This is a genomic window from Mycobacterium shigaense, from assembly GCF_002356315.1.
GTDB classification, from domain to species: domain Bacteria; phylum Actinomycetota; class Actinomycetes; order Mycobacteriales; family Mycobacteriaceae; genus Mycobacterium; species Mycobacterium shigaense.
The window spans coordinates 1-115,343 of the sequence record NZ_AP018164.1; the positions used below are offsets into that span (position 1 = coordinate 1).

Genomic DNA, 115,343 nt, shown 5'->3' on the forward strand with positions numbered 1-115,343 from the left:
TTGACCGATGACTCCGGTTCCGGCTTCACGACAGTGTGGAATGCGGTCGTCTCCGAGCTCAACGGCGATCCGACGCCAGACGGCGTAGCCACCGACCTCACTGGTCTGGAAAATCCGCTGACACCTCAGCAGCGCGCGTGGCTCAACCTTGTTCAGCCACTCACCATCGTCGAGGGCTTCGCCCTGCTGTCCGTGCCGAGCAGTTTCGTACAAAACGAGATTGAACGTCATCTCCGCACGCCGATCACCGATGCGCTGAGCCGTCGGCTCGGGCAGCAGATCCAGCTCGGAGTCCGCATCGCACCGCCGCCTGAGGACTCCGACGAACCCGGCTACCCGCCGCCGGACACCTTCAACGACGACATCCTCGAAACGTCAAGTGACGTTGACGAGGGTGATGAGAACGGCGAGGTGATCGGCGCCGAACACACCTGGCCCAACTACTTCACCGAACGTCCCCATGCGAACGACCCGGCCGTGGCCGGCGGGACCAGCCTCAACCGCCGCTACACGTTCGACACTTTCGTGATCGGTGCCTCGAACCGGTTCGCCCACGCCGCGGCGCTGGCGATCGCCGAGGCTCCCGCCCGCGCCTACAACCCGCTTTTCATCTGGGGCGAATCCGGACTCGGCAAAACTCACCTCCTGCACGCCGCCGGCAACTACGCCCAGCGACTGTTCCCGGGCATGCGGGTCAAGTACGTCTCCACCGAGGAATTCACCAACGACTTCATCAACTCCCTGCGCGACGACCGCAAAGTTGCGTTCAAACGCAGCTACCGTGACGTCGACGTGCTGCTGGTCGATGACATTCAATTCATCGAGGGCAAGGAAGGTATCCAGGAAGAGTTCTTCCACACCTTCAATACCCTGCACAACGCCAACAAGCAGATCGTCATCTCGTCGGACCGGCCGCCCAAACAACTTGCGACACTGGAAGATCGGCTGCGAACCCGGTTCGAGTGGGGCCTGATCACCGACGTCCAGCCGCCCGAACTGGAAACCCGCATCGCCATTCTGCGCAAGAAGGCACAGATGGAACGGCTGGCGGTACCCGACGACGTGCTCGAGCTGATCGCCAGCAGCATCGAACGCAACATCCGCGAGCTCGAAGGCGCCCTCATCCGGGTGACGGCGTTCGCCTCGCTGAACAAGACGCCCATCGACAAGGCGCTGGCCGACATCGTCTTGCGCGACCTGATCGCCGACGCGAGCACCATGCAGATCAGCGCGGCCACCATCATGGCCGCCACCGCCGAGTACTTCGACACCACCGTCGAAGAATTACGCGGCCCGGGCAAGACCCGCGCCCTGGCTCAATCGCGCCAGATCGCGATGTATCTGTGCCGCGAACTCACCGATCTCTCGCTGCCGAAGATCGGTCAGGCGTTCGGCCGCGACCACACCACCGTCATGTACGCGCAGCGCAAGATCTTGTCGGAGATGGCCGAGCGCCGTGAGGTGTTCGATCACGTCAAAGAACTCACCACGCGCATCCGTCAGCGTTCCAAGCGCTGATTTGTAACCCGCGATTCAAACTTTTTTCGAAAAACTTCCCACCCGTCTGTCACACGGGTCACACGCCGGCGGTGTGTGCAGGCCTGTGCACAACCCCCGCAAACCACCGTGCACTACTCCCGCACCAGTGCACATCTGTGATTCATCCCCACCCACCCAACACGGGCCACACAGTTGTGCACGCGGTCATCCACACCCCCACCGCTCCCCTAGCTGCACGGGAGTCCAATTGTCCCCAGAATGCACAGCCCTTAATACTGGTACTGAAATCTCTTCGTCCTTTCTTCTTTGAAGAACAGCCCTGGGGACACTTGGTTGCCGCAGGCTTGCAACCATCTCGACCACCCGGCTTGTCGGCCTCAGCGATTAGCTTTCAAGATGGCCGCAGACGATCTACGGTTGTTCTTCGACTCCCGGTTGCGGGAGCCCCACGCTAGCGGGGGACGAGGCTAGCCACTGGACTCGAATCTTTTGGTAGGTGAAGGGACGCTATGGACGCCGCGACGACGAGAGCCGGCCTCACCGATTTGAAGTTTCGTCTGGTACGTGAGTCTTTCGCCGACGCGGTGTCCTGGGTGGCGAAAAATCTGCCGACCAGGCCCGCCGTGCCGGTGTTGTCCGGGGTGTTGTTGACCGGCTCCGATGACGGGCTGACCATCTCCGGTTTCGACTACGAAGTCTCCGCCGAGGCGCAGATAGCCGCTGAAATAGCTTCTCCGGGAAGCGTTTTGGTGTCCGGGCGGCTGTTGTCCGACATCACCCGGGCGCTACCCGACAAGCCGATCGACTTTTACGTCGACGGCAACCGGGTGGCGCTCACCTGTGGCAGCGCTAAATTCTCGTTGCCGACGATGGCCGTCGAGGATTACCCGACGCTGCCGGCGTTGCCGGACGAGACTGGCGCGTTGTCCGCGGATCTGTTCGCCGAGGCGATCGGTCAGGTCGCCATCGCCGCGGGCCGGGATGACACGTTGCCCATGCTGACCGGAATCCGCGTCGAAATTTCCGGCGATACGGTCGTTTTGGCCGCCACCGATCGGTTCCGTCTGGCAGTGCGCGAGCTGACCTGGTCGGCGTTGGCGCCCGATGTCGAAGCGTCGGTGCTGGTGCCGGCCAAGACGTTGTCCGAGGCGGCCAAGGCCGGCATTGACGGAGCCGAGGTTCGGTTGGCGTTGGGTGCCGGCAGTGGTGTCGGTAAAGACGGATTACTTGGCATCAGCGGTAACGGCAAGCGCAGTACCACGCGATTGCTGGATGCCGAGTTCCCCAAGTTCCGCCAGTTACTACCGGCCGAACACACGTCGGTGGCCACCATCAACGTCGCGCAGTTGACCGAGGCGATCAAGCTGGTCGCGCTGGTCGCGGACCGGGGTGCGCAGGTGCGAATGGAATTCGCCGACGGATCGCTGCGCCTTTCTGCGGGGGCCGACGATGTCGGCCGGGCCGAGGAAGAGTTGGCAGTCGACTTCGCCGGCGAACCGTTGACCATCGCGTTCAACCCGACCTATTTGACCGACGGTCTCGCATCGGTGCATTCGGAGCGAGTGTCGTTTGGTTTCACGACTCCGGGGAAGCCGGCGTTGCTGCGCCCGGCGATCGATGATGACAGTCATCCGACCGGCAACGGGCCGTTCTCGACATTGCCGACGGACTACGTCTACTTGTTGATGCCAGTTCGGTTGCCCGGCTAGGTGTACGTTCGACATTTGGCGCTGCGCGACTTCCGGTCCTGGGCGTCCGTTGATCTCGAATTAGAGCCTGGGCGCACGGTGTTCGTCGGTTCCAATGGCTTTGGGAAAACGAATCTCCTTGAGGCACTGTGGTATTCGACGACTCTGGGTTCGCATCGGGTGGGGACGGACGTGCCGCTGATCCGCGACGGTGCGCCGCGCGCCGTTGTTTCGACCATCGTGGTGAACGAGGGCCGCGAATGTGCGATCGATCTGGAGATCGCGGCGGGCCGGGCCAACAAGGCCCGGCTTAACCGCTCGCCGGTGCGCAGCACCCGCGAAGTGGTCGGAGTGCTGCGGTGTGTGTTGTTTGCTCCCGAGGACCTGTCGCTGGTGCGCGGCGATCCCGCGGACCGGCGCCGTTACGTGGACGACCTGGCGACGGTGCGCCGCCCGCGAACTGCCGGGGTGCGTGCCGACTACGAGAAGGTGCTGCGCCAGCGGACCGCATTGCTCAAGTCGCTGGCGGGGTCGCGATACCGCGGTGGCAGCCAAGACGCGCTGGACACCCTTGGGGTGTGGGACAGCCGGTTGGCTGAACACGGCGCCGAATTGATGGCCGCCCGAATCGATTTGGTGAACGAATTGGCGCCAGAGGTGGAGAAGGCCTACCAGTTGTTGGCGCCGGCTTCCCGTCCGGCGTCCATCGGCTACCGGGCCAGCATCGAGGGGTTGGGTGCCGCGGAGTCAGAGGTAGCCGCGGGTACCGACCGCGATTTCTTGGCGGCCGCGCTGCTGGCGGCGCTGGCAGCGCGCCGCGATGCCGAACTGGAACGCGGAGTGTGTCTCGTGGGCCCACACCGCGATGATCTGGAGCTCCGCCTGGGTGATCAGCCCGCCAAAGGCTTTGCCAGCCATGGTGAATCGTGGTCGTTCGCGGTCGCGTTGCGCCTGGCGTCCTACGAATTGTTGCGTGCCGACGGGAGCGAGCCCGTGTTGTTGCTCGATGATGTGTTCGCCGAACTCGACACGGCTCGCCGGCGTGCTTTGGCGGCCGTGGCCGAATCCGCCGAGCAGGTTTTGGTAACCGCGGCGGTACTGGAAGACATCCCTGAGGGCTGGGATGCTAGGCGGGTGCACATCGATCTGCGTGACGGCGAATCCGGCCGGGTGTCGGTGGTGCGGGCGTGACCGGCACCGAAGATCAGCGCAAGGTCGGTCCGGAAAGACTGAACCAGCTGGCCGGCATGGACCTGGTGCGGCGCACTCTGGAAGAAGCCCGCGCCGCCGCCCGGGCCAAGGGCAAGGACGCGGGCCGCGGCCGGGCCGGCGCCCCCGTCGCGCGGCGGGCGGGCGGGCAGCGCCGCAGCTGGTCGGGACCGGGCCCGGACGTCCGCGATCCCCAGCCATTGGGGAGGTTGACCCGCGACCTGGCGAAGAAACGTGGCTGGGCGACCCGTGTCGCCGAGGGTACGGTGCTGGGGCATTGGCCATCGGTGGTCGGCCATCAGATCGCTGATCACGCGACGCCGACGGCCCTGACCGAGGGTGTGCTCAGCGTCGCCGCCGAGTCGACGGCCTGGGCCACCCAGCTGCGGATGATCCAGGCGCAGCTGTTGGCGAAAATCGCCGCCGCGGTCGGCAACGGGGTGGTCACCTCGTTGAAGATCACCGGCCCGGCCGCGCCGTCATGGCGGAAGGGTCCGCGGCACATCTCGGGCCGGGGTCCGCGTGACACCTACGGCTGACCCGTTCGGTGCCGCGCGGGGTGCCGCGAACATACCCTCGACAGGCGGCGAACGACCGCCTCTCAGATCGGCGAGGACGAAATGGACCCCCATCATGCACCTCCGGACGCGCGATAAACGAAGAAATTGAGCACACGGCGCGTCCAGATAGGTAGAAACGCGCCCGGAGAATCGGTCCTGACCCCCCATCACGGTAGAGTGGATGCATGCGACTGCTGCGGTGATGAGAACCGCCCGCATGAAACCCCAAGGAGAGCATTCCGACCGTGGCTGCCCAGAAGAAGAAGGCGCAAGACGAATACGGCGCTTCAGCAATCACCGTGCTCGAAGGGCTGGAGGCCGTCCGTAAACGTCCCGGCATGTACATCGGGTCTACCGGTGAGCGTGGTCTGCACCACCTCGTCTGGGAGGTGGTCGACAACTCCGTCGACGAGGCGATGGCCGGCTACGCCAACCAGGTTGACGTGCGTATCCTCGACGATGGCGGCGTCGAGGTCTCCGACAACGGCCGCGGCATCCCGGTGGCGATGCACGCCACCGGTGCCCCCACCGTCGACGTGGTGATGACCCAGCTGCACGCCGGCGGCAAGTTCGGCGGCGAGAACAGCGGCTACAACGTCAGTGGTGGTCTGCACGGGGTCGGCGTGTCGGTGGTCAACGCGTTGTCGAAGCGGCTCGAAGTGGACATCGCCCGCGACGGCTACGAGTGGTCGCAGTACTACGACCGCGCCGTGCCCGGAACCCTCAAACAGGGCGAGGCCACCAAGAGAACCGGCACCACGATCAGGTTTTGGGCCGACTCCGACATCTTCGAAACCACCAATTACGACTTCGAGACGGTGGCGCGCCGGCTGCAGGAAATGGCGTTCCTGAACAAGGGGTTGACGATCAACCTCACCGACGAGCGGGTGACCCGGGACGAGGTCGTCGACGAGGTCGTCAGCGACACGGCCGATGCGCCCAAGTCCGCCGAGGAGCAGGCGGCCGAGTCGAGCACCTCACACAAGGTCAAGCACCGCACGTTCCATTACCCCGGCGGGCTGGTCGATTTCGTCAAGCACATCAACCGGACGAAGACCCCGATCCAACAGAGCATCATCGATTTCGACGGCAGGGGCCCCGGTCACGAGGTCGAAATCGCGATGCAGTGGAACGGCGGCTACTCGGAATCGGTGCACACCTTCGCCAACACCATCAACACCCACGAGGGCGGCACTCACGAGGAGGGCTTCCGCAGCGCGCTGACGACGGTGGTGAACAAATACGCCAAAGACAAGAAGCTGCTCAAGGAGAAGGACGCCAACCTCACCGGCGACGACATCCGCGAAGGCCTGGCCGCGGTGATCTCGGTCAAGGTCAGCGAACCGCAGTTCGAGGGTCAGACCAAGACCAAGCTCGGCAACACCGAGGTCAAGTCGTTCGTGCAAAAGGTCTGCAACGAGCAGCTCACCCACTGGTTCGAGGCCAACCCCGCCGATGCCAAAGTCGTGGTGAACAAGGCAGTGTCATCGGCGCAGGCCCGTATCGCCGCGCGCAAGGCGCGGGAGTTGGTACGCCGCAAGAGCGCGACCGACCTCGGCGGGCTGCCCGGCAAGCTGGCCGACTGCCGTTCCACCGACCCGCGAAAGTCGGAACTGTATGTGGTGGAAGGTGATTCGGCGGGTGGCTCGGCCAAGAGCGGCCGCGACTCGATGTTCCAGGCGATCCTGCCGCTGCGCGGCAAGATTATCAACGTGGAAAAGGCACGCATAGACCGAGTCCTGAAGAATACGGAGGTCCAGGCGATCATCACCGCGCTGGGCACCGGCATTCACGACGAGTTCGATATCACCAAGCTGCGCTACCACAAGATAGTGTTGATGGCCGACGCGGACGTTGACGGCCAACACATTTCGACGCTGTTGTTGACGTTGTTGTTCCGGTTCATGCGGCCGCTGATCGAGAACGGGCATGTGTTCTTGGCGCAGCCGCCGTTGTACAAGCTGAAGTGGCAGCGCAGCGAGCCGGAATTCGCCTACTCCGATCGCGAGCGCGACGGCCTGCTCGAAGCCGGACAAAAGGCCGGCAAGAAGATCAACAAGGACGACGGCATCCAGCGCTACAAGGGTCTGGGCGAGATGGACGCCAAGGAGTTGTGGGAAACCACAATGGACCCCACCGTCCGGGTGCTGCGTCAGATCACCCTCGACGACGCCGCGGCGGCCGACGAGTTGTTCTCGATCCTGATGGGCGAGGACGTCGATGCCCGCCGCAGCTTTATCACCCGCAATGCCAAGGACGTGCGTTTCCTGGACGTCTGATTGATCAGACCGGCCACCGTTGACCGAACGACGAGGACTACATGACTGACACCACGCTGCCGCCGGGCGACGACTCGCTCGACCGGATCGAACCGGTCGACATTCAGCAGGAGATGCAGCGCAGCTACATCGATTACGCGATGAGCGTGATCGTCGGTCGCGCGCTGCCCGAGGTGCGCGACGGTCTCAAGCCGGTGCACCGCCGGGTGCTCTACGCCATGTTCGACTCGGGCTTCCGGCCCGACCGCGGTCACGCCAAGTCGGCACGCTCGGTCGCCGAGACGATGGGCAACTATCATCCGCACGGCGACTCGTCGATCTATGACACGTTGGTCCGGATGGCGCAGCCTTGGTCGCTGCGGTACCCGTTGGTCGACGGCCAGGGCAACTTCGGCTCGCCGGGCAACGACCCGCCGGCCGCGATGCGATACACCGAGGCGCGCCTGACCCCCCTGGCGATGGAGATGCTGCGCGAAATCGACGAGGAGACAGTCGATTTCATCCCGAACTATGACGGGCGGGTGCAGGAGCCGACCGTGCTGCCCAGTCGGTTCCCCAACCTGCTGGCCAACGGGTCGGGCGGCATCGCGGTCGGTATGGCGACCAACATCCCGCCGCACAACCTGCGTGAACTGGCCGAGGCCGTCTACTGGTGCCTGGACAATCACGAGGCCGACGAAGAGGCGACGCTGGCCGCCGTCTGCGAGCGGGTGAAGGGCCCCGACTTCCCCACCCACGGCCTGATCGTCGGATCGCAAGGCATGCACGACGCCTACACCACCGGCCGTGGGTCGATCCGGATGCGCGGAGTCGTTGAGGTGGAAGAGGATTCACGCGGCCGCACCTCGCTGGTAATCACTGAGCTGCCCTACCAGGTGAACCACGACAACTTCATCACCTCGATCGCCGAACAGGTCCGCGACGGCAAGCTGGCCGGCATCTCCAACATCGAGGACCAGTCAAGCGACCGCGTCGGCCTGCGCATCGTCGTCGAAATCAAGCGGGACGCTGTGGCCAAGGTGGTGCTGAACAACCTCTACAAGCACACCCAGCTGCAGACCAGCTTCGGCGCGAACATGTTGTCGATCGTCGACGGGGTGCCGCGCACGCTGCGGCTCGACCAGATGATCCGCTACTACGTCGCGCACCAACTCGACGTCATCGTCCGGCGCACCACCTACCGGCTGCGCAAGGCCAACGAACGCGCGCACATCTTGCGCGGGTTGGTCAAAGCCCTTGACGCACTGGATGAAGTGATCGCGCTGATCCGCGCATCGGAGACCGTCGACATCGCGCGGGCCGGCTTGATCGAGTTGCTGGACATCGACGACATCCAGGCGCAGGCGATCCTCGACATGCAGCTGCGGCGGCTGGCCGCCCTGGAGCGCCAGCGCATCGTCGACGACTTGGCCAAGATCGAGGCCGAGATCGCCGACCTGGAGGACATTCTGGCCAAGCCGGAGCGTCAGCGCGGCATCGTCCGCGACGAGCTCGCCGAGATCGTCGAGAAGCACGGCGACGACCGCCGCACCCGGATCGTGGCGGCCGACGGCGAGGTCAACGACGAGGACCTGATCGCCCGTGAGGACGTCGTCGTCACGATCACCGAGACCGGCTACGCCAAGCGCACCAAGACCGACCTGTACCGCAGCCAGAAGCGGGGCGGCAAGGGCGTGCAGGGCGCGGGGCTCAAGCAGGACGACATCGTCGCGCACTTCTTCGTGTCCTCGACGCATGACTGGATCCTGTTCTTTACCACGCAGGGCCGGGTTTATCGGGCGAAGGCCTACGAGCTGCCCGAGGCGTCGCGGACCGCGCGCGGTCAGCACGTCGCCAACCTGCTGGCCTTCCAGCCCGAGGAGCGCATCGCGCAGGTCATCCAGATCCGCAGCTACGAGGACGCGCCTTATCTGGTGCTGGCCACCCGCAACGGGTTGGTCAAGAAGTCCAAGCTGACCGACTTCGACTCCAACCGGTCGGGCGGCATCGTCGCGGTCAACCTGCGCGACGGGGATGAACTGGTCGGCGCGGTGCTGTGCTCGTCGGAAGAGGACCTGCTGCTGGTGTCGGCGCTGGGCCAGTCGATCCGTTTCTCGGCGACCGACGAGGCGCTGCGGCCGATGGGCCGCGCCACCTCCGGCGTTCAGGGCATGCGGTTCAACGCGGATGACTACCTGCTGTCGCTGAATGTCATCCGCGAGGGCACCTACCTGTTGGTGGCCACGTCCGGGGGCTATGCCAAGCGCACCGCGATCGAGGAGTACCCGGTGCAGGGCCGCGGCGGCAAGGGGGTCCTGACGGTCCAGTACGACGTCCGCCGTGGCAGGCTGGTCGGAGCGTTGATCGTCGATGATGACAGCGAGCTGTATGCGATCACCTCGGGCGGCGGGGTCATCCGCACCGCGGCACGCCAGGTCCGCAAGGCCGGACGGCAGACCAAGGGCGTGCGGTTGATGAACCTGGGTGAGGACAACACGCTGTTGGCTATCGCGCGCAACGCGGAGGAGAACGAAGACGAGGGCCTTGCGGAAACCGGCGGGGAGTCGGACGGCTAGGCCCGTAACCCACGCGGGTCAAGCAGCGGCTCGTCCCGCAACCCGGGCATCTAGACTCAGCCCGACCACAGCTAACGCGACTGCCACCGCCTGGGCGGCCGAGGACAGGTAAGGAGTCTGCAGGTGACTTCACCGAACGAGCCGGGCGCCCCCAACAAGGGCGACGGGCCCAACGGAGATGGGGCCGGCGAGCGTGCCGGAGCGCATCAGACCCCGGCTGCGCCAGCCGGCCGCGCGCAGGAGGGGCCGGATGCACCGCCGTGGCAGCGCACCGGCCGTCCCGCGCAGCCGGCGAACCGCCCGGCCGAATCCCAGGGTGACCGACCGTCGGGCCCGGCCGCCGGAATGGACGCCCGGCTCAACCGGTTCATCTCCGGCACGGCGGCACCCGGTGGCCCCGCGCACCCGAATAGCCCGCCGCACGACGCCGGCCGTGGCGACGGCGGCGCCGCCGAGCCCTATGCCAGCGAGCTGCCCGACCTGTCGGGCCCGCTGCCCCGGCCGGCGCAGCGCAAGAGCGCCGAGCGGTCGACGGAGAGCTCGGCGGGGCCTGGCCGATCGGGGAGCACCGAGACGCGGGAGAGCTCAGACAAACTCGTCCAGGTGTCGCGGCGCACCCGTGGCCCGGTCCGGGCGAGCATGCAGATCCGGCGGATCGACCCGTGGAGCACGCTGAAAGTGTCGCTGATGCTTTCGGTGGCACTGTTTTTCGTCTGGATGATCGCTGTGGCGTTCCTGTATCTGGTGCTCGGTGGCATGGGCGTGTGGGCGAAGCTCAACAGCAATGTCGGCGACCTGCTGAACAACACCAGCGGCAGCGGCGGGGAACTTGTGTCCAGCGGCACCATCTTCGGCGGCGCGGTGCTGATCGGGTTGGTCAACATCGTCCTGCTGACCGCCATGGCCACCATTGGTGCCTTCATCTACAACTTGGCGACCGACCTGATCGGCGGCATCGAGGTGACGTTGGCAGACCGGGATTAGCCCGCGGTTTTGGGGGTGGGGCGGCGGTTGCGGTAATCTCGGCGCTCGGCCGTACGCGAATACGGGCCTATAGCTCAGGCGGTTAGAGCGCTTCGCTGATAACGAAGAGGTCGGAGGTTCGAGTCCTCCTAGGCCCACAGTCATGTGCCCGTCAGGACGTTTCGTGAGAGTTGCATTGCCGTTGGCGCTGATCGCTGTAGCGTCAGCGGTGCTGTGGTCGCGACGTGGAGTCGAGGTCTGGCATGTGGCGGATGTTGATCCGTTCCCCGGCGAGGGGCCTTAGCTCAGTTGGTAGAGCACTGCCTTTGCAAGGCAGGTGTCAGGGGTTCGATTCCCCTAGGCTCCACAAATCCCAAACTGTTTGCCAGCCGGTCATGTGTCCTGGCAGGCGCAGCGGCACTCATAGCTGTATGGTGCGGGCATGATGAAATCGGCGTTGATCGTCGCCGCGTCGTTCGGGACGGCGTTGACGATCAGTGGAATCGGAACGGCTCCGCAGGCTTCGGCGGGTTGTCAGGCAGGCATCATCCCCGGAGGAGTCGTACTGCGACAAACCAATAGGCCCGGACGGGACCTGGGAGCGCTGCCATCAAGGCCCCAGCTATCCGGTGTACGGTGGCCCCGGAGTGGTTGAGACCAGAACCCCTCCGCCCGAGTGTTACCCGATTGACCCGACGCAGGCGACGCCGTTGGGGCAGCCGCCGAACCACATCGACGATTAATTCGTCGACCGCCGAGCCCAGCTGAGCGCAGCGGCGGTCGTGGCCAACGCTTCCCCCGGTGCCACCGGCGTTGCCGGCAGAAGGAGGCGTACGTGCCGCTGGAAAAGACGACCTGGTTGCGCGCGCTGCGGCCGGTGCCGAACGCTCGTGCCGTCCTGTTGGGCTTCCCGCCCGCCGGGGGATCGGCAGGGGCGTATCGGGCGCTGGCCCAACGGATCACGCTGGGCGTCGCGGTTTACGCCGTGCAGTATCCCGGGCGACAGGATCGGCTGGGCGACCCGCTGGTCACAGATATGGCCGAGCTGGCCGACCTCGTGACGGCCGACCTTTCGCGGTGGGGCGCGGTGCCCAAGCTCGCCTTGTTCGGGCACAGCATGGGGGCGACGGTCGCGTTCGAGGTGGCTCGGCGGTTGGAGTCGGAAAACCGCGATCCGGTCCGGTTGTTCGTGTCCGGCCGGATAGCGCCCGACGAGCCCTACTCGGGCCGCGTGCACACCGGGCCGGACGCCGAGCTGATCGCCGAGCTGGAGCGCCTGGCCAACGACCCGGCCTCGGTGGCGGGGCTGCGCGCCGACCCGGATCTCGCGGACCTGGTGCTGCCGCCGTTGCGCGCCGACTACCGCACGGTGGAGACCTACGAGTTCCAGCCGGGGCCGCCCCTGCGGTGCCCGCTGTCGGTGCTGCTCGGGGACGCCGATCCCACCGTCACGCCCGGGCAGGCGGAAGGCTGGCGGGCGTACACCGACGCCGAATTCGAGCTGACTACGTTTCCGGGCCGGCACTTCTACCTCGACGAGCACGTCCCCGAGGTCGCCGACTACTTGTCCGCCCGCTTAGGCTGAACTCCAAAAGTGTTGAGCGTTAAGTCGTTTGGAACGACGAGCCGAGAAATCGTTCCACCAGCTCCCGCTCGGCCGCTCGGTCTTTCAGCGGCCAGGACCACAGCGACAGGAAGACCCGGATCAGCCATTGCGCGGCGAGGGGATCGTTGAGGCCCAGCATCTGCGCGGCGAAACCCAGCACCGCAGGCGACGTCGTGACCCATTGGCTGTCCGGTCCCAGATGCATCGTTCGCATGAGGTGCACCAGCGGATCCGCGTGCATGCGATCGAGGGCGGCGAGCGTCGCGGCCACCACCCTCTCCCGGCCGCGGAGGCCTTCGATCGCGTCGTGCACGGAGTCGACGATGCGATTGGCGTGCAGGACGACGATCGCGTCGCGGATCGCGGCTTTGCCGCCGGCGTGCCGGTAAATGGTGGCCGGGGAGCAATGCACCTCCGCGGCCAGGGCCTCGATCGTGAGGCCGTCATAGCCGACGCGCGAGATGATGTCGGCGGCCGCGGCATAGATGCGCTCGGCGGCCGCGCCGTGGCGATCCCGCCCCACCAACCAATCGTTTTGGGTCATGCGATCACCCTCCTGGCAGTGGCGCGCAGAAAGACAGACTCCTCATCGTGAGAACTCTGAGCCAATTCTTCTCAGCCTAATCGCAGCCAGCGCAGCGCCGGTGAGAACGGCCGCCCCTGGCGTCCGGTCCACCGCTTATCAACTTCGCTGCGGCGTATTGACGCTGCAAGGGGCCGGATTCAGCCTGGACACATGACGGTCCTGGATGAACCGATGCACTTCTTCGGCGTCGAGGCGTTGCAGGATCCCTATCCGCTCTACGACCGCATGCGCGCCCAGGCGCCCGTGCATCGCATCGGCGATTCGGAGTTCTACGCCGTCTGCGGGTGGGACGCGGTGATCGACGCCGTCAACCGCGTCGAGGACTTCTCCTCCAACCTCACCGCGACGATCGTCTTCGGGGAGGACGGCACGGTGACGCCCTTCGACATGGGCGGGTCCGGCAGCGCCGCGCATGTCCTGGCCACCGCAGACGACCCCACGCACGCGCGGCACCGCAAGCTTCTGCTGCCGCACCTGTCCGCCAGGCGGGTGCGCATCATCGAACAATTCGCCGACGAGACCGCCGACCGGCTGTGGGACGAGAACCTGCGCGGCGGGCGTATCGAGTGGATGAGCGCCATGGCGAATCGGCTCCCCATGACGGTCGTCGCCCGCCTGCTGGGCCTGCCCGACGGCGACGTGGACGACCTCATCCGGCTCGGTTTCGCCACCACCACGCTGCTCGACGGGGTCGTCACCAAGGCGCAGCTCGAGACCGCCACGGCCGGGGTCTGGGAGCTGACCGCCTACATCGTGGAGCACGTCGAAAAGGCCGCCGGCACAGGCGAACCGGGCCTGATCGCCGACCTAGCCACCCGCTGCGCCTCCGGGGAGCTGAGCCAGGTCGAGGCGCTCGGAATGATGATGACCCTGTTCAGCGCGGCCGGCGAATCGACCGCCTCCCTGCTGGGCAGCGCGGCGTGGATCCTCGCCACTCGCCCCGACATCCAACGACAGGTCCGGGAGAGCCCAGAGTTGTTGGGCGCCTTCATCGAAGAGACGCTGCGCTTCGAACCGCCGTTTCGCGGGCACTACCGGCACGTGTGGCGCGACACCACGCTCGACGGCGTCGACGTGCCCGCCGACGCGCATCTGCTGCTGTTGTGGGGCGCGGCTAACCGCGACCCCGCGCATTTCGAGGAGCCCAACGCATTCCGTCTCGACCGCAGCGGCGGCAAGGGTCACGTGACGTTCGGCAAGGGCGTGCACTTCTGTGTCGGTGCTGCGCTGGCGCGGTTGGAGGCCCAGATCGTGCTGCGCAAGCTGCTGGACCGAACCAGTTGGATCGAGGCGGGCGACGTTGGGCAGTGGCTGCCCAGCATCCTGGTCCGGCGGCTGGATCGGCTGGAGCTGACCATCGGGTAAACCGTTGTGGCGCAGCGCCTTATGGGCGCGGCTGGACGTCGACGCTGGGCGGGCGCGGCGACGGCTCCGGGTGCTTCGAGCGCCGAACGATGCTGAATGCGACGGCGCCGGCCGCCAACACCGTCACGGCGGCGCCGGCCAAGACCCACGGGCGCGGGCGACGCCGGCGGGATCGACGGGCGTCCTGGAATGCCTGCGGCAGGCCTGCGACGACTTCCTGCGCGGCGGCCAGTTCCTGGCCGATCGTCTCCTGGGCCGCGGCGATCTCCCGGGCCAGCTGGCCGCGCTCGTAGCGGTCACGCAGCTGTGCGGCGGTCGACCGCGCGGAGTTGACCCCGAGCTCGACGACGCCACGCGTCACATCCACCGGTCCCACCGTCGAGTAGGTCAACCCTCGGGCCAGTCGCTCCCGGGGTGTCAGCCGGGATTCCGCCTTCGCGCTCATCTGCCGCCTTCCTTCGCCGAGTGTGGACTTACAGACTGCCACCCGAACAGCGTTTTCGGCAGCGGGCACCGGTCGGCGACACCCGGTGTGGGCACGCCCACGGCTAATGGCAGACTGTGATTCCGTGACTAACAGCCCCTTTCAGACCGCCACTGCCACGCTGCACACCAACCGCGGCGACATCAAGGTCGCTCTGTTCGGAAACCACGCGCCCAAGACCGTCGCCAACTTCGTCGGCCTGGCGCAGGGCACCAAGGAGTACTCGACGCAGAACGCCTCGGGCGGTCCCTCGGGCCCGTTCTACGACGGCGCGGTCTTTCACCGGGTGATCCAGGGCTTCATGATCCAGGGCGGCGACCCGACCGGCACCGGCCGCGGCGGGCCCGGCTACAAGTTCGCCGACGAGTTCCACCCCGAGCTGCAGTTCGACAAGCCCTATCTGCTGGCGATGGCCAACGCCGGGCCGGGCACCAATGGTTCGCAGTTCTTCATCACCGTCGGCCAGACGCCGCACCTGAACCGGCGCCACACGATCTTCGGCGAGGTCACCGACCCCGAGTCGCAGCAGGTCGTCGACGCGATCTCGACCACGGCCACCGACGGCAACGACCGGCCCACCGAACCGGTCGTCATCGAGTCGATCACGATTTCCTAGGCCGCCTCCTAGGCCGCGGCGGCCTAACCGGGACCCGATTGCCCGCCGGCGTAGCCGGCATCGGTCAGCGCATCGAGAACGTGCAACGGGTTGGTGCCGAGGTCCCAGCGCGAGAACAGCACCAACTCTCCGTCGGTCGCATCGATCTCGAGCAACCGAACCGTGCGCCCGTAACGGCGGAACTCGGCGATCCGAATGATCTTGATATCGGGGGGTCGGAATACCTGCGTTCGGAACCACCCTCGGATCGCCAGCCCGGCGGGCGTAATTGCCAGTCTCGGGCGCGCGCGCCAGCTGCCGCCCGCAAACACGAGCAGACCCGCCGCGGCAATGCCGGTCAGCACGCGCCCGGGCGCGTCTGTGACCACAGTCACACTGGCGATAGCCATCAAAACGCCGGCAACCCCACAACCAGCGATTCCGCCCGCGTGTGGCTCCCACTGTGTTTGCTGCATCGGCTACCTAGGCCCTCCCACCACCGGGTATGCGGTTATCCACAAGCGCTATGCACAGTGGGGATAAATCACATGCGTGTGATTGGGTACACAAGAGGTTGCTGGCGTAGCGACAAATCAACCCCAAGATGAATTCATCTTGTCGACTCGCCCGCTCAGTGCCAGCGCATCGTGAGCAACAAGCCGGTGATCATGAAGGCGAACGCGATCGCGTAGTTCCACGGGCCCAGTTGCGCCATCCAGTTCAGCGCGGTCGGAGCCTGGCTGCCGACGGCGGCCAATTGGAACACCATCAACCACACCAGGCCGATCAGCATGAGTCCGACGAACAGGCAAACGAACCACACGCTCGACGGCCCGACCTTCACCTTCACCGGCGTGCGGCTGACCGCGCTGACGGTGAAGTCGTTCTTCTTGCGGACCTTGGACTTGGGCATGATTACCTCGGGCTCACCTCAACAACGGGCAGGGCGGGGTGCAACGATAACGACAGTGCTGCACGCGCAGCTTGGCTACGAGACTAACGCACCTGACAGCCTCCCCAGGAAACGGAGAGTCGATGAGTGACGTGCGCCGCTCGCCCTGGCGGTTCGGTGTGCCGCTGGTGTGCCTGATGGCGGGGCTGCTGTTGGCCGCCACCCACGGGGTGTCCGGGGGTGCCGAGATCCGGCGCAGCGACGCACCGCGTCTGGTCGATCTGGTTCGGGACGCGCAGTCGTCGGTCGATCGCCTCAAGGCGCAACGCGACGAACTGGCCGCCAAGATCGATTCGACGCACCTGCGCTCGTCCGACGCCGCGCTGGCGGCCATGCTGCGCCGCGCAGCGGAGCTGGCCGGCGAGGCGGGTATGGATGCGGTCCATGGGCCCGGCCTGGTGGTGACGCTCGACGACGCCAAACGCGACGCCAACGGACGCTTCCCGCGCGACGCCTCCCCCGACGACCTGGTGGTGCACCAGCAAGACATCGAGGCCGTCCTGAACGCGTTGTGGAGCGCCGGGGCCGAAGGAATCCAGATGCAGGACCAGCGGATCATTGCGACGTCGGTGCCGCGCTGTGTGGGTAACACGCTGTTGCTCAACGGGCGGACCTACAGCCCGCCGTACACGATCACCGCGATCGGCAATGCCGCGGCGATGCAGGCCGCCCTGTCCGCGGCTCCGCTGGTGGTCCTGTACAAGCAGTACGTGGTCCGCTTCGGCCTCGGCTACGGCGAAGAGGCCAAGCCCGACGTGCGCATCGCCGGGCACAGCGAACCCGTCCGCTTGCATTTCGCCGAGCCGATCGGGCCCGTGAGTTACTGATCCGGGGCCCGGCGCCGGCCGGGCGGTAACCTATGACGATGCGGATCCTGGTTGTCGACAACTACGACAGCTTCGTGTTCAACCTCGTGCAGTACCTGGGACAGCTCGGGGTCGAGGCCGAGGTGTGGCGCAACGACGACGCCCGGCTGTCCGACTCTGCTGACGAGCACGCCGCCGCCGCGCAGTTCGACGGCGTACTGCTCAGCCCCGGCCCGGGCACCCCGGAACGCGCGGGCGCGTCGATCCCCCTCGTGCACGCGTGCGCCGCCGCACGCACCCCGCTGCTTGGCGTATGCCTGGGCCACCAGGCCATCGGCGTGGCTTTCGGAGCGTCCGTCGACCGCGCGCCCGAGTTGCTGCATGGCAAAACCAGCAGCGTTATACACACGAATGTCGGTGTGCTGCAAGGACTTCCGGACCCTTTCACGGCGACGCGGTATCATTCGCTGACCATCCTGCCGGAGTCGCTGCCGGCGGCGCTGGAGGTCACGGCCCACACCCGCAGTGGGGTGATCATGGGCGTGCGCCACACGGAGTTGCCGATCCACGGTGTGCAGTTCCACCCGGAATCGATCCTGACCGAGGGCGGCCACCGGATGCTGGGGAACTGGCTGACGTACTGCGGCTGGTCGCGCGACGACACCCTGGTGCGCCGCCTGGAGAACGAGGTGCGGGCCGCGGTTCGGCCGCACCTGCCTGCCGATCCCGCCGCTACTGACCGAACCTCAGCGTGATGACGCCGTCGCGGTTGACCCCGGCGCCGGCCGGCGGGTTCTGATACACCACGCGGTGGCTCTGGGAACCGCCCGCATCGACGTCGGCCCCCTTGTCGAGCACCCCGGTCCAGCCCAAGGCGCGTAGCCGCGGCTCGGCGTCGGTCCAGAACTGACCGCTCAGGTCGGGCATCACGAACTGATTGCCCTTCGACACCTGCAACTCGATGATCGAATCGACCGGAACCGTCTGGCCCTTGGGCGGATTGGTTCCGATGACCTCGCCGGCCGGGCGGGTGCTGTCCACCTGCGTCTGGGTGACCTTGGTGAAGTCCCAGACGGTGAGGTTCTTCTGGGCGAGGTCGACGGTCTGCCCGGCCACGTCCGGGATCTGCTTGGTCTCCGGTCCGGAACCGACGATCACAGTGATCACGTTGGTGATCGCGGAGGTCTGGTTGGCCGGCGGATTGGTCCCGATCACCTTGCCCAGCAGCTCCGGCGTCGACGGCGAGTTCGCCTGCTTGAACTTGCTGAATCCCGCCGCTTTCAGCTTGGTGACGGCGTCGGAGTAGCTCAGCGACGACACGTCGGGCACCTCGCGTTGCTCTGGGCCGGTGGACACGTTGATGGTGATCTCGTCGCCCGCACCCACTGACGCATTGGCGCCGGGGTCGGTGCTGATGACGTGGTCGGGCGGAATCGACGAGTCGGGCTTCTGTAGGGTGCGGGTCTTGAAGCCACGGTTTTGCAGCGCGGCGATGGCGTCGGCCGACACCTGCCCGCGCATGTCGGGGACCTGGACGTCGCGGGTGCTGCCGCCGAAGGTGTTGAACGCGATGACCACGACGATCGTCAGGACCGCGAGCACCGCGACCGCGACCACCCAGCGGCCGACCGAACCGGCGGGATCGCGGTCACCGTTGTCGAGATTGTGGCGGGGCGGCGCCTCCGTGCGCGGCGGGCCGCCGGGACCGGCCGCCAGCAGCGAGGTCCGTTCGGCGTCGGTGAACACCTTGGGCGCCTCGGGCGGCTCGCCGTTGTGCACCCGCACCAGATCGGCCCGCATCTCGGCGGCGGTCTGGTAGCGGTTGTCTGGGTTCTTGGCCAAGGCTTTCAGGACGACGGCGTCCAAGTCCGCGGATATGCCCGCGTGCCGCTTCGACGGCGGGACCGGGTCCTCACGCACATGCTGGTAGGCGACCGCGACGGGCGAGTCCCCAACGAAAGGGGGCTCCCCCGTAAGGATTTCGTAGAGCACACAGCCCAGCGAGTAGACATCGGATCGGGCGTCCACGGTTTCGCCGCGGGCCTGTTCGGGCGAGAGGTACTGGGCGGTCCCGATCACGGCCGCGGTCTGGGTGACGCTGTTGCCGCTGTCGGCGATCGCGCGCGCAATGCCGAAGTCCATCACCTTGACCGCGTTGGTCGTGCTGATCATGATGTTCGCCGGCTTGACGTCGCGGTGGATGATGCCGTTGCGGTGGCTGAAGTTCAGCGCCTGGCACGCGTCGGCGATGATTTCGATGGCCCGGCGCGGCGGCAGCGGACCGTCGTTGTGCACGATGTCGCGGAGGGTGACGCCGTCGACGTACTCCATGACGATGTAGGGCAGCGGGCCGCTGGGCGTCTCGGCCTCACCGGTGTCGTACACCGCGACGATCGACGGGTGATTCAGCGCGGCGGCGTTCTGCGCCTCGCGGCGGAAACGCAGATAGAAGCTGGGATCGCGGGCCAGGTCGGCGCGTAGCACCTTGACCGCCACGTCGCGGTGCAAGCGGACGTCGCGAGCCAGGTGAACCTCGGACATGCCCCCGAAACCGAGGATGTCGCCGAGTTCGTAGCGATCGGACAGGTGTTGCGGGGTGGTCATTGCGCTATCTCGGGTCCGGCCGCCGACCGGGTGGGCGTCAAGGGGTGTGCCCAGCCCAGTGGGGGCGGCCTGCTCTGGACACCAGAATTACGTATCGCCGCCTCATCCGTCCAATCCAGCCGCAGGCGGGGCGCGGAACCGTTCGGCGTCTTCGACGGCGGCGGTGCGCCGCTGGCCGGTGGCGTGCCGGTGTCGGTAACCGTCGGCTGCTGTTGCTGCTGCGTGTCCGCCTTGGAATTGATGACGATCAGCACGGCGATGATGATCGCGAGCGCCCCGAGCACCCCGGCGGCCCACAACAGCGCGCGCTGCCCCGACGAGAACGTGCGGCGCGCCGGGGGCGGCCGGTGACCCCGGCCCGACGGGCTGGTTCGGCGCGGGGGCGGGGTGCGGCCGCCCACGGGGGTGGGGCGGGCCTGCTGGGTCGACGGGATGGATGCCGGTGAGGCGCGTCCCGGGGGCGGCGACTGGCTGGGCCGCGGCGGCCGCCGGCCAGCCCGGACCGCGGCGACCGCGTCGGCGAACGGTCCGCCGCTGCGATAGCGCATGCCGGGGTTCTTCACCAGTGTGATCTCGATGAGTTCGCGCACGTTGGGCGGCAGCTCGGGCGGCAGCGGCGGCGGCGGTTCTTTGATGTGCTTCATCGCCACCGTCAACGCCCCGTCACCGGTGAATGGGCGCTTGCCCGAAACCACCTCGTAGCCAACAACTCCCAGCGAGTAGACGTCGCTGGCGGGGGTGGCGTCGTGGCCCAGCGCCTGTTCGGGCGCGATGTATTGGGCGGTGCCCATCACCATGCCGGTCTGGGTCACCGGTGCGGCGTCGACCGCCTTGGCGATGCCGAAGTCGGTGATCTTGACCTGTCCTGTCGGCGTGATCAGGATGTTCCCGGGCTTGACGTCGCGGTGCACCAGCCCGGCGGCGTGCGCGACCTGTAGGGCGCGGCCCGTTTGCTCGAGCATGTCCAGGGCGTGGCGCAGCGACAGCCGCCCGGTGCGCTTGAGCACCGAGTTCAGCGGCTCGCCATTTACGAGCTCCATCACCAGATAGGCGGTGCGGCCCTCCCCGTCCAGCTGGCTTTCGCCGTAGTCGTGCACGGCGGCGATCCCGGGATGGTTGAGCATTGCCGTGGTGCGCGCCTCGGCGCGGAACCGCTCGATGAATTCGGGGTCCTGGGAGAACTCCCCCTTGAGTACCTTGACCGCGACCCGCCGGCCCAGCCGGCTGTCCACCGCCTCCCAGACCTGGCCCATGCCGCCGGTGGCGATCAGGCGCTGCAGCCGGTACCGGCCGGACAGCGTCACTCCAACGCGCGGGCTCATGGGCCCCCCTGCAGTGCGGCTTCGATGACGGCGCGCCCGATCGGTGCGGCCAGCGCGCCGCCGGTCGCCGACAGCCGATCGGCACCGTTCTCCACTAGCACCGCCACGGCGACTTTCGGCGATTGTGCGGGCGCGAAGGCGATGTACCACGCGTGCGGCGGCGTGTTGCGCGGGTCCGTTCCATGCTCCGCAGTACCGGTCTTGGATGCGATCTGCACGCCGGGAATGGCCCCTTTCTGCTGCGCGTCCTTCTCGGCGCCGATCATCAGCTCTGTTAGCTTAGCGGCGACCTGCGGCGAGACAGCGCGGCGCTGCTGGTAGGGCGTGGTGGTGCTGATGACGGCCAGGTCTGGCCCCCGGAGGCTGTCGATCAAGTAGGGCTGCATCGTTACCCCGCCGTTTGCGATGGTAGCCGCGATCTCAGCGTTTTCCAGCGGCGTGAGGGCGACATCCTTCTGCCCGATGCTCGACATGCCCAGCGCGGCGGCGTCCGGGATTGGGCCCACGGTCGATTCGGAGACCTGTAGGGGGATGACGCTCGGGTTGCTGTCCAAGCCGAACGAGTGCGCCATGCTGCGCAGCGCGTCGGCGCCGGTGAGAAGGCCCAGCTGGACGAAGGCGGTATTGCAGGACAGGGCGAAGGCCTGGCTCAGCGACACCGTCGCCTCGCTGCCGCCGCAGGGCGTGCCGCCGTAGTTCTCCAGGGTCGCCGTGCTGCCCGGCAGCGGAATGCTGGGGGACGCCGTCAACTGCTCGGTATCGGTGGCACCGGCCTGCAACGCCGCCGCGGTGGTGATCACCTTGAACGTGGAGCCCGGTGGATAGGTCTCCGAGATGGCCCGGTTGACCAGCGGGTTGTTGGGGTCGTCGCGGAGCCGCTGCCAGGCCTGCGCCTGCACCTCCGGATCGTGCGACGCCAGCAGGTTCGGGTCGTAGGAGGGCGAGGACACCATGGCCAAAATCTTGCCGGTGGACGGATCCAGGGCGACGACGGCTCCCTTGCACGGCGGGCCACCGCAGCCCTGCTGCATCGCGTCCCAGCTGGCCTGTTGAACTCGCGGGTTGATCGTGGTGTCGACATTGCCGCCCCGCGGATCGCGGCCCGTGAAGAAGTCGGCCAGCCGGCGCCCGAACAGCCGCTCATCGGAGCCGTTCAGCACCGGATCCTCGGCACGCTCCAGGCCTGAGCTGGAATAGCGCAGTGAATAGAAGCCGGTGAGCGGGGCGTAGACCGTGGGCTTGGGATAAACCCGCAGGAACCGGTAGCGGCTGTCGGTGGCGACCGAGTAGGCCAGCAGCTGGCCGCCGGCGATGATCTGCCCGCGCTGGCGGGAGTAGTCGTCGAGCAACACCCGCTGGTTGCGCGGATCCGAACGCAGGCTGTCGGCGGCGAAGACCTGGGTCATCGTGGCATTGAGCAGCAGCAGCACGATCAACGCCATCACGGTCATGGAGATCCGGCGTAGGGACGTGTTCATACCCGCTCGATCACCTCGGTGCCGGCCGCCGCGATCGGCGAGGTGTCACGGGCGCGGTTGCGCGACGGGCGACGGGCGCTGTGCGAGATGCGGGCCAGGATGGCCAGCAGCACGTAGTTCGCCAGCAGTGACGACCCGCCGTAGGACATCCACGGCGTGGTGAGCCCGGTCAGCGGGATGAGCTGGGTGACCCCGCCGACGACGATGAACAGCTGGATGGCCAGTGTCGAGGCCAGGCCCGCGGCCAGCAGCTTGCCGAAGCTGTCGCGCGACGCGATCGCGGTGCGCAAGCCGCGCACGATGATGATCGTGTAGAGCATGAGCAGGGCCGCCAGACCGACGAGCCCGAGTTCTTCGCCGAACGCGGCGATGATGAAATCGGTCGATGCCGCCGGCACTGTGTCGGGCTGACCGTTACCCAGGCCGGTGCCGAAGATGCCGCCGGTGGCAAAGCTGAACAGCGACTGCACGATTTGATACCCGTGGCCGTCGGGGTCGGCGAACGGGTCCCACCACATCTGCACGCGGATGCGGACGTGCTCGAAAACGAAGTACGCGATCGCGCTGCCCGCGGTGAACAGCACCAAACCAATGACGACCCAGCTGAATCGTTGTGTGGCAAGGTAAACCACGACCAGGAACGAGGCGTAGAGCAACAGCGAAGTGCCGAGGTCTTTTTCGAACACCATGACACCCACCGAGATCACCCAGGCGGCCAGCAGCGGTGCCAGATCGCGCGGGCGGGGCAGGGTCATACCCATCAGGTGTTTGCCGACGCTGGTGAACAGACCACGCTTGGCGACCAGTACCGCCGAAAAGAAGATCAGCAGCAGAATCTTGGAGAACTCCGCGGGCTGAATCGAGAAGCCCGGGAAGCGAATCCAGATCTTGGCGCCATTCTGCTCGGACAGCGACGCCGGCAGCACGCCGGGGATCGCCAGGAAGATCAGACCCGCGAGCCCGTAGATGTAGCTGTAGCGCCCAAGCTGGCGGTGGTCCTTCAAGAATGTGATGGCGAGGGCGAAGACGGCGACGCCGACCAGGGTCCACAACATCTGCTGGGACGCGCTGGGATGGCGGCGGCCGCTGAGCTCGTTGGTGACGAGATCGAGCCGGTGGATCATCACCAAGCCAAGTCCGTTGAGCAGCGCGACAATTGGTAGCAGGAGAGGGTCGGTATAGGGGGCGAAGCGCCTGATCGTCAGGTGCGCACCGCCGAACACGAGTAGGAAGACCAATCCGTAGCCGGTCAGGTCCCAGCGCAGGCCGCGCTGCTGGTTTGCCTCGACGATGAGCAAGGCGGCGACGGTGATCACCGCGGCGAAGCACAGCAACCCCAGCTCGGCATTGCGCCTGGTGGGCAGCGGCGGAGTGACCGCGACCGGTGGTTGGATTTGTGTGGTCATGCCACCGCCCGGCAGTCGATGCCCGGCTGCGGTGGGGGTGGTGGAAGCGCGGTCACCGTCTGGGAGGTGGCGGTGGGCGACCTGGTCGCGGGCGCTGCTGGGGTGGTGCTGGCGGGAGGGCCGCCTGGAATCGAGCTGCTCGTTGGGCCGCTGGGGGAGGCCGGAAGTGCCGTGCCGGTTGGCTGGGGTGTCGCACTGGTCATCGGGGCGGGCGAGCCCGGAGGCGAGGTGGCGCGAGGCGGCGGGCACGGGGGCAGCAGGGAATTGGCGGAGAGCTCGCGCAATTGCGCTTCCGCGTCGTCGAGGGTGCCGGCCGGGAGTCCGGCCTGGACCTGCGCGCGCTCGGCGGGGCGCAGATCCTGCAACTGCACGACGTGGCAGTCGTGGTGGCTGCCGTATTGGCTATAGCTGATGACCGATAAATCGTTGCGGGCGTCGAGGCATCCCACGAGATAAGGCTCGTGCAGCGACATGCCCAGCAGGGAGCCTTGAATTCCCCGCACGATCGACACCATGCCACTGTATTCGGCAACGTAGTAATTGCTGCGGATGATGGCCCGACCGATGGCCACGCCGGCGAGCACCAGGAGGACGGCCAGCGTGCCGAGGATAAACATACGCCGTCGCGGCCAGCGCGGACGGGTAGCAGCTTCGTCTTGTGGCACAACGGGTTTGGCTGCCTCCTTGCGGGCGCCGATGGCAGAAGCCCGGCCGGCGGAGGTGTTGGGTAGCGTCAGCTGGTCTTCTTCACCCGAGACCGCGCCGGCCAGAATCGGCTGGGTCTGGCCGTAGTCGTAGTCGACGACGTCGGCAACCACGACAGTCACGTTGTCGGGGCCGCCGCCGCGCAGCGCCAATTCGATTAGACGATAAGCACTTTCGGCAACATCGGGAATCTGCAACGCCTCAAGTATGGTTTCGTCGCTCACCGGATCGGACAACCCGTCCGAACACAGCAGGTAGCGGTCGCCGGCGCGCGCCTCGCGCATCGTCAGGGTGGGCTCGACCTCGTGGCCCGTCAGCGCCCGCATGATCAACGACCGCTGGGGATGGCTATGGGCCTCTTCCCGGGTGATCCGGCCTTCGTCGACCAGCGTCTGGACGAACGTGTCGTCCTTGGTGATCTGGGTCAGTTCGCCGTCGCGGAGCAGGTACCCGCGCGAATCACCGATGTGGACCAGTCCAAGACGGTTGCCCGCGAACAGGATTGCGGTGAGTGTGGTGCCCATCCCCTCGAGGTCGGGTTCCATCTCGACCTGCGCCGCGATGGCCGCGTTGCCCGAACGCACCGCTGCGTCGAGCTTGGCGAGCAGATCCCCACCGGGTTCGTCGTCGTCGAGATGGGCCAGCGCGGCGATCACCAACTGGGACGCGACTTCGCCCGCGGCGTGTCCGCCCATGCCGTCGGCCAAGGCCAGCAGTCGTGCGCCGGCGTACACCGAGTCTTCGTTATTCGCGCGTACCAGGCCCCGATCGCTGCGGGCCGCATATCGCAGGACCAGGGTCACGGGCGCAACTCGATTGCCGTCTTGCCGATCCGAACCGGCGTTCCGATTGGAACTCGTACCGCTGTCGTCACCTTCGCCCTGTCAAGGTAAGTGCCGTTGGTCGATCCTAGATCCTCGACGTACCATTCCGAGCCGCGTTGAGACAGCCGGGCGTGCCGCGTCGAGGCGTAGTCGTCGGTCAGCACCAGCGTCGAGTCATCGGCGCGGCCGATCAACACCGGCTGCCCGCCGAGTGTGATGCGCGCACCCGCCAGCGCCCCCTCGGTGACCACCAGATAGCGCGCGGCGTGACCGCGTTGACGCGAGGGCCGCAACGTGCCGCGCAGCGCCAAGCCGCGGCGCACCATGACGGCTCCGGTCGGCGCGTAGATGTCGGTCTTCAAGATCCGCAAGACAGACCAGATGAATACCCATAGCAACATTAGAAATCCGGCGCGCGTCAGCTGCAGTACCAGTCCCTGCATCTGGCGTCCTTTCCGTCCTGACGTCGCACCTCGAACCCGTGACACCGAGCACATCAGCAACGTCACGATACTTGGACGGTGGTCGGCGCGGGGCGAAGCACGGCAGCTGAGCCCAGTGCGATCAGTGAATCCGAACGATGATCTCCGAGTGGCCCAAACGGATCACGTCGCCATCGGCCAACTGCCACTCCTGTACCGGTGCGTTGTTGACGGTGGTGCCGTTAGTGGAGTTGAGGTCGGACAGCAGCGCGACCTGCCCGTCCCAGCGGATCTCCAGGTGCCGGCGCGAGACGCCGGTGTCGGGGAGCCGGAACTGGGCGTCTTGTCCGCGCCCGACGATGTTGGAGCCGTCGCGCAACTGGTAAGTGCGGCCGCTGCCGTCGTCGAGTTGCAAGGTGACCGCGGTGCCGGCGGATCCGTAGCCGCCGTAACCGCCGTAGCCGCCGCCCGCCTGCTGGCCGTAGTCCCCGGCCTGCCCGTAGTCGGCGGATTGCCCGTATTCGTACTCGCGGTGCTGGGTCTCGGGGTAGCCACCGCCCTGCTGGTAGCCCTGGTCGTAGCCGGGGGGCGGGGCGCTCTCGGCGTATTGGGTGTAGTCGCCGCCCGATTGGCCGTAATCCGGCTGTCCGTATCCCTGGCTGCCTTGTTGGTAGCCCTGGTCGTAGCCGCCCTGCTCGGGGTACCCCGGCCGAGGCTGCTCCGGTGCTGCTTGGGGCGCGTAGCCCTCGTCCTGGCGAGTGGGCCCGCGGCCGTATTCGTTGTAGCCGCCACCAGGAGAGCCGTAGCCCTGCTGGCCGCCGGGAGGTGGGTAACCACCGCCCTGTCCCCGATAACCCTGGTCATAACCCTGGCCGCCGTAGCCGCCGGCCGCCGGGTAGCCGCCGGGGGCTTGTTGGCCGCCTTGGGGCGGGTAGCCGCCCTGCTGTTGGTCGGGGTAGCCGCCGCGCTGGTCGTAGCCCTGGCCGGGTGGGTAGCCGCCTGAGGCTGGGTAGCCGCCTTGCTGTTGGTCGGGGTAGCCGCCGCGGGCTTCCTGCCCGCCCTGAGGGTCCTGGCCACCGCGCGGTTCGTCTTGCGGCCGCCCGTAGCGGTCGTATTCGTCGCCGGGCCGCCCCTGCCCCTGACCGCCGTGGTAGCTCGAGTTGTCAGTCATCGGTGGTACTCCTGGTTCTGCGGTGAACGCCTGCCTTGATTGTGGCCGGGCGGAATCGCTGAGGGTAGGGCGGGGCTCGACATCGGGGTTAACAGCACCGCGGGCGCGGAACTGGCCGGTATGCAGATTCGGCAACCGCTCGAACCTGACGACCACATCACCATACGTTTGCCACCCCTGTTCATCGATATAGTCAGCCAAGTACCTCGCGAAAGAGCTCGGCGTGAGGTTCGGATCGGCCCGCACCTTCTCAAAGTCGTGCACACCGAGGGTAATGATGTATTCATTGGGCGCCAAAAGGCGATTTCCCTGAAGCGGCCGCACACCGTCTTCGGCTTCCCGACGCAATAAGGCTTCAACCTCTTGGGGGACAACCGATCCCCCGAACAGCCGGGCAAACACGTCGCCGACAGAGGCCTCGAGCTTGCGCTCGATCCGCGCGGCAAGCCCCTTTTGGCTACCCATGCCCTAGCGCTCCCCCGCACTTATCGCGGTATATCGTCGTCGCGGGGCAAACGCCTCACGCGCGTGTCGCGTCACCCCCAGCATGTTATCGGGACACCGCCGCACGGCGTCACCGGAAAAATCCTGAGAATCGGATGGGCGCAGCTCAAAAACCCGGGGTTGGCCGAGCGGCTCGTCGGCGAATGGCCCGCCGCGGCGGTTGGGGCGAGCGGCCACTAGAGTGATATGGTCCATCGGTTGTTTTCCCCGGGCGAGTGGCGGAATGGCAGACGCGCTGGCTTCAGGTGCCAGTGTCCTTCGGGACGTGGGGGTTCAAGTCCCCCTTCGCCCACTATTTGTGATGAGTCGAGTCATAGGTGACAGATGAGTCGCGTCATGGGTTAGAGGCTCCCCGGCCATCGGCCGGGTTTTGTTTTGGTTGCGCCAGTAGTTTCGTTCGGGGTTGATGTGGTGGCTGCGCTGCAGCGGTCTGACCAGTTGCTGAACGTGTTGGCACCGGATTTCCGGGAAATCGGGGCGTCAGCGTGGACGTGGGATCGCGCGGCGCTGATCGACCATTTCCAGGCGACACTGAGGGCCAGAAATCGCTATGTCCATGCTGAGCGCCGGCAGGGTCGGTAGTGACCCGATTCCTGTTACCTGGGTTTCAGAAAAGGGTGGTCGGCCGACCTGGCGATGTCATTGTCGGGCCGCGCTTCGGTTCCGTGGTTGGCTATTTCGGTAGTGCGCGGGCAGGGTAGGCGCGATGGGCGCGGTGACAACGGTGCGGGCTGGGGTACTCGAGGTTGCCTTCGAACAACATGGGGATCCCGGGGGCTGGCCGGTGGTGTTACTCCACGGATTTCCCTACGACGTGCGCTGCTATGACCGGGTCACTCCGGCTTTGGTTGCGGCTGGAGCCGTTGTGGTCGTTCCGTACTTGCGTGGCTATGGGCCTACTCGGTTTATCGACGGAATGACTCCACGCTCGGGGCAGCAGGCTGCGCTGGGAGCGGACCTGCGTGAACTTCTCGGCGCGCTGGGGCTATCGGCACCGATCGTGGCGGGATTCGACTGGGGGGGCCGGGCGGCCTGCGTGGCCGCGGCGTTATGGCCGCAGCTGGTGCGCGGCTTAGTGAGTGTGTCGGGGTACAACGTGCAACACATCTCAGCCGCAGCCACGCCAGCACCGCCTGAGTTCGAGCGGCGGCTGTGGTACCAGTACTACCTGCATGGTGAGCGTGGTCGAGCCGGCTTGAGCCGTTACCGCCGAGAGTTCGCTCGACAGTTATGGCAGGAATGGTCACCGGACTGGTTGTTTAGTGATGCCGAATTCCACGCTAGCGCAGTCTCATTCGAGAATCCCGACTTCGTCGACGTCGTCGTGCACTCCTACCGGCACCGCTACGGGTTGGTCGCCGGCGACCCGGCCTACCAAGCGCTCGAGGACGAGATCAGCACTCAGCCGCCCATCTCGGTGCCAACTGTGGTGATCGATCCACAACGCGATACCATGGTGCCTTTCGTGCCGTCCCGCGCCGCTCACGAGTGGCGCTTGCCTGGGCTGCTTGACGTCCACCACGTGCAAGCCGGGCACAACGTACCCCAGGAAGCCCCCGACGCCTTCGCGGCCGCGATCCTGCACGTTCACCACAACAGCTGACGGCCTCTTTGCGTCGCCCCAACCCAAATGACTGCTGATATGACATGGGATCTGAGGGGCCCGTTTCTGCAAAAATGAGACGCGGTGCGAGGTGAACGCTAGACGGAGCCTTCGTGGACAACCAGATCACCGCGAGTGACGGTCACCGCTCGACCGGTTAAATGCACGCGACCACCATGCAGATGTACGCCGATGTGGCCGGATCGAGCCGAAACTTGAAGACCGGTCATGGAGACCTTGCCGAGCTTGTTGGCCCAATAGGCGCCGAGGGTGCAATGCGCTGAGGCGGTCACGGGGTCCTCGTTGATGCCGACTGCTGGTGCAAAGAAACGAGACACAAAATCGATGCCAGCCTCGCCTTCCGCGGTCACAATGAGACCGCGCGTGTGAAGAGCAGCCAGCGCCACCAGGTCGGGGGTGAGCGTGCGCACCGCCATAGCGGAGTCGACCTCAACGAGTAAGTCGAGTCGTCCGCGTGCCGCGTGCAGAGGGTTAACGCCAAGTGCGGCAACCACAGTGGGCGGCATCGGCACGGGCTGCACTTGATCAGAGGGGAAATCCAAGGTGATCTGCTGATCGGGTTCCCGGCGCGCCCCGAGGACACCCGCACACGTTTGGAAGGCCAGGGTGGGTTCCAGGTCGCTGGTCTCCCAGAGGATGTGGGCGGCAGCCAGTGTCCCGCTGCCGCACAGGGCTAGCTCGGTTCGGGGGCCGAACCAGCGCAGCTCGAACTGCGCGTGATCGCGACGCACAAACGCAGTCGCTGGCAAATTGAACTCCGCAGCTAAGAGTTGCAGCCACTCAGTCGCAGGCCATCCCGAATCGAGCAGACAGACCGCCGCCGGAGCACCCGCGAATGCGCGTTCCGCGAAACAGTCCACGGTGAAAACGCGCATCAACTAATCCTCGAGAATCTCTTCGACGTAAGTCCCATGACCTTCACGTATCAGACCCGTCTCATCGAAGATCAGCACTTCGTTGACCATCGCGCCTGTTTGGTTGCGGTAGTTGATGATGATGGCCTGGACGCCGACATACACGCCGATCAGCTCGAAGTGTAAGTCGGGAATACGCTGCAGAGCAGCCAACCAGTAGGCGCGCAACGCATCTTTGCCGCGCACAACGCCGTTACTGTCGTTGAGGACACGGACCGCGACTGGGGAGGTGAAGACAACGTCGTCAGCGAAATGCTGCAGCACTCGCTCCACGTCATGGGCGTTCCAGGCATCAAGCCAACTGCGGGTGAACGCCTCAGGGTCCGGAATGCTCACCCGTGCAATTGTCGCCTAAGGACGTCGAGGACCGTCGCGAACCCCTGACGGGCAACGCATCCCCAACAACTGCGGCCGCTGGCTCAGCATCGACGCCGGCTGGTACCCCCTCGTCATCGCCACCGACGCACAACTGGCCCGGCTTGATCCCGACTACCGGGTGCATCAGATCAATGAGAAGTTCGGCACCCTGTGCTACTACTTCTGGCCCAGCAGCAACGACGCAAGCTCAGAACTGTTTGACGCCATGTATGCCATCATCGACGACGCCCCACGCGCCTCGGCGATCACCTGCGAACGCTGCGGAGACGCCGCGTCTGGGTCAAAACCATCTGCACCAAGTGCGCCGAGCAACTCGGCTACTTTCAGATCCAGTCGTAGCTGCCTCCAACGGCACCGTCGGACACCCATCCTCGCCTACGGGCGCGACGTGACGACGACGGCAGGTGTCAGCTGTATTGACGCCATGTGACTTCGACGCACAACTGGGCGGAATTGCCCCGGAGCAGTTCGATGAACTGCCGACCGCGAAGCGGGTTCCCCGTGCCCGCCCTCGTCGTCACACGGTCGAGTGATTAACTGCAACCGTGCGCAGGGAACCCGGGCTGGCGCGACGCTTCTTCGATCGATACGAACCGATCCACGCGGTGACGTACTTCGCGCCGGAGGCGCGGACCGCCCTGGACGGGCTGGGTTACCGAGGCTTCTGGATGGGCTACTTCGCCGCCCGCTCCGCGCCGCTGGGCATGGTGCCGCCGGAGGTGGTGACCGCGGTCTTCTACAACTTCGCCCCCGAACGCGTGGCCAAAGCGCTGCCGTCGGCCTGGCAGATCGCGGGACCCGAGGCCGCATTGCGCGCCCGGCAGGACTCGGCGGTCGCCGCGCTGCGTCGCTACGGAATCAGCGACGACGAAAACGTCAGTGCCGCCGCAGAATTGGCGGGTAAGGCGGCGCGCCGCGCACCGCTCGACGGGCGACCCTTGTTCGCGGCCAACCGGGCGCTGCCGTGGCCCGACGATCCGTTGGCCGCGCTGTGGCATGCCACCACCCTGCTGCGCGAGCAGCGTGGCGACGCACATGTCGCGGCGTTGACCGCCGCCGGTGTCTCGGGCCGGGAATCCAACGTGCTGCATGCCGCGGCGGGCCGGGTTCCACGCGACTACATCGCCCGCACCCGCGATTACGACGACGAAGCCTGGCGCCGGCACGAGCAACGATTGGCCGAGCGGGGACTGCTGACCGAGGACGGGTCGCTGACAGCGGCCGGGCGGCAGCTCAAGGAGAGTCTCGAATCGACCACCGACGAACTCGCCCTGTCGGCTCTCGACGCGCTGGGCGACGACGAGGTGGAGGCGTTGTTCCAGGCGCTGACGCCGATCACCCGGGCCGTGGTCGCCGGCGGTGACGTGCTGCCCGTCACGCCGATGGGTCTACGCCGTGACGAATTGCAAGACGGCAGTGCACATTTGAGGTAGCGAGGTCCGACGGCTACGGATCACGCGGGAGCAGCCGCTGCTTCTGCTCCTCGAATTCCTCCTGGGTGAGAATCCCCGCGTCCCGCAGCGAGGCCAGCTCCCGCAGCTCGGCCGCAATGCTCGTGATCGGGCCGCCCAACGGCATCGGCCGCGCCTCGGCCGACTCAGCGGGCGGCGCGTCCTTCGACTTGGGCGCGGCCATCCCGATGCGTTCCCGGATGCCCGGTCCACCGCCCCCGGTCGTGCCGGCCATGGCGCGCCCGGCCATGCTCGCCAGGGCCATCTGGCTGAACAGGCTGCCTGCGCTGGCGCCGCCCGCCGGCGCCGCGGCGCCGACCGTCGTGGCCGGCAGGGCCGCCGCCATCGCGCGCAACTCGGGGGCCGCGGCCACCCAGGCGGGCGGGACGGACAATCGCCCGACCGACGGCGCATGTCGGAATTGCCCGGAAACGATCGAGGCCGGGTCGTTGATCACCGGAAACGAAGTCGGCGGCGCGGGTGCGTTGCCCGGCCAGGGCTGCACGCCGGCCCAGCCGCTGACGATGTCGTCGGTGTGGACACCGGTCCAATACCCGCCCACGTCGTAGGGAAGTGCGGTCGTACCCAGTGAGGTGTCGGCAGCAAGCCCCGTCGCCCCGAGTTCGGGGTCGACAAAGACCGCACTCAGGTCGGCGAGCAGCCCCAGCAGGTCACGAGAAGTGAACCCCGGAAAAGGCGCCGCGGGATCGGCCAGGTTGTTCAGGGCGTTGGGCACCGCGGAGAAGGTCTGCTGGATGGTCTGCTGTGCGTTGCCGGCTGGGCTGACGGCGGCTTGGCCGACCGCGTCGGCCTGATCGGCCGTGCCGTCGGCGGTGGTGTTCGAGGATGGCGACCCGAACGGGGTCAGCGAGCTGGCCGACGCCGATTCGGTCGCGTAACTACGCATCGCAGCGGTGTCCTGGGCCCACATTTCGCCGTACTGCGCCTCAGTGTTCGCGATCGCCGCGGTGTTCTGCCCGAGCAGGTTCGTCGCGATCAGCTGCATCAACAGGGCGCGGTTGGCCGCAATCACCGGCGGCGGCACCGTCTCCGCGAAGGCGGCTTCATACGCGGCGGCCGCCGCGATGGCCTGGCTGCCCGTCTGCTCGGCCTGCTCGGCGGCGATTCTCATCCAATCCACGTACGGCGCGGCCGCGGCGGCCATCGTTGCTGCGGCCGGTCCGAGCCAGGGCCCGGCGATCAGCTCAGCAATCGTCGACTGGTAGGAGGTTGCGGTCGAGTGCAGCTCGGCGGCAAGAGATTTCCATGCGGACGCGGCGGCGAGCATCGGTCCGGAGCCAGGTCCGGCGTAGATGCGCGCAGAGTTGATCTCCGGCGGCAGAACTCCGAAGTCCACGTTTCCCTCCGATCGAGCGGGTCCGGCGCTGGCCCCGTGGGTAAACGGCAAACCAACACGACGCCATTGCCGGGCCCGGCCACCTGAGTCAACAATTTTGCTCACCGAGACCGCGAGTTGGCTGGGGGGTCGGTTCACCCCCCGAGGTTTACTGGATGCCTGCCAACGTGAGTACCCGATTTACCCAGCCGTCCTGCCACAACACGTTAAGTCACGACGCATTGTCCTCCGAATCGCTATGCTCGCCTAATCGCGGCGACGGCGATTTAGCTACGGGACGACGGCGCCGGTGCCGCACCTCGGTCCTCAGTAAAGCCGGGCGGCCACCACCGTCGACCGACGCCGGGTTTCCACCGCGCTATTGCGACTGAGACCAGGCGACGATCTCCGGGGTGACGGCGTCGGTGATGTCGTCGAATTCGGGGTGCTTCTTGAGCACGGTGCCGACCATGGAGCACACCGGCACGATCCGTTTGCCCGCGTCCCGGGCGGAATCCAGCGCCTCTTCGAGAAGAATGGTAGCCAGGCCTCGCCCGCCGAACTCCGGATCGACGACGGTGTGGTAGAACACCCGCTGATCGCCCCGGTCGGCGAAGTCCGCGTGGCCGACGGTTTGGCCGTCGACGGCAATGGTGTAGGTCCGGTCCTGTGCGGTGACGGTCGTTTCGGCGCCGGTCTTGTCGGTAGTCATTCGGAGTCCCTTTCTGATTCGCGGTCGGTTCGATTGCGTGGTCGAGAGCGCAGCCGGGTCGTGGGAAGCGGCGGAGCGGGCAGCCGGTCGACCTCCCCGTCGTACCCGTCGACGTCGCCGAAGAGCCCGTCGCCCGCCTCCCACAGCTGACGAAAGCGGACGATCTCGTCGTGGCTGCGCCCGACGAAGTTCCACCACATCAGCAGCTCCTCGGTGAACGGCGTTCCGCCCAGCAGCATTACCCGGGCGGGCCGATCCCCGACGTTGCGGAACCGCAGCGCGGGGTGGCCGGCGCGTTGGTACCCGAGCTCGGCGGCGGACAACAGCGTCCCGCTCATTTCCACCGCGCCCACATCGCACAGCACCCCATGCTCGAACGCCGGATCGGCGGCGATCTCGACCGCCGCGTCCCCGTCGAGATCGAGCTGGGCGCCCAGCAGCGGGGTGAACGTCTCGATCGGTGAGTGGCTGCCGGCGAGTGATCCGAGAAACACCCGCGCCACGGCGCCCGGCAGCGAAGTCGGCGCGGGTGCGTAGTGCGCGAAGCCGCGTCCGGTACCGCGATGCGCGTCGGGAAGCGCGATCCACAGCTGCACACCGTGCAACATGGCGTCGGATCGCACCGACACCTCGGAATGACAGATGCCGGCGCCCGCGGTCATGAGATTGAGCTCGGCGGGGCGGACCAGGGCGTGTACCCCCGCGCTGTCACGATGCTCCACCGCTCCACTGAACGGCCAACTGACAGTCTGTAATCCCGTGTGCGGGTGCGGCGGAACATCCATGTGCGCGGCGTCGGGACCGTAGTGGTCGACGAAGCACCACGCTCCGATCAACGAGCGGTCGCCCTGGGGCAAGGTGCGTTGCACCCGCAACGCCCGCGGTCCGCCCAGCGGCACCTCGCGGGGATGCAGGACCTCGATGTCCGCGGCCGCTGTCGCACTGCAGGCGAATTCGGCCGGTGCGGTCTCGAGATTGCTCACTGTCCACCTTTGACGCGGTTGCCGGGCAGCGCCGTCAATCGCGACGGTACCGGGCGCCGCTACCGGCTGGGTGGCCGCAGCACCTTCATAGCCAGCCGCATGACGGGATCGGGCACCCGATCCCGCATCGACAACGCAGTGTCGGCAGCGCGGGATCGCAGCGGTGCGCCGCGGCCGAAGGCCCGGTTCAGCGGTCCGCCGGACGGCTCGAGGACCACGTGCAGTGGCGGCGTGCCCACCGCAGCCCCCAGGGCGTTGGCGATGACCATCCGCTGGATCTCGCTGGTTCCTTCAAAGAGGGTGTACAGCTTGGCATCTCGGTACCATTTCTCCACCGGATGATCGGTGATGTAGCCCCAGCCGCCCATGGTCTGGATCGCACGTTCGGTGGCCTTGACGGCTACCTCGCTGGCGGCCATCTTCGACATCGAACCCTCGCCGCGCTCGAACGGCACGTTGTTGGCCGCCATCCAGGACGCCCGCCAGGTCAGCAGCCGGGCGGCGTCGATCTGGGTGGCCAGTTCTGCCAACGGAAACGCGATGCCCTGGTTGTCGATGATCGGGCCACCGAACGCCTCCCGCTCGGTGGCATACGCCGTCGCGTACTCCAACGCCGCGCGCGCGATGCCGATCGCCTGGGCCGCGACCATCGGGCGAGTCTGCTCGAAGGTGCCCAACGTCGCGGAGCCCGACCGCTGTACTCCGGCCACCAATTCGCGGGCCTTGGCGAGTTTGTGTTCGAGTTTGTCTTGTCCACCAAGCAGATTGGCGCTCGGTACCCGGACGCCGTCAAACCGCAGCTCGGCAGTGTGCGATGCCCGGCACCCGAGCTTGTCGAGCTTGCGCACCAGGTCCAGCCCGGGCGTGCCGCCCGGGACCACGAACAGGGCCTGACCGCGATGACCCAGTTCCTCGTCGACGACCGCATTGACCACGTGCACGTCGGCGATACCGCCGTTGCCGATCCACATCTTGTGGCCGTCGATGATCCAGTCGTCGCCGTCACGACGGGCGCGGGTGCGCAGATTGCGCACGTCGCTGCCGCCTTCCGGCTCAGAGATCGCCAACGCCGCGAGCTTGAGATCGCCTGGGGTTCCGAAACATTCGGGTGCCCATTGCAGCATCTGTTCCGGGGACGCGGCCTGGCCGATCGCCGAGAGCGCAAGCGCCGGCATGACAATGGCCAAACCTATTCCCGCGCAGCCCCAGAACAGTTCTTCCATGAACATCGGCAGAGACACGCCGGTCGGATCGCCGATCAGGTCGCGATAGAACAGCGGGCTGTAGAACCCGCGTTGGGCTGCCTCCTCAAGGACCGGCCAGGGAAACTCCTGCCGCTGGTCGTAATCGAGAGCCACCGGGCGGATCACCGACTCAGAGAACTCGTGCGTGCGTCGCGCGAGGTCGTGTTGCGCTGCCGTGGGTGTGAGGTCGAACGTCATGAAATGCGCCTTTGGGGTCGACGGGCGGATGTCCGTCGCGATCGACTACCCCACCAACTCGGTGAACAAACGTTCACGCCACCCGGTGCACCGATCAGGCGGCGGTGCGGGGACCGACCTGCGCGATGGGCAGATGCAGCACCACCGCCGGCGCCGGGACGGCGTCGTGCTCGCGTCGGGTGAGCAGGGCGGCATTCTCGGGCAGCTGCCGGGAGTTGATCTCTCCGGCGGCGATGCGCCGCAGGACGTCGTGGGCGCGCGCGAGCTGGTCACGCTTGCGGTACTGCCCGCCGGGAAGCTTCACGCCGGCCCATACGCCGTATTCCTCGCGGTGCGCGATGGCGTACTGCGCGCAACGGCGCTGTTGGGCCAGGGGGCAGCGGCGCAGGCATTGGAGCCGGGCCTCGGTGGCCGAGCGCTCGTAGGCGCGCGCCTTGGCCGCGCCGTCGCCTTCGTCGTCATCGGGGTAGCCGAACCACAATTCCGGGTTGGCTGCACACGGGTTGCCCATCGTCGGTCTCCTTGCTCACGTTGAAACATATACAGAAGCATATACACATTGCGAGGCGATGCGCAAGAGAAACGTGACAAAAGCGTATATACATTAGGCGGAACGGGTGGCTGTGTAATATCCGGCCTATGGCCGGAGCCCGTGGTGAGCCGTGAATCGGCTGGTGCGGCCATCCGTGCGTTGCGCGAGTCGCATGACTGGTCACTAGCGGAGCTCGCTGCCGCGACGGGCGTCAGCATCATGGGCCTGAGCTATCTGGAACGCGGTGCCCGCAAGCCGCACAAAAGCACTGTTCAGAAGGTGGAGAACGGGCTGGGGTTACCCCCAGGGACGTATTCGCGGCTCCTGGTGGCCGCCGATCCCGATGCCGAACTGGCCCGGTTGATCGCCGCCCAGCCCGCCGCCAGCCCGCCCGCGCGGCCCGCCGGAGCCGTCGTCGTGGACCGGCACAGCGACACCGACGTGCTGGAAGGCTATGCCGAAGCACAGCTCGACGCCCTCAAATCGGTCATCGACAGGTTGCCTGCGACGACATCAAACGAATATGAGACGTATATTCTCTCTGTGATCGCGCAGTGCGTGAAAGCGGAGATGCTGGCGGCCAGCTCGTGGCGCGTGGCGGTGAATGCCGGCGCGGATTCGACGGGCCGGCTGATGGAGCATCTCGAGGCACTGGAGGCGACGCGCACCGCACTGCTCGAGCGGATGCCCGGCAGCCTGAGCGCGCGCTTCGATCGGGCGTGCGCCCAGTCGTCGTTGCCGGACGCGATCATCGCGGCGTTGCTGGGCGTGAGCGGCGACGACATGTGGGACATGCGTAATCGCGGCGTCATCCCCGCCGGGGCGCTCCCGCGCGTCCGGGCTTTCACCGACGCGGTCGAGTCGACGGCCGGGGACAAGGCAGATGCACACAGCGGCGAGGGGGACGAATGACCGGAAGCGACCTCGAAGTATTGAGGCATGCTCATGAGCTTTTCGTCGGCGGTACCGAACCCCCGACGTTCGGCGTCCCCGGCCGGCCGCCACAGGGTGCGGACGGGATGAATAGCCTTGTCACGCAGGACGGTTACCAACTTCGGTTACGCGGAAGCCGTGAGAGGCTGCAGGCGGCGGCACGCACTGACGCCGCGGCGGCGCGCATCATCGCGGACGCTCATCGGGATCGGGCCCGGGCCCACGCGCTGACCAAGGGCGTTCTCGACGAGGCGCGCGCCGATGCCGCGGCCGCCCCGAGCACCCCGATGGCCCAGCGCGAAGCGATGCGCCGTCGCACCGCGAGGCTGCGCGCGCAGCAGGCGCACATCTTGGCGGCCGGGCTGCGCGCCCGGCGTCGCGCAAGGGCGCTACGCGTGCTGCGTTACCGGACGTTGCAGCACCGCGGCCCCGGCTCGGCACCCGTACGGCTGCCCCTGCCGAGCGGGCGCGCCGGGATCGCGGTACGCGCGGCGCTGTCCAGACTGGGCCGACCCTACGTCTGGGGCGCGACCGGCCCCGAACAGTTCGATTGCTCGGGGCTGGTCCAATGGGCCTACGCGCAGGCCGGGATCCATTTGGACCGCACGACGTATCAGCAGATCAACGACGGCATCCCGATACCCCGTTCGCAAGTCAGGCCGGGGGATCTCGTGTTCCCGCATGCTGGACACGCGCAGCTGGCCATCGGCAACAACCTCGTCGTCGAAGCGCCCTACTCAGGTGCCTCGGTGCGAATCAGTCGCCTCGGCAGCAACATTGCGATCCGCCGGCCGATATGAGTAGTCCAAGGCCGCCCGCCGCGGCGCGACCATGATGATGAGGTGAACGCATGTCGGAACAAACCGGACCTTCGCTCGCAGCGATCCAGGCGCGGCAGTCCGCGCTGGCCAGCCAACATGGTTCGGTCTCCGACGCCGATCGCGTACTCGCGGAAGTAGTTGCCAGCGCCCATGCGGCGATACGCGAGAGCATCCGGAGACTGGACGCGATCGCCGACGAGATCGATCGCCTGGTGCCGGGTCAGGCCCGTCTCGCGGTCGATACGCCCGTGGGGGCGCGGGAGTTTCAAAAGTTCTTGATCGCCAAGCAACGTGAGATCGCGGCGGTAGTCGCCGACGCCCACGAGCTGGACCGCGCGAAAGCAGCTGTGCTGGAAAGCCTCCGGGAGCAATACACGACGCCGGACGGCTAACCGGATGGAGTGCGGGTGTTTTGCTCACAGCCGCCGCGAGGTGAATTGTCGGCGGGAATCGGCGGCACTACTGTCGGCCGGCATGGAGGGGTTGCGTCACGGCCGCACGCGGCGCGGGGCTGTTGAGCGGGCTGATGTCGACATATGACGAATTGCTCGGAACGGTCAAGGTCGTGCGGGACCGCACCGGTGATCCGAATGCGTGGCAGGCGGGGTTGACTCCCGCCGAGCTGACCGCCGTGATCACGCCGACTACCCGGTCGGATGATCTGGCCCCGATTGTGGCCAAGATCCGCCGGCAGCATCCGGACCTGTTCGGCGCCCCCGCGGCACCGCCTGGGGCGGATCTACCGGGCCGGGAGGAGGGCGCCGCCGTCGAGGCCATCTCGGGCGCTGAAGCCGCTCTGTCACATCAGAATTCGGCGAGCTCCCAACTCGATCTGCAAGTGGTGTCGGCGATCATGAATGCGCACCTGAAGACCGTCGAAGGCCGGGACGCGCTGACGACGTTGCAGCGGGACACCGAGGCGGCGGTGCGGGTGCGCTCGGACCTGGACACTCCGGCGGGCGCGCGGGACTTCCAGCGCTTCCTCATCGGCAAGCTCAGAGACATCCGCGCGGTGGTGCTGAACGCCAGCCTGGATGACACGTCGAAGTCGGCGTTGATGGCCGCATGGACCTCGCTCTACGACGCCTCGAAAGACGCCTCGAAAGACACCTCGAAAAGCGCGCCCGACGAACCGCGGCGACTCGCGGCCACCGCCAATGCCGAACCGGCGGGAACGGCCGCCTCGGCGCCCGTGGCCGACGCCGGGACGGATCCGCTGCTGGATTCGCTGCTGGCGGACGACCCGGGGCTGCTCGGCGAGGGCACCGGCGGGGGCACCGCGCCTGCGGCGGGGCCGACCGTGCCGAACTTGCCCAACGCGGGCGTGGCACCGCTGCCTGGTGCCGGCACGATGACCGGCTGGAGTCCGCCGGGCGGATTGCCGCTGCCCGGCCGGCTGGAGGGCGCCGATCCCGCGCCGGCGGGTCCGGATGACCAGGGGCCGCCGCCAGCTGAAGGCGCAGGGGCAACAGACGATTCCGCCGCCGCCGAAGACGTCGGCCACGACGAGGAACGCGACGAGGACGCGTCGGCCGACAGCGACCGTCCACCATCGGGCCCGACGACGGTGACGCTGCCCGACGGCGAGACGGTAACCGCCGCCAGCCCGGAATTGGCCGCGGCCATCAAGGCCGCCGCGGGCGGTGCGCCGATCGCGGACGCGTTCAGCCAGCAGGGCATCACCATTCCCGCGCCAGGAACCGCGGTGCGTAATCCGATCGACCCGGTACAGGTCATACCGGGCGATATCGGCATCTTCACCGACCGTCACGCGCTTGCCCTCGGCCACGGCAAGGCGCTGCTCGATGGGCAGATTCAGCACATCGCCACCGTAAGCGGGCCGAGCTTTCTAGGCTGGGAGCATCCGCCGGCGGCCACGTCGGCGACCGCGCCGGCCGGGACCGACACACCGGCACCGACCCGGCCGGCGGCCACGTCGGCCTAGGAACAATAGTGAACTCGCCGGCTCGGCCGGCGCCGCAGGAACAGGAGACAGCGGATGGCAGATCGAATCCACGTGGTGCCCGCGCACTTGCGTGACGCCGCCGCGCACCATCAGGAGACCGCCGACTACCTGCGCACCATTCCGTCGTCGCACGCGGCGATCCAGGAGAGCCTGGACTCGCTGGGCCCCATCTTCGGTGAACTTCGCGACGCCGGACGCGAACTACTCGAGCTCAGACGCCAGTGCTACCAGCAGCAAGCCGAGGACCACGCCGAGATGGCGCACAAGCTGCATCTCTCGGCGGCGGCATGGGACCAGCACGAGGAAGATGCCGCCGGTCAGTTGGGCGGCGTCGTCGACGGCGGTCGATGACGGACGCCAACCCCGCCTTCGACACGGTTCACCCGAGTGGGCATATTCTTGTCCGCTCGTGCCGCGGCGGGTACATGCACAGCGTCGCCCTCAGCGAAGAGGCGATGGATACCGACGCCGCGACGCTGGCACAGGGCATTTTGTTGACGGCCGATGTGTCCTGGCTCAAAGCGTTGCTGGAAATACGGGACGAGATCGTGGCGGCGGGTCACACCCCGTCCGCCGAGGTGCCGACGCCCGGCGACCTGGATGCGGCCATCGAGAAGCTGCTCGCGCACAAATTGCGCCGCCGCGATTAACGGGCCGCACGAATTTGACGGCCGTACCGGCGTGCCGGCCTAAATCAGCCACCTCTTGGCGGAATCGGGATCGGGCGCGATATCGGTCGGCGGCTCGATGGGGTTGGCGCCGAACAACTCTCGCGCACGGCCAAGCAGGGCGCGGACTTCGTCCAGTTGCTGCTGCAGCGCCGAATCTGCCATGACTTCACGCTACCCAGGCGGGGGCCGCCGCACAATTCACTCTCGGCAATTAAGTTGCCGACGATGTCGGTACGCTGAACCGGTGGCGATCTTCGGTCGGAATTCGGCGCGCCAGCGCCTCCGGAGAGCTACCCGGGAATCACTGACGACGCCGGCTTTCAGCTCTCCCATCGATTGCACCCCATGGGTGATCGGCGGGCTCTGGCCTGTCGAACTGTCGACGATCACCGACGAAAATGCCGCTGTAGCAGAACATCTCAGAGGCGACTTACAGCGAATCACCAGCCGGACCAACGATGAGCTCAAGGTCATCAGGCGCGCCGGGTTAAACGATGCGGCCCGCCATGCCGCGGAGGTCCGGGTCATCGACGAGGCCCGATCCCATGCGGCGCGCCGAGTCGAATCGGCGTTGCGCCAGCTGTACGCGACGACGGTGGCTGCCCGCCCGGCACAGCCGCAATACCCGCGCAGGCCGCCGCCGGGGCGGTTCACCCGCAGCGACGACACAACGCGGGTCATGCCCGCCGTCCGGGCGCAACCGCCTCCCGCGGTCACCGAACCTGCCCAGGAGACGACGGAGGTCATACCGGCGGCGCGGGTGGTCGAGCCGGCCGAGGCCGAGCCGGAGACCAGCCGGCTGTCACTGGACCAGGCTGCCGAACCTGAGGCCGCCCTGGACGCGGAGGTCCCCGCCGACGAGCCCGAGTTCGTTCTTGCCGCGCCGGAGGTCGCTACCCCGCAGCCCGAGACCCCCGCCCCGGCGAGCGAAGCCCCGGTCGCGGAACCGGAAGCCCCCGCCGCCGTCGACACCGAGTCCGACATCGCGCGGTTGCAGCGCCTGCTGGCCTTCGTGGTTCGGCAGGAACCGCAGCTGAACTGGGCGGTCGGTGACCACGCGGATGGCACCACGGTGCTGGTGACCGACCTCGCTCACGGGTGGGTGCCGCCGGGTATCGCGTTGCCGGCTGGCGTGCGCTTGCTGGAGCCGGGTCGGCGCTTCGGCAAGGTCGTTGCGCTGCTGGGCGAGATGACGCGCGCCGTGACCTACACGCCCGGCGATCGGGTGGGTCGCGCGGCGGATTTCGCCCCGACGGACACCTCGGTGCAGCCCCGCGAGCTGCCCGCAGTGGAGGACTTCGGCTGGGAGCTGGGCCGCGTCACGCACTGGCGCGACGGGTTGCCCAGGCTCGTACACACGCTGGCCAAGGCCGCTGCGGCGGGAACCGGCGTCGTTGAGGAAGAGGCCGACCTGCTGCGCGTGCACCTCGACACCGCGCGGTACCAGGTGCTGACCCAATATCCCGAAGTCGACCCCGCGCTCTTGCTGAACTGCCTGTTGCTGGCGGCCACCGAGAGCAGCGTCGCGGGAGACGCGATATCGGCGAACTATCACTTCGCGTGGTTCCAAAAGCTCGACGAGCCGCCGGCCAGCCAGTGGACAGCGGAGTCCTAGCGCCGTGGGGAAAACTGTCAAATCATGAATTGACGCTGGTTGGAGCGCTCGATGATACTGACATCGTGTCGGGGGCGGGCAGTCGCAGCGAGCAGAGCGAGCTGAAGGACCAAGATCTCGTCGAAGCTGTGCTGCGTGAGCTGAGCGAGGCGGCCGACAAGTGGGAAGCCCTTGTCGCGCAAGCTGAGACGATCACCTACAGCGTGGATATGGGGGATATTCGGGCGGTGGCAAATTCCGATGGCAGGTTGGTCGAGTTGGCGTTGCATCCAACCGTGATGACCGGCTACGCCCACGCAGAGCTGGCTGACAGATTGAATCTCGCGATCGCAGCGCTCCGCGAGGAGGCAGCAGCCGAGAACCAGGCCAGGTACGGCGGCGACTTGCATTGATGTCGGTGTCGATGTCGCGAACCCGCATCGACCGCCGAAAGGAGAATGATTGTGCCACTCAATCTGTCCAATCGGGACCAGAACTCGGGGCACCTGTTTTACAACCGGCGGTTGCGGGCCGCGATCACCCGGTTTTCGGTCCGGATGAAGCACGACGACCGCAAACAGCAAGCGGCCGTGGCGCTGTCGATCGTGCTCGTCGTCATCGGCATGGGCTGGATGGCGTTGCTGCACTTCATGAAGCCCGCCGGCCTGGTCGGCCAGTCGTCCATCATCGGCGACCGTGACACCGGCGCCATTTATGCGAAGATCAACGGGCGCCTCTACCCCGCGCTCAATCTGACGTCGGCCCGGCTCGTGATCGGCACCGCCTCCGCCCCGGTCTGGGTAAAGGCGAACGAGATAGCGAAGTACCCGACCGGGCCGATGATCGGTATCCCCGGTGCGCCGGACAGCCTGCCGGTCACGGCGAGCTCCGTATCGGCGTGGTCGGTCTGCGACACCGCGGCTACCCGTGGCAGCGGCACCGCTCCCCTGGTGACCTCGATCGCCGGGCAGCTCTCGCCCGAGGGCCGATCGGCGCCGATGGGACCCACGCAGGCGGTCCTGGGCACTCACAAGGGCGCGACCTACGTCATCTGGCACGGCCAGCGGTCGCGCATCGATCCGACCGACCGATCGGTCACCTTCAACCTCGGACTCGACCCCGGCGTCACCTACCCGATAGAGATTTCGAATGCGCTCTTCGATGCGATGCCATCGACGGAACCCATTGTGCTGCCGGCAGTCCCGGCCCGCGGGACACCATCACGGTTGCTGCCGGGCGTGGTGGTCGGCAGCGTGCTGGAGACCCGTGACGCCAGCGGCACCGTGAACGGCTTCTATGTGCTGCTGCCCGACGGCGTGCAGAAGATCACCAGCTTCGTCGCCGACCTGTTGCGAACGGCGAACTCCGAGGGTTCGACCACGCCGCCGCTGATCCCGCCGGACAAGCTGATCCAAATCCCGGTGATCGACGTGCTCGACGTGGATTACTACCCGTCCGGGAAAATGGAATTCGTTGACACAGCGGCGAATCCGACGACATGCGTGGGCTGGGAGAAGCAGTCCGGTGACCCGCAGGCCCGAATCACCCTGTTCACCGGCCGCGGTCTACCCGTCCCCATCGGGATGGATTCGCACGTGGTGCATCTGGTTCGCGACGACCGTGACCCCAATTCGGCTGAGGCTCAACAAACATTGATGTTGCCGGGCGCCGCGAACTTCGTGACCACGACCAGCGGTGTCGCAACCGCGGACAGTCGGGAAAGCTTGTATTGGCTTTCACCGCAAGGGGTTCGGTACGGAATACAGTCGGATCAGTCCACCCTGAAGGCGCTGGGGCTGGATCCCCAGGCGGCCGTGCAAGCTCCGTGGCCGATCGTGCGCACCTTCGCCGTCGGGCCCGCGATAGGCCGCGATGCGGCCTTGGTCGCCCGTGACGCGGTGGCCGGCGGCGGGGCGGTGGCGCCCATTCCCGATTCCACCGAAAGCGGGGGGTAAGTATGTCCAAGAGAGGTTTCGTACGCGGTCGGCGTAAGCCGCCGCCGAACGTTCCGCCGGTGCGTATCGCGGTGGCCGCGCCGCTGGCGTTGCCCGAACGCGAGCCCCGCAATATCTTGGTGATGATTGCGCTTCCTGCACTGCTGGTGGGAATCATCGGCACTTTGGTGGTGATGTACGCGTCGGGCATCCGATCGCTTCAGTCCGGGTTCTTCCCGATGATCGGCCTGGTCGGTTTCGGCACGCTGATGTTCAGCGGGCGCTTCGGGCGAGGTCGCCGGATCAGTTGGGGCGAACAGGAAAAGCAGCGCCGCAGCTACCTACGCCAACTCGACGACGACCGTGACGAGGTGCAGCACGCCGCTCAGCAGCAGCGCCGCAGCCAGCTCTTCGTGCATGGCGATCCGCAGAAACTGGACACCGTCATCGGTGGGCCGCGGATGTGGGAGCGGCGCGCGACCGACCCGGATTTTCTGGATGTCCGCCTGGGTATCGGCATTCAGCAGGCCAGCGAATCGGCGGTGTCGCTGCAGTGGCCCGACGTCCCGATCGGCGAGGAGCTCGAACCGGTGACCGGCGGTGCGCTCCGGGATTTCATCCTCGAGCAGAGCAAAATCCGCGGCATCGGCAAGGTGCTGAGCCTGCGGTCGAAGCCCGGCTTCAGCTTCATCGGCGACGAGCCCAGCGAGCTGCACAGCTTTGCGCGATCGCTGCTGTGCTCGCTGGCGGTCTACCACAGCCCCGGAGACCTGAAGCTCATGGTGGTGACCCGGCATCCCGAGCAGTGGTCGTGGCTGGTGTGGTTGCCGCACAACCAGCACGACGAGATGTTCGATGCGTGCGGGCTGCGCCGGCTGGTGTTCACGTCCCCGACCGAACTGGAAGAGGCGCTCGACGCCGAGCTGCATCGCAAGGGGCGGGGCCCGTGGACGCCCCCGGTCGGAGCCAGCCCCACCTCCATGCCGTCGCCGATGGAATCGCCCGCCGGGCTGACACTGGGCCCGCACTGGGTGATCGTCGATGACAACGTCGGCACGCCCGAGCAATGGGAGGGCGTGACAGGACAGAAGGGCATGGCCGGCATCACGGTGCTGCGGTTGGCCACCCGCGCCGGCGTCGGCGTCGGATTCGCCGACGAGGGCGAACGTTTCGAGCTGCGCGAAGGCAGGCTCACCCATCGCGGCGCGTTCTACGCCGTGGCCGACATGCTCGCCGAGAGCACCGCCAGCCGCTACGCGCGGGCGATCGCCCGCTGGTCCCCGATGAGCGCCGGCGAGCTGTCGGAGACCGACAGCCAGGGCGGGGAGTTGCTACGGGCGCTGGGAATCAGCGATCCCCGCGAACTCGACGTCGACAGACTCTGGGGCGAAAGCCGTGGGCGCGGTGACTCCAAGTGGGCGATGGTCCCCGTCGGCGTTAGGCAGGGCGGCGAGCTGCAGTACGTCATCCTGCGCGCCAAGGACTTTGGTGGGTTCGGCTTCCACTCGGTGGTGATCGGTACCTCCGGTTCGGGGAAGTCGGAGTACTTCCTGTCGCTGTGCAGCGGTATCGCGTTGACGCACTCCCCCGAGACGTTCATCGTCATCTTCGTCGACATGAAGTTCGAATCGGCGGCCCAGGATCTGCAGGGCTTCCCGCATGTCGCGGGCTCGCTGTCCAACCTCGGAAAAGACGACCGGCACCTGGCCGAGCGGATGCGCAAGGCCGTCAACGGCGAGATCGCCCGGCGTTACCGACTTTTCAACAAGGCCGGGGCCCGCGACGCCAACGAGTATGAGGAAATGCGGCTTGCCGGAAGGGATTTAGAGCCCGTCCCGATCCTACTCGTGATCATCGACGAATACCTCGAGCTGTTCATTCATCACCCCGAGTGGATCGACCTGGTCATTCACATCGGGCAAGAAGGCCGCGGCTGTAACGTCTTCTTCACCCTTGGCGGCCAGCGGCTGGATCTGTCGTCGCTCAGTAAAGCCAAGAGCAACATCGCCTTTCGGGTTGCGCTGCGCGCTGAGACGGCCGAGGACTCCCGCGACGTGATCGGCAGCGACGCCGCCCTGCACTTGCCCTCTAAGGAAAACGGGTACGCCCTGCTCAAGGTGGGTCCGCGCGACATCGAACAGTTCCGGTGCTTCTACGTGTCGGCCCCGTTCGTAGTGCCCAAGCGGGTGGTCAACGTCAACAAGACGGTGGACGTGAGCTTTTCGCAGCCGCGGGCCTTCACCTGGGCCTACCAGCCGCTCAGCGAAGCCGACAGCGAAGCCTTGGCCGTCGCCGAGGAACCCGATGAGCCCGACGAGTTCCTGTTCCACTCCGACGGCTTCCGTAAGAAGAAACTCGTCGATGTCATCCGCGAATCGTTGATGGCTCACCCAGCCCGTCCACCGCACCAAATCTGGCTTCCACCACTGGAAGTCAGCGAGACGATGGACGCCCTGGTGGGTGCGTGGCGGGGCAAGCCGTGGTACGTGGACTACGGGCAGAACCCCGGGCTGGTGTTCCCGGTCGGCGTGGTCGACATTCCCGAAGACCACGCCCAGCGCGTGCATGTGATGGACGTCGAGATGGACAACATCATGGTGGTGGCGACCGCTCAGCGCGGCAAGTCCACCACCCTGATGACTCTGATGGTCTCCGCGGCGCTGATGTATCGGCCGGAACGGGTCACCTTCTTCGGCATCGGGGCGTCGCTGTACCCGGTCGAGGAGCTGCCGCACGTCGCGTCGGTGGTCAGTCAGACTGATACCGAGGGAGTTTCGCGCACCGTCGCGGCGATCGAAGCGTTGATTCTGGCTCGTGAGGCCGCGTTCAAGCAGTACCAAATCGACATCTCCGAGTTCCGGGAGCGACGGTTCGGTACCGAACGCGAAGGCGGCACCGATCCCAACGACAAGTTCGGCGATGTCTTCCTCGTCGTCGACAACTTCAGCGATCTCTACGACAAGGATCCCCCGACGGGCGACCGCCTGGTCTCCATCGCGCGCCAGGGCCTGTCCTACGGCGTGCACATCATGACCAGTGCCACCGCGTGGTTGGTGGGGCAGAAACAGCAACTGGTCAACGTGTCCAACGCCCGTATCCAGTTGCGGCTGAGCAATCCCGACGAGACGCAGATGGGCGAGGGCTTCGAACGGCGCAAAGCCGCCCGCAACACTTTGGACCGGCCCGGCTTCGGGGTCACCCGCGAGGGCCACGAGCTGCTGGTGGGGGTGCCGGAGCTGACCGCCGCCAACGGGGATCGCGTCGCGACCCGCGGGATCGGCGCGGTGATCGCCGAGGTGACCGGCGCCGGGCGGCTGCAGCGCCTAGCGCGGCTACCGGAACGTGTCGCGCTCGCCCAGGTTATCTCGGCGTTCGCCGAGCGCGAGCCGGCGTCCGACCCGTTCAACGTTCCCTTCGCGATCGGCGAAAGTGCCCTGCAACCAACCTACTTGCCGTCCCGCACGGTGCCCAACATGTTGGTGGTGGGCCGGGCCTTGTGCGGCAAGACCACGACGTTGGCGGCGTTCGGGCAGGCGATTATCGGCCAGCTCACCCCGGAGCAGGCGCAGATCACGATCATCGACCCGAAGACGTCGCTGATCGGCAAGATCCGGGGTCCGCACGTCCGTGCCTACGCCTACACCGCCGACGACATCGACGCGGTGGTCGAGGCGCTGGCGGGGGTCCTGCGCGACCGGCTGCCGCCGTCGGGCCTGAGCCAAGAGGAGTTGCTGCGGCGCAGCACCTGGGAGGGTCCGCACCATTTCGTGCTGATCGACGACGAGCAGGAGCTGCGGCCGCACGGGGTGATCGGCAAGGTCGCGGCGACGGCACCGTTGTGGGGATTGATGGAACGCAGCCGTGAGATCGGCCTGCACGTGATTGCTTCCCGGCTTCCCGGCAACTGGGCCGGGGTCTCGGTGACCAATCCATTCCTGCAGAAGATGACCAGTTCGCGGGCACCGACGTTATTCATGGACAACGATCCGGCCGCGGTGAAGGTGTTCGGCCGGGTGAGCGCGCAGCAACTCCCGCCGGGCCGCGGGTTGCTGGTCACCACCGACGGCGCGATGGAAGGCGTGCTGGTGGGAGACGCGGAATAGGTCGGTCCGCCCCGACCGCCCCGACCGCCCCGACCCGCAGAAAGGTGATTCGACACCCTTCCGCGCCCACCATAGAATCGATAAATTCCGCGGCATTCTCGGCGGAGACAACTGGGGTGGGAAGTCAGGCAAATGGGTATTCCCCTGTAGCCGTGACTGGCAATGCGAATTACGGAGGGCAAAATGGGTGGGCTGTATCAGTTTGGCTCAGAGGCCGTCGACCTGTCGTCGACCGCCGAAACGGGAATCAGCGAGGAAATGGCGGCCACCACGGCGGCCGGAGGCGCGGCGCTCACCGGGGTGCTGCCGATGGCCCCGGATGCCGACTCGGTCGAGTTCGCGGCCGCGCTGAATGCCGCAGGGGCGACCTATCTGGCTACGGCGACCGAGCACGCCGGGCAGCGCGCCGGGTTCGCCGGAGCCCAGGGCCTGGCGTCCATATCGAACGTCGCCGCCGACGCGGCCGGCGCTGCCGCTTCCGCCGTATAAGTCGATCTCGTCATGGCTGATCCCAGGTGGAACGGTCCGCCCGAGATCGTCGCTGCGATCTTCGAGGCGGGTAACCCCGCGTCGGTGCTCGCCAACAACGCCGTGTGGGTCACCGAGACGACGAACAAGGAAGTCGCGGCGGGTCTTTCCACGGTCAATTCCGTGGCAACCGCCGCTCAGTGGCAGGGCTTCGGTGGGGTGGCGTCGATGGCCACCAGCACCGGTCTGAACATGGGACTGCACACGCTGGTGGGCTGGACGGCGCATAAGATCGCCGTTACCCAAGCTGCGGTCGAGGCGTTCACGCTGGCGAGGTCGTCGGTCATCCCGTCGATCGTGTCGACCACCAACCGGGTCGAATGGCACACCTTGTTCTCGACGAACTTCTTCGGTCAAAACACGCCCGCGATGGCCGAGCGGGACGGTGAGTATTACTTCGAGCACTGGCCGCAGAACTCGAGCATCGGCTGGGCCTACGCCAGCACTTTGGCAGCACTCATTGCGGCGCTGGCGGTTCCGCCCCCTATCGCACCGATGGGCGCCTCCCCTGCCGCCCCGGCCGCTGCGGCCTCGGCGGTCGGCCAAGCGGCGGCGCAGGGCGGCATGAACGGCGCGCTGCAGGTCGGCAGCCAGGCGACACAAGGCGCGGGGCAGGCGGCTGCCGCCCCCGCCGAGGGCGGCAGCCAGATGAGCTCGATGATGCAGATGCCGATGCAGATGATGCAGAGCGTGATGGAGCCGCTGCAGTCGGTGGTCAAGGCGCCGATGGAAGCATTCCAGGGTCTCGGCCAGATGCCGATGCAGATGATGCAGTCAATGGGTGGGTTGTTCTCCGGGGCCGGCGGCGGCAACGCCGGCGCGGCCGGTGCCGCCGCCGAACCGGTGCTGGCAGGTGCGGGCGGTTTGGGCGCCTCGGGTGCCGGCGGCGCGGGCGGTGCGGTCGGCAGTCTTGGTAGCTCCGGTGTCGGCCTCACCAGCTACACGCGCCCCACCAGCAGCTTCGAACCCGAGACCGCCGGCCGGCCCACAAGCCTGCGCGCGGGCGTGCTCAACGCCGCCGAGGTGCGCGGCCCGACGGCCACGACCGGGGTGGGCGGATCGCCGATGCCGATGTCGCCGGCTGGCATGCTGGGGCACGGCAAGGAAGGCACCGCGGAAAAGGACGTCGCTCGCGCTCGCGTGGTCGTCGGGTCAGATCGGACCGACTCCGAGTAGCGGAGCGGTCACCGACCCGAGCCGGGCGGACCCGCGAAAGCCTGCGCGATGCCCAGCCAGCGCTGCGCATCCTGCCCGATCGCGGTGATATCGAGCGCGGTCAGCGGCCGCCGCTGAGTGACCAGGAAACAGAAGTCCTCGGCGTCGCCGGTCACCCGCTGAGCGGCGTCGGGCGGACCCCACGTCCAGGTATCGCCGCCGGGTCCGCGCAGCTCGACCAGAAACGGCTCGGCCGGCGGCGTCAGATCATTGACGACGAACGCGTAATCGCGGGTGCGCACGCCGATGTGGGCGATAGCACGCAGCCGCTCGGTGGCCGGGCGTTTGACTCCGAGCGCGTCGGCGACGTCGAGCCCGTGGGCCCAGGTCTCCATCAGGCGGGCGGTGGCCATCGACGTCGCGCTCATTGGCGGCCCGAACCACGGCAGCTTCCGGCCGTCGGTGACCGCGAGCAGCTCGTCGTGCAGCCGTCCGCGGGTGACCCGCCAGTTATCCAACAGCTCGGCGGGGGGCACCGCGGCCAGCTCCGCGGCGCCGGCATCGACGAAGCCGCCGGGGTCCTGCGCGGCGGCGGTCAACATCTCCGTGAATCCCGCCGCGTCGGTGACGGACTTCAGGGCCGCCCGGTCGGTCCACAGCAGATGCCCGATCTGGTGGGCGATCGTCCAGCCCGGCGCCGGTGTCGGATCGGCCCAGCGTTGTGCCGCCAGCGGCGCGACCAACGCGTCCAGGTCGTCGCTTTCGGCCCGAAGTTCGGCCACGAAGGGAGCGGGATCGGCCATCATTGCCTCCTAGCGCGCCGCCGCGGGCTGCCCGCGACGGCCGACGACACTGTGCACCAGCAGCCCCACCAAATACAGAGCCGACGCGAACACCACGAACGCGGGCGCATAGCCGTCGGCCGGAATCAACGCTGCCGCAATCGAATTGGCGATGATGAAGGATACCCAGAACAGGGCGTCCTGCACCGCGAACACGTGCCCACGCAGCGCGTCGTCGACGTCCATCTGCATCGCCGAATCGGCGCACAGCTTGACCACCTGGCCGGTGATGCCGAGGAAGAAGCTGCACCCCACCATCACCGGCACCATCAGCCCGGCCCCCGCCACCTCGATCAACGCCGCGGCCGTCAGCGCGCCGTTCGCCGCCGCATAGCGGCCCCAGCGCCGCACCGTCGGCGGCGTCAGCAGGTTGGCCAGAAATGCTCCCAGCCCCGAGGCGGCGAAGAACACCAGCGCGATGCCCAACCCGCCGACCGCCGGATCCTTGACGCGGTGGGCGAGCAGCAACAGCAACAGCGAGTTGATGCCCACCACCATCCGGTGGGTGGCCAGCGCGGACAGGGCGGCGGCGACCGTGGGTGTGCGCACTATCGTGCGGGCGCCGTAAATCCACCCGGTGATCACCGCGTAGAACGCCGAGCCGTGAATCGCGCGACGGCCGTCCTTCGGGCCGAGCACCCGCGGGCCGAAACGCAACGACAGCAGCAATGCGATCGATATCGGGGCGGCGGTTGTGAAGATGATGGCCGCGGCGCCCTTGTCGCCGGCGCCGAAGAAGAAGCGCGGGACCAACATGAAGTTGGCGCCGAGGAAGGCCGCGATCGCGCCTGAGGCGGTCGCCACCGAGTTCATCGTGACGACCTGTTCCCGCGGCACCACGTCGGGCAGCGACGCCGACAGGCCGGACGCGACGAAGCGGGCCATCCCGTTGGCGAGCAGCGCCCCGAGCAACAGCGGGACCTCGCCGGCGCGGATCGCCAGGATGGTCCCGATCGCACCGATGAGGGCCAGTCGGCACAGATTGGCTCCGACCAACACCCAGCGCCGATCCCAGCGGTCCATCAACGCCCCGGCGAAGGGCCCCAACAGCGAGTAGGGCAAGAACAGCACCGCGAATGCGCGCGCCATCGAGGCGGGGTCGGCGGCCCGGTCGGGGTTGAACAGCAGCGCTCCGGCGACCGTCGCCTGGAACAGGCCGTCGCCGAACTGGCTTGCCATGCGCAGCTGCATCAGTCGCCAGAAATCGGGCATGCTGCGCACCGACCGCCACAGTTCGACGGGTGCACTCGATTGCATCCGGGCTTGAAACAAAAGGACCGACTTCCACCGATTGGGCGTGGGTGCGCGTTGTCACCCTCGACGCCGCCCCACTAACAGTACAAATGTTGCAGCGGCGGACCTATTTTCCCCGGGTTGTGCTGCGGGAGTGCGATGATGGTCTGATGCCGCCGCCCGAAGATCCCGAAGACTCGGTCGCACCCGCCGCGCAGCGGGTGCGTGCGGGTACCTTGCTGCTGGCCAACACCGATCTTCTCGAGCCGACGTTCCGGCGCAGCGTGATCTACATCGTCGAGCACAACGACGGCGGCACGCTCGGGGTGGTGCTCAACCGGTCCAGCGAGACCGCGGTCTACAACGTGTTGCCGCAGTGGGCGAAGTTGACGGCCAAGCCGAAGACGATGTTCATCGGCGGGCCGGTGAAGCGCGACGCGGCCCTGTGCCTGGCGACGTTGCGCGTCGGCTCGGACCCCCAGGGCGTACCGGGCCTGCGGCATGTGGCGGGGCGCATCGTGATGGTCGATCTGGATGCCGAACCGGACCTGATCGCTCCCCTGGTGGAGGGGGTACGGATCTTCGCCGGGTACTCGGGCTGGACGATCGGTCAGCTCGAAGGCGAGATCGAGCGCGATGATTGGATTGTGTTGTCGGCGTTGCCTTCTGACGTGCTGGTGGGGCCGAAGGCGGACCTGTGGGGTCAAGTGCTGCGCCGCCAGCCGCTGCCGCTGTCGCTGCTTGCCACCCACCCCATCGACGTCAGCAGGAACTGAGCGCTACTCCCCCGCCTCCGGCGCCGCGTCGGCTTGGCGTGCGAGCCTGCTCGCGATCATGGCGCAGACCACGAGCTGGATCTGGTGAAAGATCATCAGCGGCAACATGGTCAGACCGACGGTCGCCGCGGGGAAGAACACCAGCGCCATCGGCAGCCCGGACGCCAGGCTCTTTTTCGAACCGCAGAACAGCAACACGATGGCATCGCCCCGGTCGAGTCGGCCCAACCGGCCGATAACGGTGGTGGCGGTCAGCACGACCGCCAGTAGTGCCGCGGCGACCAGCGCGACCAGGAGCAATTGCCGCACCTCGACGCCGGCCCAGATCCCTTCCACCACACCCATCGAGAACGCGGTGTACACCACGAGCAGGATCGAGCCTCGGTCGACGACCTTGAGCACCGCCGCGTACCGGGCGATCAGCCCGCCGAGCACCGGCCGCAGCAACTGGCCGGTGCCGAACGGCAACACCAGCTGCAGCACGATGTCGCGGATCGCCGTGGCGTCGACATGGACCCCGCCGCTGGTGTTCATCAGCAGCACCACCAACAGCGGGGTCAGCACCACACCGAGGATGTTGGACAACGAGGCGCTCACGATCGCGGCCGAAACGTTGCCCCGCGCGATGGACGTGAACGCGATCGACGACTGCACCGTCGACGGGACCAGGCACAGGAACAACAACCCGTTGTAGAGGTCGGCGGTCATGACCGAGGGCACCAGAATCCGGGCGGCCAACCCCAACACCGGAAAGATCACGAACGTGGTGGACAGCACCAGCAGGTGCAGTCGCCATTGGCGTACGCCGTGCCAGGCCTGCTGCGGTGAGAGTCGCGCGCCGTAAAGGAAGAACAGCAGCGCGATGGCCGTCTTGGCGGCGATCGACACGATTTCGGCGGCCCGGCCGTGCGCGGGGAGCAGGGCGGCCAGGGCCACGGTTGCGGCCAGGGCCAGCAGGAACACGTCGAGAATCGCGGCGAACCGTCTGATCATGACGAGTCGACCAGGACCGGGCGCGGGCTCAGTGGCAGGACTGCGTGCAGACGGCGCACGCACCGGCGCACCCGTCCTCCGGAGTGCCCGCCGCCGCGGTTTCCCGGCGCAGCGCAAAGCGCGCGCTCTGCCACGAACCGGCCGCCAGGGTGCCCAGCGCGCCCACCACGCAGACGATGATCACCACCAGCGCGGTGTGCGGTGACGCGGCGAGGGCAACCACGCCGCCGGCGGCCAGCATGATCGCGGCAGCCAACTGCGTCGGCGCCAGGGCGCGCAGGGCCAGTGCTGAGGTATCGACGACCTGGTTGCGGGACAGCGACCAGGTTCCGAAGCCGGCGGAAGCCACCGCCGCACATATGCAGAGCACCCCCGCGATCACCATGCGTTCACAATACGAGGCGGGTCGTCGGTGTGCGCGCCCGGCCGCGGCGGGCTGGGGATGGCGCGACGTTAGCGGCCAGTGATGCTGGTGAAGTTCGGCAGCGGGGGCAGCCCGGGCACCAGCGCCAACAAATTCGGCGCGGGCTGCGCGGCCTGCAGCTGGCTCGGCACCGCAGCCGGCGCGGGAGCGGCGGCGGGTGCGGGGAGGGCGGCCGCGGCGGCGGGCGGTTGCGCCGGGATCACCGCGGGCGCGCGAACCGGGGCCGGGGCGGCCGCGGGGGTTTGGCCGGGAAGCCCGACCGGAGCGGTACTCGGGGCCGGCGCCGCCGGGGCTCCCGGCGCGGTGACGCGGAATCCGTTGATGATCGCGTTGGTGGCCGGCGCGTCCGAGACCGCCACGGCGCGGTCGGTGGTCACCGACAGCGACACCAGGTACTTGTCGTGCCCCGAACTCGCGATGACGTGACGCCGCGAGGTGTTCAGCGTCATATCGCCTTCGCGGTAGGTGCCTTCGACGACCGAGGAGGGGAAGCCCGCGAAGTCAGCCATCGACGCGTTGGTGGGCTGCCACGCCAGCAGCTTCTGGCTGTCGACGTAGCCGTGCGTGATCGCTTCCCTGGGGTCGAAGTTGCCGACCAGTTTGTACACCACTACCTGCGCGTTTGAGGTGTACACGCTGGCGCCTTGCCGGTCGGCGATGACGGCGAACGCGTCCGGCACGTTGGGGTCGGGGACCTGCGTCCAGCGCGCCGGCACCGGCAGGGTGATGTCGAGCGCCTTGAACCCCTGCGGCTTCTGCGCCTCCAGCTTCACGCCCTTGGATTGGAAGTAGTCGCGCAGCGTCCCGGAAGCTGCGGGGGTGGGGGCCGGCTGGGCGGGGGCCCCGGCCGCGGCGGGTGCGGCTGCGAGCGTCGGCGGCGCGAACGGGTTGGCGGCGGGTGGGGTGGGGGCGACGGCGGCAGCGCCGGGCGCCACGGCAAGGCTCGGCGGCGCAAACGGATTCGCGGACGGCGGGGTGGGGACGAACCGTCTTCCGGCAGCGCCGCCGGGGGCCGCCACGAAGTTCTGCGGTGTCTGCACGGCGCCGGCGGGGGCGGGCGGCGGCGTGGGGGCTACCGGGTCGGCGGACGCGATGCCGCCGGCAAAAACGGTGACGCCGATCGCCGCGGCGGCGCAGCCGCCGACGAATACACGCCACGGAACGGCGATCTCAGTCATGTCCGTCGGTCCTTCCGAATGGCTGGGGAGCCAGCACCCGTAGTACAGAGGCTGACTGTAACCACGGGTCAAAGACGGTGAACAGCCCCGACATCGACCTGGGATGAAGCCCTGATCGGTGCGCAACTCAACCTTTATCAACCTGTGGCCGACGAACGCAGCGAGGCGGTCCTTATACCCTGGTCACGTGACCGAACCTCCGACCACCGCGTCCCGGAGCTACGCCCTGGCCGCTCCGACGGACTCCGACGCCCCGCCACACCGCTACACCGCGGAGCTGGCGGGCCGCATCGAGGACGCTTGGCAGCGGAACTGGGCGACGTTGGGGACGTTCAACGTCCCCAACCCGGTCGGGTCGCTGGCTCCCGCGGATCCGAGCTCGATCCCCGACGACAAGCTGTTCGTGCAGGACATGTTTCCCTACCCGTCGGGCGACGGCCTGCACGTCGGGCACCCCTTGGGCTATATCGCCACCGATGTGTACGCCCGCTTCTTCCGGATGAACGGTCGGAACGTGTTGCACGCGCTGGGCTTTGATTCCTTCGGCCTGCCCGCAGAACAGTATGCGGTGCAAACCGGTACCCATCCGCGCACCAGGACCGACGCCAACATCGTCAACTTCCGCCGTCAGCTGAGCCGCCTGGGTCTCGGACACGACAGCCGGCGCAGCTTTTCGACCACCGATGTCGAGTTCTACAAGTGGACGCAATGGATCTTCCTGCAGATCTACAACGCCTGGTTCGACACCGCGGCGAACAAGGCGCGGCCGATCGCCGAGCTGATCGCCGAGTTCGAGTCCGGCCGCCGCCGCGTCGACGACGGCCGGGACTGGGCGACGTTGTCGGCGGGGGAGCGTGCCGACGTGATCGACGGCTTTCGCCTGGTCTATCGGGCCGATTCGCTGGTCAACTGGTGCCCCGGGCTGGGCACGGTGCTGGCCAACGAAGAGGTGACCGCCGATGGTCGCAGCGACCGGGGCAATTTCCCGGTATTCCGAAAGCGGTTGCGGCAGTGGATGATGCGGATCACCGCGTACTCCGACCGGCTGCTCGACGATCTGGAGCTGTTGGACTGGCCGGAAAAGGTCAAGACGATGCAGCGCAACTGGATCGGGCGGTCGACCGGAGCGGAGGCGTTGTTCTCTGCCTCGGTGCCTAGCGGCGCCCGAGCGGGCACGCAGGTCGATATCGAGGTGTTCACCACGCGTCCCGACACGTTGTTCGGCGCCACCTACCTGGTGCTGGCGCCCGAGCACGAGCTGGTCGACGAGCTGGTCGCCGCGGCCTGGCCCGACGATGCCGACGCCCGCTGGACCTACGGCGCCCCCACCCCCGCCGAAGCCGTGGCGGCCTACCGGCGCTCGATCGCGGCGAAGTCCGACCTGGAACGCCAGGAGAGCAAGCAGAAGACCGGCGTTTTTCTTGGCAGCTTCGCGACCAATCCCGCCAATGGCAAGCCGGTGCCGATCTTCATTGCCGACTATGTGTTGGTGGGGTACGGCACCGGCGCGATCATGGCGGTACCGGGTCACGATCAGCGGGACTGGGACTTCGCAACGGAATTCCACCTGCCGATTCTGGAAGTCATTGCGGGCGGCGATATTTCACAGGGCGCCTACACCGGCGACGGGGTTCTGGTGAATTCCGGTTTTCTCGACGGAATGGACGTGGCCGCGGCCAAGAAGGCGATCACCGCGCACCTGGAGTCTGAGGGCCGCGGCCGGGCCCGCATCGAATTCAGGTTGCGTGACTGGCTTTTCGCGCGGCAACGGTATTGGGGCGAGCCCTTCCCGATCGTCTACGACAGCGACGGGCGTGCGCATGCCCTCGACGATGCGGCACTGCCGGTGGAATTACCCGACGTGCCCGACTATTCGCCCGTTCTGTTCGACCCCGACGACGCGAGCAGCGAGCCGTCGCCCCCGCTGGCCAAGGCCACCGAGTGGGTGCACGTTGAGCTGGATCTCGGGGATGGCCTGAGGCCCTACACCCGCGACACCAATGTGATGCCGCAGTGGGCCGGCAGCTCCTGGTATGAGCTGCGTTACACCGATCCACACAACTCAGAACGGTTCTGCGCCAAGGAAAACGAGGCTTACTGGATGGGACCGCGGCCCGCGGAGCATGGCCCGCAGGACCCGGGCGGCGTCGACCTGTACGTCGGCGGTGCGGAGCACGCGGTGCTGCACCTGCTGTATTGCAGGTTCTGGCACAAGGTTTTGTACGACCTGGGGCATGTGTCGTCGCGAGAGCCCTACCGCAGGCTGGTCAACCAGGGCTACATCCAGGCGTTCGCCTACACCGACGCCCGGGGGTCGTACGTCCCGGCCGACGAGGTGATCGAACGCGGCGACGGATTCGTCTACCCCGGACCCGACGGCGAGGTGCAGGTCTTCCAGGAATTCGGCAAAATCGGTAAGAGCCTGAAGAATTCGATCTCGCCCGACACCATCTGTGACGAGTACGGCGCCGACACCCTGCGCGTGTACGAAATGTCGATGGGCCCGCTCGAGGCATCCCGACCCTGGGCCACCAAGGACGTCGTCGGTGCACACCGTTTCCTGCAGCGGGTCTGGCGGCTGGTGGTCGACGAGAGCACCGGCGAACTGCGGGTGGCCGATACGGCAGAGCAGCTGGACGACGAGACGCTGCGGGTGCTGCATCGCACCATCGCCGGAGTATCGGAAGATTATGCGGCGCTGCGCAATAACACCGCGGCGGCCAAACTGATCGAGTACACCAACCACCTGACCAAGACGCATCGCGACGTGGTGCCCCGCGCGGCGGTCGAGCCGCTGGTGCTGCTGCTGGCGCCGCTGGCCCCGCATCTGGCCGAGGAGTTGTGGTTGCGGCTGGGGCACACCAGCTCGCTCGCGCACGGCCCGTTCCCGCAGTCCGACCCCGCGTATCTCGTCGACGACACCGTCGAGTACCCGGTCCAGGTCAACGGCAAGGTGCGGGGACGGGTGCTGGTGGCTGCCGACGCCGACTCTGAAACGCTGAAAGCCGCGGCGCTGGCGGACGAAAAGGTGCAGGCGTTCCTGGCGGGCGCCACCCCGCGCAAGGTGATCGTGGTCGCCGGCCGGCTGGTCAACCTGGTCGTCTGAGCACCCGGCTAGCGTCCTGCCGGACGGAGCACCACTTCGTGGACGTGACCGTCGCGCGGCGTGGCCACCACGTTGGCGACTACGGTCGCCACGGTCTCGGGCCGCAGGAAGCCGGCCGGGTCGTACTCGCCGCCCTCGAATGCGACGAGCTCGCGCTGCATGTCGGTGTCGGTGCGGCCCGGATAGACCGTCGTCACCCGCAGCTGCGGCTCGTCGCCGCGCAACGAGTCGGCGAACGCGCGCAACGCGAACTTGCTGGCCGAGTACGACGCCATGCCGGGGGAGGGGTTGCGCCCCGCTCCGGAATTGATGAAGACCACCTGACCGCGTGCGGCCCGCAGCGCCGGCAGCAGCGCTAGCGTAAGAGCAACCGGCCCAAACACATTCACGCTGAAGGTCGCGCGCCACTCCTCGATGCTGGACTCGTCGACATGGCCCGGGATCGACAGGCCCGCGTTATGCACCAGCACGTCTAGCTCGTCGACGATTTCACAGCCGGACTCGATCGCGTCCGTATCGGTGAGGTCCATCGGGAAGGTGGTGGCGTCGAGCCGGAACGCAACGGCGTCGAGCCGATCTGAGGGTCTACCGGCCAGCAGCAGGGTGTGGGTCGGCGCCAGCGCCGCGGCGATGGCCGAGCCGATACCGCCGCTGGCGCCGGTGATGAGTGCAGTGGGCATGCCGCTCAGTCTACGATCATCACCAATATCGTTGGAAACCAGATACTTTCACGCCTGCTTACGCGCGGCAGGCTCTCCGTTGGGGCCGGAGCTCGGCTCGCCGCAGGCCAGCCGTTCCAGCGGTGCCAGCGCCTGGGTCAGCGTGTCCAGGTCGGACGGCGAAAGCGAGCTGAGCATCGCGGCCAGCACGGCGTGCCGGTTGGCCAGCGACTCCGCATGTACCGCCCGCCCGCGCGGGGTGATGTCCACCAGCACCGCCCGCAGGTCCGATGGATCGCGCGAACGTTTCACCAGCCCGATCTTCTCGAGTCGGCGGATGGCCACCGTCGTGGTGGGCGTCCGCACCCGCTCGTGTGCGGCCAGGTCGGTCATCCGGATCGGTCCCTGATCGAGCAGCGTCACCAGAATCGACAGTTGCGCCAAGGTCAATTCGCCCGCGACCACTCCGCTGGTGGGGTCGCCGCGGCGCAGGATCGAAAACAGTTTGGACAGCGCGCGGTGCAGGCCTTCCGCAAGCTCGGTGACGTCGCCCGCGGGGGATTCGCTGTCCGCCATAAGTCGGCAGTCTAACCCGATATGCGGCACGTACAAGGGAGCTATCGGCGACTAGTTATCTACGCCTCATAACACCTGGGATAGAAATCGCTGTAGGCGATCGGTCTTAGCGGCTTCGAATATCTGCTCCGGCGGCCCGTATTCCACGACTTTGCCTTGATCCATGAATACCACCGCATCCGATGCGGACCGGGCGAAACCCATTTCGTGGGTGACCACCACCATCGTCATGCCGCCGGCGCCCAGATCGGCAATGAGTTTCAGCGCGCCCTTGACCATTTCCGGATCCAGCGCCGAGGTCGCCTCGTCGAAAAACATCACCTGCGGCGACATTGCCAGCGCGCGGGCGATCGCGACGCGCTGCTGCTGGCCGCCCGACAACATGCTGGGGCGGGCATCGGCCTTGTGTTTCAGCCCAACTCGGTCCAGCTGAGTCAGCGCCAGATCGCGTGCCTCGTCGGTGGATATGCCGCGAAGTTTGCGCGGCGCGAGCGCGACGTTCTTGAGGATGCTCAGGTGGGGGAACAAGTTGAAATGCTGGAAAACCATGCCGATGCGCTGGCGCAGTTCGGCGGGATCGTCACCCAGCACCGATCGCCCGTCCAGCAAAATGTCTCCGCTATCCGGTTCGTGCAAGCGGTTCAGGGTGCGCAGCAGCGTGGACTTGCCGGAGCCGGACGGCCCGATCACGGCCGCGGTGGTGCCCGCGGGAACCTCTATGTCCACGCCCCGCAGCACCATCGTCCCGCCCAGGATCTGGTGAATGTCCTTGGCCTGCAACGACACTGATGCCTGTTCCACGGTATCCCCCGTCACGTCATCCCCTGCCCCAGCGTGGATGCGACTATCTCGGTGGGATTGTGCGGGTCCTCGGCGGGCCGGCCCCGCCGCAGCCGGTTGTCGATGTAATTCACCAAATGTGTTAACGGGATGGTCAATAACAGGTAGAACAGGCCCGCGGCCACGAGCGGCGACAGGTTGCCGGTCTGCGCATTGAGGTCGCGCCCCACCTGAAACAGCTCGCGCTCCTGAGCAACCAATCCTAGGAAGTACACCAGCGCGGAGCCCTTCAACAGCGCGATGAATTGATTCACCAGTGCGGGCAGTACCCGCCGTATTCCCTGGGGGACCACCACGAGCCGCATCGCGGCCACATAGCTGAATCCCAGCGCCCGCGCGGCCTCCAGTTGTCCCGAGTCAACACTCTGAATCCCGGAGCGCAGAATCTCGCCGATATAGGCGGCCGCCATCAATCCGAGCGCGGCGATGCCTAACGGGTAGGGATTGTTGTCCGTCAGCCCGCCCACCAGTGGCCCGATACCCATTCCGATGATGAGGATGATCACGACTTCGGGGAGACCGCGGAAGATATCGGTATAGATGCGCGCCGGCCAGCGAAGCCAGGGCGAATGTGACAGTCCGGCCATGGCCAGCACCATGCCGAGCACCAGGCCGATCACGATCGCGCTGTTGGTCAGGATCAAGGTGTTGGGCAGTCCCGTCATGAGCAAAGTCGGGATGGCTTCGCGGTACAGTTCCCAGTCGAAGAATTGGTCACGCAATTGCGCCAGAATCGATTTCGGGACGGCCGGGCCCGCCGAATTATGGTGGTGGCTCGCGGCGATCGCGGCAAAGTCCGGCAGTACCGGTGCCGGAGCGGCCTTCGACCCGGGTTTCCAGCCCGGTGGCAGTGGCCGAGGGACCCACTGGCTGTACAGCCGTGCCCAGGTGCCGTCGGCGATGACGGCGTCCAGGCCGGAGTTCAGCGCGGCGATCAGCGGCGGGTTGTCGTTGGCGACTGCGTAGGCGACGAAGTCGCCGGGGGTGAAGGCGTGCGCGACCACCATCGCCGGATCTCCCGGCTTCATCAGATTGCCCGCCAGCGCCGCCGGGGCCACCCAGGCGTCGAGCTGATGTGTCTTGAGGCTGCCGTACACGGTGGAAAAGCCGGGGTACTTCACCGGTTGCAGGTGCAAGTCGTCCACGACGTAGGCCTCCTCGACCGTGCCTTGCACGACGCCGATGCGTTGCCGCGGACCCAGATCGCTGAAGCTGTTGATGGGAGACCCGGTCGGCACCACCAGCGCGTAGTAGCCGAAGTCGTAGCCGTTGGTGAATCCGACGGTGCGCCGCCGGGCGTCGGTGGCCTTCACCGAGGCGGAGCCGACGTCGAAGCGGCGCGAGGCCACCTGCGCGAGCAGGGCCGAGAAATCGGTGCTGATGAAACGGACTTGCAGACCCAGCTTTTGCGCGATGGCCATCAGCAGCTGGTTGTCGAAACCGCTGAATTGGCCAGAGGCGTTGACGCATATCGACGGCGGCGCATCCGACAGGGTGCCGACGGTCAGGACGCCGGGCGTGCCGAGGCCCAGCGCGTGGACGTCGACCTCGTTGAGCGGTTCGACGGTTGGCGTCGTGTGGTTGGCGTCCGCACCGACGCCCCCGACGGTGGTCAGGTCTTTGGGCAGACCACGCGCGCTGTCCACGCCCCCTGGCGCGCATTGGTTTCTGTCGGCACGCGCTGACGTCAGGGGAGCAGCGATTGCCAGGCCGCATACCATCAGGATCGTCGCGGCCAGTCCGAGCAGCTTTGCCCCGCGGGTCCCGCACGGGCCGATGCGCAAACTCATCACCGATACCGTATCGGTTGACCGGCTGCTCGGCGCGGTGTGAATTCGGTCAGAGGGCGATCGCCGGCTCGCCCCGGGGGGCGTCGATTCCGGGCAGCGCGTGCAGCGGAGAGCCGACCGCGCGGGGCACGTCGTCGAGCGGGCTGAACACCCGGCGTCGCACCAGTTCGGCCAGCATCGCCTGCGCCATCAGGTGTGAGCGGCCGACGCATGCGGCCCGCGCCGCTTCCTGGTCGCGCCGGTGTATTGCGGAGGTCTCGTCCTCGTAGAACGGCAGCATCTCGTCGAGGTTGTTCTGGTAAGTCATCCAGAACATGCGGGGGATGAGGTTCTGCGAGGCGCGCAGCACCGCGTGCAGGCGCGGTCCCGCATACTCGTCGTTCACGGTGCGCCGGTATTCGTCGGCGATCTCGGCGAAGGTGCGGGAGTCTTTGGCGGCGCGCAGCGAACGCAGGAGCCCATCGAGTTGACCGAGGATCCGCGGCGTCGGGCCGGCCGCCGCTCGGGCCGACGCGATGCCGTTGAAAAGCCCGTCGAGCTCGTGATGTTCGAGCACGGTCGCGGCGTCGAACCGCTCCACGAAGGCCCCGCGGTGATACCGGGTCGACACGACGCCGTCGTGTTCCAGCTGAACCAGTGCCTCTTGAATCGGGACGCGGCTGACGCCCAGGCCGATCGCGATTTCGTTGCGGTCGACGCGGTCGCCACTGCGCAGTTTGCCGGTCAGCACCAGGTTGAGGATGTGCGAGACCACCAGGTCTTTCTCTTTGACCCCGTATTTCTTGGGCATCTGCTTTTCTGAGTCTCTTTCAACCGCGTCGGCCAGTTAGCGCTGAGAAGTTTCTCATGGCTTCGTGTCTGCGTTGAGGTGTTTGAGCGATGACGGACAGACTAACGCGACATGGCCGCGTCAGCGCCCGTCGCGCCATCTACACAGTGCCTCCGCGGCGCTCAGGTCGTAGTCCGGACCGTTGACGCCGACGGTCAGCAGCGTCACGCCGAGCGCGGTGAGGCCCTCGGCGTTGGCGATCAGTCCAGTGACGCCTTCGCCGCGGCGCACCCCGCTGTTGTCCTCGACACCGGCTGATCGTTCGATCGTGGCCGGGTCCCGTCCGACGGCGGCGCAGTGCTCGTCCAGCACCGCGGCCGCGTCCGGATAGCTGTCGACGGTGGTGAATCCGTGCCAGATGTCGCCGTACTCGGCCACCAGTCGCAGCGTCTTGCGCGGACCTTTGCCGCCGATGAGGATCGGGATGTCGCGGGTGGGTGCCGGGTTGAGCTTGGTCAGCCGCGACGTGATCCGGGGGAACGCGGCGGCCAGGTCGTCCAGCCGGCTGCCCACGGTCCCGAACTCGTAGCCGTATTCGTCGTAGTCCTTTTGTTTCCAGCCGGATCCGATCCCGAGGATGAGCCGGCCGTCGGAGATGTGATCCACAGTGCGAGCCATGTCGGCGAGCAGCTCCGGATTCCGGTACGAGTTGCACGTCACCAGCGCGCCGATTTCGATCCGTGAGGTCTGCTCGGCCCAGGCCGCCAGCACCGTCCAGCATTCGAAGTGCGGGCCGTCCGGATCGCCGTACAGCGGGAAGAAGTGATCCCAGGTGAACGCGACGTCGACGCCGATGTCCTCGCAGCGTCGGACGGCGTCCCGCAGCTCGCGGTAGTGCGGGGCGTGCTGAGGCTGGAGCTGGACGCCGATGCGAACGGGAAAGTCTGGGCGGCGGGGCGAAGTCATACACCCACCGTAAGGCCGTGGGTGCCGGCGACGAATAGCGCGGTGCCGCCCTGGAAGTCGGGGACCCGTCGCGTCAGCCCGAGCGGCGCTCGGTGACTGCGGCGGTCAGTATCTGCGCGATCCGGGTGAGGAGCATGTCGGTGTCGTCCTCCACGGCGATCGTCGTCATCAGCCACGCGGCGCCCGCGGCCATCGCCAGCGACGCCCGGGCGTCGATGTCGGCACGGCGCCGTTCGTCGGGCGTCGTCGCGTTGACGTCGTCGCGGAACAGCTGCACCGCCGGGCCGGCGAACTCCTCCCACAATGTCTTGCGGAGGCCCTCGTCGTTCTCGCGCAGGGCCAGCAACAGCCCCGGCAAGGCCGCGCTGACGTCCGGTCTGCTGAACAGTTCATGACTGCCATCGACGACCCAGTTGATCCAATCGGTCGCGTTGGTCCCGGAAAACGTTGACAGATCCGGACTTTCACCGAGAATCGCGTGCAGCACCAAATCCGCCTTGGAGGACCAGCGCCGGCTCAGGCTGGATCGTCCGACCCCGGCGCGCGCCGCAACCAGGCGCACACTCAGCTCGTCCCAGCCCACCTCGACCAGCAGCTCACGCGTCACCGCCAGCACCCGCTCGTCGATCGAGGTGTCCCGGGGACGCCCGGCCGGCCTGGTGGTCATGTCGGGCCGCTAGGTCACCGAGCCTGCAGCACGCCGCGCAGCAGGTCGATCAGCACCAGAGGCTGGTCGCTTTGCACCGAATGCCCCGAATTCTCGACGATCCGTGTCCCACGGAAATGCGTTGTCCGCGTGGCAAGTTCGGCGGCATCCTCGTCGGTGACGAAGGGCGACGAGCCACCGCGAACAAGGGTGACGGGCGCGGTCAGCGCGTCGACGTCCTCCCACAAGTCGCCGAAGTCGGGGACTTTGCGGATGTTGTCGTAGCGCCACGCCCAGTTACCGTTGTCGAGTCGGCGCGAATTGTGGAACACGCCGCGCCGCAGGGCCTTGACCTCGCGATGCGGGGCGGCGGCGACGGTCAGGTCCAGCATCGCCTGGAAACTGGGGAATTCGCGCTCGCCGGAGACCAATGCGACCGTGCCCTGCTGCTCGGTGGTCAGCTCGGCGTACCGGTGCAACGCCGACGGGGTGACGTCGACGAGCACGAGTTCGCGCACCAGCTCGGGTGTTATGGCGCCCACCCGGATCGCGGTCAGCCCGCCCAGCGACATGCCGACGACGAGCACGGCGTCCGGAGCGAGCTCCCGCAGCACCGGAGCCACCGCGTCGGCGTTGTGGCGCGGGGAGTAGTCGCCGTCCTCGCGCCAGCCGGAGTGGCCGTGGCCGGGCAGGTCGATGGCCAGCGCCGGCTGACCCAGGCCCACGATGACGGTGTCCCAGGTGTGGGCGTTCTGCCCGCCGCCGTGCAGGAACACGATTCGTGGGGAGGTAGCGCCCCAGCGCAGCGCGCTGATTCGGCCATGTGCCGTGTCGGTCTCGATGCGCTCGATCTCGGGCAGCGGACCGGAGACACCGGCCTGCTCGGCGTTCTCGGACAGCAGCGAAAACTCAGACAGCGCGGCCAGTTCGTCCTCGGAAATGTCGGTCACGACCTCTGACACTAGAGGACGTATCGGCGCCGAATGCCATGAAATCGCGCGCGCATGATCTCGTCGTGCTCGACCACACGGGTGTCCGCCACGGCAGGCTCAGCCAGCCAGCCAGCCAGCCAGCCAGCCAGCCGGTCTGGTCGGCGTCGCGCTGACGGCATCATGCGTCGCGCGGATTGCAGGCGACCCTCCGCGTCGAGGCCGGCGGTCGATCACAGCGAAGCTGTCAGCGCACACGCGAAGCCGTCAACGCGGCCACCCCGAAAAACGAATGTGCGGTGAAGCCGCAGGAAGCGACCTCACCGCACATTCGGGCGGAACGAAACTACTTGGCGTCGATGATGAACTCTTCGAGCTGGGTCCGAGCGATGTCGTCGGGCAGCTGCTGCGGCGGGCTCTTCATCAGGTAGGCCGACGCGGGGATCACCGGGCCGCCGATGCCGCGGTCCTTGGCGATCTTGGCTGCCCGCACCGCGTCGATGATGACACCGGCCGAGTTCGGTGAGTCCCACACCTCGAGCTTGTACTCCAGGTTCAGCGGCACGTCACCGAACGCGCGACCCTCGAGCCGGACGTAGGCCCACTTGCGGTCGTCGAGCCAGCCGACGTGGTCGGACGGGCCGATGTGCACGTCCTTGGTCTTGAACTCGCGCTGCACGTTCGACGTGACGGCCTGGGTCTTGGAGATCTTCTTGGACTCCAGTCGCTCACGCTCGAGCATGTTCAGGAAGTCCATGTTGCCGCCGACGTTGAGCTGCATGGTGCGGTCCAATTGCACGCCGCGGTCCTCGAACAGCTTGGCCATCACGCGGTGCGTGATCGTGGCCCCGATCTGGCTCTTGATGTCGTCACCGACGATCGGCACGCCGGCGTCGGCGAACTTCTTGGCCCACACGGGGTCCGAGGCGATGAACACCGGCAGCGCGTTGACGAACGCCACGCCGGCGTCGATCGCGCACTGGGCGTAGAACTTGTCGGCCTCCTCGGAGCCCACCGGCAGGTAGGACACCAGCACGTCGACCCTGTTCTCCTTAAGCACCTGGACCACGTCGACGGCCTCGGCGTCGGAGATCTCGATGGTCTCGGCGTAGTACTTGCCGATGCCGTCGAGCGTCGGGCCGCGCTGCACGGTGACGTTGGTGGGCGGCACGTCGGCGATCTTGATCGTGTTGTTCTCCGACGCGAAGATCGCCTCCGACAGGTCGAAGCCGACCTTCTTGGCGTCTACGTCGAACGCGGCCACGAATTTCACGTCGCGGACGTGGTACTGGCCGAACTTCACGTGCATCAGGCCGGGCACGGCGCTGTTCTCGTCGGCGTCGTAATAATACTGAACGCCCTGGACCAGCGAAGACGCGCAGTTACCGACGCCGACAATGGCGACTCGTACCTCGGTCGACGCCTCCGGCGCGATCTGCTCACTCATAGGGCGTTCTCCTAACCTCATAACCTTTTATCGCGGTGTCGGGGGACTGGTTGGTGGTGCTGATTTCGTGCGAGGGGTCTACGTCTGCTCGGACAAGCCGGGCGCTGCCCGTTCCGCGGCGATGAGCTCGTTGAGCCACTTCACTTCTCGCTCGCTGGACTCGAGCCCGAGCTGGTGGAGCTGCCGGGTATAGCGGTCGAACGAATTGCTGGCCCGCGCCACGGCTTCACGCAGGCCTTCCCGGCGTTCCTCTACCTGGCGGCGGCGGCCCTCCAGGATCCGCATCCGGGCCTCGGCCGGAGTGCGATTGAAGAACGCCAGGTGAACACCGAAACCGTCGTCGGTGTAGTTGTGTGGGCCCGTGTCGGCCACCAACTCACCGAAGCGCCGGCGGCCGGCGTCGGTCAGTTCGTAGACGCGACGGGCCCGCCGTACCGGCGTGCCGGCCGGTGCGGCGTTCTCGGCAATCAACCCGTCCGCCTGCATGCGGCGCAGCGCTGGGTACAGCGAACCGTAGGAAAAGGCTCGGAATGCGCCGAGTAGGCCGGTCAGCCGCTTGCGCAACTCGTATCCATGCATCGGCGACTCGATAAGGAGACCCAGGATGGCGAGCTCCAGCATCAAGACACCCCCTTTTGCATAGTGAGTTACGACGGCCCGACGCCTCGCGTAATCGTATCGTCTCGATATATTCGCCACAACACCACCGGATGTTGGCACGCCATTTGCCACGCCGACAAGGCGCTGCGGTCAGCGGGAAAAGGGCCAGTCACCGGCCCGTTAAGACGGCAGAACCGCCCGTTAGACGGTGACCACCACCAAGCGGTGCCCCGAGCCGTTTCGCCGCGGAGACGATCGCAGAAGTCCGGTGCTGCGCAACGGCGACGGCCTTGCTTGCGTATCGACAGTGCGGGCGGCGTCGTACTCTGGTCAACGTGCGACTGCAGCGACAGGTAGTGGACTATGCGCTTCGGCGGCGCTCACTGCTGGCCGAGGTGTACTCGGGCCGCACTGGTGTGTCCGAGGTGTGCGACGCCAATCCGTATCTGCTGCGCGCAGCGAAGTTTCACGGGAAATCCAGCCAGGTGATGTGCCCCATCTGCCGAAAGGAACAGCTCACGCTGGTGTCATGGGTGTTCGGCGATCACCTGGGCGCGGTGTCGGGTTCGGCGCGGACGGCCGAGGAATTGGTCATGCTGGCGACCCGGTTCGCGGAGTTCTCCGTCCATGTGGTCGAGGTCTGCCGGACCTGCAGCTGGAACCACCTGGTCAAGTCGTACGTGCTCGGCGCGGCACGGCCGGCGCCCCCGCCGAGGGGCACGCGGACGGCGCGCAACGGCGCCCGCACGGCCATTGAATAACGAAGGGCGCCACGACCAGTCGACCAGTGATCCGAGCGGGTCCGCGACTGAGCGCGTAGGCGAACAGGCACGCTCCGACCGCACCGACGAAGGTGTGCGCCGGGAACCGCGTCCCGGGCCCGGTCACCGTCGCGAGGTGCGTCCCGATGACCGGATGACAACCATCTTGCCGCCGGTCCTCGACGATCGGTCCCCCGCGCGCTCCGACCCGATCGACGAGGTCAAGGCCGCGCTGGACGCCGCGTCGTCGGCCCCCCCGCAGCGCGACGCCATCGAGGAGGTAAGGGCCGCCCTGGACAGCCGGTCGACACCGGCGCGGCGCGAGGGCCCGGGCCGCCGCCCACCGGATGAGCCGCCACCACCCCCACCGCTGGGCGGGCCCGGCGGCGGTGATGGGGGAGGGGCCAGCCACCGCGCCCCCGGGCCGGACTGGCAGCGCTGGATCGAGCAGATCAACTGGCGATGGGTTCGGCGAGCGGCCTACCTCGGCGCGGCCGTGTTGGTGCTGCTGCCGATAGTCACGTTCGCAATGGCATATTTCATCGTCGACGTTCCCAAGCCGGGCAACATCCGCACCAATCAGGTGTCCACGATCCTGGCCAGCGATGGCTCGGAGCTGGGCAAAATCATTCCCCCCGAAGGCAATCGGGTCGACATCAACATCAGCCAGGTACCGGTGCATGTGCGCCAGGCGGTGATCGCCGCCGAGGACCGCAACTTCTACTCCAACCCGGGGTTCGACTTCAGCGGCTTCGCGCGGGCGGTGAGCAACAACCTGTTCGGCAGCGGAGATCTGCAGGGCGGATCGACGATCACCCAGCAATACGTGAAGAACGCGCTGGTCGGTTCGGCCCAGCACGGGTTGGCCGGACTGATGCGCAAGGCCAAGGAACTCGTCATCGCCACCAAGATGTCGGGCGAGTGGTCCAAAGATGATGTGCTGCAGGCTTATTTGAACATCATCTATTTCGGCCGCGGCGCCTACGGGATCTCGGCCGCGTCGAAGGCGTACTTCAACAAACCCGTCGAGCAGCTCAACGTGTCCGAGGGGGCGCTGCTGGCGGCGCTGATCCGCCGGCCCTCCTCGCTGGATCCGGCGGTGGACCCGAAGGGCGCCGAGGCGCGGTGGAGCTGGGTGCTCGACGGCATGGTGGAAACCAAGGCGTTGTCGTCCGGTGATCGCGCGGCCCAGGTGTTTCCCCCGACGGTGCCGCCCGATGAGGCCCGCGCGCAGAACCAGACCTCCGGGCCTAACGGCCTGATCCAGCGTCAGGTCACCAATGAGCTGATGGAGCTGTTCAACATCGACGAGCAGACCCTGAACACCCAGGGGCTGCAGATCACCACCACGATCGATCCGAAGGCCCAGCAGGCCGCGGAGAAGGGCGTCTCGAAATACCTTGACGGGCAAGACCCCGACATGCGCGCCGCCGTCGTCTCGGTCGACCCGCACGACGGCGCCATCCGCGCCTACTACGGCGGTTCGGATGCCAACGGATTTGACTTCGCGCAGGCGGGGTTACAGACCGGGTCGTCGTTCAAGGTGTTCGCGTTGGTGGCCGCGCTGCAGCAGGGCATCGGCCTGGGGTATCAGGTGGACAGCTCGCCGCTGACCGTCGACGGCATCAAGATCACCAACGTCGACGGCGAAAACTGCGGGACTTGCAACATCGCCCAAGCGCTCAAGATGTCGCTGAACACGGCGTACTACCGGCTGATGCTCAAGCTCAAGAACGGGCCGCAGGCCGTCGCCGATGCGGCGCACCAGGCCGGTGTGGCATCCAGCTTCCCGGGCGTGCCGTACACGCTGTCCGAGGACGGCAAGGGCGGACCGCCCAACAACGGGATTGTGTTGGGGCAGTACCAAACCCGGCCGATCGACATGGCCTCGGCGTACGCGACGCTGGCCGCATCGGGCGTCTACCACCCGCCGCACCTGGTGCAGAAGGTGGTCAACGCCGACGGCCAGGTGCTGTTCGACGCCGCGAATTCCGATAAGGAAAAGGGCGAGCAGCGCATCGACAAGGGCGTCGCCGACAACACGACTGCGGCAATGGAACCGATTGCCGCCTACTCGCGCGGCCACGCGCTGGCCGGCGGCCGGCCGTCGGCGGCCAAGACCGGGACGGTCCAGCTCGGGGACACCACCGCCAACAAGGACGCCTGGATGGTCGGCTACACGCCGTCGCTGTCGACGGCGGTGTGGGTGGGAACCGTCCAGGACAACGTGCCGCTGGTAAACGCTTCGGGCGCTGAGGTTTACGGATCGGGACTGCCGTCGGACATCTGGAAGTCGACGATGGACGGTGCCTTGAAGGGCAGCAGCAACGAGACCTTCCCCAAGCCGAGCGAGATCGGTGGCTACGCGGGCGTGCCCGTCGCCCCGCCCCCGCCGCCGCCCCCGCCGCCGCCGCCGCCGTCGGAGACCGTCATTCAGCCCACGATCGAGGTGGCGCCGGGCATCACGATTCCGGTCGGGCCGCCGACGACCATCACCAACGCGCCACCCCCGCCGCCGGGAGGCCCGCCGTCGCCGGTGCCGGCAGGACCCGCGGCCCCGCCGTTCGGGCAACCACCACCGTGACCGAAACCGATCAGCGCAGCCCGACCATTTCGCCGCGGCCGCTGGCGGCCGACTTGCGCAGTGTCGGCAACCGCGACTGCCCCAGCCACACCGACTCGTTGGGCGCCGCGCTGGCGGACGTCATCGGTGGGCCGGTGGGACGGCACGCACTGATCGGCCGGGCCCGGTTACTGACGCCGGTGCGGGTGATGTTCCTGATCGCGTTGGTGTTCCTGGCGCTCGGGTGGTCGACCAAGGCGGCCTGCCTGCAGACCACCGGCACCGGCACGGCGGATCAGCGGGTCGCCAACTGGGAGAACCAACGCGCCTACTACGAGTTGTGCTATTCCGACACCGTGCCGCTGTACGGCGCGGAGTTGCTGAGCCAAGGCAAGTTTCCCTACAAGTCCAGCTGGATCGAGACCGACTCCAGCGGGGCGCCGCAGCTGCGCTACGACGGCAAGCCCGCCGTGCGCTACATGGAGTATCCGGTGCTGACCGGCGTGTATCAGTACGTCGCGATGGCGGTGGCCAAGACTTACACCGCGGTGAGCAAGCTGGTCGCCCTGCCGGTGATCGCCGAGGTGGTGGTGTTCTTCGATGTCGCCGCCTTCGGTCTGGCGCTGGCGTGGTTGGCGACGGTATGGGCGACCGCCGGCCTGGCGGGTCGCCGAATCTGGGACGCCGCCCTGGTGGCCGCTTCGCCACTGGTGATCTTTCAGATCTTCACCAACTTCGACGCGCTGGCAACGGCATTCGCGATGGGCGGACTGCTGGCGTGGGCGCGGCGCAAACCCGTCCTGGCAGGTGTGCTGATCGGGCTGGGCGCCGCCGCCAAGCTGTATCCCCTGCTGTTCCTGGGCCCGATGCTGGTGCTCGGCATCCGAACCGGGCGACTCGGCGCGCTGGCCCGCACGGCGGGCGTGGCCTTGGCAACCTGGTTGGCGGTGAATCTGCCTGTGCTGCTGCTCTTTCCGCGGGGCTGGTCGGAGTTCTTCCGCCTCAACACCCGGCGCGGTGACGACATGGACTCGCTGTACAACGTGGTGAAGTCATTCACCGGGTGGCGCGGGTTCGATCCCAAGCTGGGCTTCTGGGAGCCGCCCACGACCCTGAACACCGTCGTCGCTGTGTCGTTCGTAATATGTTGCGCTGCAATCACTTGCGTGGCGTTCACCGCTCCGCAGCGGCCGCGGGTGGCCCAGCTGGTGTTCTTGGCGGTGGCAGCGTTTCTGTTGACCAACAAGGTGTGGAGCCCGCAGTTCTCCCTCTGGCTGGTGCCGCTGGCGGTGTTGGCCGTGCCGCATCGGCGGGTACTGCTGGCGTGGATGACCATTGACGCGGTGGTGTGGGTGCCGCGGATGTACTTCCTGTATGGCAACCCGAATCGTTCGCTGCCGGAGCAGTTCTTCACCGCGACGGTGTTGCTGCGCGACATCGCCGTCGTGGTGCTGTGCGCCTTGGTAGTTCGGCAGATCTACCGGCCTGATGAGGATCTGGTGCGCTGGGGCGGGCGGGTGGACGATCCGGTGGGCGGCCCGTTCGACCGCGCACCCGACGCCCCGCCCGACTGGCTGCCCGCCACGTTGCGACCGGGCGGCTTCCGGCGCCCCGCACTACGTCGGTCCGAAACCGGAGCCCAGCCGACGAGCGTCGCGCGATAGCCATGACCCATTGAGAGATGCGTGTCCTGCATGATGTCGTCGCCGTCCGTCCTTGGTGGTTCCGAAGCTCGGTCGGTGGTGATTCTGGGATTTCCCGGTGTGCAGGGATTGGGCATCGTCGGTCCGCATGACGTGTTCACCGGTGCAGCGCTGCTCACCGGCGGCGGGTATCGCGTCAGCGTGGTATCGCAGGACGGCCAGCCGGTAGCTACTTCCACCAGCCTGGCTTTCGTTGCGGAAGCGATGCCCGAGCCGCGTGCGGTCGACACGCTGGTGTTGCCCTGCGGTTCTGGTGTCGACCCCGCCAGGCAAGATCCTGGCAACATCTCCTGGATCAAATCTGCGGCGCTAACTTTCGTCGTGTGGTCAGCGTGTGCACCGGTGCGTTTCTGGCTGCTGCGGCGGGTCTCCTCGACGGCTGTCGTGTGACGACACACTGGGCGTTTGCCGATCAGTTGGCCCGCGAGTTTCCCGCCATCACCGTCGATCCGGAGCCGATCTTCGTGCGCAGCTCAGACTCGGTATGGACGGCGGCAGGGGTGACAGCGGGCATTGACCTCTCGCTTGCGCTTGTCGAGGACGACTACGGTACCGAGGTCGCCCAGGCTGTCGCGCGCTGGTTGGTGCTGTATCTGCGTGGGCCGGGTGGTCAGTTACAATTTGCTGCGCCTCTGTGGGTGCCTCGCGCCGGCCGCCAGTCCATCCGAGACGTGCAGGAAGCAGTCGAAGCCGAACCCAGTGCGGCCCATAGTATCTCCGACCTGGCGCAGCGCGCGGCGATGAGCCCGCGACACTTCACCCGGGTATTCACCAACGAGGTCGGTGAGGCCCCTGGCGCTTATGTCGAACGCGTCCGCACCGAATCTGCCCGCCGTCAGCACGAGGAGACTGACGATGCTGTGGTCGCCATTGCCGAGCGGTGTGGCTTCGGAACATCGGAGACCATGCGCCGCGGCTTCATTCGCCGGATCGGTATTCCACCTGACCAATACCGCGAAGCTTCTCGTGAGGGCGCCGCAGCCAAGATGGTCGACCCAGCGGTTGATCAATTGACCTGACGTCCTGTTCCAGCCCAGAACTGCTCCCGCAGTTCGCGGCGCAGGATCTTCCCGCTGGGGTTCCGCGGGATTCCCTCGGTGACGTGAAACGTGGCCGGAACCTTGAAACGGGCGAGCCGCTGAGCCAGAAACTGCGCTAGGTCGTCGATCTGCAGGTCTTTATCCGGCTTGGCAACGACGAACGCGTGAATGCATTCGCCCCGCTGGATATCCGGCGCGCCCACCACTGCGCTGTCGTGGACCGCGGGGTGACCGTTAATGGCTTTCTCGATCTCTGCGGGATAGACGTTTTCGCCGGTGACGATGATCAGATCTTTGACGCGGTCCCGGATCACCAAAAAGCCGTCTTCATCCAAATATCCCACGTCACCCGTGCGAATCCAGCCGTCGACAATGGTCTCCGCGGTGGCGGTCGGGTTGCCGAAGTACTCGAGCATCTGCGCCGGGCTGCGGAGATAGACTTCACCGCAGCTTCCAGGCGGAAGCTCGGTCCCGTTGGGACCGCAGACGGCGACTTCTACGCCAGGATAGGGCCGGCCTGCGGCATGCAGACGGGCCCGGCCCGGCAGGTGTTCGCTCGGCGGGAGGCATATCGCGGTGTTTCCTGTCTCGGTCAGACCGTAGATCTGCGCGAAGTCGCAGCCGAACGTCTCGAGCGCTTGGGAAAGCAGGTCTGGGCCGATGGGAGAGCCCCCGTAGACGATCTTGCGAACCGTGGCGAAGTCCGACTCGGTCAGGCCGGCCTCGGACAACATCATGAGCAGCATCGCAGGAACGAAACAGCTTACGGTCACACCGTTGTCGCGGATCGCCGCAATGGCGGCGGTTGCCTTGAAGCGTGGGATCACGACGCTCGGTATACCCTTGTTGAGGGCCTGCGTCGCCCACCACATACCGCCGATGTGGAACCCGGGTAGCGCAATCAGACTGACGTCGCCGTCCTGCCAATCGATCCAATCCAAGCCGGCAGCGTCCAAAAGTTCGCGCACCGCGATGAAGGTCCGATGAGCCAGCACAACGCCTTTGGGCCGGCCCGTCGTCCCGCTAGTGTACATCTGCACGACCGGGGTGTCGCGATCGACAACGACCTCGGGTAGCTCCGCAGTACCCGACCGGTCACGCCATGCGGCGTAACTGTCCACACCGACCACGATTTCGGCCGTCAGGTCGGTCCGGTCGGTGATCAGCACCCGAGCCCCGGCGTGGCCGATGATGTAATCGATCTCGTCGGCTGCCAAGCGCCAGTTGACCGGAACCACGACGGCGCCGAGACGTGCGCAGCCATACAGTAACTCGTACAGTGCCGGTGAGTCAGCGGCCACGTGGACGACTCGGTCGCCGGGACCGACGCCGGCAGTCGCAAGTGCCCGGGACGCCGCGGTCGATCGCCGGGCGAGTTCGGCGAAGGATACCCGCGTCGATCCGAAGATCAAGGCGGTGCGGTCGCCGCCGCGGCGCAGGTTCTGCTCAAGAGTAGAGATGAGGTCGAAATGGTCTGCGGCCATTATGAATTCGCGGGCAGATCGACTAACACAATTTCGAGTTCCCCGGTAGCGCTCCCACCGTCGTCGTCGGTGAACTCGATCGTGGTCTGGAGTGCCAACAGCGGGCGAGACCGGTTGCGGAATTCGATGCCGGTGATCTCAAGTACCCCGCGATAACACCGGGAATTAATCGGTTGCCGGAATCGGGTACTCATCTTGCTGATCAGCACTGAGGGCAGCTGCCGTTGCCAATAGTCGTCCATCGTCCAACAGCTCAGCTCGGGGATGAGTTTGTCGCGAACCGAGGCCGCGAGCGTGTAGTAGATGAGCTGGTTGTACGAGATGACGAACTCGACCGCGTTGAAGTGTCCGGTTTCCTCGATATAGCAGGAATGATCGAACCCCAGATCACCTGCACCGACTATGATCTCGCCGCGGCGCAACACCGTCGCCCGCTGGAGGTAGACGGTGTCCTTGCCTGTATACGGGGTCATGGTGCGATTGAGCAGCACGGTGTCGTCTTGCAAGAATTCGTCGATGTCGGCTGGCGATGTATGCATCATGCTGCGACCTCGGCGCCGAGCGGGTATTCGTCGGTGACGGTCACGCGGTAGGACTCCGTAGGCTCGTTGGTCGGATTGTGCAAGGCGCGGTGGATGAGACTCCGGTTGTCCCACAGCACGAGATCGCCAGACTCGTAGGTCTGCACGAAGATGTTCGGGTGTTCGTAGGATTCGTCGAGTTGCCCTGAGGAATCGAGGAGTTCGTAGAGCAACGAGGTAGGAAGCGCGGTGCCCTGCGAGTCTTCGATGGCGTACGTGAAGGCCTCCGATATGTAGAGAATCCGTTCGCGCGTGACCGGGTGGACTAGCACCGTCGGCCAGGTTTGCGGCGGTGTGACCCGCTCGATCTCGGCCTGGACCTCACCGATGGGTCGGTGCACGTCCGAAGGTCTGATCTTGACGTAGCGCCGAGCGCTGTGCTTGCTGAAGGTGTCGGCGATGGCTTCCTTGAGTCGCGGAGTGAGTCGTTCGTAGGCGCGGGCCATGTTGATGAAGCGGGTGCCTCGGGTACCGGCCGGCAATTTCTGCGGATAGAAGAGGGTGAATGCGAACGGTTGCGGCATGAATTGGTAATCGGCATGCCAGAATCCGCCGGTCCTCGGCACACCGATCGGTCCCTGGGGCCGAGTGAGGTTGGAGGAGACGAAGATGAGGCCGTTTTCCGGATGATGGTACATCGGTTCGTAGTATGAAACCGGCGTTCCAAAATGATGCCCGAGTTCGACGAACGCGGCCGGCTTCAGGTCTTGAGCTTTGAGGGTGACGATTTTGTCGGTGTAGATGTGGTGTCGAAGCAGCCGGATGTCATCGCTGCTCGCCATTGCCGGATCGAAGTGGTGCACTTCAATACCCGCTCGTTCGTCGGATCTAGTGATGAACTGCACCAGAAATCTCTCCTTGTCCACCCCCCTGGTTTGTCGGTCAGCGTCGACTCCCCATGGTTGCCCATGCGTATTAGTCGTCCGCGATTGACATTTAGTTCCCGGCGAATTCGAGAGTCTCGCTGCATATCGAAGAGCCGGCGTGAGACTGTACATTGAGGGCCGCGCCTCGTCGGCACGAGTTGTCTGCCGTGGCGTTGGATCTGCTCCGAAGAAGGGCCCGCATGAGCACTCCAATCGACAACACGTTGACTTACATGGACCAGAGCTACTTTCTGTTCGTTCGTGCGCTGGGTAGAGGACATGTCATCCAGTACATCTGGATCTACGAAAAAGGTGTCGACCTCGAGGGTTTGCGCAGGTTCCAGCGCAACCTTCGGCACACTCTGGTGACTCGACTGATCGAACGCTCGCCGTTGCCTTTTGGCAGGCATCGGTGGGTGTCTTACGGCGGATCCGCCGACCTCGACATCGCGGTCGCGCAGCGGCGCCGCGACGAAGTGTGGGACTGGGTCGACGAGCGGTCCTTCGTCGCCATCGATCCAGAACTGGGGCCGCCCTGGCACTTCGGGGTCCAGCCTCTCATCGGCGGCGGTGCCGCGGTGTCGCTGGCCGTTTCACACACCACGGGTGACGCCGTGGCGGGGATGCTGGCCATCGTCGATGCGGTCAACGGCGTCCGCCGAGATTTCGGATTCCCGCCACCCCGGGCGCGTAGTCGTCGACGAGCGCTTCGGCAGGACATCGCGGTCACCGCCCGCTCAGCGCTGAAGCTACCGGCGGCCATCGCAGGGGGCGCGCGTCTTGCCCGCGAAGAGCCGGACGACCTATCGACGTCGGCGAGGTCGACTACGCCGGCGTCGTCGTCGGCGGTACGAGGGGAGCGGCTGGTAGTACCAAGGGTTTACGGCTACGTAGACGCTCGAGATTGGGATGAGCGCGCGACAGCGCTGGGCGGAACACGCAACGTGCTGTTCGCCGGTTTCTCCACTCGGCTCGGCTATCGACTTGGCCGAACCAACCACGAAGGAAGCGTTGTGTTGTCGGTGGCGGTGAGCGATCACACTGACGGGGACACGCGAGCCAATTCGCACACGGTTATTCCCGTGCGTGCGAACGCAAACGAGGTCACGCAGAACCTAACCGGGCTTCGCGGGGCGCTAAAGCAGGCCTTCGTCGAACTTGCGGAAGCCGGCGATGTGTTAGAGGCGCCATTGGCGTTGATTCCCTTCACCCCCAGGGTGGTTGTTCGCCATGTAGAAAAATGGGCGTTCAATTTGAGCAGACGCGTGGGCTGCACCAACATGGGCGAGATGCCGCCTGAGGTAAACCGGCCCGACGGTACCGAAGCGGACTTCTTCGGTATCCGCGGGGGTGAAGCCGGAATCACGTCAGCGATTTTGGAGCGGTTGGGCGGGCACCTGCTGGTGTCGGCGGCGTCGCTTCGCGACAGGGTGTGGTTCAGCGTCGCGTCGTGGGAACCCGGCAGGACCAACACGAAATCTGCACTCGCCGAGGTGGTGGGTGCAGCGCTGGACGACTTCGGCCTACGGGCTGCGATCGAGTGCTAAACGGGGGGTGCCGGGTCGTACTGGATTAAGCGGCGGACTTCGCGGGCACGCTCGACACCGGCGAGCCGGCGGACGAGGTGCAAGGCCATATCGATTCCCGCGGAGACCCCCGAGGCAGTGACGATGTCACCGTCGTCGACAAAGCGTTCCTCACGCCGGATATCGATGGTCGGATCCAGGGTGCTCAGCAAGTCGAGCGAGGCCCAGTGGGTGGTGGCCGGACGGTGCGAGAGCAGCCCGGCGGCGGCGTACACCAGGGAGCCGGTGCACACGCTGGTCATCAGCGGCACTGCAGCGCGCTGACGCCGGACCCAATCCAACCAAGCATTGTCCTGCGCGAGCGGGCGCACGCCTTGTCCACCCGGATGTAAAAGCACGTCAAGTCGCGGCGCGTTGTCGAAGGAATGGTGAGCTTGCACCGTCAAGCCCTTGGCGCAGCTCACCACGCCACCAGAGGGCGACAGACACGACACTGTGTAGCCATCACGGGGAAAGTGGTGGGCCCACGACGACCAGACTTCCCATGGGCCGATCGCGTCCAGCTCTTCCACACCGTCGAAGAGCACGATCCCGATATTCTTGGTCATGCTTGCAGATCCTCTCTCGTCGCGGTTTTAGGACGCGCACCCAAGGTGAACTGAAAACGGAGAACCGGGAAGGCGGCCCGGTTCGTTCGACGTTCAGGGCCGGCGATCGATGCGCCGCCGAATCGGCCACTGCGCGAAGGTATCTCATCCGGGGCTCGCCTGCTGAGCGGCCATTCACGGCGGCAATCGCGAGAAAGCGTACGTTCGACGATCGGGCCAGAGGCGGCTCGCGGCCCAGCCGATTGCGGGGCGCGCCAATACGTGCCCGAATAATGACCTTCGCGGAAATACGAACGGCACATACGCGGCCCGGCAGGACCAAACAATACCTGCGGCGCCGTTTGCCTGACAGGTGCCGACCGCTCTTCACCCGCTGCGGGCCGGCCTGCCCGCCAGGCATGGATTTCGCCGGTCAGCACCTGTTCCGGTACCCTGGGGCGGTTGCCGACGCAGGCGACTCTCCTGCCACGGAACGACCGTGGCCGTTTAGACCAGAGGAGGTGGTGAGGTTTCCATGCGTCCATACGAAATCATGGTCATTCTTGACCCCACACTCGACGAGCGAACTGTTGCTCCGTCGTTGGAAACGTTCCTTAACGTCGTCCGCAAGGACGGTGGCAGCGTGAACAAGGTCGACATCTGGGGCAAGCGGCGTCTTGCCTACGAGATCGCCAAGCATGCCGAGGGCATCTACGTCGTGGTCGACCTGAAGGCGGAGCCGGCGACGGTGTCCGAGCTCGACCGTCAGCTGAGCCTCAACGAGTCGGTACTGCGCACCAAAGTGATGCGCACCGACAAGCACTGAGTTCCGGCGGTCGGTTCGGCTGCGTAGGCTCAGCAAAACCACGAGAACCAGGACGCACCCAGGAGGACACAGTGGCTGGTGACACCACTATCACGGTCGTCGGAAACCTGACCGCGGACCCCGAGCTGCGGTTCACGCCGTCGGGTGCTGCCGTCGCCAACTTCACCGTGGCGTCCACCCCCCGGATCTATGACCGGCAGAGCGGGGAGTGGAAGGACGGCGAGGCGCTGTTCCTGCGATGCAACATCTGGCGTGAGGCGGCCGAGAACGTCGCCGAGAGCCTGACCCGCGGCTCCCGGGTGATCGTCACCGGGCGCCTCAAGCAGCGGTCCTTCGAGACCCGCGAGGGCGAGAAGCGCACGGTGGTCGAGGTTGAGGTCGACGAGATCGGGCCCTCGCTGCGGTACGCCACCGCGAAGGTGAACAAGGCCAGCCGCAGCGGCGGTGGCGGCGGTGGCTTCGGCGTCGGTGGCGGGGGCTCCCGCCCGGCGGCGGCCGCGCAGGCGACCAGCGGCCCGGCGGACGACCCGTGGGGCAGTGCCCCGGCCTCGGGCTCCTTCGGCGGCGGCGACGAAGAACCGCCCTTCTGAACCTTTAACTTCACAGATCTAAAAACAGAAAGAAACTACAGATGGCCAAGTCCACGAAGCGGCGCCCGGCGCCCGAAAAGCCGATCAAGGCGCGCAAATGTGTGTTCTGCTCGAAGAAGGGGCAGAACATCGACTACAAGGACACGACGCTGCTGCGCACCTACATCAGCGAGCGCGGCAAGATCCGGGCACGCCGCGTGACCGGCAACTGCGTCCAGCACCAGCGCGACATCGCGATCGCGGTGAAGAACGCCCGCGAGGTGGCGCTGCTGCCCTTCACCTCCTCGGCGCGATAACCGCCGAGCTGTCAACGAAAGTACGAAAAGATGAAGCTGATTCTGACGGCTGACGTCGACCACCTCGGTGGCGTCGGCGACACGGTCGAGGTCAAGGACGGCTACGGCCGCAACTTCCTGCTGCCGCGCGGCCTGGCGATCGTCGCCTCGCGCGGCGCCCAGCGGCAGGCCGACGAAATCCGCCGGGCGCGGGAAACGAAGGCGGTGCGCGACCTCGAGCACGCCAACGAGATCAAGACCGCCATCCAGGCGCTGGGCCCGGTCTCGCTGCCGGTGAAAACCGCCGCCGACTCCGGCAAATTATTCGGCTCCGTGACCGCGGGCGACGTTGTGAGCGCCATCAAGAAGGCCGGCGGGCCGAACCTCGACAAGCGGATCGTCCGGCTGCCCAAGTCGCACATCAAGGCCGTGGGCACGCACGCCGTGTCCGTGCACCTGCACCCGGACGTCAACGTCGAGGTCTCGCTCCAGGTCGTCGCGGACAGCTAACTCCGCACCGTTTGCTCCTTTCCGGCGCCACCACACGATTGGTGGCGCCGGAATTCGTTCGTCGCTATGCGCTCGCCCAGTGGCGGCTGTGCGTGGCCGTCCGGCGCCTGAGCTGGCGAACTATTTCGACCGGGTCGATGAAGGTGGTCCTTAACCACCCCGTAACGCGGTGAAAATCTGACTGAAAGCCAACACGCCCGACGCAGTAACCTGGCTCGACACGCCGAAGAGATTTCCTTCCACACCAAATGTGCACCGGTGTACGACCCTTATCAGCAAGGATGTCGCAGCGCCGCGGATTGATCCACAGGTTCTCCACACCCCACTCAACACAGGTGTCGATGGATATGCACACGCCATGCACAGTGTTATGAACAGCGGCCCTTTTACCTACCGGCCAGCAACGTTTACGGTCGTCCCGGCGCGACGCTCATGGGTGTCATGAGTGGGGGGTGACGTGCCTTGACTTACGCTCGAAATGTCGGTGATCGAATGTATGTTCGGGTATGTGTAGCAGAGGGAGGTGAGAGCCCATGGCGGTCGTCGACGACCTAGCGCCGGGCATGGACGCCTCGCCGCCGAGCGAGGATTTCGGGCGTCAACCGCCGCAGGATCTCGCGGCCGAACAGTCGGTGCTGGGCGGGATGCTGCTGAGCAAGGACGCCATCGCCGACGTGCTGGAGCGGCTGCGGCCCAGCGACTTCTATCGGCCCGCCCATCAGAACGTCTACGACGCGATCCTGGACTTGTACGGGCGCGGGGAGCCGGCCGACGCGGTGACGGTCGCCGCCGAGCTCGACCGCCGGAACCTGCTGCGCCGGATCGGCGGCGCCCCGTATCTGCACACGCTGATTTCGACGGTGCCGACGGCGGCCAACGCCGGCTACTACGCCGGCATCGTGGCCGAGAAGGCGCTGCTGCGCCGGCTCGTGGAGGCCGGTACGCGGGTCGTGCAGTACGGCTACGCGGGCGCCGAGGGGGCCGACGTCGCCGAGGTCGTGGACCGCGCGCAGGCGGAGATCTACGAGGTCGCCGAGCGGCGGACCTCGGAGGACTTCGTCCCGCTGGAGGACCTGCTGCAGCCGACCATGGACGAGATCGATGCCATCGCCTCCAATGGCGGCGTCGCGCGCGGCGTGCCGACGGGCTTCACCGAACTTGACGAGGTCACCAACGGCCTGCACGCCGGGCAGATGATCATCGTGGCGGCGCGTCCTGGCGTGGGCAAATCGACACTGGGATTGGACTTTTTGCGGTCCTGCTCCATCAAGCACCGGATGGCCAGCGTCATCTTCTCACTGGAGATGAGCAAGTCCGAGATCGTCATGCGGCTGCTGTCGGCCGAGGCGAAAATCAAACTGGCCGATATGCGTTCGGGTCGGATGAACGACGACGACTGGACGCGGCTGGCGCGACGGATGAGCGAGATCAGCGAGGCGCCGTTGTACATCGACGACTCGCCGAACCTGACGATGATGGAGATCCGCGCCAAAGCGCGCCGGCTCAAGCAAAAGGCCGACCTACGCCTGGTCGTGGTCGACTACCTGCAGCTGATGTCGTCCGGCAAAAAGGTCGAGTCGCGGCAACTCGAGGTTTCCGAATTCTCAAGGCAGCTCAAGCTGTTGGCCAAGGAACTCGAGGTGCCCGTCGTTGCGATCAGCCAGCTGAACCGCGGCCCCGAGCAGCGCACCGACAAGAAGCCGATGCTGTCCGACCTGCGTGAGTCGGGATCGCTGGAGCAGGACGCCGACATGGTCATACTGCTGAACCGGCCGGACGCCTTCGAGCGCGACGACCCGCGCGGGGGAGAGGCCGACTTCATTCTCGCCAAGCACCGCAACGGCCCGACCAAGACGGTCACTGTCGCCCACCAGTTGCACCTGTCGCGCTTCGCCAACATGGCGCGGTGAGCGGCGAGCGTTGATCATTTGACTTTCTACGGCGCCTTGAGCCGCGATCATGCAGAAGGTGGCCACGACGAACGTGGCCGCGCCAGGTGGAGGTTCAAGCTGTACTCGCTCAGAGCCTATGCAGTGGTGTCGGCAGTAACTCCGTTCGGGAACTTGTCGGAGGGTGCGTGCATGCTGACAAGCAACCACTACGAAAGGCAGCTGCGATGTGCTGGCAATGCGACAATCCAAGCGGCACAACCGAGGATTACCTGGACGTACTGCGCGCAACGATCCGCGATCACCGTTGGGCGGTTCAGTACGTCGAGAGCGATAAACGACCCTTCGCGTACACGGTCGGGTTACACAGTCGGGGGCTACCCGAACTGTTGATAACGGGTCTGCCCGCCGAAACGAGCTGTCGCGTGCTCAATTCCATTGCTCACTCGATTCTCGAAGACAATACGGTGCTCGCACCGGCGATGCATATCGACTATCAGGACAGATTTCTTGTTGAAGTGGTCGAGGTCGAGCATCCGGATGTCCACTTGAAGTTCGCGGTCGGGCTCTTCGGCCCACGTGTCCGTGCCCTGCAATTGGTGTGGGCTGACGACAAGGGCCGGTGGCCGTGGGATGCGGGGTGGGGGCATGGCCGTCGTCGGCAGCCGGTGCTCGGCGTCCGTACGGACCTCCCAGGCGCGGCCGCTTAACTCTTCCCGCTTTGGCCCGCTGGCAACGGCATCGGATTCGAGTCGCCTCTGCCCGGCGGATCTTCTGGCCGAGCTAAAGGTCGCGGAACTCACTGACCGAGCCCGGGTCGATGTGGACCGGTTCTGGCAGCTACGGCGTGGTCAACACGTCGGGAGACTCATGCGCGGCCGTATCTGCTTGCCGTAGCAGCCCTTTCAGCTGCGCGACCCTGAGCAGTTGTGCGGTCATATTGGTGGCTCCGATCGCGGGCAGCGCCCCGATGAACGTTCGAACGATGGTGTGCCGCCGTGCAGCTGCTGCAAGCAGCCGAACACATAACAGCATCCCATCGCGAAAAGGGTCGCGGGTATCGCAAAGGCGAGCGGGGAGCTGCAATCGGAGACAATCTCGCGCGCGTAATCGATTTCGTCCCGCGACATGGGTTCGCGCTTCCGGAGTTTAGCCAGCACCGTCTTGTGGGCGCCAAGTGTCTCGCCCAACGCAGCGGGGCGTCGATCATCCAGCCGCCTGATGAACACGAACGCGCAGCCGACAAGCGTAAGTCCAAGCGCGGCGGCGATTAGCGTGAGCAGGGTATACAAACCGAAAACCATTGTCAGCTCCTATGCCTTGCGGGCGACAGTGCGGCCGGGGGTTACCGCCAGGTCGCCGCCTTCCCACAGCAGCAGCTGGCGCACCGCGGGCCGCGGTCCGTAGGGCCGCAGCATCGTGCTGGCCGGGCGGGGCCGCACCCGCAACGGCCACCAGAACCAGCGCCCGAGCAGCGCGGCGATAGAAGGTGTCATGAACGCGCGCACGATCAAAGTGTCGAACAACAGACCCAGCGTGATGGTGGTCCCGATCAGGCCGAGCACCCGTAGGTCGGCGAACACGAAGGACGCCATGGTCGCCGCGAACACCAGACCCGCGGAAGTGACCACTGAACCACTGTCGGCGATGGCGCGAACGATCCCCGTATTGATACCCGCGTGAACTTCTTCTTTGAACCGGGATATGAGCAACAGGTTGTAGTCCGATCCCACCGCCAGCAGCAGAATAACGGCCAGCGCCAACACGATCCAGTACAACTGGGATGCCGAGGATGCCTTGCCAGAGCAGCGCCGACGGGCCGAACGAGGCACCCAGCGACAGTGCGACCGTGCCCACGATGACGATCGCGGCGACCAGGCTTCGGGTGATGAACAGCATGATCAAGAAGATCAGGCTCAACGCCGCCGTTGCCGCGATCATCAGGTCGTAACCTCTGTACGCGGATCAGCCGCGCGGTAGGCCGTAGATGGGCCACCCGGTTGAATCCTGAGCAGTCCCGCTCCGGAACTGTGCCAGTTCTTGTCGGCGCAGTACCTTCAGGCCAGATGCGTATGCGCCTCAGTAGGGGCTCCCGCTCGGCGAGGTCGGTGCGCCGAGCGTGGGTTCGACAGCGGTTGCGCCCACTCGGTCGGAAATTGCGAGACGGTGCGGGAGTAGAAGGTTCGGTCGACGCACCGAAAGCGGGCGAATCTTCGGCGCCCGCCCGGCCACACCTAAGTGCATTCCTGACCGTATGTTTCTGGTCTAACGCGCGGAATGTGGGCCCGGTATATTTGCGATGAATCCCGTCGGGTGTCGTTAGTTGTCAGGCGGCGTCGATGCTGATCGTGAGTCGCCGTCCACAGGCTCGGGCGAGGCGTTCGAGCAATTCAACAGTCGGGGTGCGAGCGCCGGATTCGATCGCGGCAATCGCTGACTGCGTGGTGCCCATCTTGCGGGCCAGCTCGGCCTGCGTGAGCCCCGCGGTCTCACGGGCGCGGTAGGCGGTCTCGGCTAACTCCATCGCCAGACTGGCGGTCGCGTATGCCTCATCGAACACAGCCCGATCCTCGGGGCTAAGGTCGTTCAGAATCTGCTCGCGCCGGTCGGTGTAGCTGCTCATCCGTTTACCCCTTGCCTTGACGGCGACGTAGCACGTTGCGCGCACGCGCCACTTCCTTGCGCTCGTTGTCGCGCTGCTTTCGGAACGCCGTCAGCGTGATCACCCGGCGCTCGGGCGCCACGGTGTAGGTGATGCGCTGGTTCACCATCTCGCACCGAAACCGCAACTCCCACAAATGCTCGTCGAGTTTGCGGCTGTGCGGCATCCGCAGTGAGCTTCCGCGCGCCGCGAGCAGATCCAGCGCCCGAATCGCCTGCGCCTTGGCCCGTGTGGGTAATGCTTGAAACCACTCGTCCACCTCCTCGCTCAGCTCGATGTGCCACGTCTGATCGTCATCATCCGACACTAGGAAAGCATATCGCCCCCGCTATATCGCGGCAACGATATAGTGGGAGCATTCCGTACGTCCCCGTCTCGCACCTCAGAGCCTCCGGTATTTCCAGGGCGACACCTATCCTGTCAGCCAGCACCGGGCCAGCCGCGTAAAGACTTACAGACGTTTCAGAGGAAATCAGGGTGGCGCGACTCCTCGACATCCTGGTGCACTCACGCCGGGACAAGACCGCGGCCAAGAGGTTTTCCCACAAGCTGCTCACCGGCTTGCAGGACGTGCCCCGGGTGGTGGTGACCGACAAGCTGGGCAGCTATCGGGTCATCCACTGCGATGTCATGGCATCGGTGACCCAGCGGCGGTCGAAATATCTGAACAATCGGGCTGAGAACTCTCATCAACCGACCAGGGTTCGGGAAAAGGTGATGAAACGCTTCGCCTCACCAGGACAAGCTCAACGCTTCCTGTACGCGTTCGGGCATATCCGAGGCCATTTCCAGCCTCACCGGCACCTTCTCAGCGCCACCGAGTGGCGAACCGAGATGGCCGACCGCTGCCACGTTTGGGACGAAATCACCGCCACCGCGGCGGCGTGAACATCCCTTGGAAGCCAACACATCACAACTGCTGACACACCCGCACCTACTACGCCCCAATCACTCCCAAACAACTTAACGATGCCCTCGTGGCGTGACTGCCGCCAGAGTTCTCCTGCCACGTATGCTGACGACGAAGTCGCGAACCGCCCCGCGCATTTACACCGACCTTCGGACGCGACCCAATCAGCGCGCCGTGTAGGCCATGCCAAGTCCAGCGCCCGCAGTCAGGACGGCCAAGAACAGCAGGGAGTAGATCATGAAGGTTGGCTTGCTAGCGGTGCCGATGCACCCGTTCGAGTCTTTCCGCGCGGCGCTCGCCGGTGCCGAAGAGGTCGGCGTCGATTCCTTCTGGGTGCCCGACCACTTACTTGGTTGTGCCCATCCTGACCTGTGGCCTGATATGGCGTTGGCTTCACTGTCACCGGATTCGGACGGTTGGTATGACCCGTTTGCCTGCATCGCAGCCCTCGGCCATGACTCAAACCTGCCGATGGGGGTCTGCGTCACCGACGGAACCCGGCGGCGCGCGCCCGACGTGGTACGGACCGCGCTGACCTTACACCAGCTTTGCCGCAGCGGATTCTGCCTCGGAGTCGGTTCCGGGGAAGCCGAGAACCTCGTCCCATTCGGTTACGACTTCTCCACCCCGTGGCCCGTTTGGAAAAGTTCTTGATCGAAATGCGAGCATTGCTCGATCACGGTGTCATGCCCGCTGGGTCATCGCACGGACGTGTCGGTCTGCCCCTACAACGTGACGATGTCGGCCCGCCGAAGGTTTGGGTGGCCGGACACGGACCACGGATGCTGCGCCTGACCGCGAAGTACGGCGATGGCTGGATTCCAGCCTGGCCGATGAGCGCGTCGAGCTACGGCGACAAGCGCCACGTGATCGCAGAGCACGCCGACCGGGCCGGACGGCCGATGCCAGAGTGCGCATTGCATATCTCGGTGATCATCGGCGAATCCCGCAGCCATATCCGTGAACTCATGGACCGCGATCCCCTCGGTAAGCTCTCGGCGCTCATGTGCCCCGCCGAGACATGGACCAAATATGGAATGACCCATCCTGCGGGGCGACGATGCCGGGGCCTGGTGGACCTGATCTACCACGACCTCGATCCGCAAAAACTTCGTGCACTCGCACCGACAATCCCCTTCGAACTTGTCGAGGAATTCACCTTCATGGGCAACGCCACCGAAATCGCTGATCGGGTCCACAGTTACGCCGACAACGGTCTCCAACACGTCATCGTCGCCAATGGGACAGGCACCGTGGGCGGGCTCGATGAAATCAACGACAACACAACAGAGTTTAAAACCCTGATAGCGGCACTCCGCGACTTCTAAGCACGGCAAATGTCGAACGAACTCGCACCGCCAGTTTCGACGCACGGAACGATACGTCGCGGGTCGCGCGGGTGATGCGCGGTGCCGGGATCGCCGGCTTCCGCCGTCGACGCAGGGTGAAGACCACGCAGCCGGATCCGGCCAGTCAGAAGGTGCCTGATCTGCTCAAGCGGGACTTCACGGCGCCGGTGATCAACGTCAAGTACGTCGGCGACATCACCTACTTGCCACTGGCCACCGGTTCGAATCTGTACCTGGCCACGGTGATCGACTGCTGCTCGCGGCGGGTGGCGGAGTGGGCGATCGCCGATCACATGCGCACCGAACTCGTCGCAGACGCACTACGCGCCGCTGCCGCGTTGCGGGGTTCGCTGGGCGGTGCCGCGTTCCACTCGGACCATGGACGTCAGTACACATCAAGGGATTTCGCGACAATCTGCAAGGATCTAGGGGTCATCCACTCGATGGGTGGTGTGGGGTCAAGGGGTCTGGGCCTCATCATCGACACGCTGGTCGTCTGAACCTTGGTCATCCCCGCCATTGCCGGCATCCTTGGCGAGTGGTTCTGGTGGCCACTGCCACTCTTGCGGTCTAAGAAGTGGCATGCGCAATCGGCCCCTCCTCGCCCTGTCGTCGAGGAAGTTCGCTAATCCATCTAACGCACGCGCGGTGTGCAACTGCTGCGGTGACCCTGACCGGACCCCGTGGACCAGTTCACGGGGTCCGGTCAGATCGATTGCTGGCCAGGGGCAAGCACGCCCCAGCGGTCTGTCGTGAGCTGGGTGTCTCGCAGGCGACGTATCGCCGCTGGCGTAACCAGTTCGGCGGTCTGAAGACTCAAGACGCCGAGCGGCTCAAAGGCTTTGAGCGCGAGAAGTCAACCCTCAAGCGGTTATCGGCCGATGCTGAACTGGAGAAGGTTGCGCTCAAGGAGATCGCCCGGGGAAGCTTCAAGCCCCGTAACGCTGGCGGCGAGGGCTGGCTCGTCAACCACAAGAAAATGCCACGCCTTTGGCGCGAGGACTGATTACGAGTTCCCACACGACGACGCCGCAATCGGCGTGGCACCTCCACCACGAGCACACCGTCCCGACAGCGGATGCGCCCAGCCGGGTATGGGCAGCCGACTTCCAGTTCGACGCACCGCTGACGGCCGGCCCGTCAAGCTCGCCTCCATCATTGAATGAGCGCACCTGCGAATGCCTCGGCGGCATGGTCGAGCGCTTTATCACCGGCGAGAGCCTGGTCAACGAAGTGGACCGCTTGCCTGCCCAACGCGGCACCTATCCCGTCGTGCCATGTTGCGACAAGGGGGCCGAATTAGCTTGTGCTGTAATGACTGAGTGGGCAAGAGGGCTTCAATTGGAGCCCATCATGTCCTACATGCTTCCGCCATCTCCCTCGGCCGCCGCGTGCCGCTCGATGCACGCGACGAGGTGATCCGATGACCAACCTGCTCGTTCTCGGTGGGAGCGGCCGAACCGGAATTCACGTACTCAATTGCGCCACTAGCCGCGGCCACCGCGTCCGCGCACTGGTACGCAACCCCGACGCCGTCCAGGTCCCGCCCGATGTCACGCTCGTCGAGGGCACGCCGACGAACATCGACGACCTGCGCAAGGCCGCCCAGGGCACCGAGGCCGTGATCAGCGTCCTCAACAATGCCCGAACGTCCCACAACCCGTGGGCTGGACCCATCAGTCCGCGATCGCACTGCGCAACCTCAGCCGCCGCTACGCATCCAATTCACCGAACGCTTACCCCGAGCCGCGAACGGGAAGGTCTATCGAAACCAGGTCCATATCGGCTGACAGTTCCCCTCCTGGGCCTTCACCGATCGCGCCAACAGATCAGGGTTTGGTCGCGTCGAAGGGTTCGATCGGTGACTGCTACGACGATGCGATGATCGAATCATTCTGGGGCAGAATGCAAACCGAGCTACTTAACCGCAAATGCTGGAAGGCGCGGATCGATCTCGCCAATGCCATATTCGACTACCTGGGGATCTTCCACAACCGCCAACGGCGTCACTAGGCCCTCGCCATGCGCATTCCGATAGAGTTCGACCTGCTACACCAATCCGCCCAACTCGTGGCCTGAAACTGAGCGCGGGCTACTCAACAAAACCCAGGGCACATTAAAGTCTCCGGACTCACCGGGGCGGTTCGGCTGCCCGCCACGCTAGCGTTGCTGCGCTGCCCATGGATGAGAGGCTGATTGGTCGTCAGGGTTTCCCGTAGTGGCGCTGAGCGCCACCGTCAGCCGTTCGGCGCGGCCTCCATCCCCCCGAGCTCGTGTAGCTTGGTGGCAAGGCGATCGGATTGCCACGACCGCCGTAACCTTGAGGTTCGTAGCTGAGCAGTCCGCGAATCGATCGCGCTTCCGTCGCCAGCCCAAGGTCTGCACCGACGCCCAACCAGCTTGAGGATCCTGCACCATGACGTCACCGGATTTGTTTTCACATCCCAGCGAGCCCGAGGTCGTGCGTCGAAACAGTCGTGACTCCGAGCCGGTGCAACTTCCCAGCTTTTCGGACCGCCCGCAGAGCAACCCCGTCACTCCGGTCGACTAGGCCCCGCGCCGCCGCGCTTGATCTGTCGGCCCGCCACCCGCGATTCGCGCCCCTTACCTCGACCCGCTAACTTCCCTGGGGTGATGTCCTCAGCTGCTCGCGCCCTCGCGCGGTGGATCGCACCCGTCCTGACCGTTGCCGCCGTGGCCGGCGTCGGTGTCGCGCCGCAGGGCCGACCCGCGCCTGCACTGCTGTTGGCCGCCGACGGGAACCCGTTGGCCGGGGCGCCGTTCTACGTCAACCCCGCCTCGGCGGCCATGCGCGCCGCGCTGGCCGCCGACCCGCCGAGTCCCGAGCTGACCGCCATCGCCAACACGCCGCAGGCGTACTGGATCGTCCCGGGCGGTTCGGCGGCCACGGTCGGAAAATACGTCGGCGACGCGAACGCCGCGGGCGCCATCCCGGTGCTGTCGGTGTACGGAATCCCGCACCGCGACTGCGGCAGCTTCGCCGCGGGCGGTATGGGGTCGGCCGACGATTACCGCGGCTGGATCGATGGCATCGCGTCCGGGGTGGGCGCCCAGCGGGTGGCGATCGTCGTCGAACCCGATGCGCTCGCGATGGCCGATTGCCTGTCGGGTGACGCGCGCCAGGAACGCTACGACCTGATCCGCTACGCCGTCGACACGTTCACCAAGGATCCGAACGCGGCCGTCTACGTCGATGCTGGTCATCTGCGCTGGCACAGCGCCGAGGACATGGCCGCCCGGCTCAACCAGGCCGGCGTGGGCCACGCGCGGGGCTTCAGCGTCAATACGGCGAATTTCTTCACCACCGGCGACGAAATCGGCTACGGCGAGGCGATTTCGGGGCTCACGAATGGTTCGCACTACGTGATCGACACCTCGCGCAACGGCGCCGGGCCGGCGCCCGACGCCGAGCTCAACTGGTGCAACCCCAGCGGCCGCGCTCTGGGAACTCCGCCGACCGCGGCCACCGCGGGCGCGCACGCCGACGCCTACCTGTGGATCAAGCGTCCCGGTGAATCGGACGGGTCCTGCGGCAAAGGGGACCCGCCGGCCGGCACCTTCGTCAACCAGTACGCGATCGATCTGGCGCGCAGGGCGGGTTAGCCATTCTGCGGGCGGAGTAGCATTCGCGACAAACTACAGGTCCGGGCGGGTCATGAAGGATGCCGATGCCATGGAAGTAACTCCAACGTGTCGCCGTGGGCGCCGGATCGTCGAATCAGTTTCGCACGCCTGGGCGAAGGCCCGCTGACCGGTGTCGTGGGTCAAGATGTGGTGGGTCCAGCCCGACCAGTACGAGTGGATCACCGCGTTTCTGCGTCAGTGCCGGATGCTGCGCTTGGCGCGGCTGGGGTTGGCACTTATCTGCGGATCGTCGGCGTTGGTGCCGCTGACCGTCCTGCCGAGCCAGAGTGCTCCGAGCGCGGTGGAGGTGACGGCGGGCTTGGTTGCGTCCACGTTCACCTTCGGGGTGACGGTGCTGTGGCTGACGCGCTGGCCCAGCCGTCGGCAGTCACAGGCCGGAGTGACGGTGGGTGCGGCATGCGTTGCCGGGTGGAGTCTGGTGCAGCCGACCGCCGCGCTCGCCGCCCTGGCCGCAACGGCGATGGCGATCAGCGGCGGCTACATCGCGTTTTTTCACGGCCCCAAGCTCCTGCTGTACAACGGTGCAGTGGCTCTCGGGACCGCGGGCGCCGCGGTATTCCGGTTAGCCCATGAGGTCAACCTGGCCACGGCGGCCGCCGCATTCTGGATCAATGTCTTCCTCAATATTACAGTCCCCCTTGGTATTTGGGGAATGACGCAGGCGATAGGGACGTACGTCGAGCGATCCGAAAAAGATCCTCTGACCGGCTTGCTGAACCGGCGGGCCTTCACCGATGCGGTCGGTCGCCGGCTGGCGAATCCGCCAGTGACACACACCCATCTCGCGTTGGTCATGGTCGATCTCGACAATTTCAAACGCGTCAACGACACCCACGGTCACGTGACCGGTGACCGCGTCCTGCGGGCGGTGGCGAAACTGCTGCACGAGCATGCCCCCGTCGACGCGATCGTCTGTCGGGCCGGCGGCGAGGAGTTCCTCGTCGCGCTGACGACCTCGACCCCGGACGTCACACCGCTGACCGCGCGACTCTGCGGCGCGGTGGCCGAACTGGTCCCCAAGATCACGGCCAGCATCGGTACGGCGAGCGCGGAGCTCGACCGGCTGACCGGCCCGGAAGCCACCTGGCTGGTCTATGAGCTCATCGAAATCGCGGACAGCGCAATGTATTCCGCTAAACGTCGTGGGGGGAATCAGGTGCACGACGCCGTCAGCACCTAGCCGGCGAAGCTACGAATCCGCGCCGTCTCCGTCGCGCGGCGCGGATTCGACGATCGCGATCTTGCTCAGCCCGCTGATCGTGAGGACCCGGAACAGCAACGGGTGAACGATGAGGTGCAGCCGGTCGACTTCCTCGGCATGGTCGAACAACACGTTGATGCCCGCGCTGTCGATGTACCTGACCGCGCTGAGGTCGACGGTTATCGGCGCGCGGGTGCCGGCCCTGGCGCTGGTGAGCGCGCGGGTGAACTCCCCGGTGTTACTCAGATCGATCTCGCCCGCGACGACCACCCGGGGCGTGCCGTCGGCGCCGCGTTCGGTGTTCAACGTCAGTGGTGGGGCCATCACGTGATCCTCGTGTACATCTGCACTGTAGTTCCGGTATCGCTCGAGCGGATGGCGAAATGCTCCATCAGGCCCCGCATCAGGGCGATGCCGCGACCACGAGTGTCATCTTCGACGGGGTATGGCTCCTTCCAGGTGCCCGTGTCGCTGATGGTCAGGTGCAGCTGGTCGACGTACATGGTGGCCTTCACCGAAACGGTGCCGCCCCCCGACGAGCCGCGATGCCCGTGTTCGATGGCGTTGGCGATGGCCTCGCCGGTGGCGATGAGCACATCGAGGATCTGATCGGGTTCGACGCCCGCCCGTTTCAGCCAGGCCTGCAGGGCCGCTCGGCTGGAGGCGAGCTGGTTGACGTCGGCGGCGAACGTCATCTCGAACGGCCCTGGCTGTCGGTACAGCAGGATGGCAACGTCGTCGAGATAGCCGCCCTGGGGCTCGAGCCGGTCCATGAGATGGTCGGCCAGTTCGTCGAGCGACTCCGACCGGCCGCCCTGGACGAGTTCGACGGCGCGGTCCATGCCGTCGTCGATCGACAGGCCGCGGCGCTCGACCAGGCCGTCGGTGTATAGCAGCAGTGTCGCGCGTGCCGGCATGGTGACCCGGGCCTCGGGGCGCGTCCAGTCGAGCCGCAGCGCCAGGGGCAGCCCGTGTCCACCGTCCAGCGGGACGCTGGTTCCGTCGGCGTACACCATGATCGGCGGCGGGTGTCCGGCGTTGGAGTACACGATTTCGCCGGTGCTCGGGGTGAGGATCGCGCAGAACGCGGTGGTGCAGCGGGCGGCGGGTAGCCGCGCGGCGAAACGGTCCAGCCCGGCGAGCGCCGCCCGGGGGCTGGACTGCTCGAGCAGCAGCGCGCGGCAGGCGCTGCGCAGCTGGCCCATCACGGTGGCGGCCGCCAGGCCGTGACCGACGCAGTCGCCGACGATCAGCGCGACGCGCCCGTCGTCGAGATCGACGACGTCGTACCAGTCGCCGCCGACCTGCAACGGGCGGCCCGCGGGGTGGTATCGCACCGTGAAGCCGCCGGGCAGACCCGCCGGATCCAGCATGGCGTGTTGCAGGGCCAGGGCGGTTTCCCGCTGCGAGTCCAACAGGTAGACGCGGTGCAGGCCCTGGCCCAGTCGCCCGGCCAGCACGGTGAGCAGGGTGTTGTCCTCCCGGGTGAACGGCCGTTGCTCGGCCAGCTCGACCCACACGACGAGCACACCCTCGGGATGCTGCAACGCGATGCCCGCCGCGCCGGGCGCCCGGGTGACCGTGGTCAGCAGGTCGGCGTCGCGCACCGACTCGAGCAGCTGCCGCTCGTCCGGCCACAGGCCGGCCCAGTCGGCGGACCCGCCCGCGCAGATCACCCCGGGCACCGCAGATGCCTCGGAGGCGGCCGACGGGAACGTCACCGCCAGCACCCGCCGCGCCTGCCAGACCCGCAGCAGCACCTCCGCGGCGCCGTGCAGTGCGTCGTCGAGCGTATCGGCTTGGGCGAGTTGCTGATTGAGCGCGGCCAGCGCGGTCTGACGCTGCACGATGTAGTGCTCGGCCGTGACATCGCGGAAGGTGCCGACGGTCACGTGCTGGCCGGAGTCCGGGTCGGCGGCGTGATTGACGCTGACCGTGACCCACAACCGATGCCCGTCGCGGTGGGTGACGGGAACGGTGTAGACACCGCGGCCCCGGCCCAGCAACCCGCCGAACGCCTCGGCGGCGCGGCGGTGGCCTTCGGGATCGGTGCCGGCATCGGGCCACCACGGGTGCCTCGGCTGATAGGGCAGCCCCTCGGGACCGTAGCCGAGGATGTCGGCGAACGCGGTGTTGATTTCGATCACCGCGCCGCGGTCGTCGCAGACGAAGAACGCTTCCTGCAGCGAGTCCACCAGAGCGGTACGCCATCGGGCATGCCGGTTGCGCAGCCGCGCCAACTCGACGGTGGCGCGGGCCCGGGCGAGCAGCTCGGCGGCGGCGAACGGCTTGACGAGATAGTCGTCGGCGCCGGCCAGTAAGCCCTCGATCGAGGCCGCCGGCCCGGCTCGCGCCGACAGCAGCAGCACAGGCAGGGCCGCGGTGCGCGGATCCCGCCGCAGCGCGGTGAGCAGTTGCAGCCCGTCCAGTCCGGGCATCATGACGTCGCTGATCAGCAGGTCGGGCATGTCGGTGTGGATGACGTCGAGCGCCTTTCGTCCGTCGGCGACGTCGCTGACGTCGTAGCCGGCGGTCCGCAACAGGTGGCACAGGTAATCGCGCATGTCGGCGTTGTCGTCGGCGACCAGCACCCGCACCCGTTCGCTGCCGCTGTGGGCCGGGGTGATCGTGGTCATCGTCGCGGCCGTGCTGGTGTCCGGCCCGACGGCGCGGGGGTCGGCTGGCAACCAGCGCAGGGCCTCCTGCACGTACGGCTGGGCAATCGCGCCGGAGATCCCCTGGGCGCCTTGAGGTTCGACGAGCTGATCGGCCGGCAAGTGGGCCGTCCCGAAGGGCAGCCGGATCGTGAACGTGGTGCCCACGCCCTCCTGGCTGTCGGCGCTGATGGTGCCGCCGTGCAGCCCGACGAGCTCTTTGACCAGAGCCAGCCCGATGCCGCTGCCCTCCGTCGATCGCGAGCGGGCGGAGTCGATGCGGTGGAAACGCTCGAAAAGCCGGGGAATCTCGGCGGCGGGCACCCCGATGCCGGTGTCGGCGACGGTGACGACCGCCTCGGCGTCCTCGCTGCGCACCCGGACGGTGACGGTGCCCTCGAAGGTGAACTTCAGCGCGTTGGACAGCAAGTTGAGCACGACCTTTTCCCACATCTCGCGGTCCAGGTACACCGGTGGGTCAAGGGGTGGGCAGTCGACGGCGAACATCAGGCCCGCCTGGTCGATCGCCGACCGGAATATGCTGGCCAGCTCGGCGGTCAACGACGCGAGGTCGACGGGTTCGAATTTCGCCCCCACGCGGCCCGCCTGAATGCGCGAGAAATCCAGCAGGGTGTTCACCAGCTTGGCCAGGCGCAGCCCGTTGCGATGGATGAACTCTAGTTCCTCGCGGGTACGGTCGTCGATACCCGTTGTGCGGCTGAGTAATTCGTCGACAGGCCCGAGAATCAGGGTCAGCGGTGTGCGGAACTCGTGGCTGACGTTAGAGAAGAACGCGGTCTTGGCCCGGTCGAGTTCTGCCAGATCTTCGGCGCGCTGCTGTTGCGCGCGGTAGCTGCGGGCGCTGCCTACTCCCGCGGCGATGTGGGCGGCCACCAGTTCGACGAACCCGCGGTAGCCGTCGTCGAATTCGCGCAGCCGATTGAGCGCAGCGACCAGTAGGCCGAGTGGGGAGCTGCCCTGCTGCGCCAGCGGCACGACGAGCGCCTGAGTCGGCGGCTCGGGCCAGGCGCCGGTGGGTAGCCGCCATCCGTCACCGTCGAGATCGACCAGCTCGGCCTCCCCCCGCGCGGCCTTTTCGACCGGCCAGATCCAGGGACCACCGGCAGGCAGTACCTCCGGCGCAACCGGATGCCCGGGCGCGATGCCGCTGACGCCCGCCAGGTGCGCGTTGCCGTCATCGCCGAACAGATAGGTCAGGGTGAAGGGAAGGTCGTACGGATTGTTGGCGAGCCGGCCGGCGGCGAAGTCGAGCATCTGTCCCTCGGTGCGCACCACGCTCGGGTCGGACCCCAACTCCCGCAGCGTCGCCATGCGGCGCTCGGCGATCACCCGGTCGGTCTCCTCGCTGACCACGCACAGCATGCCGACGATGCTGGCGTCCTCGTCGCGCAGCGGGCTGTAGGAGAAGGTGTGATAGGTCTCCTCCGGGTAACCGGACCGCTCCAGGATGAGCATCAGCGCCTCGTCCCAGGTCGCTTCCCCGGTGGACAGCACGCGCTCGACCCGCGGACTGATGTCGGCCCAGATCTCCGCCCACACTTCGTGTGCCGGACGACCCAGCGCCCACGGGTACTTGGAGCGGAGGGTATCGCGGCGATAGGCGGAGTTGCAGAAGAAGGTCAGCTCCGGACCCCAGGCCATCCACATCGAAAATCGGGAGGCCAGCAGGATGTTGACCGCGGTGCGGAGGCTCTGCGGCCACTGCGCGACCGGACCCAACGGAGTGGACGCCCAGTCGACGGCGGCCAGATCGCGACCGATCTCCTCGTCTGCGCGGAAGACCACTGACATTCCCCTTGAGTACACATTTGCCCGGGATATATAACGAGCTGACCTTCCCGGTTCAGCATCGTTGCCTCAAGAGAACCATCCAGCGGGTTCGCGATGCCGGGTTTTCGTCGAACATCTTCTGCCGGCGCGCTAAGGCTTTGCCGTGCATCCCGATTGGGCAGGGCCGGGTCGGGGTATCCCAGCCGGGCAGCTCAATTAGACAAATGCTGAATAAAGGGAGGCAATGTGATCGTCCTGGGCATCATTCTCGCGGTCATCGGCTACTTCACCGGCCTGGCGATTCTGGAAACAGTCGGCGGGATCGTGGTGGTGATCGGGGTCATCCTGTGGATCCTCGGTGCCGTCGGACGCCCGGTGGCCGGCCGCAAAGTCTGGTTTTGACGGGACCTGTCCGCTAGGTGAAGTCGGCGGCCAGCAGCCGGCAGGCACGCTGAACGTCGGCGACGGCCTCGTCTGGCTCGATTTCACCGCCGACCGTCCAGGTCAGCACGCCGAACGTCACCTGCTCGACCAACCGCGCGACGCGGGTCTGCGCGGGGGTCGGGTCGGTGATCCCGGCGGTGAGCAGGATCGTGTCGCGGACCGCGTGGTCGCCCACGGCCCTGGAGTGCGCCCGCACGGTCTGCGTCGACACGATCATCGCGTGTGCGAGATGCTTGTACCGCAACATGTTTCGGCAGGCCTCGGCCATCAGCTCGGCCACCGCGGTCGCGGCATCGGAGGAACGCCGGGCGGGCGGCCGCAGATTCTCGATCTGGGCGGTGAGCACGGCGGCGAACACGTGGTGCTTCGACGGGTAGTACCGATAAAGCGTGCGAAGGGCGACGCCTGCCTCCGCGGCGATCTCCTGGGCCTGAATTTGGTCGAGCGGACGCACCCGGCCCAGCCGCGCGGCGGACCGCAGAATCGCCGTGCGCCGCGCCCGCTGCTCGTCGGTCGCGGGCAGGGCTGGGGCCCGGGGCTCGCTGATGCGCGGCATGCCACCAGTATCGGTGGCGGCCGGCGCGACGGCGCCGCTGTACCGATCAGCGGGACCGCGGCCACACACGGCCGGCGCACGCGGGACCCTGGAACCGTGCCAGATGTAGCGAAATACGGACCGTGGGCGGTGATCGCGGGCGGATCGGAGGGCGTGGGCGCCGAGTTCGCCCGACTGCTCGCCGCGGCGGGCATCGACCTCATCCTGGTCGCGCGCAAACCCGCGCCGCTCGAACGGACGGCCGAGGAATGCCGCGCTCTGGGCGCCGAGGTCCGCGCTCTCGCGGTGGATCTGGTCGACCCGTCGGCGGCCGGGCGGGTCGCGGCCGTGGCCGCGGATGTGGAGGTCGGCTTGCTGATCTACAACGCGGGCGCCAACACCTGCAGTGAGCCGCTGCTCGACGGGGCGCTCGCTGACTTTGACCGCGTCATCGCCCTCAACATCACCACCATGATGGCGCTGACCCAGCATTTCGCGCGGTCGATGCGCGAGCGCCGACGCGGCGGCATCCTGCTCGTCGGGTCGATGGCCGGTTATCTGGGCTCGGTGCGCCATTCGGTGTACGGGGGAGTGAAGGCGTTCGGCCGCATCTTCGCCGAAAGCCTGTGGCTCGAGTTACGCGAATTCGAGGTGGACGTATTGGAATTGGTGCTCGGCGTGACACGAACGCCCGCCATGGAACGGGTCGGCTTAAACTTCGACGTCCCCGGCTTGCGGGTCGCCGAACCCGCCGACGTCGCGCGCGAAGGCCTCGAACAGCTGCCCCACGGCCCGGTCTACGTGGCGGGCGGCAACGCTGACGACGTCGCGCGGCGCAACCACCCCGACCGCGCCAAGGTGGTGCTGGGCACCCACCGGGTGATGCAGCAGCTCATGGGTGAGCGCTGAGCTCCCGGCGCACCTGTCCCGCGGCCGACCGCAACAGCGGCTCGTAGCGCCGCGTACAGGCGTTGGCGGGCAGCACAATTCCGAGTGCGGCCCTGCCGTCGACGGTCGCCGCCACCGATGTGAACTCCGAGCCGTAGTCGCCGCGCCGGGTCACCACACCACACGCCCGCACCCGAACGAGGTCGCCGCCGTCGCCGGGCCCGAAGTGTTCGGGCGGCTGTGCGGCCAGCACCGCGAGCCCAAGCGCCAGCCGGTGGGCGGGTGCCCGGGTGCCGACCCGGGTCGGCACGCTCAGCGCCGACGGGCCGCCGAGCTTGTCCACGTGGACGATGTCGAGGCCGGCGAGGACCCCGAGATGCACGACGGCGCCGGTTTTCAGGTGAAGGTCGTGCAGCGCCGGTGCCGCCGCGGACCGCAGTCGCAGATCGGTCGCGTCCCCAGCGCCCCACGACATCGCGCGGTCCCCCAGGCCGTATCCGCGGTCGGAGTGCGAGATCCAGCTGAGCCGCACCAGGTGATCGAGGATGCGGTGTGTCGTCGAGCGCGGCAGATCCGCCCGGGCCGCGACCTGATCGAGGCTCAGGCCGACGGTGACGTCGTCGAACGCATCGATGATCGAGGTAAACCGGTCGACCATCGTCATCGCAACCTCGCTCCGAAAAAGAGAATTGGTTCTACCCACGGTAATGGTCCCGATCATCGGGACGCAAGAACCCGGCAGCCCGGCGGCGGGCTACAACGAGACGGTGGGTGACACGAACATCGCGGAGCTCGAGCGAAGGCTCGGCCGCATCGAGGACGAACGCGCGATCGAGCGGATAATCGCGTCCTACGGTCCGCTGGTGGACGCCGGCGCCGCCGAAGCGACCGGCGAGCTGTGGGCCGTCGACGGCAGCTACGACGTCGAGGGTTGGTCGATGGGCAGTCGCGCCGACGTCGTGGCCATGGTGCGCTCGGATGCCCACCAGGGGTTGATCACCCGGGGCTGTTGTCACTTTCTGGGGCCCGCGGTTGCCACCGTCGAGGGTGACACCGCGGTCGCGGTGTGCGAGTCGATCCTGGTGCGCAGGCGCGAGGACGGGTTCGCGGTGGCCCGTGCGGGTGCGAACCACTTCCGGCTGCGGCGTATCGACGGCCGCTGGCAGATCGTGGCCCGCACCACCCGGGTGCTCGACGGCCAGCCGCAGGCGCGTGAGCTGCTGGCCGCCGCGACCCCGGGGGCGGACCTATGACCGGGGCGCTGGCGGGCAAGGTGGCATTAGTGACGGGTGCGGGTGCGGGCATCGGCGAGGGGATCGCGCGCCGCTTCGCCGACGAGGGTGCGCACGTCGTCGTCGCCGAATTGGATCCCGACGCGGGTGCTGCAGTCGCGGCGGACGTCGGAGGCGTGTTCGTTGGCACCGACGTATCGTCCCGGGAGCAGGTCGAAAACGCCGTCGAGACAACGGTTTCGCACTACGGCGCGATCGACATCGTGGTGAACAACGCGTGGGGCGGCGGCGCGCTGGGCCGAGTGGAGAACAAGTCCGACGAGCAGCTGGCGCACGGGATCGCGGTCGGCTACTACGGGCCGTATTGGGCGATGCGAGCGGCCTTCCCGCACATGAAGGCGCGGGGGTGGGGCCGCGTCGTCAACCTGTGCAGCCTCAACGGCGTCAACGCGCACATCGGCTCGCTGGAATACAACGCGGCCAAGGAGGCGCTGCGGACCCTGACCCGGACGGCCGCCCGTGAATGGGCGCCGACGGGCGTGACCGTGAACGCGTTGTGCCCGGCGGCCAAGAGCCAGGCCTTCTTCCGCGCGATCGGTGACTATCCGGAGCTGGAGGCCATGGCCGACGCGGCCAACCCAATGGGCCGGATGGGGGACCCGTACGAGGACATCGCGCCGGCCGCGGTGTTCCTGGCCGGTGAGGGCTCGCGCTATCTGACCGGCAATACCCTCTTCGCCGACGGTGGCAGCCACATCAACGGCGTGGCGTGGGCGCCCGACCTCGACGCCTAACCCGTGCCCAATGTTGCAGGCAGGTAACTAAATTGGGCCTACCGCGTCGTGTCGTCGGCGGTGTCGTGGCGGGATTGCTGCAGGCCAGGTGCCTCGGGATCGTGGTCCTGATGCTCAAGCTTTCTCTCGACTTCGCGCTGTTCATCGGTCATTTCTCTGGCGTCTCCCGGCTTGCCGTCGCCCATGGTTTGAGTCCCTTCGATCGCTTTCGCTGGTGGTGTCAGGGTCTCCGCGATCGGCCGGGTCGAAACCACTGCGGGCCCATTGCGCAAATCCATGATTTGAACCGCGCCAGGCCGGGTATTTTGACGGCAACGTCAACTAGGCAGTCAACTAGGCAGGGGGAGGGATATGGTGACTGTGGAGCGTGGCCGGGCGCGCTGCCCGCGGTGCATGAGCTGGGCCGAGTACCGGTTCCTCGATCGCGGTGACGACACCCTGGAGTACCAGGTGCAGTGCGGCTCCTGCGGCAACGTCCACTCCGAGGTTTCGGCCGTAGCCACCAGCAGCACTGCGGCTGCCTGACTAAATCTCGTGTAGCTCAGCATAATTCGTGGTCAGCAGTAGTAGGGCGCGCCTGAAACGCAAGTGGCGCTGGACAACCGGGAAATCAGATGTCGTAAACGCGCTCGAGATCCTTCAGCGAGGTTTCCAGGTGTCCCAGCAGCCGCTGCAGGTGGGGCACGCTGCGGCGGCAGCCGACTAGGCCGAAATCGAGGTTGTCGGCGTTGTTGGTCACGGTGATGTTGATCGCCTGCCCGTCTAGCGGGATCGACAGCGGGTAGTTGCCGTCCAGGCGGGCGCCGCGCCAGTACAGCGGTTCGGAGCGCCCGGCCGAGACGTTCGAGATGACGATGTTGAACGGTGGTGCGGCAGCCGAGAGGTAGCCGGGGATCAGCCCGAAGAACAGCCCGCCGATGTTCAGCGCCGACAGCGCCAGCTGCTGGGTCGGGGGCAGCTGCCAGAACACCTCTTTGGTGTCGCGGATGGAGCTGCTGATGATGTCGAGCCGCTGCGCCGGATCGTCGAGGTCGGTCGCCAGGTTGCACAGGAAGGCGCCCACGTTGTTTCCGCTGCGCTCGTCGCCCTCCTTGCGCAGGTTGACCGGGACCATGGCCGTCAGCGGGTCGCTCGGAAGAGCGTTCTGCTCAACGAGATATGCACGCAACGCCCCGGACGACATGGCGAGCACCACATCGTTGACCGTGACGTCGGCGGCCTTCGTGATCGCCTTGATGCGGTCCAGCGACCAGGACTGGGCGGCGACCCGTCGGGCGCCCCCGATTCGCACGTTGAACATGGTGCGCGGCGCCCGAAACGGCAGGGTGAGTTGTTGCTCGAGCAGCGCCGCGCGGGCCAGCCGCAGCGTCGACGGCGCCAGCGCCAACGTCGACCCCGCGCTCTTGCCGAGCTGCGCGAGCAATGCCGGTCGGCGGCCGTGTCCCGCGCGTTTATGCGGGCCGAGGCTCCACGGAACCCGCACCTCGTCGTCGGTGGGATCCGTGGTGAACGCGCGGTGCGCCAGCCGCATCGCCGACATCCCGTCCATCAGGGAATGGTGGAACTTCGTGTACAGGGCGTAGCGCCCGTCCTGCAGTCCCTCGACGAGGTGGATCTCCCACAGTGGGCGATGCCGATCGAGCAGTCCGCCATGCAACCGCGACGCCAGCTCCAACAGGTCGCGCACCCGCCCCGGCTCCGGCAGCGCGGACCGGCGCACGTGGTAGTCGAGCTCGACGTCCTTTTCGATCGACCACACGACATTGGTTAGGCCGCCGATGAAGGCCGGATGCTTGCGGAACGTGGGTTGCAGATCGGTGTGCTCGAGCATCGCCTGATAGGACTCGCACACGAAGTGCGGCCCCGCATCCTCCGGCGGCCGGAACAACTGCAGCGAGCCCGCGTGCATCGGATGCTCGCGCGACTCGCCGATGAGAAACAGTGCATCCGTCGGCGATATCGGTTTCATGCTGGTGACCCACCCCTTCGGCCCGCGCTGTGAACGGCGTCACACGCCGTCTATGTCGTATTAGCCACAGCGCGGGCTCGCTACACCCGAAAATGCGCGGTGATCTCGGCGACCCTCGGATCGATACGCAACTGCTCGAGGGTTTCTGGTAACGGCAGTCGCCAATTCGGATACTCGTCGACCGTGCCGGGCAGGTTGGGCTGGCGGGTCTCGCCGACGATGTCGTAGGGCGAGATCAGCTTCAGCCGGCTCGGGGTCCTCGCCAAAAACCGGTGCATCGCGGTGACCATCGCCGCCTCGTCGGCTTCGGGCGACAGCAATCCCTCGGACTCCAGCATCGCGAACCACTCGGCGCGTTCGCGTTGCGCCGCGGCCCGCTCGGCCGGCACGTCGTCGAGCAGCCCGAGGTCGGCGCGCGCCTGCACGTGTTCACCCCGCAGGAAGCCGGTCGCCGTGGGCAGGTCGTGGGTGGACAGGCTGGCGGCCGCGCGCGACGGCCACTTCGCCGACGGGAACAGCGGCTGGCCGGGTGCGGATTCGTCACGCGTGAACCACGACACCGCACAGCCCAACATGTCGTTCCCGGCGAGCGCCTCGGTGACTTCCGGCTCGACGGTGCCCAGGTCCTCGCCGACCACGGTGGCCTGCGCCCGGTGCGCTTCGAGCGCGAGGACCGCGAGCATGACGTTCGCGTCGTAGTGCACATAGGTACCCCGATCGGGGGTGTCGCCGGGCGGGATCCACCACAGCCGCCACAGGCCGGCGACGTGGTCGATGCGCAGCCCGTCGGCGTGGGTGAGAACGGCGCGCAGCATCTCCCGCAAGGCCGCGTACCCGGTGGCGGCGAGGCGGTCCGGCCGCCACGGGGGCAGCCCCCAATCTTGTCCCCTCGGGGTGAAGTTGTCCGGCGGCGCGCCGACGCTGACACCCCCGGCCAGGACATCGGCCAGCGCCCACGCGTCGGCGCCGTCCGCGTCGACCCCGACCGGAAGGTCATGCAGCACACCTAGCGCCATTCCGGTGCCTCGCGCCGCGTCGCGCACGGCGGTCAGCTGCTCGGCACACCGTTGCTGAACCCAGGCGTGAAACGCCACTCGGGGCGCCAGCTGCCGGCGCTCGGCCGTCACGGCCGCCGCGGCAACGTCGCGCAGCGGCTCGGGCCACCGGGTCCACCGGCCGCCGTACCGTTCGGCCAACGCGCAGTAGGTGGCCCAGTCACGCAACCCGGTCGAGGCCGCCACGTCGTCCAGCGGCGAGGGTCTGCCCTCGGCACGCCACAGCAATTCCAGGGCCGACCGCTTGGCCGCCCACACCAAGTCGTGATCGATCCGTTGGGTGGCCGGCGAGACCCGCAGCGCGTCCACTTCGGCGCGGGTGTCCGCATCGGCGCGCCGGTAGGCGGCGAGGTCTTCGATGCGCAGCGCGAGCGGATTGGCGAACCGCCGGCTGGACGGCGTGTAGGGCGAGGGCTGCACCGGGTGCGTCGGCCCCGGCGCGCTGAGGGGGTTGAGCAGCACCGCGCCGGCCCCGTGCTCAGTTGCCGTCCACGTCAAGAACTCTCGCAAGTCGCCGAGGTCGCCGATGCCCCACGAGCGGGCCGACCGCAGAGCGTACAACTGCAGCATCCAGCCCCAGGTGGCCGGCGCCACCGGCACCCGCGGCGGGGCGGCCACCAGCGTGGCTTCCTGACCGTCCCGGGTGTGGAGCCGATACCAGCCCGGTGCCAGTTCGCCGGGCAGTGTGCCGTCGACCTCGATCCGGCTGTTGTCTTCTGCCACCAACAGCGCGGCCCCCGGCAGCGGCTGTGGGCGCCCGTCCACCCGCACGACGACGGTGGGGGCGATGGTCTGGGCCCGGTCGCGCTCGGCCAGCTTGGCCAACTCGCCGCGCCGGTCGGCTTCGGTGCCGGCTTCGACGTCGAGTAGGCCGAGCACGCGGACCACCACGTCGGCGTCGACCTCCACCGGCTCACGGCGCTCATTGCGGTAGCCGGTCGCCACCCCGTGGGCGGCAGCCAACCGGCGCAGGTCGTCGTGTATTGGCTTTGGGTTCATCGGCATTGGGCACCGCGTGATGATGAAGACACAACGCGTGGGGTACCCGGGCCGGGGCTTCTCACACAGGCGCGACGGTTAGTCCACGGGAGTGAATTTCAGGTGCAACCCGGTGCTATTCCTCGCCTCCGACGAGTCCCGTTACATCACCGGGCTTCCCGTCACTGTGGACGCGGGAGCACGCTCAAGTAAGAGCGCTCAGCCGCGGTAGGTGGTTACCTGTGCGGCGAACTTGTCCAGCAGTCGCAGCGTGTCGTCGCGCGGGCGGGTCGGCAGGTACAACGCCAGCTGGCCGAATCCCAGCTCCTCCGCCGCTCGCCAGTAATCCAGTTCTTTGTAGGGCGTGCCGAACATCGCCAGCGGTACGTCGTGGCCAGCGCCGTCGCGCAGTTGCTTGACGCGCGCGGCGATGTCCTGGATCGGGTTAGGGTTGGAGATCCAACCCGCATCGTGCCGGATCACCCGCTTGACCGTGGCGTTGGAGTTGCCGCCGATGTAGATGGGCGGATGCGGTTTCTGTACCGGCTTGGGGCGGCTGTACGACAGCGGGAAGTCGACGTACTTGCCGTGGTACTCCGCCGGCTCGTTGGTCCACAGCGCCTTGATCGCCTCGATGCGTTCGTCGAGCAGCGCGCCTCGGGTCTTCGGGTCGGTGCCGTGGTTGCGCAACTCCTCGATGTTCCAGCCGGCTCCGACACCGAACACGAAGCGGCCACCGGAAATCAGGTCGATGCTCGCGGCCTCCTTGGCCGTGACGATCGGATCGCGTTCGATCAGCAGCGCGATCCCGGTGAACAGCTCGATCTTCGACGTCACCGCGGCGGCGGCGGCCAGCGTGACGAACGGATCGAGGGTGCGGTAGTAATGCTCAGGCAGCTCACCACCACCCGGATACGCCGATTCGCGGCTGGCCGGGATGTGCGTATGTTCGGCGACCACCAGCGACTCGAAGCCGCGTTCCTCGATCGCGCGGGCCAGCGTGACCGTGTCGATGCTGTCGTCGTTGACGAACGTCGAGATTCCGAACTTCATCGCGACTACCCCTGTCTATTGGCTTCGGGTGGGCCAACGCCACGTCCCGACCGGGTATTCCCGGATTCGGCCCGGACGGTGAATGCGAAGGTACATTCTCACCAATCTTTGCCGAACCAATCGCCCGGGGCGGTGCCGTGTCGATTTGCGGGAACGACTTACGGGGGCGAGGCGGCAATCGGCACGATCGGAGGCAGCGTTAAATGCCTAGGGCAATAACCGATGCCGACGCTATTGCAGCGAAGTGTGTTCGCTACGCGTCGATTTCGCTGTTGATTGGAACCCGCGGCAGGTACAGCAACCGAGTGCGCGGGACGGTTGAACCAATAGCCAGATTTCCCCGTTACCATCGCGGAAAAGCCGCGGCGGCAGCATAGGTACAACAATGATTCTGTGGTGGAACAGGTTTCGCGTTCAGTGCTGGCGGGCCGCCCTGTTGGGGGCTCGATGAACGACGAGTCCGACAGACGATCTCTTCCCCTGATCGCGTTCATCACCGGTGACGATCCGCCGCAGATCACCCCCGCGCCGCTCAGTCGGACGTGGATGTCCGAAATACGGCAAGGCGGCCCGCATCGATGCCTGCCGATGCTCATTGCCAATCAGAGTGGTTGGGTGGTGCGCAATCCGTGCGGATTCACCGCTACGTGGATCGGGCGAGACGACCGCATGGACGTGTTGATTACACCCGACCGGCGCGTCGGCGCCCAGTTCTTGCCGTCCAGCCACTTCGGCCACGGCATCCTGACCTGGCACCTGCCGATGCTGTTTCGCACCCCGCCGGGTTACAACCTGCTGGTGCGTGGGCCGGCGAATCATCCGAAAGACGCCGCGTCCGCGCTGGAGGGGGTAGTTGAAACCGACTGGTCCAGCATGGGTTTCAGCATGAATTGGAAACTCACTCGCCGACTGATGCCAGTGCGATTCGAGGTTGACGAGCCGATCTGCATGATCGTCCCGCAACGCCGAGCCGAGCTTGAAGCGTTCGCCCCGGAACTCACGCGCATCGAATCGGATCATGAGTTGCACCGTAAACACGAGGTCTTTCTTCACTCGAGGGAAGAGGCGTGGCAGGCGCAGCTGGCGGCCCCCAGCACCGCCCCCGTGTCCTGGCAGGGCGACTACATGCGCGGCCGGCATCCGGATGGCGAGGCCGGTACGGACGATCATCAGACCCGACGGCATTTGCGCGCCTTCGTGCGACGTGACGGGAGGCGCCCGTAGTAGCAGGCGCCTAGGCGGTGCTGACCCGCCCAGATCGGTTGTCGCGCACCAGCAAACCCGCGAGCAGCAGCGCCGTGAGCAGCAGCGTCGCCACGAACGCCACGGTCGCCGCCCAGCCGCCGACGCTGTAGACAAGTCCGCCGATCGCCCCCCCGACCGATCCGCCGAGGTAGAAGCCGAACATGTACAACGCCGCCGCGGGTCCCCGGTCGTGGTGGGCCACCGCGCCGACCCAACCGCTGGCGACGGTATGGGCGGCGAAGAAGCCGGCGGTGAAGACGCCGAGACCGGCGACGATCACGGCCATCGCGTGGGGTCCGGTCGCGAGCAGACCGATCACCGCCGTCGGCAGGGCCACGGCGAGCACGAACGCACGACCCCTGCGGTCGGCGAGCCTCCCGGCGAACGTCGAGGACCAGGTGCCGGCCAGGTACAACACGAACAGCAGGCCGACCGTCGACGACGCCAACCCGAACGGCTGCGCGGTCAGGCGGTACCCCAGGTAGTTGTATACCGAGACGAAGCCGCCCATCAGCACGAAGCTGAGCGTAAAGAGCTTGAACAGCATGGGGTTTCGCAGGTGGGTGACGAGATTCCGCAGCGTGGCGCGCAGGTCCGCGGCGTTCGCCGTGAACGACCGGGAGCGCGGCACCAGTACCGCGAACGCCACGGTGGCCGCCAGCGTGGTCAGCGAACTCGCCAGCAGGGCCACCCGCCAGTTGCTGATGTCGACGACCATCGACGGGATGAGCCGCCCGATCAAGCCGCCCAGCGTGGTCCCGGCGACGTACCGTCCCATCGCGGCGCCGAGCGAGGACGCGTGCACCTCTTCGGCCAGATACGCCATGGCCACCGCGGGCACCCCCGCCAGGACGACGCCCTGCAGGGCGCGACCGATGATCAGGAGCGTGAGGTTGGGACTGAACGGCAACAACATGCCGATGACGCTGGAGCCCACCGCGGAGGTCAGCATCACCGGAGTGCGCCCGTAGCGCTCGGACAGCACGCTCGCGGGCACGATGCACAGCGCCACCATTCCGGTGGTCAGCGAGATCGTCAGGGCGGAGATGGCGGGTGAGATGCGGTAATACGCCGACAGCGCCGGCAGCAGGGCCTGCGTGCAGTACATGCCGGCCAGGCTGGCGATGCCGGCGCAGCAGGTGGCGGCCGTGACTCGCCGGAAACCGCTGCTGCCGATCCGGTGTGCGGAGGGGGAGGCGGCCAGCGAAACCATGCCTGCGATCTTTCGCCGCGGGCCCAAGAAAAGGAAATGAATTATTCGCTGGTTTATAATTCTTTTACGACATAAGGAGAGCTGAGCGGGTGCGCGACGGTGGCTATGAGTGGTTCATCACACTCGCGGAGCTCGAAAACGTGACGGCGGCCGCCGAACAGCTCAGCATCGCCCAGCCGACCCTGACCCGGATGCTGGCGCGACTCGAGCAGCGGCTCGGAGTCGAGCTATTCGATCGCCGCGGCAGGCGACTCTCGCTCAACGCCTACGGCCGCATCTTCTATCAGCACGCCCGTCGGGCCCAGCTCGAGCTCGACTCGGCGCGCCGCGCCATCGACGACCTGACCAACCCGGCCGTGAGCGAGATCCGGCTGGGTTTCCTGGGCTCGTTCGGCGCGGTGGTGGTGCCACGGCTGATCGCGGATTTCACCAAGGCGTCGCCACGCGTGATGTTCACGCTGCAGGAGGATGCCGCCGAGTCGATCGGCGACATGGTGGAGTCCGGCGCGCTCGACGTCGCAGTGGTCTCGCCCCGCCCGGCGAAGCCAACCTTGGCCTGGCGCAGCCTGTTTCGTCAACGACTGGGTGTCGCGGTGCCCCGTGGCCACCGGTTGGCCGGTGTCGCCGAGGCTGCGATGGCCGACCTGCGCGACGAACCGTTCGTGACTATGCCTCCGGCGTTCGGCATGCGCCGCTTACTCGACGAGCTCTGTGCCGCGGCGCAATTCCAACCACGTATTGTCCTGGAATCGACAGACCTGAGCACATCGGCCGGTCTCGTGGCGGCGGGCCTGGGCGTGAGCCTGATGCCGATCGACGGCAGCGAATACGGAGTGGCGATCCGCCGGTTGACCGATGCCGACGCCTACCGTGACGTCGGCATGATCTGGAATTCCGTCCGGCCGCTGTCGCGCGCGGTCCGGGACTTCATCGCGTGCGCCGCGAACACCGACTACCGGTAGGCCTACGGCGCCGGGGTGACCTTCCGCTTGAGGCCGCCGAACCGGACGCTCACGCGTTGAACGTCTTTGACGCGCCCAGCCTTGGCGCGGCTGGTGTACATCCGGCGATCGGCCGAGGTGAGTTCGGTGTCGTCGGTGAAGACGGCGAGCAACGCGCGCGGGTAGAGCCGTCCGACCAGAACGACGTTTATCTCCGCGCAGAGCACCAGCGTCGTCCTGCCGCAACGGCTCCGGGCAGGACCTGCTGACCATCACCGATCACTTCATCCCCCGGCACGAACCGACACCCAGCAGATAGGATGGCGGGTCATACCCCGATTCGCCGAGCGCCAATCGCGGGGGCCGGCGAGTAGCCACCGTTGAGGCGGGCGCCGGCGAACTCGCGGTCGGCGATTCGGTCTTCGTCGCGGCTAGTGGGCGTCTCGAAGGCTGCGGCCACACCAGTAATGTCGGCGGAAGCGAGCAGGTTCGACGAAAGGCCCGGCGATGCCCCCACGGAACGAGTACCGGTATGTGATCGTCGGCGCCGGTGCCATCGGTGGGACGGTGGGCGCGATGCTGGCCCGAGCCGAGGTTCCCACGGTGCTGGTGGCGCGCGGTCGGCACGCCGAAGTCCTGGCGGCCACGGGCATCACGCTGAGAACGCCCGACGACACCTACCCGATCGCGGTCACCGCGGTGGCCAGCCCCGAGGACGTGCGGCTGACGGATCGAGACGTGCTGGTGTTCACCACCAAGACCCAGCAACTCGACGCGGCCCTGCAGGAATGGGCGGATCAGCCCGTGCACGGGCCGGGCGGCATCGCGGGGACCGCCGGCGCGCGGCTGCCGGCGATGACCGCGCTGAACGGCGTTGCGGCCGAGGAGAAAGCTCTGCGCTACTTCCGCCGGGTATTCGGCGTCTGCGTATGGCTACCCGCCGTGCACCTGGAGCCGGGTGAGGTGGTGGTGCGATCCTGGCCGGTGGCCGGTCAATTCTACGTCTCGCGCTGGCCGGCGTCGATCGCCACGGACGACGACGCCGCGTTGTTGACGACCATAGCCGAGACATGGAGCCCCGCAGGCGTTTTGGTGCGCGTCGTCGATGACGTGGCGCCCTGGAAGTACAACAAGCTGCTGAACAACCTGGGTAATGCCGTCGGGGCGCTCGCCGAGCACGCCGCCGACACCAGCGAGGTGCTGACGGCCGTGCGTCGCGAGGGCGAAAACGTGCTGCGGCGCGCGGGCATTGACTTCGTCTCGTTCGAGACCTCCAAGGCCGCGCGGGCCGACGGCCCGAGCATCCGCCCGATACCGGGATGGGATTCGGCGGCGAGCAACTCCACGTGGCAGTCGTTGTCCCGCAACACCGGCAATGTGGAGACCGACTACTTCAACGGCGAGATCGTTCGGATCGCCCACCGGAACGGCCTCACCGCGCCGCTCAACGCCGCGTTGGCGCGTGCCGCGCGGGTTGCCGTCCGCGACGGGGTGGGGCCGGGCCGCTACTCGGCCGCGCGGCTGGCGGAACTGGTCGGCCTGCCCTCCGCGGCGCGGGACTGACGCGCGGGCGGGCCCGTCCACCGGGTCAGCGCCCGGTCCCATGCGGACCGGTCGTGCGAGTCGCCGGCCCAGGCGAGGTAGCCGTCGGGACGCACCAACACCGCTGGACCGTCGTCGGCTCGCTCGGCTTCTAGCAGGCCGAACACACCGACCGGCGCGGCGCCCCGTTCGCGAACGAACACGAAGCCTCCTTGGCGCTGCAATTGCGTGATCCGCCCATGGGTCAACGGAATCTGTGTCGCGCGGGTGCCGGCCAGCGCGCTGTCGCCTCGCCGGGCGCCGTACCGCAGCGTAGTACCAGCGAAACTTCCGGCGACCGCGTCGCGCACCTTTGCTATGCGAAGCAACCTGGGCGCCAAAAGGTTTCGCAGGGAGCGCGCCACTCGGGGGCGGAGTGTGATGCCGCGCGCCATCAGGCCGGACTGGCGCACCACACGCCGGCCGATCGGATGCCGCTCGTCGTGGTAACTGTCGAGGACGGCGTCGTCCGCGCCGGCCAGCACGGCATCGATCTTCCACGCCAGGTTCGCCGCATCTTGAATGCCGGTGTTCATGCCCTGCCCACCCATGGGGGAGTGGACGTGTGCTGCATCTCCGGCCAGGAACACCCGGTCGTGCCGGTATTGCGCGACTTGCCTTTCGTCGCAATGGAATCGCGACATCCATCCGACCTCAAGCAAGCCCGGGTCGCTGCCTCGGGCTCGCGCCAGCACCCCGGCGACCTCGTCGCGATCCACGTCCGCACCGTCGGGCACTTGATGCTTGCGGTCCCACACCATCGCCCGATACCACGAGCCGTCGGCGTCGTGCCGGTCGTAGGGGGCCAGGAACGCGAACTCGTTTCGGGTGCTGCCCAGCGTCAGCCCGCCGTCGGCGGGGCCGTGCGTGAGCTTGACATCGGCGAGCACCACCGACGACAGGACCGTGCGACCGGGGAAGTCCACGCCCAGCAGCGTGCGAACCGTGCTGTGCGCGCCGTCCGCGGCGACCACATACCTTGCCCGCCAGTCGATTTGACGGTCACCGCCGTATGGCCGTGCTTTCACGGTCACGCCGTCGGCGTCCTGCGCTAGACCGATGACCTCCAAGCCGCGCTGGATGTCGGCTCCTTGCGCGGCGGCGTAGCGGCCCAACGCCTGATCGACGTTGGTCTGCGGGGTGACCATGACGAACGGGTAGGCCGAGTCCAGCTGCGTGAGATCGATGCGGGCACCGCCGAAAATCGTGACGCCCGGCGCCCGGTGGGAATGTGCCAACAGGTCGTCGGCGAGCCCGCGGGCATCGAGCACCTCGAGCGTGCGGGCCATGATCGCGAAGGCGCGACTTGACGGGTTGATGTCGGGCCAGCGCTCAAGCACGACGACCGAACGGTCGGCTCGCGCGAGGTCACCGGCGGCGGTCAGCCCGGTGGTTCCGGCGCCGACGATCACGACGTCGACGGTGGCGGTCATCGGCTCACCGCCTCGGGGTCCGGATACCAGCGTCGAATGTCGTCGGGCGTGGCGACAGCCGCGCGATTGAAGACGAACCGGCAGTCGGGCTGGGTGGTGTGCGCGGCGTTGACGATCGACTCGAACAGCAGCGTGTTGCCGGCCACCAGGCGCACACCGGCGCCGATGAACACCGCGTCGTATCGCTTGGCCGCCAGCCATTCCCGGGCCTTGTCGGCGCCCGCCGTGCCGAAGTCGATGAGGCAGTTGTCGACCTGGTAGCCCGCGGCGCGTAGCGACGCGACGTTGTCGTCGTTGGCGGCGCGCAGCCCGTCCCGCGTCAATCCCGGAAACTGCGCGAAGTCGGGCGAGGAGAAATCGATGACGTCGGGATCGAGCCCGATCTGGATGGCGGTGACGGTCATGCTCGCGTCCTCCCGTGGGGGAGTTCAACAACTGTTGAACTCAAACCTATGCCGTGTCGCGCACGGTGTCAACAGCTGTTGAATACACTGGCCGGCATGCCCGCCAAGGTTCGCGACGGAGAAGCCACGCGGTCGGCGATTCTGGCCGCCGCTCGGTCGCAATTCGGCAGCCGCGGCTTCGAACGCGCCACTATCCGATCGATCGCAGCGGCGGCCGGCGTCGATCCGGCGCTGGTCATGCACTATTTCGGAAGCAAGGCGGAGCTTTTCGCGGCGGCCTCCCGCATCGACATCACGTTCCCCGATCTCTCGGGCATCGCCCCCGGGCGGGTGGTCGAATTGCTGCTGCCGATGTTCATCGGGGTCTGGGGTCCCCAGGGACCGTTTCTGCCGCTGCTGCGCGCCGCCGCAACCAACCAGACCGCCGCGGACGCGCTGCTCGAGGTGTTCGTCGACCAGGTGACCCCGGCGCTGGCCGCCGTCGTCCCCGACCGGGCCCCGGAGCGTGCCGCCCTGCTGGGCTCGCAACTGCTCGGGCTCGCGGTGGCCCGCTACGTCGTTGGTATCCCGGCGCTGGTGGCCATGGACGACGCCGAGCTCGCGGAGTGGCTGCGCCCGGTGTTCGCGCATTACCTCGCCGATGCGGCACCATGACCTGATGCATCCTTTCCGCAAGGCGGTCGAAGACCGCGACGAGGCGGCGATGGCGGCCCTGTTGGCCGACGACGTCGTGTTCACCAGCCCGGTAGCATTCAAGCCGTATGCCGGCAAGCCGATCACAGCGGCGATCCTGCGCGGCGTGCTGCGAATCTTCGAGGACTTCCGCTACGTGCGCGAGATCGCCGGCAGCGACGGTCGCGACCACGCGCTGGTGTTCGAGACGGGGATCGTCGGAGCCCCCGGCGTCAAGATCACCGGTTGCGACTTCCTGCACTTCGACGACGACGGCCGCATCGACGACTTCATGGTCATGGTGCGCCCGCTGTCGGGGGCCAAGGCGCTCTCCGAGGCGATGGCCGCGCAGTTCGACCGCATCCAGCAGGAGGCCCTGGAGTCAGCGCAACACTTCGCCTGACCCGTTGGCGCACCGCTGGGAATCGAGCGCCGCCCCGTAGCGGTTCACCCATTGGGCTATCGCGACAACGTCGCTATCGGTCTGGGTTGAAGATCGTAAGGCGGAGGGAGATGCGGGTGAAGATTCGCTTCGGGGTCGGGCTCGGTGCCAACAGCGCACCCGAGGAGCTCGCCGGCATCGTCGACCATCTGGAAGCCGGCGGGGTGGACTCGCTGTGGTTCTCCGAACTGGTCTACGCCCCTGCGGTGGACCCCATGGTCGGCATGGCCTACGCGCTCGCGCGGACGAGCCGGTTGAAGGTGGGCACGTCGGTAGTGGTGCTGCCGGGCCGCCAACCGGTGCTGGTCGCCAAGCAGTTGGCGTCGCTCGCGGCGCTGGCGCCCAAGCGCGTGCTGCCGGTCTTCGGGCTGCGGTCTGCGATCCCGGCCGAGCGCGAACTGTTCGTGGTTCCCGACGGAGCGCGGGCAGCGGTGTTCGACGAGTCGCTGCGGGTGCTGCGCGCCGCGCTGTCGGACGAGTCGGCCGGCTATGGCATCGCGCCGAAACCATCTCCGCCGCTGGACATTTGGCTGGGCGGCGCGGCGCCGGCGGCATTTCGCCGCATCGGTGCGCTGGCCGACGGCTGGCTGGGCAG

Annotated in this window: 104 protein-coding genes, 3 tRNA genes and 9 pseudogenes (1 of these 116 running past the window's edge); 62 read left to right on the forward strand and 54 right to left on the reverse strand. The window is 66.8% G+C overall.

Going from position 1 to position 115,343, the window contains the following annotated elements; translation table 11 throughout:
* From dnaA to MSG_RS00055, 11 genes are all read left to right on the forward strand, one after another.
* Entirely contained in the window at positions 1-1,518 is a 1,518-nt protein-coding gene (gene dnaA, locus MSG_RS00005) for a chromosomal replication initiator protein DnaA (protein ID WP_096436003.1), read from the forward strand.
* 491 nt (positions 1,519-2,009) lie between these two features.
* On the forward strand, positions 2,010-3,209 hold the full coding sequence (gene dnaN / locus MSG_RS00010) for a DNA polymerase III subunit beta (protein ID WP_096436005.1): 1,200 nt from the start codon (positions 2,010-2,012) through the stop codon (positions 3,207-3,209).
* Positions 3,210-4,379: a DNA replication/repair protein RecF gene (gene recF, locus MSG_RS00015; RefSeq protein WP_096436007.1), complete on the forward strand. Its 1,170-nt coding sequence runs from the start codon at positions 3,210-3,212 to the stop codon at positions 4,377-4,379. It begins immediately after the preceding gene.
* Positions 4,376-4,936 carry a DUF721 family protein gene (locus MSG_RS00020; protein WP_096436009.1) on the forward strand — a complete coding sequence of 187 codons (561 nt, stop codon included), beginning with the start codon at positions 4,376-4,378 and terminating at the stop codon, positions 4,934-4,936. Before recF ends, MSG_RS00020 begins: the two co-directional genes overlap by 4 nt.
* A gap of 266 nt (positions 4,937-5,202) precedes the next feature.
* On the forward strand, positions 5,203-7,236 hold the full coding sequence (gene gyrB, locus MSG_RS00025) for a DNA topoisomerase (ATP-hydrolyzing) subunit B (RefSeq protein ID WP_096436011.1): 2,034 nt from the start codon (positions 5,203-5,205) through the stop codon (positions 7,234-7,236).
* A 41-nt stretch (positions 7,237-7,277) separates the two neighbouring features.
* Entirely contained in the window at positions 7,278-9,791 is a 2,514-nt protein-coding gene (gyrA, locus tag MSG_RS00030; RefSeq protein ID WP_096436013.1) for a DNA gyrase subunit A, read from the forward strand.
* Positions 9,792-9,914: 123 nt separating this feature from the next.
* Positions 9,915-10,775, forward strand: coding sequence for a DUF3566 domain-containing protein (locus MSG_RS00035; protein WP_096436015.1), 861 nt, complete (start codon positions 9,915-9,917; stop codon positions 10,773-10,775).
* Positions 10,776-10,838: 63 nt separating this feature from the next.
* Positions 10,839-10,912: transfer RNA gene (locus tag MSG_RS00040), tRNA-Ile, on the forward strand.
* A gap of 136 nt (positions 10,913-11,048) precedes the next feature.
* Positions 11,049-11,121, forward strand: a tRNA-Ala gene (locus MSG_RS00045).
* A gap of 130 nt (positions 11,122-11,251) precedes the next feature.
* Positions 11,252-11,497, forward strand: coding sequence for a CDGP domain-containing protein (locus MSG_RS26280; RefSeq protein WP_420872389.1), 246 nt, complete (start codon positions 11,252-11,254; stop codon positions 11,495-11,497).
* A 92-nt stretch (positions 11,498-11,589) separates the two neighbouring features.
* Entirely contained in the window at positions 11,590-12,339 is a 750-nt protein-coding gene (locus tag MSG_RS00055; protein WP_096436017.1) for a thioesterase II family protein, read from the forward strand.
* A 19-nt stretch (positions 12,340-12,358) separates the two neighbouring features.
* Here MSG_RS00055 and MSG_RS00060 read toward each other — a convergent pair whose 3' ends face one another.
* Entirely contained in the window at positions 12,359-12,904 is a 546-nt protein-coding gene (locus MSG_RS00060) for a TetR/AcrR family transcriptional regulator (protein WP_096436019.1), read from the reverse strand.
* A 192-nt stretch (positions 12,905-13,096) separates the two neighbouring features.
* On the opposite strand from MSG_RS00060, the gene MSG_RS00065 reads away from it, so the two are divergent.
* Positions 13,097-14,311: a cytochrome P450 gene (locus tag MSG_RS00065; protein ID WP_096436021.1), complete on the forward strand. Its 1,215-nt coding sequence runs from the start codon at positions 13,097-13,099 to the stop codon at positions 14,309-14,311.
* A gap of 19 nt (positions 14,312-14,330) precedes the next feature.
* Here MSG_RS00065 and cwsA read toward each other — a convergent pair whose 3' ends face one another.
* Positions 14,331-14,756: a cell wall synthesis protein CwsA gene (gene cwsA / locus MSG_RS00070; protein ID WP_096436023.1), complete on the reverse strand. Its 426-nt coding sequence runs from the start codon at positions 14,754-14,756 to the stop codon at positions 14,331-14,333.
* A gap of 106 nt (positions 14,757-14,862) precedes the next feature.
* On the opposite strand from cwsA, the gene MSG_RS00075 reads away from it, so the two are divergent.
* Entirely contained in the window at positions 14,863-15,411 is a 549-nt protein-coding gene (locus tag MSG_RS00075) for a peptidylprolyl isomerase (protein WP_096436025.1), read from the forward strand.
* 23 nt (positions 15,412-15,434) lie between these two features.
* On the opposite strand, the gene MSG_RS00080 is transcribed toward MSG_RS00075, so the two are convergent.
* Together MSG_RS00080 and crgA are read right to left on the reverse strand one after the other, a co-directional pair.
* Positions 15,435-15,866, reverse strand: a complete 432-nt coding sequence (locus tag MSG_RS00080) for a PH domain-containing protein (protein WP_096436027.1) — start codon at positions 15,864-15,866, stop codon at positions 15,435-15,437.
* Positions 15,867-16,021: 155 nt separating this feature from the next.
* Positions 16,022-16,303, reverse strand: a complete 282-nt coding sequence (crgA, locus tag MSG_RS00085; RefSeq protein WP_077087133.1) for a cell division protein CrgA — start codon at positions 16,301-16,303, stop codon at positions 16,022-16,024.
* Between the two features lie 122 nt (positions 16,304-16,425).
* Here crgA and MSG_RS00090 point away from each other — a divergent pair, with 122 nt between their 5' ends.
* Both MSG_RS00090 and MSG_RS00095 read left to right on the forward strand, forming a co-directional pair.
* Positions 16,426-17,169: a DUF881 domain-containing protein gene (locus MSG_RS00090; protein WP_096436029.1), complete on the forward strand. Its 744-nt coding sequence runs from the start codon at positions 16,426-16,428 to the stop codon at positions 17,167-17,169.
* A gap of 38 nt (positions 17,170-17,207) precedes the next feature.
* Complete coding sequence (locus MSG_RS00095) at positions 17,208-17,903, forward strand: aminodeoxychorismate/anthranilate synthase component II (RefSeq protein ID WP_096443846.1); 696 nt, start codon at positions 17,208-17,210, stop codon at positions 17,901-17,903.
* Here the strand turns inward: MSG_RS00095 and pknB are convergent.
* The 7 genes from pknB to MSG_RS00130 form a co-directional block, all read right to left on the reverse strand.
* Entirely contained in the window at positions 17,881-19,752 is a 1,872-nt protein-coding gene (gene pknB / locus MSG_RS00100; RefSeq protein ID WP_096436031.1) for a Stk1 family PASTA domain-containing Ser/Thr kinase, read from the reverse strand. The two genes, MSG_RS00095 and pknB, sit on opposite strands and share 23 nt — an antisense overlap.
* A complete protein-coding gene (locus MSG_RS00105; protein WP_232011127.1) occupies positions 19,749-21,074 on the reverse strand; it encodes a serine/threonine-protein kinase in 1,326 nt (441 codons plus the stop codon). The genes pknB and MSG_RS00105 overlap by 4 nt, the downstream gene beginning before the upstream one ends.
* Entirely contained in the window at positions 21,071-22,552 is a 1,482-nt protein-coding gene (gene pbpA, locus MSG_RS00110) for a D,D-transpeptidase PbpA (RefSeq protein ID WP_096436033.1), read from the reverse strand. Before pbpA ends, MSG_RS00105 begins: the two co-directional genes overlap by 4 nt.
* Positions 22,549-23,958 (reverse strand): FtsW/RodA/SpoVE family cell cycle protein, encoded by a 1,410-nt coding sequence (locus MSG_RS00115; protein ID WP_096436035.1) that lies wholly within the window; start codon positions 23,956-23,958, stop codon positions 22,549-22,551. The genes pbpA and MSG_RS00115 overlap by 4 nt, the downstream gene beginning before the upstream one ends.
* Positions 23,955-25,466 (reverse strand): PP2C family protein-serine/threonine phosphatase, encoded by a 1,512-nt coding sequence (locus tag MSG_RS00120; protein ID WP_096436038.1) that lies wholly within the window; start codon positions 25,464-25,466, stop codon positions 23,955-23,957. The genes MSG_RS00115 and MSG_RS00120 overlap by 4 nt, the downstream gene beginning before the upstream one ends.
* A complete protein-coding gene (locus MSG_RS00125; protein ID WP_096436040.1) occupies positions 25,463-25,930 on the reverse strand; it encodes an FHA domain-containing protein FhaB/FipA in 468 nt (155 codons plus the stop codon). Before MSG_RS00125 ends, MSG_RS00120 begins: the two co-directional genes overlap by 4 nt.
* Before the next feature lie 121 nt (positions 25,931-26,051).
* Positions 26,052-27,545 carry an FhaA domain-containing protein gene (locus MSG_RS00130; protein ID WP_096436042.1) on the reverse strand — a complete coding sequence of 498 codons (1,494 nt, stop codon included), beginning with the start codon at positions 27,543-27,545 and terminating at the stop codon, positions 26,052-26,054.
* 248 nt (positions 27,546-27,793) lie between these two features.
* Between MSG_RS00130 and MSG_RS00135 the strand changes: the two genes are divergently transcribed.
* Together MSG_RS00135 and MSG_RS00140 are read left to right on the forward strand one after the other, a co-directional pair.
* A tRNA-Leu gene (locus tag MSG_RS00135) sits at positions 27,794-27,876 on the forward strand.
* 414 nt (positions 27,877-28,290) lie between these two features.
* Complete coding sequence (locus MSG_RS00140) at positions 28,291-29,187, forward strand: alpha/beta fold hydrolase (RefSeq protein WP_096436044.1); 897 nt, start codon at positions 28,291-28,293, stop codon at positions 29,185-29,187.
* A gap of 98 nt (positions 29,188-29,285) precedes the next feature.
* Here the strand turns inward: MSG_RS00140 and MSG_RS00145 are convergent, their stop codons facing one another.
* Together MSG_RS00145 and MSG_RS00150 are read right to left on the reverse strand one after the other, a co-directional pair.
* A complete protein-coding gene (locus MSG_RS00145; RefSeq protein ID WP_096436046.1) occupies positions 29,286-30,083 on the reverse strand; it encodes a PhzF family phenazine biosynthesis protein in 798 nt (265 codons plus the stop codon).
* 3 nt (positions 30,084-30,086) lie between these two features.
* Positions 30,087-30,458, reverse strand: coding sequence for a nuclear transport factor 2 family protein (locus tag MSG_RS00150; RefSeq protein ID WP_096436048.1), 372 nt, complete (start codon positions 30,456-30,458; stop codon positions 30,087-30,089).
* A gap of 587 nt (positions 30,459-31,045) precedes the next feature.
* On the opposite strand from MSG_RS00150, the gene MSG_RS00155 reads away from it, so the two are divergent.
* Positions 31,046-31,933, forward strand: coding sequence for an SCO6745 family protein (locus tag MSG_RS00155; RefSeq protein WP_096436050.1), 888 nt, complete (start codon positions 31,046-31,048; stop codon positions 31,931-31,933).
* 13 nt (positions 31,934-31,946) lie between these two features.
* Here MSG_RS00155 and MSG_RS00160 read toward each other — a convergent pair whose 3' ends face one another.
* From MSG_RS00160 to MSG_RS00180, 5 genes are all read right to left on the reverse strand, one after another.
* The gene (locus MSG_RS00160; RefSeq protein ID WP_096436052.1) at positions 31,947-33,308 is read right to left on the reverse strand and encodes a PPE family protein, SVP subgroup; all 1,362 of its coding nucleotides are present in this window, start codon (positions 33,306-33,308) and stop codon (positions 31,947-31,949) included.
* A 358-nt stretch (positions 33,309-33,666) separates the two neighbouring features.
* Positions 33,667-33,999 carry a GNAT family N-acetyltransferase gene (locus MSG_RS00165; protein ID WP_096436054.1) on the reverse strand — a complete coding sequence of 111 codons (333 nt, stop codon included), beginning with the start codon at positions 33,997-33,999 and terminating at the stop codon, positions 33,667-33,669.
* Entirely contained in the window at positions 33,996-34,982 is a 987-nt protein-coding gene (locus MSG_RS00170; RefSeq protein ID WP_096436056.1) for a pirin family protein, read from the reverse strand. The genes MSG_RS00165 and MSG_RS00170 overlap by 4 nt, the downstream gene beginning before the upstream one ends.
* 59 nt (positions 34,983-35,041) lie before the next feature.
* The gene (locus MSG_RS00175; RefSeq protein ID WP_096436058.1) at positions 35,042-36,424 is read right to left on the reverse strand and encodes an acyl-CoA dehydrogenase family protein; all 1,383 of its coding nucleotides are present in this window, start codon (positions 36,422-36,424) and stop codon (positions 35,042-35,044) included.
* A gap of 94 nt (positions 36,425-36,518) precedes the next feature.
* Positions 36,519-36,935 carry a WhiB family transcriptional regulator gene (locus MSG_RS00180; RefSeq protein WP_096436060.1) on the reverse strand — a complete coding sequence of 139 codons (417 nt, stop codon included), beginning with the start codon at positions 36,933-36,935 and terminating at the stop codon, positions 36,519-36,521.
* A 144-nt stretch (positions 36,936-37,079) separates the two neighbouring features.
* On the opposite strand from MSG_RS00180, the gene MSG_RS00185 reads away from it, so the two are divergent.
* The 6 genes from MSG_RS00185 (at position 37,080) to MSG_RS00210 (ending at position 41,326) form a co-directional block, all read left to right on the forward strand.
* Positions 37,080-37,868, forward strand: coding sequence for a helix-turn-helix domain-containing protein (locus MSG_RS00185; RefSeq protein ID WP_096443848.1), 789 nt, complete (start codon positions 37,080-37,082; stop codon positions 37,866-37,868).
* On the forward strand, positions 37,865-38,689 hold the full coding sequence (locus MSG_RS00190; protein ID WP_096436062.1) for a C40 family peptidase: 825 nt from the start codon (positions 37,865-37,867) through the stop codon (positions 38,687-38,689). Before MSG_RS00185 ends, MSG_RS00190 begins: the two co-directional genes overlap by 4 nt.
* A gap of 50 nt (positions 38,690-38,739) precedes the next feature.
* Complete coding sequence (locus tag MSG_RS00195; RefSeq protein ID WP_096436064.1) at positions 38,740-39,102, forward strand: DUF4226 domain-containing protein; 363 nt, start codon at positions 38,740-38,742, stop codon at positions 39,100-39,102.
* A gap of 134 nt (positions 39,103-39,236) precedes the next feature.
* Positions 39,237-40,655, forward strand: coding sequence for a DUF4226 domain-containing protein (locus MSG_RS00200; RefSeq protein ID WP_096436066.1), 1,419 nt, complete (start codon positions 39,237-39,239; stop codon positions 40,653-40,655).
* A gap of 54 nt (positions 40,656-40,709) precedes the next feature.
* Positions 40,710-41,027: an ESX-1 secretion-associated protein gene (locus MSG_RS00205; RefSeq protein ID WP_096436068.1), complete on the forward strand. Its 318-nt coding sequence runs from the start codon at positions 40,710-40,712 to the stop codon at positions 41,025-41,027.
* Positions 41,024-41,326 (forward strand): DUF2694 family protein, encoded by a 303-nt coding sequence (locus tag MSG_RS00210; protein ID WP_096436070.1) that lies wholly within the window; start codon positions 41,024-41,026, stop codon positions 41,324-41,326. The genes MSG_RS00205 and MSG_RS00210 overlap by 4 nt, the downstream gene beginning before the upstream one ends.
* A 39-nt stretch (positions 41,327-41,365) precedes the next feature.
* On the opposite strand, the gene MSG_RS25045 is transcribed toward MSG_RS00210, so the two are convergent.
* Positions 41,366-41,509: a hypothetical protein gene (locus MSG_RS25045; protein WP_170063126.1), complete on the reverse strand. Its 144-nt coding sequence runs from the start codon at positions 41,507-41,509 to the stop codon at positions 41,366-41,368.
* A gap of 82 nt (positions 41,510-41,591) precedes the next feature.
* Between MSG_RS25045 and MSG_RS00215 the strand changes: the two genes are divergently transcribed.
* From MSG_RS00215 to MSG_RS00240, 6 genes are all read left to right on the forward strand, one after another.
* On the forward strand, positions 41,592-42,962 hold the full coding sequence (locus tag MSG_RS00215) for a DUF5631 domain-containing protein (RefSeq protein ID WP_096436072.1): 1,371 nt from the start codon (positions 41,592-41,594) through the stop codon (positions 42,960-42,962).
* Positions 42,963-43,024: 62 nt separating this feature from the next.
* A complete protein-coding gene (locus MSG_RS00220) occupies positions 43,025-43,354 on the forward strand; it encodes a DUF2710 family protein (protein WP_096443850.1) in 330 nt (109 codons plus the stop codon).
* A 51-nt stretch (positions 43,355-43,405) separates the two neighbouring features.
* Complete coding sequence (gene eccB, locus MSG_RS00225; protein ID WP_096443852.1) at positions 43,406-44,896, forward strand: type VII secretion protein EccB; 1,491 nt, start codon at positions 43,406-43,408, stop codon at positions 44,894-44,896.
* Between the two features lie 2 nt (positions 44,897-44,898).
* Positions 44,899-48,978 carry a type VII secretion protein EccCa gene (gene eccCa / locus MSG_RS00230; RefSeq protein WP_096436074.1) on the forward strand — a complete coding sequence of 1,360 codons (4,080 nt, stop codon included), beginning with the start codon at positions 44,899-44,901 and terminating at the stop codon, positions 48,976-48,978.
* A 183-nt stretch (positions 48,979-49,161) separates the two neighbouring features.
* Positions 49,162-49,467 (forward strand): PE domain-containing protein, encoded by a 306-nt coding sequence (locus MSG_RS00235; protein ID WP_096436076.1) that lies wholly within the window; start codon positions 49,162-49,164, stop codon positions 49,465-49,467.
* 12 nt (positions 49,468-49,479) lie between these two features.
* On the forward strand, positions 49,480-50,682 hold the full coding sequence (locus MSG_RS00240) for a PPE domain-containing protein (protein WP_096436078.1): 1,203 nt from the start codon (positions 49,480-49,482) through the stop codon (positions 50,680-50,682).
* Between the two features lie 8 nt (positions 50,683-50,690).
* On the opposite strand, the gene MSG_RS00245 is transcribed toward MSG_RS00240, so the two are convergent.
* Entirely contained in the window at positions 50,691-51,464 is a 774-nt protein-coding gene (locus tag MSG_RS00245; RefSeq protein ID WP_096443853.1) for a TIGR03084 family metal-binding protein, read from the reverse strand.
* 9 nt (positions 51,465-51,473) lie between these two features.
* Complete coding sequence (locus MSG_RS00250; RefSeq protein WP_096436081.1) at positions 51,474-52,760, reverse strand: MFS transporter; 1,287 nt, start codon at positions 52,758-52,760, stop codon at positions 51,474-51,476.
* Between the two features lie 143 nt (positions 52,761-52,903).
* Here MSG_RS00250 and MSG_RS00255 point away from each other — a divergent pair, with 143 nt between their 5' ends.
* Positions 52,904-53,512, forward strand: coding sequence for a YqgE/AlgH family protein (locus MSG_RS00255; RefSeq protein ID WP_096443855.1), 609 nt, complete (start codon positions 52,904-52,906; stop codon positions 53,510-53,512).
* A gap of 3 nt (positions 53,513-53,515) precedes the next feature.
* Here the strand turns inward: MSG_RS00255 and MSG_RS00260 are convergent, their stop codons facing one another.
* From MSG_RS00260 to MSG_RS00270, 3 genes are all read right to left on the reverse strand, one after another.
* Positions 53,516-54,505 carry a bile acid:sodium symporter family protein gene (locus MSG_RS00260; protein WP_096436082.1) on the reverse strand — a complete coding sequence of 330 codons (990 nt, stop codon included), beginning with the start codon at positions 54,503-54,505 and terminating at the stop codon, positions 53,516-53,518.
* Positions 54,506-54,533: 28 nt separating this feature from the next.
* A complete protein-coding gene (locus MSG_RS00265) occupies positions 54,534-54,890 on the reverse strand; it encodes a hypothetical protein (protein WP_096436084.1) in 357 nt (118 codons plus the stop codon).
* Between the two features lie 68 nt (positions 54,891-54,958).
* The gene (locus tag MSG_RS00270; RefSeq protein WP_096436086.1) at positions 54,959-56,107 is read right to left on the reverse strand and encodes an LpqN/LpqT family lipoprotein; all 1,149 of its coding nucleotides are present in this window, start codon (positions 56,105-56,107) and stop codon (positions 54,959-54,961) included.
* Between the two features lie 187 nt (positions 56,108-56,294).
* Here MSG_RS00270 and leuS point away from each other — a divergent pair, with 187 nt between their 5' ends.
* Positions 56,295-59,213 (forward strand): leucine--tRNA ligase, encoded by a 2,919-nt coding sequence (gene leuS / locus MSG_RS00275; protein WP_096436088.1) that lies wholly within the window; start codon positions 56,295-56,297, stop codon positions 59,211-59,213.
* Between the two features lie 8 nt (positions 59,214-59,221).
* Here the strand turns inward: leuS and MSG_RS00280 are convergent, their stop codons facing one another.
* The 10 genes from MSG_RS00280 to MSG_RS00325 form a co-directional block, all read right to left on the reverse strand.
* Positions 59,222-59,893, reverse strand: a complete 672-nt coding sequence (locus MSG_RS00280) for an SDR family oxidoreductase (RefSeq protein WP_096436090.1) — start codon at positions 59,891-59,893, stop codon at positions 59,222-59,224.
* A 48-nt stretch (positions 59,894-59,941) separates the two neighbouring features.
* Complete coding sequence (locus MSG_RS00285; RefSeq protein WP_096436092.1) at positions 59,942-60,448, reverse strand: MarR family winged helix-turn-helix transcriptional regulator; 507 nt, start codon at positions 60,446-60,448, stop codon at positions 59,942-59,944.
* A gap of 66 nt (positions 60,449-60,514) precedes the next feature.
* Entirely contained in the window at positions 60,515-61,189 is a 675-nt protein-coding gene (locus tag MSG_RS00290; RefSeq protein ID WP_181159200.1) for an amino acid ABC transporter ATP-binding protein, read from the reverse strand.
* 71 nt (positions 61,190-61,260) lie between these two features.
* Entirely contained in the window at positions 61,261-63,078 is a 1,818-nt protein-coding gene (locus MSG_RS00295; RefSeq protein WP_096436096.1) for an ABC transporter substrate-binding protein/permease, read from the reverse strand.
* A gap of 49 nt (positions 63,079-63,127) precedes the next feature.
* On the reverse strand, positions 63,128-63,868 hold the full coding sequence (locus tag MSG_RS00300) for a GntR family transcriptional regulator (protein ID WP_096436098.1): 741 nt from the start codon (positions 63,866-63,868) through the stop codon (positions 63,128-63,130).
* Between the two features lie 120 nt (positions 63,869-63,988).
* Entirely contained in the window at positions 63,989-64,813 is an 825-nt protein-coding gene (locus MSG_RS00305; protein WP_096436100.1) for an LLM class F420-dependent oxidoreductase, read from the reverse strand.
* Positions 64,814-64,886: 73 nt separating this feature from the next.
* Positions 64,887-65,480: a TetR family transcriptional regulator gene (locus tag MSG_RS00310; protein WP_096436102.1), complete on the reverse strand. Its 594-nt coding sequence runs from the start codon at positions 65,478-65,480 to the stop codon at positions 64,887-64,889.
* 14 nt (positions 65,481-65,494) lie between these two features.
* The gene (locus tag MSG_RS00315) at positions 65,495-66,409 is read right to left on the reverse strand and encodes an alpha/beta fold hydrolase (RefSeq protein WP_096443857.1); all 915 of its coding nucleotides are present in this window, start codon (positions 66,407-66,409) and stop codon (positions 65,495-65,497) included.
* 325 nt (positions 66,410-66,734) lie between these two features.
* On the reverse strand, positions 66,735-67,835 hold the full coding sequence (locus MSG_RS00320; RefSeq protein ID WP_096436104.1) for an inositol-3-phosphate synthase: 1,101 nt from the start codon (positions 67,833-67,835) through the stop codon (positions 66,735-66,737).
* 78 nt (positions 67,836-67,913) lie between these two features.
* Positions 67,914-68,456, reverse strand: a complete 543-nt coding sequence (locus MSG_RS00325; RefSeq protein ID WP_096436106.1) for a PadR family transcriptional regulator — start codon at positions 68,454-68,456, stop codon at positions 67,914-67,916.
* 314 nt (positions 68,457-68,770) lie between these two features.
* Between MSG_RS00325 and MSG_RS00330 the strand changes: the two genes are divergently transcribed.
* The 4 genes and pseudogenes from MSG_RS00330 (at position 68,771) to MSG_RS00345 (ending at position 74,481) form a co-directional block, all read left to right on the forward strand.
* The gene (locus MSG_RS00330; protein WP_096436108.1) at positions 68,771-69,196 is read left to right on the forward strand and encodes a DUF5318 domain-containing protein; all 426 of its coding nucleotides are present in this window, start codon (positions 68,771-68,773) and stop codon (positions 69,194-69,196) included.
* A complete protein-coding gene (locus MSG_RS00335; protein WP_373421168.1) occupies positions 69,189-71,780 on the forward strand; it encodes a transglycosylase domain-containing protein in 2,592 nt (863 codons plus the stop codon). Before MSG_RS00330 ends, MSG_RS00335 begins: the two co-directional genes overlap by 8 nt.
* Positions 71,777-73,423, forward strand: a complete 1,647-nt coding sequence (locus MSG_RS00340) for a glycosyltransferase family 87 protein (protein WP_096436112.1) — start codon at positions 71,777-71,779, stop codon at positions 73,421-73,423. Before MSG_RS00335 ends, MSG_RS00340 begins: the two co-directional genes overlap by 4 nt.
* Before the next feature lie 33 nt (positions 73,424-73,456).
* Positions 73,457-74,481, forward strand: a pseudogene (locus MSG_RS00345) (GlxA family transcriptional regulator).
* On the opposite strand, the gene MSG_RS00350 reads toward MSG_RS00345, so the two are convergent.
* The 3 genes from MSG_RS00350 to scoE are packed head-to-tail and all read right to left on the reverse strand — an operon-like array spanning position 74,469 to position 77,565.
* Complete coding sequence (locus tag MSG_RS00350) at positions 74,469-75,986, reverse strand: long-chain-fatty-acid--CoA ligase (protein ID WP_096436114.1); 1,518 nt, start codon at positions 75,984-75,986, stop codon at positions 74,469-74,471. The pseudogene MSG_RS00345 and the gene MSG_RS00350 overlap by 13 nt on opposite strands.
* The gene (locus MSG_RS00355) at positions 75,986-76,528 is read right to left on the reverse strand and encodes an FcoT family thioesterase (protein WP_096436116.1); all 543 of its coding nucleotides are present in this window, start codon (positions 76,526-76,528) and stop codon (positions 75,986-75,988) included. Before MSG_RS00355 ends, MSG_RS00350 begins: the two co-directional genes overlap by 1 nt.
* On the reverse strand, positions 76,525-77,565 hold the full coding sequence (gene scoE / locus MSG_RS00360) for a (3R)-3-[(carboxymethyl)amino]fatty acid oxygenase/decarboxylase (RefSeq protein WP_441338207.1): 1,041 nt from the start codon (positions 77,563-77,565) through the stop codon (positions 76,525-76,527). The genes MSG_RS00355 and scoE overlap by 4 nt, the downstream gene beginning before the upstream one ends.
* Positions 77,566-77,633: 68 nt before the next feature.
* Between scoE and MSG_RS00365 the strand changes: the two genes are divergently transcribed.
* Entirely contained in the window at positions 77,634-78,980 is a 1,347-nt protein-coding gene (locus MSG_RS00365) for a hypothetical protein (RefSeq protein WP_096436118.1), read from the forward strand.
* Here MSG_RS00365 and MSG_RS00370 read toward each other — a convergent pair.
* Positions 78,977-79,567, reverse strand: a complete 591-nt coding sequence (locus MSG_RS00370) for a DJ-1/PfpI family protein (RefSeq protein WP_096436120.1) — start codon at positions 79,565-79,567, stop codon at positions 78,977-78,979. The two genes, MSG_RS00365 and MSG_RS00370, sit on opposite strands and share 4 nt — an antisense overlap.
* A 514-nt stretch (positions 79,568-80,081) precedes the next feature.
* On the opposite strand from MSG_RS00370, the gene rpsF reads away from it, so the two are divergent.
* The 6 genes from rpsF (at position 80,082) to MSG_RS00400 (ending at position 84,346) form a co-directional block, all read left to right on the forward strand.
* The gene (gene rpsF, locus MSG_RS00375; RefSeq protein WP_096436122.1) at positions 80,082-80,372 is read left to right on the forward strand and encodes a 30S ribosomal protein S6; all 291 of its coding nucleotides are present in this window, start codon (positions 80,082-80,084) and stop codon (positions 80,370-80,372) included.
* A 71-nt stretch (positions 80,373-80,443) separates the two neighbouring features.
* A complete protein-coding gene (locus MSG_RS00380; RefSeq protein ID WP_096436124.1) occupies positions 80,444-80,962 on the forward strand; it encodes a single-stranded DNA-binding protein in 519 nt (172 codons plus the stop codon).
* A 41-nt stretch (positions 80,963-81,003) separates the two neighbouring features.
* Positions 81,004-81,258 carry a 30S ribosomal protein S18 gene (gene rpsR, locus MSG_RS00385; RefSeq protein ID WP_096436126.1) on the forward strand — a complete coding sequence of 85 codons (255 nt, stop codon included), beginning with the start codon at positions 81,004-81,006 and terminating at the stop codon, positions 81,256-81,258.
* Between the two features lie 30 nt (positions 81,259-81,288).
* On the forward strand, positions 81,289-81,747 hold the full coding sequence (gene rplI, locus MSG_RS00390; RefSeq protein WP_096436128.1) for a 50S ribosomal protein L9: 459 nt from the start codon (positions 81,289-81,291) through the stop codon (positions 81,745-81,747).
* Positions 81,748-82,280: 533 nt separating this feature from the next.
* Positions 82,281-83,657, forward strand: coding sequence for a replicative DNA helicase (dnaB, locus tag MSG_RS00395; protein WP_096436130.1), 1,377 nt, complete (start codon positions 82,281-82,283; stop codon positions 83,655-83,657).
* A 167-nt stretch (positions 83,658-83,824) separates the two neighbouring features.
* Positions 83,825-84,346: a DUF4262 domain-containing protein gene (locus tag MSG_RS00400; protein ID WP_308737770.1), complete on the forward strand. Its 522-nt coding sequence runs from the start codon at positions 83,825-83,827 to the stop codon at positions 84,344-84,346.
* 225 nt (positions 84,347-84,571) lie between these two features.
* On the opposite strand, the gene MSG_RS00405 is transcribed toward MSG_RS00400, so the two are convergent.
* The 4 genes and pseudogenes from MSG_RS00405 to MSG_RS00420 form a co-directional block, all read right to left on the reverse strand.
* A complete protein-coding gene (locus MSG_RS00405; protein ID WP_232011128.1) occupies positions 84,572-84,940 on the reverse strand; it encodes a hypothetical protein in 369 nt (122 codons plus the stop codon).
* A gap of 9 nt (positions 84,941-84,949) precedes the next feature.
* Positions 84,950-85,586, reverse strand: a pseudogene (locus MSG_RS00410) (MMPL family transporter); the annotation flags it as partial.
* 376 nt (positions 85,587-85,962) lie between these two features.
* A complete protein-coding gene (locus MSG_RS00415; protein ID WP_096436134.1) occupies positions 85,963-86,259 on the reverse strand; it encodes a helix-turn-helix domain-containing protein in 297 nt (98 codons plus the stop codon).
* Between the two features lie 4 nt (positions 86,260-86,263).
* A complete protein-coding gene (locus MSG_RS00420) occupies positions 86,264-86,605 on the reverse strand; it encodes a type II toxin-antitoxin system RelE/ParE family toxin (protein WP_096436136.1) in 342 nt (113 codons plus the stop codon).
* A 179-nt stretch (positions 86,606-86,784) separates the two neighbouring features.
* On the opposite strand from MSG_RS00420, the pseudogene MSG_RS00425 reads away from it, so the two are divergent.
* From MSG_RS00425 to MSG_RS00465, 8 genes and pseudogenes are all read left to right on the forward strand, one after another.
* Positions 86,785-87,186: pseudogene (locus tag MSG_RS00425) on the forward strand (DDE-type integrase/transposase/recombinase); the annotation flags it as partial.
* Between the two features lie 286 nt (positions 87,187-87,472).
* Positions 87,473-88,536: pseudogene (locus MSG_RS00435) on the forward strand (LLM class flavin-dependent oxidoreductase).
* Positions 88,518-89,018, forward strand: a pseudogene (locus MSG_RS00440) (DDE-type integrase/transposase/recombinase); the annotation flags it as partial. The pseudogenes MSG_RS00435 and MSG_RS00440, both read left to right, overlap by 19 nt.
* Before the next feature lie 203 nt (positions 89,019-89,221).
* Positions 89,222-89,892, forward strand: a pseudogene (locus MSG_RS25390) (transposase); the annotation flags it as partial.
* Between the two features lie 88 nt (positions 89,893-89,980).
* Positions 89,981-90,211: pseudogene (locus tag MSG_RS26050) on the forward strand (NAD(P)H-binding protein); the annotation flags it as partial.
* Positions 90,212-90,347: 136 nt separating this feature from the next.
* Positions 90,348-90,567: pseudogene (locus MSG_RS26055) on the forward strand (IS3 family transposase); the annotation flags it as partial.
* A gap of 621 nt (positions 90,568-91,188) precedes the next feature.
* Positions 91,189-92,181, forward strand: coding sequence for a glycoside hydrolase family 6 protein (locus MSG_RS00460; RefSeq protein ID WP_096436149.1), 993 nt, complete (start codon positions 91,189-91,191; stop codon positions 92,179-92,181).
* 151 nt (positions 92,182-92,332) lie between these two features.
* Complete coding sequence (locus MSG_RS00465) at positions 92,333-93,403, forward strand: GGDEF domain-containing protein (protein ID WP_096436151.1); 1,071 nt, start codon at positions 92,333-92,335, stop codon at positions 93,401-93,403.
* Between the two features lie 9 nt (positions 93,404-93,412).
* On the opposite strand, the gene MSG_RS00470 is transcribed toward MSG_RS00465, so the two are convergent.
* Together MSG_RS00470 and MSG_RS00475 are read right to left on the reverse strand one after the other, a co-directional pair.
* Complete coding sequence (locus tag MSG_RS00470; protein ID WP_096436153.1) at positions 93,413-93,748, reverse strand: STAS domain-containing protein; 336 nt, start codon at positions 93,746-93,748, stop codon at positions 93,413-93,415.
* Positions 93,748-97,890: a SpoIIE family protein phosphatase gene (locus MSG_RS00475; protein ID WP_096436155.1), complete on the reverse strand. Its 4,143-nt coding sequence runs from the start codon at positions 97,888-97,890 to the stop codon at positions 93,748-93,750. The genes MSG_RS00470 and MSG_RS00475 overlap by 1 nt, the downstream gene beginning before the upstream one ends.
* Before the next feature lie 225 nt (positions 97,891-98,115).
* Between MSG_RS00475 and MSG_RS00480 the strand changes: the two genes are divergently transcribed.
* Positions 98,116-98,271 carry a hypothetical protein gene (locus MSG_RS00480; protein WP_096436157.1) on the forward strand — a complete coding sequence of 52 codons (156 nt, stop codon included), beginning with the start codon at positions 98,116-98,118 and terminating at the stop codon, positions 98,269-98,271.
* 13 nt (positions 98,272-98,284) lie between these two features.
* On the opposite strand, the gene MSG_RS00485 is transcribed toward MSG_RS00480, so the two are convergent.
* Positions 98,285-98,869 (reverse strand): TetR family transcriptional regulator, encoded by a 585-nt coding sequence (locus MSG_RS00485; protein ID WP_096436159.1) that lies wholly within the window; start codon positions 98,867-98,869, stop codon positions 98,285-98,287.
* Positions 98,870-98,965: 96 nt separating this feature from the next.
* Between MSG_RS00485 and MSG_RS00490 the strand changes: the two genes are divergently transcribed.
* Complete coding sequence (locus MSG_RS00490) at positions 98,966-99,757, forward strand: SDR family NAD(P)-dependent oxidoreductase (protein WP_096436161.1); 792 nt, start codon at positions 98,966-98,968, stop codon at positions 99,755-99,757.
* Here MSG_RS00490 and MSG_RS00495 read toward each other — a convergent pair.
* Positions 99,741-100,400: an IclR family transcriptional regulator gene (locus tag MSG_RS00495; RefSeq protein WP_232011129.1), complete on the reverse strand. Its 660-nt coding sequence runs from the start codon at positions 100,398-100,400 to the stop codon at positions 99,741-99,743. The genes MSG_RS00490 and MSG_RS00495 overlap by 17 nt on opposite strands.
* A 43-nt stretch (positions 100,401-100,443) precedes the next feature.
* On the opposite strand from MSG_RS00495, the gene MSG_RS00500 reads away from it, so the two are divergent.
* Together MSG_RS00500 and MSG_RS00505 are read left to right on the forward strand one after the other, a co-directional pair.
* Complete coding sequence (locus MSG_RS00500) at positions 100,444-100,989, forward strand: nuclear transport factor 2 family protein (RefSeq protein WP_096436165.1); 546 nt, start codon at positions 100,444-100,446, stop codon at positions 100,987-100,989.
* Positions 100,986-101,762, forward strand: coding sequence for an SDR family NAD(P)-dependent oxidoreductase (locus MSG_RS00505; protein WP_096436167.1), 777 nt, complete (start codon positions 100,986-100,988; stop codon positions 101,760-101,762). The genes MSG_RS00500 and MSG_RS00505 overlap by 4 nt, the downstream gene beginning before the upstream one ends.
* Before the next feature lie 38 nt (positions 101,763-101,800).
* Here MSG_RS00505 and MSG_RS24725 read toward each other — a convergent pair whose 3' ends face one another.
* Positions 101,801-102,040, reverse strand: coding sequence for a hypothetical protein (locus MSG_RS24725; RefSeq protein ID WP_142404490.1), 240 nt, complete (start codon positions 102,038-102,040; stop codon positions 101,801-101,803).
* Between the two features lie 73 nt (positions 102,041-102,113).
* Between MSG_RS24725 and MSG_RS25050 the strand changes: the two genes are divergently transcribed.
* Positions 102,114-102,287 carry a hypothetical protein gene (locus tag MSG_RS25050; protein ID WP_162899107.1) on the forward strand — a complete coding sequence of 58 codons (174 nt, stop codon included), beginning with the start codon at positions 102,114-102,116 and terminating at the stop codon, positions 102,285-102,287.
* A gap of 85 nt (positions 102,288-102,372) precedes the next feature.
* On the opposite strand, the gene MSG_RS00510 is transcribed toward MSG_RS25050, so the two are convergent.
* The 3 genes from MSG_RS00510 to MSG_RS00520 all read right to left on the reverse strand — a co-directional run bounded on the left by MSG_RS00510 (position 102,373) and on the right by MSG_RS00520 (position 106,817).
* Positions 102,373-103,731, reverse strand: coding sequence for a WS/DGAT/MGAT family O-acyltransferase (locus MSG_RS00510; RefSeq protein ID WP_096436169.1), 1,359 nt, complete (start codon positions 103,729-103,731; stop codon positions 102,373-102,375).
* An 80-nt stretch (positions 103,732-103,811) separates the two neighbouring features.
* Positions 103,812-105,791: a 4-alpha-glucanotransferase gene (gene malQ, locus MSG_RS00515; protein WP_096436170.1), complete on the reverse strand. Its 1,980-nt coding sequence runs from the start codon at positions 105,789-105,791 to the stop codon at positions 103,812-103,814.
* A 192-nt stretch (positions 105,792-105,983) separates the two neighbouring features.
* Positions 105,984-106,817, reverse strand: coding sequence for an LLM class F420-dependent oxidoreductase (locus tag MSG_RS00520; protein WP_096436172.1), 834 nt, complete (start codon positions 106,815-106,817; stop codon positions 105,984-105,986).
* 447 nt (positions 106,818-107,264) lie between these two features.
* Between MSG_RS00520 and MSG_RS00525 the strand changes: the two genes are divergently transcribed.
* Complete coding sequence (locus tag MSG_RS00525) at positions 107,265-108,041, forward strand: DUF6065 family protein (RefSeq protein ID WP_096436174.1); 777 nt, start codon at positions 107,265-107,267, stop codon at positions 108,039-108,041.
* Between the two features lie 10 nt (positions 108,042-108,051).
* Here the strand turns inward: MSG_RS00525 and MSG_RS00530 are convergent, their stop codons facing one another.
* The gene (locus MSG_RS00530; RefSeq protein WP_096436176.1) at positions 108,052-109,275 is read right to left on the reverse strand and encodes an MFS transporter; all 1,224 of its coding nucleotides are present in this window, start codon (positions 109,273-109,275) and stop codon (positions 108,052-108,054) included.
* A gap of 89 nt (positions 109,276-109,364) precedes the next feature.
* Here MSG_RS00530 and MSG_RS00535 point away from each other — a divergent pair, with 89 nt between their 5' ends.
* Positions 109,365-110,237: a LysR family transcriptional regulator gene (locus MSG_RS00535; RefSeq protein ID WP_096436178.1), complete on the forward strand. Its 873-nt coding sequence runs from the start codon at positions 109,365-109,367 to the stop codon at positions 110,235-110,237.
* A 2-nt stretch (positions 110,238-110,239) separates the two neighbouring features.
* Here MSG_RS00535 and MSG_RS00540 read toward each other — a convergent pair.
* Positions 110,240-110,452 (reverse strand): annotated as a pseudogene (locus MSG_RS00540) (ribonuclease BN); the annotation flags it as partial.
* 271 nt (positions 110,453-110,723) lie between these two features.
* Between MSG_RS00540 and MSG_RS00545 the strand changes: the two are divergent.
* Entirely contained in the window at positions 110,724-111,779 is a 1,056-nt protein-coding gene (locus MSG_RS00545; RefSeq protein ID WP_096436180.1) for a ketopantoate reductase family protein, read from the forward strand.
* On the opposite strand, the gene MSG_RS00550 is transcribed toward MSG_RS00545, so the two are convergent.
* Positions 111,722-113,230: an FAD-dependent oxidoreductase gene (locus MSG_RS00550; RefSeq protein WP_096436182.1), complete on the reverse strand. Its 1,509-nt coding sequence runs from the start codon at positions 113,228-113,230 to the stop codon at positions 111,722-111,724. The two genes, MSG_RS00545 and MSG_RS00550, sit on opposite strands and share 58 nt — an antisense overlap.
* Entirely contained in the window at positions 113,227-113,634 is a 408-nt protein-coding gene (locus tag MSG_RS00555) for a hypothetical protein (protein WP_096436184.1), read from the reverse strand. Before MSG_RS00555 ends, MSG_RS00550 begins: the two co-directional genes overlap by 4 nt.
* Before the next feature lie 96 nt (positions 113,635-113,730).
* On the opposite strand from MSG_RS00555, the gene MSG_RS00560 reads away from it, so the two are divergent.
* The 3 genes from MSG_RS00560 to MSG_RS00570 form a co-directional block, all read left to right on the forward strand.
* The gene (locus MSG_RS00560) at positions 113,731-114,288 is read left to right on the forward strand and encodes a TetR/AcrR family transcriptional regulator (RefSeq protein ID WP_096436186.1); all 558 of its coding nucleotides are present in this window, start codon (positions 113,731-113,733) and stop codon (positions 114,286-114,288) included.
* Positions 114,289-114,292: 4 nt separating this feature from the next.
* A complete protein-coding gene (locus tag MSG_RS00565) occupies positions 114,293-114,709 on the forward strand; it encodes a nuclear transport factor 2 family protein (RefSeq protein ID WP_096443861.1) in 417 nt (138 codons plus the stop codon).
* 116 nt (positions 114,710-114,825) lie between these two features.
* On the forward strand, positions 114,826-115,343 hold the 5' portion of the coding sequence (locus MSG_RS00570; protein ID WP_096443863.1) for a TIGR03854 family LLM class F420-dependent oxidoreductase. The gene runs 334 nt beyond the window's last position; the window shows 518 of its 852 coding nt (coding positions 1-518); the start codon lies at positions 114,826-114,828; the stop codon falls past the right edge of the window.

Coding starts and splice junctions, on each gene's coding strand:
- dnaN (WP_096436005.1), top strand. CDS start 2,010: ATGGACGCCGCGACGACGAGAGCCGGCCTCACCGATTTGAAGTTTCGT.
- gyrA (WP_096436013.1), top strand. CDS start 7,278: ATGACTGACACCACGCTGCCGCCGGGCGACGACTCGCTCGACCGGATC.
- MSG_RS00060 (WP_096436019.1), bottom strand. CDS start 12,904: ATGACCCAAAACGATTGGTTGGTGGGGCGGGATCGCCACGGCGCGGCC.
- MSG_RS00065 (WP_096436021.1), top strand. CDS start 13,097: ATGACGGTCCTGGATGAACCGATGCACTTCTTCGGCGTCGAGGCGTTG.
- cwsA (WP_096436023.1), bottom strand. CDS start 14,756: ATGAGCGCGAAGGCGGAATCCCGGCTGACACCCCGGGAGCGACTGGCC.
- MSG_RS00075 (WP_096436025.1), top strand. CDS start 14,863: ATGGCAGACTGTGATTCCGTGACTAACAGCCCCTTTCAGACCGCCACT.
- MSG_RS00080 (WP_096436027.1), bottom strand. CDS start 15,866: ATGCAGCAAACACAGTGGGAGCCACACGCGGGCGGAATCGCTGGTTGT.
- crgA (WP_077087133.1), bottom strand. CDS start 16,303: ATGCCCAAGTCCAAGGTCCGCAAGAAGAACGACTTCACCGTCAGCGCG.
- MSG_RS00090 (WP_096436029.1), top strand. CDS start 16,426: ATGAGTGACGTGCGCCGCTCGCCCTGGCGGTTCGGTGTGCCGCTGGTG.
- MSG_RS00095 (WP_096443846.1), top strand. CDS start 17,208: ATGCGGATCCTGGTTGTCGACAACTACGACAGCTTCGTGTTCAACCTC.
- pknB (WP_096436031.1), bottom strand. CDS start 19,752: ATGACCACCCCGCAACACCTGTCCGATCGCTACGAACTCGGCGACATC.
- MSG_RS00105 (WP_232011127.1), bottom strand. CDS start 21,074: ATGAGCCCGCGCGTTGGAGTGACGCTGTCCGGCCGGTACCGGCTGCAG.
- pbpA (WP_096436033.1), bottom strand. CDS start 22,552: ATGAACACGTCCCTACGCCGGATCTCCATGACCGTGATGGCGTTGATC.
- MSG_RS00115 (WP_096436035.1), bottom strand. CDS start 23,958: ATGACCACACAAATCCAACCACCGGTCGCGGTCACTCCGCCGCTGCCC.
- MSG_RS00125 (WP_096436040.1), bottom strand. CDS start 25,930: ATGCAGGGACTGGTACTGCAGCTGACGCGCGCCGGATTTCTAATGTTG.
- MSG_RS00130 (WP_096436042.1), bottom strand. CDS start 27,545: ATGGGTAGCCAAAAGGGGCTTGCCGCGCGGATCGAGCGCAAGCTCGAG.
- MSG_RS00140 (WP_096436044.1), top strand. CDS start 28,291: ATGGGCGCGGTGACAACGGTGCGGGCTGGGGTACTCGAGGTTGCCTTC.
- MSG_RS00145 (WP_096436046.1), bottom strand. CDS start 30,083: ATGCGCGTTTTCACCGTGGACTGTTTCGCGGAACGCGCATTCGCGGGT.
- MSG_RS00165 (WP_096436054.1), bottom strand. CDS start 33,999: ATGACTACCGACAAGACCGGCGCCGAAACGACCGTCACCGCACAGGAC.
- MSG_RS00175 (WP_096436058.1), bottom strand. CDS start 36,424: ATGACGTTCGACCTCACACCCACGGCAGCGCAACACGACCTCGCGCGA.
- MSG_RS00180 (WP_096436060.1), bottom strand. CDS start 36,935: ATGGGCAACCCGTGTGCAGCCAACCCGGAATTGTGGTTCGGCTACCCC.
- MSG_RS00190 (WP_096436062.1), top strand. CDS start 37,865: ATGACCGGAAGCGACCTCGAAGTATTGAGGCATGCTCATGAGCTTTTC.
- MSG_RS00195 (WP_096436064.1), top strand. CDS start 38,740: ATGTCGGAACAAACCGGACCTTCGCTCGCAGCGATCCAGGCGCGGCAG.
- MSG_RS00200 (WP_096436066.1), top strand. CDS start 39,237: ATGTCGACATATGACGAATTGCTCGGAACGGTCAAGGTCGTGCGGGAC.
- MSG_RS00205 (WP_096436068.1), top strand. CDS start 40,710: ATGGCAGATCGAATCCACGTGGTGCCCGCGCACTTGCGTGACGCCGCC.
- MSG_RS00210 (WP_096436070.1), top strand. CDS start 41,024: ATGACGGACGCCAACCCCGCCTTCGACACGGTTCACCCGAGTGGGCAT.
- MSG_RS25045 (WP_170063126.1), bottom strand. CDS start 41,509: ATGGCAGATTCGGCGCTGCAGCAGCAACTGGACGAAGTCCGCGCCCTG.
- eccCa (WP_096436074.1), top strand. CDS start 44,899: ATGTCCAAGAGAGGTTTCGTACGCGGTCGGCGTAAGCCGCCGCCGAAC.
- MSG_RS00235 (WP_096436076.1), top strand. CDS start 49,162: ATGGGTGGGCTGTATCAGTTTGGCTCAGAGGCCGTCGACCTGTCGTCG.
- MSG_RS00240 (WP_096436078.1), top strand. CDS start 49,480: ATGGCTGATCCCAGGTGGAACGGTCCGCCCGAGATCGTCGCTGCGATC.
- MSG_RS00245 (WP_096443853.1), bottom strand. CDS start 51,464: ATGGCCGATCCCGCTCCCTTCGTGGCCGAACTTCGGGCCGAAAGCGAC.
- MSG_RS00250 (WP_096436081.1), bottom strand. CDS start 52,760: ATGCAATCGAGTGCACCCGTCGAACTGTGGCGGTCGGTGCGCAGCATG.
- MSG_RS00260 (WP_096436082.1), bottom strand. CDS start 54,505: ATGATCAGACGGTTCGCCGCGATTCTCGACGTGTTCCTGCTGGCCCTG.
- MSG_RS00265 (WP_096436084.1), bottom strand. CDS start 54,890: ATGGTGATCGCGGGGGTGCTCTGCATATGTGCGGCGGTGGCTTCCGCC.
- MSG_RS00270 (WP_096436086.1), bottom strand. CDS start 56,107: ATGACTGAGATCGCCGTTCCGTGGCGTGTATTCGTCGGCGGCTGCGCC.
- MSG_RS00280 (WP_096436090.1), bottom strand. CDS start 59,893: ATGCCCACTGCACTCATCACCGGCGCCAGCGGCGGTATCGGCTCGGCC.
- MSG_RS00285 (WP_096436092.1), bottom strand. CDS start 60,448: ATGGCGGACAGCGAATCCCCCGCGGGCGACGTCACCGAGCTTGCGGAA.
- MSG_RS00290 (WP_181159200.1), bottom strand. CDS start 61,189: ATGGTGCTGCGGGGCGTGGACATAGAGGTTCCCGCGGGCACCACCGCG.
- MSG_RS00295 (WP_096436096.1), bottom strand. CDS start 63,078: ATGAGTTTGCGCATCGGCCCGTGCGGGACCCGCGGGGCAAAGCTGCTC.
- MSG_RS00300 (WP_096436098.1), bottom strand. CDS start 63,868: ATGCCCAAGAAATACGGGGTCAAAGAGAAAGACCTGGTGGTCTCGCAC.
- MSG_RS00305 (WP_096436100.1), bottom strand. CDS start 64,813: ATGACTTCGCCCCGCCGCCCAGACTTTCCCGTTCGCATCGGCGTCCAG.
- MSG_RS00310 (WP_096436102.1), bottom strand. CDS start 65,480: ATGACCACCAGGCCGGCCGGGCGTCCCCGGGACACCTCGATCGACGAG.
- MSG_RS00320 (WP_096436104.1), bottom strand. CDS start 67,835: ATGAGTGAGCAGATCGCGCCGGAGGCGTCGACCGAGGTACGAGTCGCC.
- MSG_RS00325 (WP_096436106.1), bottom strand. CDS start 68,456: ATGCTGGAGCTCGCCATCCTGGGTCTCCTTATCGAGTCGCCGATGCAT.
- MSG_RS00350 (WP_096436114.1), bottom strand. CDS start 75,986: ATGGCCGCAGACCATTTCGACCTCATCTCTACTCTTGAGCAGAACCTG.
- MSG_RS00355 (WP_096436116.1), bottom strand. CDS start 76,528: ATGATGCATACATCGCCAGCCGACATCGACGAATTCTTGCAAGACGAC.
- scoE (WP_441338207.1), bottom strand. CDS start 77,565: ATGTACAGTCTCACGCCGGCTCTTCGATATGCAGCGAGACTCTCGAAT.
- MSG_RS00365 (WP_096436118.1), top strand. CDS start 77,634: ATGAGCACTCCAATCGACAACACGTTGACTTACATGGACCAGAGCTAC.
- MSG_RS00370 (WP_096436120.1), bottom strand. CDS start 79,567: ATGACCAAGAATATCGGGATCGTGCTCTTCGACGGTGTGGAAGAGCTG.
- rpsF (WP_096436122.1), top strand. CDS start 80,082: ATGCGTCCATACGAAATCATGGTCATTCTTGACCCCACACTCGACGAG.
- rpsR (WP_096436126.1), top strand. CDS start 81,004: ATGGCCAAGTCCACGAAGCGGCGCCCGGCGCCCGAAAAGCCGATCAAG.
- rplI (WP_096436128.1), top strand. CDS start 81,289: ATGAAGCTGATTCTGACGGCTGACGTCGACCACCTCGGTGGCGTCGGC.
- dnaB (WP_096436130.1), top strand. CDS start 82,281: ATGGCGGTCGTCGACGACCTAGCGCCGGGCATGGACGCCTCGCCGCCG.
- MSG_RS00405 (WP_232011128.1), bottom strand. CDS start 84,940: ATGGTTTTCGGTTTGTATACCCTGCTCACGCTAATCGCCGCCGCGCTT.
- MSG_RS00415 (WP_096436134.1), bottom strand. CDS start 86,259: ATGAGCAGCTACACCGACCGGCGCGAGCAGATTCTGAACGACCTTAGC.
- MSG_RS00470 (WP_096436153.1), bottom strand. CDS start 93,748: ATGGCCCCACCACTGACGTTGAACACCGAACGCGGCGCCGACGGCACG.
- MSG_RS00475 (WP_096436155.1), bottom strand. CDS start 97,890: ATGTCAGTGGTCTTCCGCGCAGACGAGGAGATCGGTCGCGATCTGGCC.
- MSG_RS00485 (WP_096436159.1), bottom strand. CDS start 98,869: ATGCCGCGCATCAGCGAGCCCCGGGCCCCAGCCCTGCCCGCGACCGAC.
- MSG_RS00495 (WP_232011129.1), bottom strand. CDS start 100,400: ATGACGATGGTCGACCGGTTTACCTCGATCATCGATGCGTTCGACGAC.
- MSG_RS00500 (WP_096436165.1), top strand. CDS start 100,444: ATGGTCCCGATCATCGGGACGCAAGAACCCGGCAGCCCGGCGGCGGGC.
- MSG_RS00505 (WP_096436167.1), top strand. CDS start 100,986: ATGACCGGGGCGCTGGCGGGCAAGGTGGCATTAGTGACGGGTGCGGGT.
- MSG_RS24725 (WP_142404490.1), bottom strand. CDS start 102,040: ATGGATTTGCGCAATGGGCCCGCAGTGGTTTCGACCCGGCCGATCGCG.
- MSG_RS25050 (WP_162899107.1), top strand. CDS start 102,114: ATGGTGACTGTGGAGCGTGGCCGGGCGCGCTGCCCGCGGTGCATGAGC.
- MSG_RS00510 (WP_096436169.1), bottom strand. CDS start 103,731: ATGAAACCGATATCGCCGACGGATGCACTGTTTCTCATCGGCGAGTCG.
- malQ (WP_096436170.1), bottom strand. CDS start 105,791: ATGCCGATGAACCCAAAGCCAATACACGACGACCTGCGCCGGTTGGCT.
- MSG_RS00520 (WP_096436172.1), bottom strand. CDS start 106,817: ATGAAGTTCGGAATCTCGACGTTCGTCAACGACGACAGCATCGACACG.
- MSG_RS00525 (WP_096436174.1), top strand. CDS start 107,265: ATGAACGACGAGTCCGACAGACGATCTCTTCCCCTGATCGCGTTCATC.
- MSG_RS00530 (WP_096436176.1), bottom strand. CDS start 109,275: ATGGTTTCGCTGGCCGCCTCCCCCTCCGCACACCGGATCGGCAGCAGC.
- MSG_RS00545 (WP_096436180.1), top strand. CDS start 110,724: ATGCCCCCACGGAACGAGTACCGGTATGTGATCGTCGGCGCCGGTGCC.
- MSG_RS00550 (WP_096436182.1), bottom strand. CDS start 113,230: ATGACCGCCACCGTCGACGTCGTGATCGTCGGCGCCGGAACCACCGGG.
- MSG_RS00555 (WP_096436184.1), bottom strand. CDS start 113,634: ATGACCGTCACCGCCATCCAGATCGGGCTCGATCCCGACGTCATCGAT.
- MSG_RS00560 (WP_096436186.1), top strand. CDS start 113,731: ATGCCCGCCAAGGTTCGCGACGGAGAAGCCACGCGGTCGGCGATTCTG.
- MSG_RS00565 (WP_096443861.1), top strand. CDS start 114,293: ATGCATCCTTTCCGCAAGGCGGTCGAAGACCGCGACGAGGCGGCGATG.